80 protein-coding genes are annotated in these 99964 nt (G+C 72.1%); 44 read left to right on the forward strand and 36 right to left on the reverse strand.

Annotated features, from left to right (window positions below):
* Positions 1-472: 472 nt before the first annotated feature.
* The 5 genes from ADL03_RS07465 to ADL03_RS07485 all read right to left on the reverse strand — a co-directional run bounded on the left by ADL03_RS07465 (position 473) and on the right by ADL03_RS07485 (position 4507).
* Complete coding sequence (locus tag ADL03_RS07465; protein WP_053732611.1) at positions 473-1132, reverse strand: lytic polysaccharide monooxygenase; 660 nt, start codon at positions 1130-1132, stop codon at positions 473-475.
* 174 nt (positions 1133-1306) lie between these two features.
* Positions 1307-1966 (reverse strand): response regulator transcription factor, encoded by a 660-nt coding sequence (locus ADL03_RS07470; protein WP_053732612.1) that lies wholly within the window; start codon positions 1964-1966, stop codon positions 1307-1309.
* Positions 1963-3108, reverse strand: coding sequence for a sensor histidine kinase (locus tag ADL03_RS07475; RefSeq protein ID WP_053732613.1), 1146 nt, complete (start codon positions 3106-3108; stop codon positions 1963-1965). The genes ADL03_RS07470 and ADL03_RS07475 overlap by 4 nt, the downstream gene beginning before the upstream one ends.
* Positions 3105-3932 (reverse strand): CPBP family intramembrane glutamic endopeptidase, encoded by an 828-nt coding sequence (locus ADL03_RS07480; RefSeq protein WP_053732614.1) that lies wholly within the window; start codon positions 3930-3932, stop codon positions 3105-3107. Before ADL03_RS07480 ends, ADL03_RS07475 begins: the two co-directional genes overlap by 4 nt.
* 143 nt (positions 3933-4075) lie before the next feature.
* Positions 4076-4507, reverse strand: coding sequence for a YkvA family protein (locus ADL03_RS07485; protein WP_053732615.1), 432 nt, complete (start codon positions 4505-4507; stop codon positions 4076-4078).
* A gap of 181 nt (positions 4508-4688) precedes the next feature.
* On the opposite strand from ADL03_RS07485, the gene ADL03_RS07490 reads away from it, so the two are divergent.
* The 6 genes from ADL03_RS07490 (at position 4689) to ADL03_RS07515 (ending at position 9670) form a co-directional block, all read left to right on the forward strand.
* On the forward strand, positions 4689-5429 hold the full coding sequence (locus ADL03_RS07490) for a D-Ala-D-Ala carboxypeptidase family metallohydrolase (RefSeq protein WP_053732616.1): 741 nt from the start codon (positions 4689-4691) through the stop codon (positions 5427-5429).
* A gap of 143 nt (positions 5430-5572) precedes the next feature.
* Positions 5573-6973: an MFS transporter gene (locus ADL03_RS07495; RefSeq protein WP_197288172.1), complete on the forward strand. Its 1401-nt coding sequence runs from the start codon at positions 5573-5575 to the stop codon at positions 6971-6973.
* Between the two features lie 4 nt (positions 6974-6977).
* Complete coding sequence (locus tag ADL03_RS07500; RefSeq protein WP_053732618.1) at positions 6978-7760, forward strand: isocitrate lyase/phosphoenolpyruvate mutase family protein; 783 nt, start codon at positions 6978-6980, stop codon at positions 7758-7760.
* Positions 7761-7811: 51 nt separating this feature from the next.
* Positions 7812-8789, forward strand: coding sequence for an RNA polymerase subunit sigma-70 (locus tag ADL03_RS07505; protein WP_053732619.1), 978 nt, complete (start codon positions 7812-7814; stop codon positions 8787-8789).
* 90 nt (positions 8790-8879) lie between these two features.
* Entirely contained in the window at positions 8880-9362 is a 483-nt protein-coding gene (locus tag ADL03_RS07510; RefSeq protein ID WP_053732620.1) for a hypothetical protein, read from the forward strand.
* Positions 9359-9670: a transcriptional regulator gene (locus ADL03_RS07515; protein WP_053732621.1), complete on the forward strand. Its 312-nt coding sequence runs from the start codon at positions 9359-9361 to the stop codon at positions 9668-9670. The genes ADL03_RS07510 and ADL03_RS07515 overlap by 4 nt, the downstream gene beginning before the upstream one ends.
* Before the next feature lie 3 nt (positions 9671-9673).
* On the opposite strand, the gene ADL03_RS48240 is transcribed toward ADL03_RS07515, so the two are convergent.
* A complete protein-coding gene (locus ADL03_RS48240; RefSeq protein WP_197288173.1) occupies positions 9674-10555 on the reverse strand; it encodes a helix-turn-helix transcriptional regulator in 882 nt (293 codons plus the stop codon).
* A gap of 102 nt (positions 10556-10657) precedes the next feature.
* Here ADL03_RS48240 and ADL03_RS07525 point away from each other — a divergent pair, with 102 nt between their 5' ends.
* Positions 10658-12097, forward strand: a complete 1440-nt coding sequence (locus ADL03_RS07525) for an MFS transporter (RefSeq protein ID WP_197288174.1) — start codon at positions 10658-10660, stop codon at positions 12095-12097.
* A gap of 78 nt (positions 12098-12175) precedes the next feature.
* On the opposite strand, the gene ADL03_RS07530 is transcribed toward ADL03_RS07525, so the two are convergent.
* Both ADL03_RS07530 and ADL03_RS07535 read right to left on the reverse strand, forming a co-directional pair.
* Positions 12176-12892: an alpha/beta fold hydrolase gene (locus ADL03_RS07530; RefSeq protein WP_053732622.1), complete on the reverse strand. Its 717-nt coding sequence runs from the start codon at positions 12890-12892 to the stop codon at positions 12176-12178.
* Between the two features lie 29 nt (positions 12893-12921).
* Positions 12922-13890 carry an alpha/beta hydrolase gene (locus ADL03_RS07535; RefSeq protein WP_053732693.1) on the reverse strand — a complete coding sequence of 323 codons (969 nt, stop codon included), beginning with the start codon at positions 13888-13890 and terminating at the stop codon, positions 12922-12924.
* 126 nt (positions 13891-14016) lie between these two features.
* Between ADL03_RS07535 and ADL03_RS07540 the strand changes: the two genes are divergently transcribed.
* Complete coding sequence (locus ADL03_RS07540; protein WP_197288175.1) at positions 14017-15627, forward strand: MFS transporter; 1611 nt, start codon at positions 14017-14019, stop codon at positions 15625-15627.
* Positions 15628-15631: 4 nt separating this feature from the next.
* A complete protein-coding gene (locus ADL03_RS07545) occupies positions 15632-17377 on the forward strand; it encodes a thiamine pyrophosphate-dependent enzyme (RefSeq protein WP_053732623.1) in 1746 nt (581 codons plus the stop codon).
* A 46-nt stretch (positions 17378-17423) separates the two neighbouring features.
* On the opposite strand, the gene ADL03_RS07550 is transcribed toward ADL03_RS07545, so the two are convergent.
* Positions 17424-20201 (reverse strand): AAA family ATPase, encoded by a 2778-nt coding sequence (locus ADL03_RS07550; protein ID WP_053732624.1) that lies wholly within the window; start codon positions 20199-20201, stop codon positions 17424-17426.
* Between the two features lie 110 nt (positions 20202-20311).
* Here ADL03_RS07550 and ADL03_RS07555 point away from each other — a divergent pair, with 110 nt between their 5' ends.
* The 4 genes from ADL03_RS07555 (at position 20312) to ADL03_RS07570 (ending at position 25223) form a co-directional block, all read left to right on the forward strand.
* Complete coding sequence (locus tag ADL03_RS07555) at positions 20312-21310, forward strand: alpha/beta hydrolase (RefSeq protein WP_053732625.1); 999 nt, start codon at positions 20312-20314, stop codon at positions 21308-21310.
* 194 nt (positions 21311-21504) lie between these two features.
* Positions 21505-22755, forward strand: a complete 1251-nt coding sequence (locus ADL03_RS07560; RefSeq protein WP_369808947.1) for a hypothetical protein — start codon at positions 21505-21507, stop codon at positions 22753-22755.
* A gap of 51 nt (positions 22756-22806) precedes the next feature.
* On the forward strand, positions 22807-24012 hold the full coding sequence (locus ADL03_RS07565) for a MoxR family ATPase (protein ID WP_053732627.1): 1206 nt from the start codon (positions 22807-22809) through the stop codon (positions 24010-24012).
* 2 nt (positions 24013-24014) lie between these two features.
* Entirely contained in the window at positions 24015-25223 is a 1209-nt protein-coding gene (locus ADL03_RS07570; RefSeq protein WP_082372966.1) for a VWA-like domain-containing protein, read from the forward strand.
* 10 nt (positions 25224-25233) lie between these two features.
* Here the strand turns inward: ADL03_RS07570 and ADL03_RS07575 are convergent, their stop codons facing one another.
* Positions 25234-26964 carry an alpha/beta hydrolase gene (locus ADL03_RS07575; RefSeq protein WP_197288177.1) on the reverse strand — a complete coding sequence of 577 codons (1731 nt, stop codon included), beginning with the start codon at positions 26962-26964 and terminating at the stop codon, positions 25234-25236.
* A gap of 179 nt (positions 26965-27143) precedes the next feature.
* Positions 27144-27857, reverse strand: a complete 714-nt coding sequence (locus tag ADL03_RS07580) for an SDR family oxidoreductase (RefSeq protein WP_053732696.1) — start codon at positions 27855-27857, stop codon at positions 27144-27146.
* Positions 27858-27941: 84 nt separating this feature from the next.
* On the opposite strand from ADL03_RS07580, the gene ADL03_RS07585 reads away from it, so the two are divergent.
* Both ADL03_RS07585 and ADL03_RS07590 read left to right on the forward strand, forming a co-directional pair.
* The gene (locus ADL03_RS07585) at positions 27942-28334 is read left to right on the forward strand and encodes a MerR family transcriptional regulator (protein WP_369808948.1); all 393 of its coding nucleotides are present in this window, start codon (positions 27942-27944) and stop codon (positions 28332-28334) included.
* A 196-nt stretch (positions 28335-28530) separates the two neighbouring features.
* The gene (locus ADL03_RS07590) at positions 28531-29148 is read left to right on the forward strand and encodes a DUF1345 domain-containing protein (protein WP_053732629.1); all 618 of its coding nucleotides are present in this window, start codon (positions 28531-28533) and stop codon (positions 29146-29148) included.
* Here the strand turns inward: ADL03_RS07590 and ADL03_RS07595 are convergent, their stop codons facing one another.
* On the reverse strand, positions 29149-29820 hold the full coding sequence (locus ADL03_RS07595) for a hypothetical protein (protein WP_053732630.1): 672 nt from the start codon (positions 29818-29820) through the stop codon (positions 29149-29151).
* A gap of 272 nt (positions 29821-30092) precedes the next feature.
* Here ADL03_RS07595 and ADL03_RS07600 point away from each other — a divergent pair, with 272 nt between their 5' ends.
* The 6 genes from ADL03_RS07600 to ADL03_RS07620 all read left to right on the forward strand — a co-directional run bounded on the left by ADL03_RS07600 (position 30093) and on the right by ADL03_RS07620 (position 35214).
* Positions 30093-30671, forward strand: a complete 579-nt coding sequence (locus tag ADL03_RS07600; RefSeq protein ID WP_053732631.1) for a hypothetical protein — start codon at positions 30093-30095, stop codon at positions 30669-30671.
* Between the two features lie 125 nt (positions 30672-30796).
* On the forward strand, positions 30797-31255 hold the full coding sequence (locus tag ADL03_RS07605) for a hypothetical protein (RefSeq protein ID WP_197288178.1): 459 nt from the start codon (positions 30797-30799) through the stop codon (positions 31253-31255).
* Entirely contained in the window at positions 31252-32991 is a 1740-nt protein-coding gene (locus ADL03_RS07610) for a hypothetical protein (protein WP_053732633.1), read from the forward strand. The genes ADL03_RS07605 and ADL03_RS07610 overlap by 4 nt, the downstream gene beginning before the upstream one ends.
* A gap of 2 nt (positions 32992-32993) precedes the next feature.
* Positions 32994-33152, forward strand: coding sequence for a hypothetical protein (locus tag ADL03_RS46740; protein WP_157528292.1), 159 nt, complete (start codon positions 32994-32996; stop codon positions 33150-33152).
* Between the two features lie 4 nt (positions 33153-33156).
* Positions 33157-33654: a hypothetical protein gene (locus tag ADL03_RS07615; protein WP_053732634.1), complete on the forward strand. Its 498-nt coding sequence runs from the start codon at positions 33157-33159 to the stop codon at positions 33652-33654.
* Between the two features lie 15 nt (positions 33655-33669).
* Positions 33670-35214, forward strand: a complete 1545-nt coding sequence (locus ADL03_RS07620) for an AAA family ATPase (protein WP_053732635.1) — start codon at positions 33670-33672, stop codon at positions 35212-35214.
* 40 nt (positions 35215-35254) lie between these two features.
* On the opposite strand, the gene ADL03_RS48245 is transcribed toward ADL03_RS07620, so the two are convergent.
* Positions 35255-35419 carry a DegT/DnrJ/EryC1/StrS family aminotransferase gene (locus ADL03_RS48245; RefSeq protein ID WP_197288179.1) on the reverse strand — a complete coding sequence of 55 codons (165 nt, stop codon included), beginning with the start codon at positions 35417-35419 and terminating at the stop codon, positions 35255-35257.
* A gap of 206 nt (positions 35420-35625) precedes the next feature.
* Between ADL03_RS48245 and ADL03_RS07625 the strand changes: the two genes are divergently transcribed.
* Together ADL03_RS07625 and soxR are read left to right on the forward strand one after the other, a co-directional pair.
* Positions 35626-36390: an SDR family NAD(P)-dependent oxidoreductase gene (locus tag ADL03_RS07625; RefSeq protein WP_053732636.1), complete on the forward strand. Its 765-nt coding sequence runs from the start codon at positions 35626-35628 to the stop codon at positions 36388-36390.
* 146 nt (positions 36391-36536) lie between these two features.
* Positions 36537-36977 (forward strand): redox-sensitive transcriptional activator SoxR, encoded by a 441-nt coding sequence (gene soxR, locus ADL03_RS45145; protein ID WP_053732637.1) that lies wholly within the window; start codon positions 36537-36539, stop codon positions 36975-36977.
* Here the strand turns inward: soxR and ADL03_RS07635 are convergent.
* Entirely contained in the window at positions 36871-38361 is a 1491-nt protein-coding gene (locus ADL03_RS07635) for an MFS transporter (protein ID WP_082372957.1), read from the reverse strand. The two genes, soxR and ADL03_RS07635, sit on opposite strands and share 107 nt — an antisense overlap.
* An 82-nt stretch (positions 38362-38443) precedes the next feature.
* The gene (locus tag ADL03_RS07640; RefSeq protein ID WP_231641605.1) at positions 38444-39040 is read right to left on the reverse strand and encodes an NADPH-dependent FMN reductase; all 597 of its coding nucleotides are present in this window, start codon (positions 39038-39040) and stop codon (positions 38444-38446) included.
* 597 nt (positions 39041-39637) lie between these two features.
* Between ADL03_RS07640 and ADL03_RS46750 the strand changes: the two genes are divergently transcribed.
* The 6 genes from ADL03_RS46750 to ADL03_RS07670 all read left to right on the forward strand — a co-directional run bounded on the left by ADL03_RS46750 (position 39638) and on the right by ADL03_RS07670 (position 50263).
* Positions 39638-40030, forward strand: coding sequence for a hypothetical protein (locus ADL03_RS46750; protein ID WP_157528298.1), 393 nt, complete (start codon positions 39638-39640; stop codon positions 40028-40030).
* Between the two features lie 48 nt (positions 40031-40078).
* Positions 40079-42679: an RHS repeat domain-containing protein gene (locus tag ADL03_RS07650; RefSeq protein ID WP_053732639.1), complete on the forward strand. Its 2601-nt coding sequence runs from the start codon at positions 40079-40081 to the stop codon at positions 42677-42679.
* Positions 42676-47820: an RHS repeat-associated core domain-containing protein gene (locus ADL03_RS50455; protein WP_053732640.1), complete on the forward strand. Its 5145-nt coding sequence runs from the start codon at positions 42676-42678 to the stop codon at positions 47818-47820. Before ADL03_RS07650 ends, ADL03_RS50455 begins: the two co-directional genes overlap by 4 nt.
* Before the next feature lie 12 nt (positions 47821-47832).
* A complete protein-coding gene (locus ADL03_RS07660; protein WP_053732641.1) occupies positions 47833-48288 on the forward strand; it encodes a hypothetical protein in 456 nt (151 codons plus the stop codon).
* Positions 48285-49202 (forward strand): Dyp-type peroxidase domain-containing protein, encoded by a 918-nt coding sequence (locus tag ADL03_RS07665; protein ID WP_053732642.1) that lies wholly within the window; start codon positions 48285-48287, stop codon positions 49200-49202. The genes ADL03_RS07660 and ADL03_RS07665 overlap by 4 nt, the downstream gene beginning before the upstream one ends.
* A gap of 218 nt (positions 49203-49420) precedes the next feature.
* The gene (locus ADL03_RS07670; RefSeq protein ID WP_197288180.1) at positions 49421-50263 is read left to right on the forward strand and encodes a peptidoglycan DD-metalloendopeptidase family protein; all 843 of its coding nucleotides are present in this window, start codon (positions 49421-49423) and stop codon (positions 50261-50263) included.
* 298 nt (positions 50264-50561) lie between these two features.
* Here the strand turns inward: ADL03_RS07670 and ADL03_RS07675 are convergent, their stop codons facing one another.
* Complete coding sequence (locus ADL03_RS07675; protein WP_053732644.1) at positions 50562-52361, reverse strand: fibronectin type III domain-containing protein; 1800 nt, start codon at positions 52359-52361, stop codon at positions 50562-50564.
* Positions 52362-52601: 240 nt separating this feature from the next.
* On the opposite strand from ADL03_RS07675, the gene ADL03_RS48250 reads away from it, so the two are divergent.
* A complete protein-coding gene (locus ADL03_RS48250; RefSeq protein ID WP_197288181.1) occupies positions 52602-54116 on the forward strand; it encodes a BTAD domain-containing putative transcriptional regulator in 1515 nt (504 codons plus the stop codon).
* Here ADL03_RS48250 and ADL03_RS07685 read toward each other — a convergent pair.
* From ADL03_RS07685 to ADL03_RS07705, 5 genes are read right to left on the reverse strand one after another with little or no spacing between them, the layout of a single operon-like run.
* A complete protein-coding gene (locus ADL03_RS07685) occupies positions 54037-56202 on the reverse strand; it encodes a transglutaminaseTgpA domain-containing protein (protein WP_053732646.1) in 2166 nt (721 codons plus the stop codon). The two genes, ADL03_RS48250 and ADL03_RS07685, sit on opposite strands and share 80 nt — an antisense overlap.
* Positions 56199-57323 (reverse strand): DUF58 domain-containing protein, encoded by a 1125-nt coding sequence (locus tag ADL03_RS07690; protein WP_053732647.1) that lies wholly within the window; start codon positions 57321-57323, stop codon positions 56199-56201. Before ADL03_RS07690 ends, ADL03_RS07685 begins: the two co-directional genes overlap by 4 nt.
* Before the next feature lie 4 nt (positions 57324-57327).
* Positions 57328-59187, reverse strand: a complete 1860-nt coding sequence (locus tag ADL03_RS07695; RefSeq protein ID WP_157528305.1) for a fibronectin type III domain-containing protein — start codon at positions 59185-59187, stop codon at positions 57328-57330.
* A 40-nt stretch (positions 59188-59227) separates the two neighbouring features.
* A complete protein-coding gene (locus ADL03_RS07700) occupies positions 59228-59797 on the reverse strand; it encodes a hypothetical protein (RefSeq protein ID WP_053732649.1) in 570 nt (189 codons plus the stop codon).
* Positions 59794-60384 (reverse strand): hypothetical protein, encoded by a 591-nt coding sequence (locus ADL03_RS07705; protein WP_053732650.1) that lies wholly within the window; start codon positions 60382-60384, stop codon positions 59794-59796. Before ADL03_RS07705 ends, ADL03_RS07700 begins: the two co-directional genes overlap by 4 nt.
* Before the next feature lie 139 nt (positions 60385-60523).
* Here ADL03_RS07705 and eccD point away from each other — a divergent pair, with 139 nt between their 5' ends.
* Positions 60524-61906: a type VII secretion integral membrane protein EccD gene (eccD, locus tag ADL03_RS07710; protein WP_053732651.1), complete on the forward strand. Its 1383-nt coding sequence runs from the start codon at positions 60524-60526 to the stop codon at positions 61904-61906.
* A gap of 1 nt (position 61907) precedes the next feature.
* The gene (eccB, locus tag ADL03_RS07715; RefSeq protein WP_053732652.1) at positions 61908-63311 is read left to right on the forward strand and encodes a type VII secretion protein EccB; all 1404 of its coding nucleotides are present in this window, start codon (positions 61908-61910) and stop codon (positions 63309-63311) included.
* Between the two features lie 164 nt (positions 63312-63475).
* Here eccB and ADL03_RS07720 read toward each other — a convergent pair whose 3' ends face one another.
* From ADL03_RS07720 to eccCa, 3 genes are read right to left on the reverse strand one after another with little or no spacing between them, the layout of a single operon-like run.
* Positions 63476-64855: a hypothetical protein gene (locus ADL03_RS07720; RefSeq protein WP_053732653.1), complete on the reverse strand. Its 1380-nt coding sequence runs from the start codon at positions 64853-64855 to the stop codon at positions 63476-63478.
* Positions 64856-64869: 14 nt separating this feature from the next.
* Positions 64870-65154: a hypothetical protein gene (locus ADL03_RS07725; protein ID WP_053732654.1), complete on the reverse strand. Its 285-nt coding sequence runs from the start codon at positions 65152-65154 to the stop codon at positions 64870-64872.
* A gap of 38 nt (positions 65155-65192) precedes the next feature.
* Positions 65193-69170 (reverse strand): type VII secretion protein EccCa, encoded by a 3978-nt coding sequence (gene eccCa, locus ADL03_RS07730; protein WP_053732699.1) that lies wholly within the window; start codon positions 69168-69170, stop codon positions 65193-65195.
* 149 nt (positions 69171-69319) lie between these two features.
* On the opposite strand from eccCa, the gene ADL03_RS07735 reads away from it, so the two are divergent.
* Positions 69320-69640, forward strand: a complete 321-nt coding sequence (locus ADL03_RS07735) for a hypothetical protein (RefSeq protein WP_053732655.1) — start codon at positions 69320-69322, stop codon at positions 69638-69640.
* A 15-nt stretch (positions 69641-69655) separates the two neighbouring features.
* Positions 69656-69955: a hypothetical protein gene (locus ADL03_RS07740; protein ID WP_157528308.1), complete on the forward strand. Its 300-nt coding sequence runs from the start codon at positions 69656-69658 to the stop codon at positions 69953-69955.
* 48 nt (positions 69956-70003) lie between these two features.
* Here ADL03_RS07740 and mycP read toward each other — a convergent pair whose 3' ends face one another.
* Positions 70004-71257 carry a type VII secretion-associated serine protease mycosin gene (gene mycP / locus ADL03_RS07745; protein ID WP_053732657.1) on the reverse strand — a complete coding sequence of 418 codons (1254 nt, stop codon included), beginning with the start codon at positions 71255-71257 and terminating at the stop codon, positions 70004-70006.
* A 120-nt stretch (positions 71258-71377) separates the two neighbouring features.
* Between mycP and ADL03_RS07750 the strand changes: the two genes are divergently transcribed.
* From ADL03_RS07750 to ADL03_RS07765, 4 genes are read left to right on the forward strand one after another with little or no spacing between them, the layout of a single operon-like run.
* Positions 71378-71761 (forward strand): YbaB/EbfC family nucleoid-associated protein, encoded by a 384-nt coding sequence (locus ADL03_RS07750; protein WP_063798513.1) that lies wholly within the window; start codon positions 71378-71380, stop codon positions 71759-71761.
* Entirely contained in the window at positions 71758-72096 is a 339-nt protein-coding gene (locus ADL03_RS07755) for a hypothetical protein (protein WP_053732659.1), read from the forward strand. The genes ADL03_RS07750 and ADL03_RS07755 overlap by 4 nt, the downstream gene beginning before the upstream one ends.
* Before the next feature lie 12 nt (positions 72097-72108).
* Complete coding sequence (locus tag ADL03_RS07760; RefSeq protein WP_053732660.1) at positions 72109-79119, forward strand: hypothetical protein; 7011 nt, start codon at positions 72109-72111, stop codon at positions 79117-79119.
* A complete protein-coding gene (locus ADL03_RS07765) occupies positions 79116-79487 on the forward strand; it encodes a hypothetical protein (protein WP_053732661.1) in 372 nt (123 codons plus the stop codon). Before ADL03_RS07760 ends, ADL03_RS07765 begins: the two co-directional genes overlap by 4 nt.
* A 4-nt stretch (positions 79488-79491) precedes the next feature.
* Here ADL03_RS07765 and ADL03_RS07770 read toward each other — a convergent pair whose 3' ends face one another.
* The 4 genes from ADL03_RS07770 to ADL03_RS07785 all read right to left on the reverse strand — a co-directional run bounded on the left by ADL03_RS07770 (position 79492) and on the right by ADL03_RS07785 (position 84273).
* Complete coding sequence (locus tag ADL03_RS07770; RefSeq protein ID WP_082372959.1) at positions 79492-81243, reverse strand: serine/threonine-protein kinase; 1752 nt, start codon at positions 81241-81243, stop codon at positions 79492-79494.
* Between the two features lie 58 nt (positions 81244-81301).
* Positions 81302-82270 (reverse strand): MoxR family ATPase, encoded by a 969-nt coding sequence (locus ADL03_RS07775; protein WP_231641607.1) that lies wholly within the window; start codon positions 82268-82270, stop codon positions 81302-81304.
* Between the two features lie 72 nt (positions 82271-82342).
* Positions 82343-83599: a sensor histidine kinase KdpD gene (locus ADL03_RS07780; RefSeq protein ID WP_197288182.1), complete on the reverse strand. Its 1257-nt coding sequence runs from the start codon at positions 83597-83599 to the stop codon at positions 82343-82345.
* On the reverse strand, positions 83596-84273 hold the full coding sequence (locus ADL03_RS07785; RefSeq protein ID WP_231641614.1) for a response regulator transcription factor: 678 nt from the start codon (positions 84271-84273) through the stop codon (positions 83596-83598). The genes ADL03_RS07780 and ADL03_RS07785 overlap by 4 nt, the downstream gene beginning before the upstream one ends.
* Before the next feature lie 39 nt (positions 84274-84312).
* On the opposite strand from ADL03_RS07785, the gene ADL03_RS07790 reads away from it, so the two are divergent.
* Genes ADL03_RS07790 through ADL03_RS07810 form a run of 5 tightly spaced genes read left to right on the forward strand, consistent with a single transcriptional unit; the run spans position 84313 to position 90321 of the window.
* Positions 84313-86031 carry an AfsR/SARP family transcriptional regulator gene (locus ADL03_RS07790; protein ID WP_053732663.1) on the forward strand — a complete coding sequence of 573 codons (1719 nt, stop codon included), beginning with the start codon at positions 84313-84315 and terminating at the stop codon, positions 86029-86031.
* Positions 86032-86046: 15 nt separating this feature from the next.
* Complete coding sequence (locus ADL03_RS07795) at positions 86047-87330, forward strand: type VII secretion protein EccE (RefSeq protein WP_053732664.1); 1284 nt, start codon at positions 86047-86049, stop codon at positions 87328-87330.
* Positions 87327-88004 carry a LuxR C-terminal-related transcriptional regulator gene (locus tag ADL03_RS07800; RefSeq protein ID WP_082372961.1) on the forward strand — a complete coding sequence of 226 codons (678 nt, stop codon included), beginning with the start codon at positions 87327-87329 and terminating at the stop codon, positions 88002-88004. The genes ADL03_RS07795 and ADL03_RS07800 overlap by 4 nt, the downstream gene beginning before the upstream one ends.
* Positions 88004-89644, forward strand: coding sequence for a right-handed parallel beta-helix repeat-containing protein (locus ADL03_RS07805; protein ID WP_053732666.1), 1641 nt, complete (start codon positions 88004-88006; stop codon positions 89642-89644). Before ADL03_RS07800 ends, ADL03_RS07805 begins: the two co-directional genes overlap by 1 nt.
* A 20-nt stretch (positions 89645-89664) precedes the next feature.
* Positions 89665-90321 (forward strand): response regulator transcription factor, encoded by a 657-nt coding sequence (locus tag ADL03_RS07810; protein WP_053732703.1) that lies wholly within the window; start codon positions 89665-89667, stop codon positions 90319-90321.
* A 91-nt stretch (positions 90322-90412) separates the two neighbouring features.
* On the opposite strand, the gene ADL03_RS07815 is transcribed toward ADL03_RS07810, so the two are convergent.
* The 5 genes from ADL03_RS07815 to ADL03_RS07835 form a co-directional block, all read right to left on the reverse strand.
* A complete protein-coding gene (locus tag ADL03_RS07815; RefSeq protein WP_053732667.1) occupies positions 90413-91252 on the reverse strand; it encodes a hypothetical protein in 840 nt (279 codons plus the stop codon).
* Positions 91249-93747 (reverse strand): Hsp70 family protein, encoded by a 2499-nt coding sequence (locus tag ADL03_RS07820; RefSeq protein WP_053732668.1) that lies wholly within the window; start codon positions 93745-93747, stop codon positions 91249-91251. Before ADL03_RS07820 ends, ADL03_RS07815 begins: the two co-directional genes overlap by 4 nt.
* The gene (locus ADL03_RS07825) at positions 93740-94210 is read right to left on the reverse strand and encodes a hypothetical protein (RefSeq protein ID WP_053732669.1); all 471 of its coding nucleotides are present in this window, start codon (positions 94208-94210) and stop codon (positions 93740-93742) included. The genes ADL03_RS07820 and ADL03_RS07825 overlap by 8 nt, the downstream gene beginning before the upstream one ends.
* Entirely contained in the window at positions 94210-95679 is a 1470-nt protein-coding gene (locus ADL03_RS07830; protein ID WP_053732670.1) for a hypothetical protein, read from the reverse strand. Before ADL03_RS07830 ends, ADL03_RS07825 begins: the two co-directional genes overlap by 1 nt.
* A 112-nt stretch (positions 95680-95791) precedes the next feature.
* Complete coding sequence (locus tag ADL03_RS07835) at positions 95792-97069, reverse strand: hypothetical protein (protein ID WP_157528311.1); 1278 nt, start codon at positions 97067-97069, stop codon at positions 95792-95794.
* Positions 97070-97375: 306 nt separating this feature from the next.
* On the opposite strand from ADL03_RS07835, the gene ADL03_RS07840 reads away from it, so the two are divergent.
* Positions 97376-97936, forward strand: a complete 561-nt coding sequence (locus tag ADL03_RS07840; RefSeq protein ID WP_053732672.1) for an EF-hand domain-containing protein — start codon at positions 97376-97378, stop codon at positions 97934-97936.
* Between the two features lie 206 nt (positions 97937-98142).
* Here the strand turns inward: ADL03_RS07840 and ADL03_RS07845 are convergent, their stop codons facing one another.
* Complete coding sequence (locus ADL03_RS07845) at positions 98143-99480, reverse strand: hypothetical protein (RefSeq protein WP_053732673.1); 1338 nt, start codon at positions 99478-99480, stop codon at positions 98143-98145.
* A gap of 194 nt (positions 99481-99674) precedes the next feature.
* On the reverse strand, positions 99675-99964 hold a 290-nt coding region (locus ADL03_RS49455; protein ID WP_053732674.1), incomplete at its 5' end, for a hypothetical protein.

Raw genomic sequence — 99964 nt, forward strand, 5'->3', positions numbered from 1 at the left:
AACGGGGCGATGAGTCGGCCTTCAAAAGCCGGGCATAAGGAGCCCGGCCGATCCCTACCAGGATATCGCCCCGCCCTCAAAGTCAAGCCCCAATCGCAAAACGAAGGGCGTGATACCGCTACCCGTCAAGGGAAGGTAGAAACGCCTCGCTTCGCTCGACGGGCGTGCAACTGCCTGAAGTCAGGGGAATTTCGTCTCGCTTCGCTCGACAGGATGTGGAAAGCCTGAGGCGGCCGAGTCGCGCCCCGAGCGGGGTGTGCAGGGTCTGCGATGCCTGGCTTCACCCGCCACGGCGACCACCGGCCGGGGCCCTGGCGGGCGCGCGGGGCCACAGGCGCGTGGAGCGGTGCCGCAACGCCGAAGACCTCCGTGTGCGGCGAGGAGAAAACGCCTTCACCGCAACACGGAGGTCTTCCTCGTGATCAAGAAGACGCGCCGGACACGCCGTCCACAGCGTCCGTGATCACTGCGACTAGCCGAAGTTCACGTCACTGCACCACATGTAGGTCTGGTCGAGGTGGGACGCCTGCCAGATCGTGAACACGATGTGGTGACCCCGGTAGCCGGACGTCTGGACGTTGAAGCTGATGTCCCTGGCCGGGGCGTACCGTCCGGTCTGCGTGATGAAGTCGAGGTTGCCCCAGCCGAGTCGCTGCGTGGTCGGGTCGAACCCGTTCTTGCTGACGTAGACGCGGAAGTAGTCGGCACCGTGACTCGCCTGGTCGAGCAGCTTCATCGTGAAGTTGCTGCCCACGCTGGTGGTCCGCCAAGGGCCGGGCGTGTTCAGCGAGTTGTTGCGGGACAAGGCGTTGCTGCAGAGCTGGCCGTCCGGGGTGGAACCCTGGAAGTTGCCGCCGAGTCCGTCCCGCAGCGCGCTCATCCAGTTCCACATGGTGTCGGCGTTGGCCTGGAAGGCCTGCCAGCACATGGGGTCCTGCTGCTGCATCGCGGGGTTCGTGTGCTGGCTGCCCCACGTCTGCCAGCACTGGTAGGCGCGGGTGGCCGGGCTGACGATGGTGCCGTGTGCCGAGGCCGGCGGGGCCCACAGGAACATGCTGACCAGCACGCCGATGAGCACGGTGATGACGCCCCGTCGTCTCGCGACGAACCCGGAGGTGCTGCGCGTACGCATGAATGAGCCTCCATTCTCCGATGATCGACTGACAGCAGCGGCGGAATGGGAGCGCTCCCAGAACATAAACTCTACCGGTAACACAGCGAAATCTCAAGGAAACACTGCGTGATCATCGTGAGGTGCGGCCTTGTCGCAGGTAGTCGCGGTGGGAAAGTCACCACCGCCACGAGGTCACGTCACCAGGCCGTGCCGGAACGCGTAGACGACGGCCTGCACGCGGTCGCGCAGGTCCAGTTTCGTCAGGATGCGTGACACGTACGTCTTGACGGTCTCGTGGCTGATCACCAGCGACGCGGCGATCTCGCTGTTGGACAGGCCCTCCGCGATGAGCCGCAGCACCTCCAGCTCCCGCGCGGTCAGCGGCACGTCGGCCGGTCCCCCGCCGGTGGGGCGGATGCGCTCGGCGTAGCGGCCGACGAGCTGGCGGGTGACCTCCGGTGCGAGCAGTGCGGCGCCGGCCGCGACCGTGCGGATGCCGTGCAGCAGCAACGAGGGTGGCGCGTCCTTGAGCAGGAAGCCGCTGGCGCCGGCCCGCAGCGCCTCGTAGACGTACTCGTCGAGGTTGAACGTCGTCACCACCAGCACCTTGGCCGGGTGGGCCACCCCGGCGCCCGCGAGCAGGCGGGTTGCCTCGATGCCGTCCAGCACCGGCATCCTGACGTCCATCACCACCACGTCCGGGTTCAGCCGTCCGGTCAGCTCGACCGCGGCCCGGCCGTCGCCGCACTCGCCGACCACCTCCAGGTCGGGTTGCGCGTCGATGATCGTCGCGAACCCGGTGCGGATCAGCGCCTGGTCGTCGCAGACCAGCACGCGCACCGGGGCCGTCACGGCCTGATCACCGCCGGAATGCGGGCCCGCACGAGGAAACCGCCGTCGCGCCGGCCCGCGCTGAACTCCCCGCCGAGCACACCGACCCGTTCGCGCAGCCCGGCGAGGCCGCGTCCGCTGCCGCCGGGTGAGGCCGCGGCCGACCCGCCGCCGTCGGTTCCGACCTCCACCACGACCTCGCTCTCGTCGTGCCGCACGCGCACCGTGGTCCTGCTGCCGTGCGCGTACTTCAGGGCGTTCGTCAACGCCTCCTGCACCACCCGGTACGCCACCACCCCGGCGCTTCCGGTCACCGGCGCGCCCTCCTCGACGAACTCCACCGGCTGCCCGGCCTGCCGGGTCCGCTCGACGAGCGAGCCGAGGTCGCCGACGGACGGTGCGCGCGGATCACCGTCGTGGTCCGGGTTCAGCAGGTCCAGCAGCTGGCGAAGGTCCGCGATCGACCGGCGGCCGGTGTCGGTGATCGCGGTGAGCGTCTGGTCCAGCCGGTCGGGCGCCGCGGTCAGGTACCGGGCCGCCTCCGCCTGCACCACCATCGCCGTCACGTGGTGGGTCACGACGTCGTGCAGCTCGCGGGCGATGCGGGTGCGTTCCGCGGCACGGGTTTCCTCGGCCACGTGGCGGCGCCGCTCCTCCTCCGCGTCCCTGGCCAGCCGCAGCCACGCGCCGATCGCCCACGCCGCGGCCAGCGCCAGGTAGAACGTGACGAACCCGGTCACACCCTCCTGCGAGCCGTCCCGGTGGATCCCGATCGCCAGCGGTACGTACGCCGCGGACGCCACGACCGCCGCGGTGCGCCGGAACCGGTCGAGGTGCAGGCCGGTGCTGATCAACGCGATGGGCAGCGCGGTGCCGGAGACGGTGTGGTAGCCGAGCAGCTGGTCGGCCGCGAAACCGAGGCACACCAACGCGAAGCAGACGAGCGGCCACCGCCTGCGCACGACCAGCGGCAGGCACTCCACCGCGACCACGAGGAAGGCCAGCGCGTCCATCGGGCGGGTCGGCAGGTCGCCGAGCTGCGTTCCCCGGTTGTGCAGCGCGGGCACCAGCGAGGACAGCGCCAGCACCAGCGCCAGCGGGACGTCCCGGACCGTGACGTCCCAGCGGCGCCACAGGTCCGAGACCCGGCGGAGGCTGATCACGCGGCGATCGTAGTGGTGACGGCCCTGCGGCGACGACGCGGCACGATGTTCCCCCGCCGGTGGGCGAGCCACAGGAACACGACCGTCACGACCACACCGGCCAGCACCGAGTAAGCGCTTGCCTCCGGCCCGAACTCGCCACCGCTGAGCAGGGACGGCCCCGAGGTGACGCTGTCCAGCAGGCCCTTCGGCGCGTCCGTGCCGGAGACGCTGGTGCTGAAGATGCCGCCCTGGGCGTAGTTCCAGCCGAAGTGGACACCGATCGGCACCCACAGGTTGCGGGTGGCGGCGTAGACGGCGCCGAGCATGAAGCCCGCCTCGATCGCGATGGCGGTGGCGCCCCACAGCGTGGCGTGCGGGTTGAACAGGTGCGAGGCACCGAACACGACACCGGTCAGCAGAAGGGAAAGCCACGTGCCGATGCGTTGTTCGGCAACGCGGAACAGCACACCGCGGAAGAGCAGCTCCTCCGCGACGACGGCCGCCGCCGTGAACCCGAGCAGCGCCACCGCTCCCGGCACCGATCCCCAGCCGCGCACCTCGTACCCGCCGAGGAAGGCGATGTTGAGGATGACGGCGGCGAACATCGCGGTGCCGATCAGCACTCCCCTGCCGAACGCCGGTGCCGCTCCCCCGCGGGCGATCTCGACCGGCTCCCGGTGTTCGGTCCGCCGCACCACCCAGCCGTAGACGAACAGCAGCAGCGCCGCCGACGCGAAGCCGAGCACCAGCGTGAGCGGCACGTTCCACCCCGCCGCGCCGACGATCGCACTCCCGGCGAACGCCGCCAGCGCCACCGCCCCGAGCTGCCACAACAGTCGCATGACCAGTCCTTCGCGAGCCGTTCGCGGCCATCGCGCCGCGGTCACCGGCAACGCTAGGGAAATCGCTGCCGCGAATCGTCACCGCGCAGTGGACATCCGCGGGTAGCTCGCTCGGGGGACAAGGGGCCCCGGCACGGCCGGTGTCAGTCGTGGCCGCCGGACGCGCGGTCCAGTCCGGTGAGCCGCACGACCGCGGCGAAACCGTCGTCGGTACCGGGCCAGTGCGCGCGGACCGCGTCGAGTCCCGCGCGGCGCACGACACCGCGCAGCACGGCCGTGACGATGATCGCGTCGTCGGCGTACCCGAGCACGGGGATGAAGTCGGGGACGAGGTCGATCGGCATGGCGAGGTAGACCATGAGCAGGCCGAGCCGGACCCGCACGCCCCGCGGCAACGTCCGGTCGGCGGCGAGGCGGCGCACCAGCCGCAGCACGTCGGGCAGCAGGCGCAGGGCCTCGCGCAGCAGCCCGCCCCGCGGCCGGACGACGAGCAGCGCGACGATCAACGCCGCCCACGTCAGCACCAGGGCGGCGGCGACGCCGATGAGCAGGTCCCACCAGAACGAGCCGGTCACGCGCTCACGGTACGTCCACAGCGCACGACCGGTCTGTCCGCACCACCCGCGAGACGAACCGCGGCGGCGGCTATCCGGGTGGTTCACCGGCACCGAACTAAGAGTTCAGTTTGTGGGTCATTGACAAGCCCCGAGCGCACTCGACACGCTGCAACTCCCTGTGACCGAAAGGTGCCACCGCATGAAACTCCGCATCCTCTTACCGGTGCTCGCACTGCTCCTCGGCGTCGGTGTCGCGCCCGCCGCCGCGGCGGCGGAACCGGTGACGGCGGCCGACGCCTGCTACACCTGGGGACGCACCCTGTCGGAGGGAGCGTCGGGCGACGACGTCCGCCAGCTGCAGATCCGGGTGGCCGGCTACCCCGGCTACGGCGGCGTGCTCGGCCTCGACGGGCAGTACGGCCCCGCCACCAAGGCCGCCGTGACCCGGTTCCAGCAGGCCTACGGACTCGGTGCCGACGGCATCGCCGGGGCAGCGACGTTCGCGAAGATCTACGCGTTGCAGGACAACGACTGCACGCCGGTCAACTTCACCTACGACGAGCTGAACAACTGCAACTCCGACTGGTCGGGCGGCAACGTCTCCGCAGCGACCGCACGCGCCAACGCCCTGGTGTCCATGTGGAAGCTGCAGGCGATGCGGCACGCCATGGGCGACCGGCCGATCGCCGTCAACGGCGGCTTCCGCAGCGTCTCCTGCAACAACGCCGTCGGCGGCGCCACCAACAGCCGCCACCTCTACGGTGACGCCGTCGACCTGGGCGCCGGCGCGCAGGGCTTCTGCGCGCTCGCGAAGCAGGCCCGCAACCATGGCTTCGCCGAGATCCTCGGCCCCGGCTACACCGGTCACAACGACCACGTGCACGTCGCCCACCGCTCCAGCCGCTTCTGGTCCGCACCGAGCTGCGGCGTCTCCGGCTGAACCTGAGCCGCTGCCCCGGAACGGGCTCGTCTCCGGCACGCGCCGGGGACGGGCCCGTTCCGATTTCCGCCACCGCCGATTCCTCCCGGTCCCGGACGAGGTCTACGTCTTCGCACACGGCGCAAAGCCGGAAGGAGACGCAGGTGTCCACCAGAACATCCCCCGCGGACGTGGGCGGGACAACGGCAGGCGCGCGGCGGACGTGGGTGCTCGTGCTCACCTCGGTCGCCTCGCTGATGGTCGTGCTCGACGCGCTGGCCGTGACGACCGCCCTGACGGCGATCAGGACCGACCTCGGCGCGTCGATCACCGAGCTCGAATGGACCGTCAACGCCTACGGGCTGAGCTTCGCGGTCCTGCTCATGACGGCCGCGGCCGCGGGTGACCGCTGGGGCCGCCGCCGGGTGTTCGTGGCGGGCGTGGCGGTGTTCGCGCTGGCGTCACTGGTGTGCGCGGTGGCGCCGGACGTGCAGACGCTGATCGCCGGACGGGTCGTCCAGGGCGCGGGCGCGGCGTTCGTCATGCCGCTCGCGCTCGCCCTGCTCACCACCGCCTTCCCACCGGAGCTGCGCTCGCGGGCACTGGGGGTGTTCGCGAGCGTCAGCGGTGTGGCCGTGCCGCTCGGACCGCTGTTCGGCGGCGTGGTCGTGGAAGGGCTGTCCTGGCCGTGGATCTTCTGGGTCAACGTGCCGCTCGGCATCGCTCTGGCCGGCTTCGCGCTGACCAGGGTCGACGAGAGCCACGGCCAGGACCGCGCCCTCGACGTGCCGGGCCTGGTGCTGGTCGGCGCGGGCTCGTTCGGGCTGGTGTGGGCGCTCGTGCAGGGCAACACGGCCGGCTGGGCCAGCCTGGAGGTCGTCGCCTCCGCCGGACTCGGGCTGGCGGCGATCGGCGCGTTCATCGCGTGGCAACGGCGTGCCGCCCACCCGATGCTGCCGCTGCACCTGTTCGGCTCCCGCAGGTTCGCGGCGGGCAACGTGGTGATCTTCTTCCACTGGGCGTCCGCGCTCGGGACGATGTTCTTCCTGGCCCAGTACCTGCAGACCGGGCTCGGGTACGGGCCGCTGGCCACCGGTCTCGCGCTGGCGCCGTGGGGACTGACCACCACGGTCATCCCGCGCTGGACGGGACGGCTGGTCGGCCGGTTCGGTGAGCGGCCGTTCATCGTCGCGGGGCTCGGCGCGCACACCGTCGCCATGGTCTGGCTCGTCCTGGTCACCGGCCACGCAGGCGGCTACTGGGCGATCGCCGCACCGCTCGTGCTCTCCGGCTCCGGCATCGCGATGTGCCTGCCCGCCGCCCAGAGCGCGGTGCTCACGTCGGTCGCGCCGCGGTTCATCGGCAAGGCCTCCGGCGTGTTCAGCGCCATGCGGCAGCTCGGCGGCGCGTTCGGCGTCGCGGTTCTGGTCGTCGCGTTCGCCGCGACCGGCAGCTACGCGTCACCGGACGCGTTCGTCAACGGTTTCACGGCCGCACTCGTCGCGGGCGCCTGCCTGGCGGTCGCCGGGGTGCTGGCCGGATGTGTCATCCCGCGGAAGGGGTAGTTCGATGTCCGATCTCAAGGCGCAGGCCGATCTGCTGCGCGAGCTCCACCACGGCACGGTGCTCGTGCTGCCGAACGCGTGGGACGAGGCCAGCGCGGAACTGGTCGCCGAGGCCGGTTTCCCGGTCGTCGCGACGTCCAGCGCCGCCGTCGCCGACGTGCTCGGCCACCCGGACGGCGAACGGGCGCCGTGGCGGGAGATGTTCGCCGCGGCCGCCCGGATCGCGGCCGCGGTGCCGGTCCCGGTGACCGTGGACGCGGAGGCGGGCTACGGCCTGGAGCCGCACCAGTTCGTGGCCGAGCTGCTCGGCGCCGGTGCCGTGGGGTGCAACCTGGAGGACACCGACCACCGGGCCGGCGGTCTCGTGGACACCGCGGCGCAGGCGGACTGGCTCGCGGCCGTGCGCTCGGCCGCGGACGAGGCCGGTGTGCCGGTCGTCGTGAACGCGCGGATCGACGTCTTCCTGCCGTCGAGCGGGGTCGCGGACCCGGTGGCCGAGGCGGTCCGACGGGGCCGCCGCTACCGCACGGCGGGTGCCGACTGCCTCTACCCGATCGGTGCGCCGTCCGGTGAGGCCGTCGGGCGGGTGGTCGCCGAGGTGCCGGGACCGGTCAACGGCAACACCAGGGACTCGCTGGACCTGGCCGCGCTGGCGGCGCTGGGCGTGGCACGGGTGTCGTTCGGCCCGCGCTTCTACCGGCAGGGTCCCGCCGGGTTCCGCGCGACGCTGGAGGAGCTGCTGAGGGAGAGCGATTCCTTTTCGCTCCGGACGGAGTCCAAGCCATAGCCTGGCTCGACGAGGCAGGCTTGCCGACGCCCCCGCGAGCAGGAGTGTGCCGTGTCCGCAGAGACGATCTCACCGGTCAGCGGTGACCGGTGGCAGGACGAGTTCGAACGGCTCCGGGCCGGGCTGATCGCGCACTGCTACCGGATGACCGGCTCGTACCAGGACGCCGAGGACGTCGTCCAGGACACGTACCTGCGCGCGATGCGCGCGGTGGCGGGCTTCGAGGCGCGCTCGTCGCTCAAGACGTGGCTCTACCGGATCGCCACCAACACGTGCATCACCGCGCTGAACCACCGCAGCAGGCGCGTGCTGCCCGCCGGCCTCGGGGGGCCGTCGGACGACCCCGACGCCCACGTCTTCGACGACGAGTCCGTCCCGTGGCTCGAACCCCTCCCGGACGCCCTGCTCGGCGATCCGGGAGAGGTGGTCGTGCGGCGGGAGTCGGTGCGGCTCGCGCTGGTCGCGGCACTGCAGTACCTGCCGGTGCGGCAACGGGCCGCGTTGCTGCTGCGGGAGGTGCTGTCCTGGTCGGCCGCCGAGATCGCGGAGACGCTCGGCGTCAGCGTCCCCGCGGTGAAAAGCCTCCTGCAACGCGCCCGCAAACGCCTCGACGAGCAGCAGGTGCCCGAACCGCGCGCCACGCCGCCGGAGCTCGAACGCGCGTTGCTCGACCGCTACATCACGGCGTTCGAGAGCGCGGACGTCACCGCCATCCGTGCCGTGATCCACGACGACTACCGCCTCGAAGCCATCCCGCACCCCGTGTGGTTCCGCGGCCTCGACGTCTGCCTGCCGTTCCTGGAGCGGCACGCGTTCGCGGCGCCCCGCGGGACCGTCCGGCTGCTGCCGACCCGGTCGAACGGCCAGCCCGCCGCGGCCGGCTACCGCCTCGACCCGGTGTCCGGTCTGCTGCACGCCGACGGCCTGCTGGTGCTGGAGGTGACCGACGGGCGGTTCTCCCACGCGGTCAAGTTCACCGACCCCGCCCTCGTCACGGCCGCGGGCCTGCCCGCGGTGCTGACGGCGTGACCTCTAGGTTGCCCTTCCGGAAACTACTTTCCCGCTAGGAAAGTGCGTGCTACTTTCCTAGCGGGAAAGTACTTGCGGAGGGGGAAGGTCATGTACGAGAACGTCAGCGCGGACGACGCCGCCCGTGCGCTCGACGAGATCAACCGCAGAGCCGACCAGGTGATCGAGAAGACGCTGGTCCCCGACTGGTTCTGGTGGGTCGTCGCGGGCCTGAACGTCGCCCTGACCGCCGCCCTGGAGTCGGAAACCCCGCTCGTGATCGGCATCGGCACCGGCCTGTTCGTGCTGGGCACCGTCGTGGTGTCGGGCACGCTGGTGACCAACGCGCTGCGGCACGCCCAGGTGCGCAACAACCTGGTCGGCGCGAACGGTGTCCTGGCCGTCCTCGCGTTCGTGGCGCTGATCCTCGCCGTCACGTTGCCGGCCGCGTTCCTCCTCGACGCCGCCGACGTGCCCCACGCCGCCGTCATCGTCACCGCCGTCAGCGGGGTGGTCATGATCATCGGTGGCCCGGTGCTGATGCGGTACATCCGGCGCACCATGCGCAGCCACCGGGCAGGCACCGGGGCATGAGCGAGCCACGCTTCGACGACCTCATCCACGCGCCGACCAGGCTCTCGATCGTCGCCCTGCTCGCGGCCTCGGAGTGGGCGACCTTCACGTTCGTCCGCGACAGCGTCGGCCTCTCCGACTCCGCGCTGTCCAAGCAGCTCACCACCCTGGAGGAGGCGGGCTACGTGGCGGTGCACAAGGCCTTCGTCGGCAACCGCCCGCGCACCTCGGTCCAGCTCACGCCCGCGGGGCGGACCGCGTTCGAACAGCACGTCGCTGCCCTGCAGGAGATCGTGACCCGCGCCGGAGTCTCCGTCCTGCCCGAGTAGCGGTCAGGTCGCCGGGCGCAGCCGCCGCACCGTCGCCGGACCGTCGACGGCACCGCGGGCGATCCGGGCCGCCAGCTCCTCCAGCCGTTCCTGGGTCGTGCGATCCTCCGGCTGGTACACGACGACGCGGTTGCGCGGGTTCTCCTGCAACAGCATCGTGAGGGTGCGCACGGACAGGTTGCCGACGTGCAGCGACCGGATGCGCTTCACCCGGCGGGGGTGGGTGGACACGTCGGCCTGGTCCCACAGGCGCACGAACAGCGGCGACTCGGCGCGGAGCCGGCTCAGCAGCGGCTCCCAGCCAGGGTCGGTGACCGTCTCGCCGTAGTACGCGCGCAGCTTGGCCACCACGGCGGCGCACTCCTGCTCGTGGTCGGAATGGCCCGCGATCCAGTCGGGGTGCGTGAAGTGCAGGTAGGCGCAGTTGCGGTCGGCCTCCGGCAGCGCCTCCAGGTCGTCGATCATGAACCGGAACGACGCGTTGTACGCCAGCGGCTCGAACCACGGGTTCATCACCACGGCCGGGTGCGGGGAGAGGCTGTCGAGCAGTGCCCGCACCGCACCGCTGATCCGCTCACAGCTCGTGGGCTCGTCCACGTCCCGGTGGCCGCCGAGCAGGAACAGGTGGCGGCGTTCGTCGTTCGAGAGCCGCAACGCGTCCGCGATCGCCGCCAGCACCTCGACGCTGGGCTGCACGTCACGGCCCTGTTCGAGCCACGTGTACCAGGTCGACCCGACGTTCGCGAGCACCGCGACCTCCTCGCGGCGCAACCCCTTGACCCGCCGCCGGCCGCCACCACCGGGCAGCCCCACGTCCGCCGGGGAGAGCCGGTCACGCCGGGCGCGCAGGTAGGCACCCAGCTCGCGGGAACGCACATCGGCCATGCCACCGATCATCCCACCGCGGGCCGGGCTCAGGGTGGTGGTCCGACCACCACCATCACGGCAGTCTGGGTAGCGCCCCCGCGGACGCGCAGGGTGGGTGCCATGCAACGAACATGGCCGATCTTCGTCGCGGCGTTCGGTGCGACGTACACGTTCAGCATCGGCAACGTGACCGCACCACGCCTCGGACCAGACCTGGGCGCCGACCGGGGTGAGACGGCGCTCGTGCTCGCCGCGTTCGCCGTGTCCTTCGCCGCCGGGCTGATCCTCGCCGGGCGGCTGGGCGACCGGTACGGCCGGCGCCGGCTGCTGACCATCGGGCTCCTCGCCCTCGCACTGGCCTCCGCGCTGGCCGCGGCCGCACCCGGACTGTGGTGGCTGGTCGCCGCACGCGTCCTGCAGGGTGCGACGGCGGCGATCGTGATGCCGCAGACGCTCGCGATCATCCAGACCTCGGGCGACGCCACCGCCCGTGCACGGGGGCTCGCGGTGTTCACCGCGGCCTCCGGCGTCGGCACGGTGGCGGGTCAGGTCGTCGGCGGTTTCGTGATGGGGCTGAGCCTGCCGGTCGCCGGCTGGCGGGGCGCCGTCCTGACCTCGGCGATCCCGAGCGTGGTGGCGTTGCTGGGCGCGCGGCGGCTGCGGGTCCACCCGCCGACGAGCACCGAACGGCCCGACCTCGGCGGCGCGCTGCGGGTGGGTGTCTCGCTGCTGGCGCTGGTCACCGGTGTGTCGCTCGGCCCGGCAACGGGCTGGGTCTGGTGGACACCCGCGCTGATCGTGCTGGGCCTGCTCGGGCTGGGCGCCTTCTGGCTCAACCAGGGACGGCGCGAGCTGGCGGGCCGTCCGGTGCTCGTCGCGCCGTCCGTCCTGCGGCTGTCCGCGCTGCGGCACGGCCTGCTGATGGTCGTGCTGCTCTTCGCCGGCTACGGGGCGTTCAGCTTCGAGTACTCGATGCTCACCCAGGTCGGTCTCGGGCTGACCCCGGTGCAGTCCGGGCTCGCGCTGACCGTGTTCGCGGGCGCGTTCGTGCTCACCGGGCTGCGGATGCCACAGGTCGTGGCGCGGTTCGGCGACCGCACGATGGAACTGGCGTCGGGCGTGCTCGCCGCCGCCCTCGTCGCGCTCGCCCTGGTCTCGTGGTTCGCCCAGGGCCACGGCGCGGCGCTGTGGGTCGGCTGCTTCCAGGTCGTCGGCGTCTTCATCGGCGCGGCGCAGGCGAGCCAGTACGGCCCCCTCGTCGGAACGGTCATGGCGGCGGTGCCCGACCGGGTCGCGGGCCTGGCCGGCGGCCTGTTCACCACCGCCCAGCAGGCCGCCATGGGGTTCGGCACCGCCATCATCGGCGGCGTCTTCGGCGCCCTCACCCCGTCGCTCGGCTGGACGCACGCCTTCGCGGTCGTGCTCGGCGTCCAGGTGGTCACCGCCAGCCTGTTCTGGGTCCTCGCGCGGCGACTCCGCCACCAACGCGCACACGTCCGCACCACCGTCGAAGGCAGAAGTCCCCGTGGTCAAGGCGATCGTCACGCTCAGGCGGCGTGACCCACGACGAGTTCGACCACCGGCTGACCGTGAGACGGGGCCGGCGCGCTGGATCTCCGGCGCGCCGGCCCCCGGACCTCAGGCGGAACCGACCGAGCGCACGGCCTCGCGGATCACGTCGGCCACGGCCCGGGGCTGCGACAGCATCACCAGGTGCGAGGAGTCCAGCTCGACCTGCTTCATCCCGGCGCGCCCGTAGCCGAACCGCTCCACCTCGGGGTTGATCGTGTGGTCCGCGGTGGACACGACGCCCCAGGACGGCTTCGTCTTCCACGCCGCGGCCGAGGCGGGCTCCGCGAACGCCGCCGCGGCCAGTGGCCGCTGGGAGACCGCGAGGACCTTCGCCAGGTCCGGGTCGACGTCGTGGGCGAAGATCGCCGGGAACCTCGCCACGTCGACCGACACGTCGGTGCCGTCCTCGCCGCCCTCGACCGGGAACGAGGTCGTCACCAGCGCGGTGGCGAGGTCGGAGTCGGGGAACCGGCCCTGCAGCTCGCCGAGGCTCTCGCCCTCCTCCAGGGCGTAGCCGGCGAGGTAGACCAGCGCCTTCACGTTGTCCTCCGCACCGGCGACGGTGATCACCGCGCCGCCGTAGGAGTGCCCGACGAGGACGACCGGGCCGTCGATCTGCCGGACGACGGAGGCGATGTAGGCCGCGTCACCGGCCAGCGACCGGTTCGGCACGGCCGGAGCGACGACCGCGAGGCCGTCCGCCAGCAGTTCGGGGACCACCCGCGCGAAGCTGGAGGCGTCGGCGAAGGCGCCGTGGACGAGCACCACCGTGGGTGTGGGCATGGGGGTTCTCCTGGAGGTGGGGTGCGGGGTCACGGGTGCAGCGCGTCGCGCAGGAACTCGCCGGCCTGGCGGGTGGCGGCCTTGGCGGCGTGGGTGTCGCGCAGGGCGTCGAGCATCACGAAGTCGTGGATGATGCCCAGGTAGCGCACGGCCGTGGTCGGGACGCCCGCGGCGCGGAGCTTGGCGGCGTAGGCCTCGCCCTCGTCACGCAGCACGTCCGCCTCGCCGACGATGACCAGCGCCGGCGGCAGGCCGGTCAGCTGCTCGACCGAGGCGCGCAGCGGGGACGCGGTGATCTCGGCGCGCTGGGCCGGGTCGGTCGTGTACTGGTCCCAGAACCAGTGCATGCCCTCGCGCGAGAGGAAGTAGCCCTCGGCGAACCGCTCGTAGGACGGCGTGTCGAACCCGGCGTCGGTGACCGGGTAGAACAGCAGCTGCGCCGCCAGGGCGGGGCCGCCGCGCTCCTTGGCCATGAGGGTGAGGGCGGCGGTCATGTTGCCGCCCACCGAGTCACCGGCCACCGCGATGCGCGCCGGGTCGAGGCCGTGCTCGGCACCGGACTCGGCGACCCACCGCAGCGTGGCGTAGACCTCCTCGATCGCGGTCGGGTACCTGGCCTCGGGCGAGAGGCTGTAGTTCGGGAACACCACGGCCGCGCCGGCGCGGACGGCGAGCTCGCGGACGAGCCGGTCGTGGGTGTGCGCGTTGCCGAAGACCCAGCCGGCGCCGTGGGTGTAGAGCACCACGGGCAGGGTCGCGGCGGCGTCGCGCGGGCGGAAGATCCGCACGGAGACCTGGCCGCTGGGGCCGCCGGGAACGGTGATGTCGGTGATGTCGGCGTCGGGGCGCTCGACACCGTCGCCGGCCTGGACGCCGTCGACGGTCTTGCGGCCCTCGACGGGACCGAGGTCGTAGAGGAACGGGGGCTTGCTCGTCGCGTCGGCGAACTCCCGCGCGGCGGTTTCGAGCACGGGCATGGCTTCGGGGGTGTCCGGCATGGCGCCCACCCTGGTGCACCGGCCCGGTCCGGGGCATCGGTCGGTCGACGCAACCACCGCCGGACCGCCCGGACCAGTCGACCGACCGATGCGTGCGCGCCCGCGGCCGCACGAGGATCGGCTCTCGTGATCGCGAAGGGGAGTGTGACCGCGGAGGCGTCGAGCTGGGCGCCGCTGCGCCGGGGAGCGTTCCGCGCGCTGTGGATCGCGTCCTTCGTGAGCAACGTCGGCTCGTGGATGCAGACCGTCGGCGCGCAGTGGCTGCTGGTGGACCAGCACGCCGGTGCGCTGGTGATCTCGCTGGTGCAGAGCGCCTCGTCGTTGCCGGTGCTGCTGCTGACCCTCCCGGCGGGGGTGGTGGCCGAGTTCGCCGACCGCCGCAAGGTGCTCGTCGGAACGCAGGTGTTCCAGGTCGTCGTCGGTGCCGCGCTCGCCGCGACCACCGTGGCCGGGCGGACGACACCGGAGCTGCTGCTGGTGTTCACGTTCCTGCTCGGCTGCGGTTCGGCCGCCCAGCTGCCCGCCTACCAGGCGTTCGTCCCCGACCTCGTGCCACGCGGGGAGCTGGCCCCGGCCGCCGCGCTCAGCTCGCTCGGCGTCAACCTCGCCCGCGCCGTCGGACCGGCCGTCGCGGGCCTGCTGGTCACCCAGCTCGGCGTCGGCGGCCTGTTCGCGCTCAACGCCGCGACGTTCGTGGTGTTCGCCCTGGTGCTGCTGCGCTCCCCGGCCCCGGCACCGGCGGTCGCCGACCGGCAGTCCTTCCTCGCCGGGATCGAGGCCGGTGGGCGGTACGTCCGGCACGCGCCGGTGGTCCGCCGGATCCTGGCGCGGCTGGTGGTGTTCGCCGTGCCCGCCAACGTGGTGTGGGCGCTGCTGGCCCCGCTCGCGCACGACCGGCTGGGCCTCGGTTCCACCGGGTACGGCCTGCTGCTCGGCGCCGCCGGGATCGGCTCGGTCGGCGGCGCGCTCGTGCTGCCGCGGCTGCGGCGGCGGGTCAGCGCGTCCCGGCTGGTCGCCGGGGCCGGTGTGGTGTTCGGGGCGGCGATGGTCGTGGTCGGCACCGTCCGCTCCCCCGCGCTCGTGCTCGCGGTGCTCGTGCCCACCGGTGCGGCGTGGATCGCGGTGATCGCCGGGATGAACGCCGCCACGCAGGCGTTCCTGCCCGGCTGGGTCCGGGCCAGGGCGCTGTCGGTGTACCAGCTGGTGCTGTTCACCTCGTTCGCCGGGAGCGCGGCCCTGTGGGGTCTCGTGTCGAGCCTGGCCGGGCTGGCCACCACGTTCGTCGTCGCCGGTGTCCTGCTGCTCGCCGGCGCCGCGACCGTGCCCCGCTGGCCGCTGCTCGACGCCGCCACCACCGGCAGGGAGACCGTGGCCTACTGGCCCGATCCGGCCGTCACGCCGGCTGCCGACGTGGCCACCGCGCCGGTGCTGGTGTCGCTGCGCTACCGGGTGCGGGCCGGGGAGAGGGCTGGTTTCCTGAGCGCGATGGCGGACCTGCGCGACACGCGGCTGCGCACCGGCGGCACGAGCTGGGCGCTCTACCGCGACGCCCGTGACGAGGACGTCCACGTCGAGCAGTACACCGTCGCGTCCTGGGACGAGCACCGGCGGCAGCAAGAGCAGCGCCTCACCGGCCTCGACCAGCGCGTTCAGGAGCGCGTCGACCAGCACACCGACGGTGCCGCCGAGGTGGCGCACCTGTTCCGCCTGCACCCCGTGAAGCAAGCCGAGGAGTGAACCCATGACCCGCACCGCGGCCGACGACCTCGTCGACGTCCTGGTCAACGCCGGTGTCCGCCGGATCTACGGACTGGTCGGCGACAGCCTCAACGCCTTCAGCGACGCCGTCCGGCGCCGTGGCGGTGCCGCCGCCGGTGGTATCGATTGGGTACATGTGCACAACGAGGAGGCGGCCGCGTTCGCCGCCTCCGCCGAGGCCCAGCTCACCGGGCGGCTCGCCGTCTGCGCGGGCAGCTGCGGGCCCGGCAACACCCACCTCGTGCAGGGCGTGATGGACGCCCACCGCTCCGGTGCGCCCGTGCTGGTCCTCGCCTCGCACATCGCGTCGCGGCAGATCGGCAGCGGCTACTTCCAGGAGACCGACCCCAAGGCGTTGTTCCGCCAGACCGCGCACTACTGCGAGGAGGTGCAGCGCCCCGACCAGCTCGTCCGAGCGTCCCGGCTGGCGATCCAGAACGCCCTCGGCAAGCGCGGTGCCGCCGTGCTGGTGCTGCCCGGTGACGTCCTCGCCGACGACGGCACGGGCGAGGAGGTCGGCGACCTCGTGCGCGGCCGCCCCGTCCCGGCGCCCGACCCGGAGGAGGTCAGCGAGCTGGCGGGCCACATCGCGGGCGCACACAAGATCGCGATCTTCGCCGGGATCGGCTGCGCCGAGGCGCGTGACGAGGTGCTGGCGCTGGCCGAGCACCTGCGGGCGCCGATCGGGCACACGTTGCGCGGCAAGGACCTCCTGCAGCACGACAACCCGTTCGACGTCGGCATGACCGGCCTGCTCGGCTACGGCGCCTGCTACCGCGCTCTGCACGACGCGGACCTGGTGCTCATGCTCGGCACCGACTTCCCCTACGACGACTTCCTGCCCGGTGCCCGCACCGTCCAGGTCGACGTCGACCCCGCACGCCTGGGCCGCCGCACACCGCTGGTGCAGGGCATCGCCGCCGACGTCGGTGCCACCCTGCGCGCCCTGCTGCCGTTGCTCGACCGGCGCACCGACGACGGCTTCCTGCACGACATGCTGCACCGCCACGAACGCGGCATCGCCCGCTCGATCGAGACCTACACCGGCGACCACGGCCAGCGCAGCCCGATCCACCCCGAGTACCTGGCCCGGATCCTCGACGAGACCGCCGACGAGGACGCGGTCTTCACCGTCGACACCGGCATGTGCTGCACCTGGGCCGCCCGCTACCTCACCCCGAACGGGCGCCGCCGCATCCTGGGCTCGTTCGTGCACGGCTCCATGGCCAACGCCCTGCCGATGGCGATCGGCGCGCAGGTCGCCGCCCCCGGCCGGCAGGTCGTGTCGCTGTCGGGTGACGGCGGCATCGCGATGCTGCTGGGCGAGCTGCTCACCGTGAAGACGCACCGGCTGCCGGTGAAGGTGGTGGTGTTCAACAACTCCAGCCTCGGCATGGTCCGGCTGGAGATGATGGTCGCGGGCGACCCGCCGTTCGAGACCGACCACGACGAGGTCGACTACGCCGCCATCGCCGCCGCGGCCGGGTTCCACACCCGGCGCGTCACCGACCCGGCCGAGCTGCGCGCCGCGGTGGCCGAGCTGCTCGCCCACGACGGCCCGGCGCTGCTGGACGTGGTCACCACGCCCGACGCGCTGGAGGTGCCGTCGCACGTCACGCTCGAAGAGGCCCGCGGTTTCGCCCTGTCGCTGGGCAAGACCGTGCTCAGCGGCGGCATCGGCAAGGTCTACGAGCTCGCGCGGCAGAACCTGCGCAACATCCCGCTCTGACCGGTGGTGTGGCGCGGAAGGCGACCTTCCGCGCCACACCGCCGGGTCAGCCGTCGAGGAGGTCGCGGAGCTGGTGGCGGCCGCTGACACCGAGCTTGGGGTAGGCGTTGTGCAGGTGCGAGCCGACCGTGCGGGGCGAGAGGAACAGCTGTTCGGCGATCTCCCGGTTGCGCAGCCCGCGGGCCGCGAGCCGGACGATCTCCCGTTGCTGCGAGGTCAGCGCCTCCAGCGGGTCGGCCTCCACCGGGCCGGCGATCGCGGCGCCGCTGGCCCGCAGCTCGCCGCGCGCGAGGTCGGCGAGACCGGTGGCGCCGAGCCGGGTGAACGCCTCCAGCGCGGCGGTGAACAGCGGCCGCGCGTCGAGCGGGCGGCGGCTCCTGCGCAGCCAGCGGGCGTAGTTCAGCCTGGCCTGGGCCCGTTCCAGCGGCCACTGCTCGCCGGCCGGGTCGATCACGGCCAGCCGGTAGCCGCGTTCGACGTCGGCGGCCCGCCCGGCCGTGGCCTCCGCCACCAGCGCGTCGGCGTGGTGCAGCAGCAGCCGCATCCGGACGCTCGGGTGCTCGCCGTGGCAGGCGCGCACCGCCGCGACCACCTCGGCGGCGTCCGCGCCCTGACCGGTGAGCCGGGCGGCGAAGGCGAGGTCGGCGACCGAACGGCTGGAGAGGAAGACGTCGTGCGGGGTGCCGTCCGCGGCGAAGAGCTCCCGCAGGTGCCGGTGCGCGGCCTGCGGGTCGCCCGCCGTCAAGGCCGCCAGGCCCGCCGCGCGCCGCAGCCGCGCGTGGGTGAAGAGGTTCTCGGTGAGGTCGATCGACGCCCAGGCCGCGTCCAGCGCCGCGCGGTCCGCCGGGGGCCCGCCCCGCAGCGCCGTCAGCTCGGCGCGCAGGGCCTCCGCGTCGACGGCCAGGTACCGCAGGTGGTGCACGGCCGCAGCCGCCCGCAGCTCCTCGACCAGGTCGGCGGCCTCGCTCCAGCGCCCGGTGGCGATCAGCGCGGAGACGAACGCCGGACCGCACATCACCACCATGCCGTGCGACGTCCGCGAACCGAGCGCGGCGAACACCTGGCGGAACGCCGTCACGCCCGTGTCGGACTCGTCGGCGAACCACGACACGGAACCCAGGCACAGCAGGCGGACCAGCTCGGCGGGACCGGCGAGGGGCCGGTGCACGGCCGCGTCCGCGCGGCGGAACACCGCCACGGCCTGCCCGGCGGGGTCGCTCTGCACGAGGACGTTCTCGCGGATGACCGGCCGTGCGGCGGCGGGCAGCAGCACGTCCTCGCCGCCGCCGTCGTCGTCGCCGCCGTCCCGCTCCGGCCGGGCCAGCAGCTCGGCCACGACGGCGCGGTGCCGTGGCAGACCGGACTGCACGGCCACGGCGGTGAGCACCGAGAGCAGGGCGAGCGCGGTGCCGCCGTCGCCGGGCCGGTGGTCACGCAGGGCGGCGTGCAGCAGGTCGAACGCCTCGCGCTGGTGCGCCGACAGCGACAGCGCGTGCCCGGCACCGGCCGCGACGACGCCGAGCAGGCCGGGGTCGTCGGTCAGCCGCACGATCCGGTTGTGCAGCTCCTTGATCCAGACCGGGTCTCCGAAGTTGTCCGCCTCCTGGATGGCCCGCGCGTAGCGGCGGGCCCGTTCCCGCGGGTCGGGGGTGCACTCGGCGGCCCGTTCCCACGCGCGGGCGGCGGCGTAGACACCGCCGCGCTGCCGTGCCAGCTCCGCTGCCCGTTCCAGCTCGGCCGCGACCTCCTCGTCCGGCAGGACCGCGGCTCCCGCGAGGTGCCACGCACGCCGTTCGGGATCGCCGTGCAGCACGGCGGCCAGGTCGCCGTGGGCACGGGCCCGCACCTCGGCCGGCGCGGACTCGTAGGCCGCGGCACGCACCAGCGGGTGGCGGAACACGACCCCTTCCGCGGTGACCGCGAGCAGCCCGGCGCGTTCCGCGGGCGTCCACGCCGCCAGGTCGCCGGTACCCGCGGCCGCCATCGTCGTGGCCAGGTCGGCGCCGTCGGCCGCCGCCGCGTAGACCACCAGCCGCCGCGTCTCCTCCGGCAGGTCGCCGAGCTGGTCCGCGTACATCGCCGCCAGCCGCCGATCACCCCGCAGCGGCCGGCCGGGCAGCACCGACGTGCCCCCGCGCGCGGCGGCCCGGCCGAGCTCCAGCAACGCCAGCGGGCTGCCCGCGGCCTGTTGCAGCACCTCCAGCCGGGCGCGGCCGGTCGGCGGTGCGGGCAGGCTGTCGACGAGCCGTGCCGCGGCGGCGTCGGACAGCGGTTCGAGCGTGAGCACCGGCACCGTGGAGTCCACCCCGGCCGGCCGGAGCGGCCCGAGCCCCGCCAGCACCACGGCGAGGTGTTCGGTGGTGAGCCTGCGCAGGACGAACGTGAGCACGTCGCGGGAGTCGCCATCGGCCAGGTGCACGTCGTCGACGAGCAGCAGGACCGGCCGGTCCGCGGCCAGCGCGCCGAGCAGCGTCAGCACGGCGATCCGCAGGTCGGCGGGGTCAGGGACGGCGGGGGCGGGGGTGCTGCCCAGCGCGACCTCCACCGCCTCGCGCAGGTGCGCCGCCAGCCCGCCGAGCGCCGGCAGCACCGGTCCGAGCAGCTGGTGCAGGGCGGAGAAGGACTGCTCGGCCTCGGCGACGCATCCCTGCGCGGCCAGGAGCCGGTACCCGGACTCCGCCGCCCGGTGGGCCGCCGCGTCGAGCAACGCCGTCTTGCCCGCGCCGGTGTCGCCGAGCACCAGCAGTGTTCCCGGCCCGGTGCGGGCGTGATCCACTACGTCCAGAACGGTGTCGAGCTCGTGGCCCCGGCCGACCAGATCCACGGGAGTCCTCCGAACTCGAACAGCGCTTGCCGCGCCGACTCTAGTCGAGCCCGCCCGCGGTCCCGGCCGGGCGGACCTGGGCCGTTCCACGACCACCGAGAGGTGAGGCAATGGGAGTCGACCCGCACGGCGACGGTGCTGCCGGGCAGGAGGTGGTGGTGCTCGACCCCGTGGTCGAACGCTACGTCCGCGCCGCGGCCGCGCCACCGCACCTGCAGGAGCTCGGCCCGGACGACGGTCGGCTCGCCCTGCTGGAGGCGCAGGACGACACGACCGGCGACGAGCGGGTGCACGCCGAGTTCGCGGTCGCGCCGATCACGGCGGAGGGCCCGGTCGGCTTCTGGCTCTTCCGGCCCGTCCACCTGACCGGCCCGCTGCCCGTGGTCCTCTACCTGCACGGCGGCCGCTGGATGCTGGGCGAGGCCCGCACCCACGGCCGCCTCGTCCGCGACCTCGCCACCCTCGCCGGCGCGGTGTTCGTCGTGCCCGAGTACACCCGCACGCCCGAGGCGCGCTACCCCGTGGCGCTGGAGGAGTGCTACGCGCTGCTGACCTGGGTCGACCGCAACGCCGCGGACCTGGGCGTCGACCCGTCCCGGCTGGCGCTGGCGGGCGACTGCGCCGGTGCCACCCTGGCCACGGCGCTGACCATGCTCGTCAAACGGCGCGGCGGCCCGCGCGTCCTGGCCCAGCTGCTGTACTACCCGCTGACCGACCCGCTGTGCGCCGGCGCGTCCCACCGCCGGTTCGCCACCGGCTACCTGCTGAGCAGCGGCCAGGCGCGCTGGTACTGGCACCAGTACGCCGACCGGCCCGGCGACCTCGCCGAACCGACCGCCGCACCGTTGCGCGCCACCACCGGCGAGCTCCGCGGCCTGCCCCTGGCGCTGGTGGTCACCGCGGAGGCGGACGTCGTCCGCGACGAGGCCGAGCAGTACGCCCGCCACCTCGCGGAGGCCGGTGTGCCCGTCACCACGACCCGCTATCCGGGCACGGTCCACGACTTCGTGTCGCTGCGGGCCCTCCGCGACATCCCGGCGGCACGGGCGGCCGTGCGGCAGGGCGGCACCTTCCTGCGCGACGCGCTGCGGGATCCACCCCCGCGCTGACGGGCCCCGCTCCCCCTGCCCGTGCCGGCGCCGCACTGGCGCCCGGCCGTGGCCGCTCTCGCGCGAAGTTCCCGCACAACCGGCGAACGGCGGAACTCACTTGCCGATCTTGCTACGCTGGCCGCGATGAACATCCACTCGCACAGATCGGGGGTTCCGTTCACCACAGGTGAGTGCTGATGCACCACCGGACCGTGAATGGACGCTCTCGCCTCGCTTTCTGGTCGCACGTGCGCAGGTTCGCCGTGCCGACGTCGATGATCGAGTCCGCCGCCGCCCGCCGTGCCGCGGGCGACTGGGCGGGTGCCTGTGCCGCGGCGCGGGTCGACGTGGACCTGGATCTCCGCGCCGTGGGACGCCGGTGCGGCTCGCGGTTCGCGGCGCTGGTCCGCACCGACCTGCGTCACCTGGTGCCCGACCTGTTGCGCTGGCACTTCCCGCGGATCAGGCCGGACGGCCTGCTGCGACCCGCCCTCACCGTGTCGCTGGCCCGCTATCCGACCGCGGACGGGACAACGCACCTCGTGGCGCGCACACCGCCTGCGTGGGCGGATGCCGGGCAACGGATCAGCCTCGCGCTGTGGGATCCGGTGCGGCCGCTCGCCGGGGCCGGCGGGCACCCGCACCCCCGCCCGGACCGGCGTTTCCGCCTCGACCTGCACCGCCACCTCTGGGACGCGCGCAGGACCGGTGAACTGCGCGAGCGCTCGGGCGCCGAGCAGTGGCCCGCCGATCCCGGACGCGACGGCCGCGCCGTGCACCGGTGGGCGGCCGAGGCCGCGTTGCTGCTCCGCGCCGACGGGCTCGCGGACGGTCCTGTCACCGTGCGACTCAGTGCGCGGCACCAGGTCGTGCTGGGTGCGGGCCCGCCGGCCGGCCGCGGGTCGCCGGTCCTGCCCGACGCGGCCACGTGGACGTTGCCGGACCTGGAGCTGGTGCACGCGGGGCTGATCGACGCCGACCGGCTGCACCCGCTCGTCGTGGCCGCACTCCTGCCGGGCCACCGGCCCGCCGCGGCGCGAAGTCCGGACAGCGCAACGGGTCCACGGCTGGTCGAGTGTCGTGGCAGCACGCACCGGATCGGCGTGGTGGACGGCGTGCTGGTCGCGCTGGACCACGACGCCGACGAGATCCGCCGTGAAGAGCTGCTGCTCGCGCTGGGCGGTACCGTGCTGCCCTGCCTCGAAGCGATCGACACCGCGCATCGGCACCCGGACGGGCTCGACGACGTCCGCGCGCGGCTGGACCACGGCGACACCGCCGGCGCCCTCGCGACCGTCGAGCACCTGCTCGGGCCGGACGTGGTGCTGCGCGACGGAGCGTTGCGCGACGAGCTGGAGGAAGCCGTCCACCGCAAGGTCCTGCACGGTCTCTACCGCGCCGGGCTCAGCAGGACCGGCCCAGCTCCGTCCAAAGAGGACATGCGGCGCCTCGCTCTCCCCTGACCCCTCACCCGGCCGGTGCACGGCCCCGATCCGACCTCAAGGTGATCACCCATGTCTTCTTCCGCTGCCACGCCACTGGCCACCGCCGACGACCTGCTTGCCCTGCTTGCTCGCACGACCACCGAGCCACGTGCCGACACCCAGCTGGAGGCCCTGACGCTGGCGGTGTCGGCCGACCTGCCGGTGCTGCTGTGGGGTGAGCCGGGGATCGGCAAGACCGCGGCCCTCACCCACCTCGCGCAGAGCCTCGGCCTGCCGCTGACCACGGTGATCGCCAGCGTGCACGAGCCGTCCGACTTCGCCGGTCTGCCGGTGGTCGGCGACGACCCCGCGACGCAGGGCGTGCCGATGGCCCCGCCGGACTGGGCGGTGCGGCTGGTGCGGGCCGGTCGCGGCCTGCTGTTCCTCGACGAGCTGTCCACCGCGCCGCCGGCGGTGCAGGCCGCGTTGCTGCGGGTGGTGCTGGAACGGCGGATCGGCGCTCTGCAGCTGCCTCCCGGCGTCCGGATCGTGGCCGCCGCCAACCCGCGTTCCTCCGCGGCCGACGGCTGGGAGCTCAGCCCGCCGCTGGCGAACCGGTTCGTGCACCTGCAATGGGTGCACGACCACGACGTGGTGGTGCGCGGACTCGGTGGCACGTGGCCGGAAGCGACGCTGCCCCGGCTGGACCCGCACCGGCTGGCCGACGCCGTGACGCTCGCCCGCCGGTCGGTGTGCGGGCTTCTGGCCGTGCGGCCGAACCTCGTGCACCAGCTGCCGAAGACCGAAGCCCGCAGGGGCGGTCCGTGGCCCTCGCCGCGCAGCTGGGACATGGTGCTGCGGCTGGTGGCGTTCGCGACCGCGGCGGGCACCTCGCGGGAGGTGCTGTCCCTGCTCGTGCGCGGCACCGTCGGCGATGGTCCCGGCCTGGAGTTGCTGTCCAGCATGGACCGCATGGACCTGCCCGATCCCGAGGTGCTGCTCGCGGACCCGGCCGCGGCGGTCCTGCCCGAGCGCGGCGACCTGCGGCAGGCGGTGCTCGACGGCGTGGTGGCGGCGGTGCGTGAGCGGCCGGACGAGACGCGGTGGAACGCGGCGTGGTCGGTGCTGGTGCTCGCACTGGAGACCGGGGCGCCCGACCTGGTGGTCGTTCCCGCCGCCACGCTCGCCGCGCTGCGCCAGGACGGCTGGCAGGTGCCCGCCGCGATCGACCGGCTGGCGGGCGCGGTGTCGCTGGCCCGGCGAGCGGACCGGATCCCGGCGGGTGCGGGCCGGTGAGCCTGGACGAGGAGAAGCTGTTCGCCGCCCGGCTGCACGCGGTCCGGTGCCGGCCTTATCTGGCAACGGCGTTGTTCGCCCTGCACGTGGTGGAGTCGCGGCAGGTGCCCACGATGGCCGTGGACCGGTACTGGCGCTGCTACGTGTCACCGGCGTTCGTGGACCGCACTCCGGTGCAGGAGCTGGCCGGGGTGTGGGTGCACGAGGTGTCCCACCTGCTGCGCGACCACCACGGGCGCGGCGACCGGTTCGCGGTGGCGCACGGGTTGACCGGGCCGGGCGAGCGGCTGCGGATGAACATCGCCGCCGACTGCGAGATCAACGACGACGTGTTCGGCGACGACCTGGTGTGCCCGGAAGGCGCCGTTCACCCGGTGTCGCTCAGGCTGTCCCCCGGTGAGCTGATGGAGGACTACCTGCGCCAGTTCCGGCTGGGGCCGCAGACGGCCGGGTGGGCCTGGCTGGACTGCGGCAGCGGCGCCGACGGGCTGGACCGCGACTGGGACCTGGGTCCCGATGGCGCGCACGGGCTCACCGCCCCGGAACGCGACGCGGTCCGGTTCCGGGTGGCACAGGGCATCACCGCGCGCCCCGGCGACGCGCCCCGCGGCTGGCAGCGGTGGGCGGAGGAGGCGTTCCAGCCCCCGCAGCCGTGGCGCGAGCTGCTGGGGGCGGCGGTCCGGTCGGCAGTGTCCGGCCCCGGCGTGGGCGAGGACTACACGTACGGCCGGCCCGCGCGCAGGTCGTCCGCCCTGCCCGGAGTCGTCCTGCCCAGCCTGCGCCGGCGGCCACCGCGGGTCGTCGTCATCGTCGACACGTCCGGGTCCGTGAGCGACTCCGAACTGGGCAGCGCGCTCGTCGAGATCGCGGCGATCGTCCGTGCCGTGGGCGGCCGCCGTGATCTCGTCTCCGTGCTGTCGTGCGACGCCGCGGCCCACCTCACGGAGCAGCTGTGCGGCGCCGAGGGAATCACGCTGATAGGCGGTGGCGGCACCAACCTGCGGGCCGGCTTCGACAAAGCGATGCGCGCCAACCGGAAGCCCGACGTCGTCGTGGCGCTGACCGACGGCCAGACCCCCTGGCCGAAGTCGAAGCCGCCCTGCCGGACGGTGGTGGGTCTGTTCCCCCGGCCGCCCAGGGTCGACGAGCACGACCCCGACTACGTGCCCGCCGCACCACCCGAGTGGGCCCGGGTGGTGCACATCGGCTGAGGCCCCGAGATCAGCGCAACGGCGTGTTCATGTCGCTGATCATCGCTCGCACGGACTCGCGCAGCGCGGGCAACGGCGGCTGGGTGGCCGTCGTCGCGGCGGTGACCGGTGCGGTGCCGACCGGGCCGGGGACCGGGTGGACCTCGGTCTCGTTCGGCAGCGGAACGCCGGGGCAGGTGAGGTTGCCGGGACGGGAGTTCCGCAGCAGGAACACGTTCACCGCGCCGTCGACGCACGGGTTGCCCCCGAAGCCGTACTGGCCGTGGAACGGGCTGTCCGCCACCGACACCAGACTCACGCCCGGTGCCGCTCGCACCGCGGACCTGGCCTGTTCGTAGCCCGTCTGCGGGTCGAGCTCGCCCTGCACGACCAGCACCCGCCCGGCGACCTCGGCCGGGAGCACCGGCAGGTCCTGCCGTGGCGCGTCGGACCAGAAGGCACACGGCTCGCTCAGGCCGTACTGCCAGCCGAAGAGCGGGTACCGCGGGCCCTGCCGGTCGGACAGGTGCCGGTACCAGGCCGCCGAACGGGTCGGCTGGTCACCGCACGCCACGGCGTAGCGGGTCGCCGAGAAGCGGCGGTAGTCCGCCGGGTCGTCGGCAAGTGCGCGTGCCCCGGCCGCCGGGGTCAGCGACGCCAGCGGCGTGCCGAACACCGCGCGGGCCCTGGCGTCCAGCTGTGGCGCGAGAGCGGAGCCGGTCGCCGCCGGTGCCGTCTCGCCGTTCGCGCCGCGCACTCCCAGCATGAACACCACCGCGCCCAGCACCCAGCGCAGCGATGAGCCCATCCCCGTGAAGATCGTGTCGATCTGGTCGGGGCTGACGCCCGCGCCGGCGAAGAACTTGCGGGCCCGCTCCCAGTTCGCGGCGGCTTCTTCGGTCGTCGCGCCGACCTCGTCCGGGAACTGCCGTGTCATCCACGGCAGGAACGAGCTCTCGAACGTCCGCTGGTTGATCTGCGGCCACGCCTCGAACGAGGCCTGCAGCCGTCCCTGGAAGTCCGTGCTGGAGTCGAGCACCACCTTGCCCGCACTGCGCGGGAACAGCGACGCGTACTTCGCTCCCAGCCACGTGCCGTAGGAGTATCCCAGATAGTCCAATGTGGACTCGCCGAGCAGGATCCTGACCAGCTCAATGTCGTGCGCGGTCTGCCAGGTCGTGAGGAACGGCGCGACGGCCTCGCTCTGGCACGCCTCCGCGACCGCGCGCGGCAGCTTGAGGTGCTCGGCGATGCTGCCGGCCGAACGATCACGCGCGTCGAGGTCCGTGCGCTGCGAAAGACGGCCGACGGGCACGTCGCACGTCTCGGGCAGCTGTTCCGGCCCGGTGGCGCCCTCCTGACCGGTGCCGCGCGGGTCCATGCCGATCAGCGCATGGCGTTCGTGCAGCTGCGGTTGCAGGGCGGCCAGCGCACCGGGCAGTGACGTGCCCTGACCACCGGGACCGCCGGGGTTGAGCAGCAGTGCACCGAGGTGCTCCCCGGACGCGGCGACCCGGCTGATCGAGACGACCAGGTCCCGGCCCGCCTCCGGCGCCGCCCAGTCCCTGGGCACGGTCATCAGCGCGCACTCGGCGGGCAACGCGTCCGGCTGCGGGGTGAACGCGCACGACCCCCAGGCCAGTTGCTGTCCGGCATAACGGGAGAACGGGTCGGGGGCGGCGGCGGCGGGCACGGCCGTGACGGCGAGGACGAGCGCTGTGACGACGGCGGGCACCACGGCGGCGGTCGAGCTGCTGCGCACGGCAGTCCTTTCGTGGCAGGGAAAATCCGGGCAACGCCCATCCGACCAGTCCGCTCGGCGCGGTGTCCACGGCGCCTAGTACTTTCGGCCGGTGCCCGTTTTCGCTTGCCTGCCACGGGTGTTCGAGCAGCTCGACCGCATCCGGCCCGGCCTCGTCGGCGAGGTGCCCGGTGGCCGGTTCACAGCTGGTTCGCGGCCACCTTGGCGTAGAACTCGGCCGGGTCCTCGGCGAGGCCGGCCTTGACGATGCGGCTCCAGTCGTCCACGAGGACCTCGGCGGAACCGGCGGCCAGGCCGTCGAGTGCTGCCCGCACGACATCGCTCGTCTTGAGCAGCGGGCCCTCGTAACCGGCCATCATGTCCGTGTCGGCGGCACCGAGGTGCAGCCCCAGCACCTGCGTGCCCTGCCCGGCGAGCTCGACGCGGGTGCCGGCGGTCAGGCTCCACTCCGCCGCCTTCGCGGCCGAGTACGACGTGGCGCCGTTCCAGGAGAACCAGGACAGTGCCGAAAGGACGTTGACGATCGCCCCGCCGCCGTTGTTCCCGAGCACGTCGGCGAACGCGCGGGTGACGCCGAGCGTGCCGAAGAAGTGGGTGTCCATCTCCCGGCGGATCTGGGCCAGGTCACCGCGGACGAGGTTCTGGCCGGTGGAGATCCCGGCGTTGTTGACGAGCAGGGTCACGTCCCCGGCCTGCCGCGCCGCCCGTTCGACACTCGCCTGGTCGAGCAGGTCCAGCGCCAGCGGCACGACGCCCGGCGTGGTGATCGTGCTGACGTCACGCGCGGTCGCGTACACCTTCTTGGCACCGCGTTCGAGCAGCTGGCCGACGAACTCCTTGCCGAGGCCGCGGTTGGCCCCCGTGACGAGCGCGACCGATCCCTGGATGTCCATGATGCCGTCCTTCCGTTGTGGTTCCAACCGAAGGGTAGAATCTGACGTTGATGTCAGGTTCAAGTCGAAGTGGTGGAGGTTACAGTGACCGAAAAGGACGCCCTGATGCGCATCGGGGAGCTGTCCGCCCGCGCGGGGGTGAGCGTCCGGTCCCTGCGCTACTACGAACAGCAGGGCCTGCTGACCTCGACCAGGACGACGGGCGCGCACCGGCTGTACCCCGAGGCCGCGGTGGACCGCGTGTACCTGCTGCGCCGGCTGTACGAGGCCGGTCTGTCGAGCGAGACGATCGCCACGCTCCTGCCGTGCGTCGACGCTCCCGCGGAGGACGTCACGGAGGAGACGCTGACCGTGATGCAGCGTGAACGGGAGCGGATCGACGCGCAGATCTCCGCCATGCTCACGACCCGCAGTCACCTCGACGCGCTGATCGAGGCGGCGTCCGGCCACCTCCGCCGGCAACGCGCCACCGCGTGACCTGGTAGGCGTGGGATGCCACGCCACCTGAGATCCTTTGTAGACGAACGGGATGTCCAGGCCGACCGATTGAGACGCAACCACGGGCTTCTGCCGCGACCGGCCGATAACCTTCGCCCGTCGCTCCCGCGGACTGACCGCCGTCGCCCGGACGAGGTGGGCGACGACCACCCTGCCGTTGCGACGAAGGAAAGTCATGCGCTTCAGCCCGTCAACCGTGCTGTCCCGGATCATCGAGGCCACCCTCGTCCTGCTCGGCGTCCCCATCTTCCTGTCCGAGGACATCAGGTGGATCGCCCTGTGGGACCTCATCGCCGTCGTCTACCTCGCGATCCGCGTCATCCGCCTCAGCCGCGGCAAGCGGGCGGGCGACGACCGGGGCGCGTGGGTCAAGAGCGCGCTGGGCCGCCGCAGCGGCACGTTGTTCACCCTGTTCACCAGCTTCATCGGGATCATGTCCGGCCTGACCATCGTGCTCACCGAGGAAGGCACCCACGCAGAGCTGCTCGGCAAGACGGCCGGCGTCCCCGCCGTGCTGCTGGCGTGGGCGATCCTCCACTTCGGCTACGCCGACCGCTACGCACAGGCCTACTACAGCGCGCTGCCGGAGAAGGTGCTGGTGTTCCCGGGCACCGACCACCCGACGTTCATCGACTTCGCGTACTTCTCGTTCACCGTCGGCACCACGTTCGCCGTCTCCGACGTCGAGTCACGCACCTCCGGCATCCGGCTGCGGATCCTCGCGCACGGCGTGCTCTCGTTCATCTACAACACCGCCATGCTCGGCATCGCCATCGGCGTGATCAGCGGCTGATCAGGCGGCGGGGCCGGCCGTGGACACCATGACGTCGACGACCGGCCGCATCACGCTCCAGTCGGCGGCGTTCGAAGCGCCGTAGACGATGTAGTCCAGGCCCGCCCGCCGCCAGTAGTGCGCGAACGCGTGCCGTTGAACACCCTCCGACGTGTACAGGAACTCCCACTCCACGACCTCCGCGCCGGACGACACGGTGGCCAGCCTGATCCGCTGGTAGCCGGTCTTCACCCCGGACTCGTTGGCGGCGACCGCGTCGTAGAGCGGCCGGGCCTCGGAGGCGCTCGCGCCGTAGCGGACGACAGCGCCGGGCGTGGCCGGATCGTCCGCCTGGTGGTTGGTCGGCTGGCTGCCCGCAGCGACCGACCAGGTCTGCGGGATCGAGACGAAGACGCCGTTCGGACCCGTCACCGTGCGATAGCCCGCCGGAGTGGACACAGAACCGGACACCGAAGTGGACGGTCGAGTGGTCGCCGGCGGGTAGCTCAGCCGCGGCAGCGTCGTGGTCGTGGTGACCGGGACGAAACCATTCGACGTCACCGGGACTGGTGCGCCACGCACGTTCTGACTGAGCGGATATTCCTTGTCGGTGCGCATGAAACTGACGACCACCACGGCGGCAACAGCCACGAACGACACGACCGCGGCCGCGACGATCACCTTGCCTGTCACGGATTTCCGTGCGGGAGCCGCCGCGACAGGCTCGCTCACGATCCGAGCCGGCGGCTCTTCGTAGACCCGCTCCACCGGCGGAGCAGGTGGCGCCGGTGTGCCCCGCACCGGCGCCGGGCCCCACAGCGGACCTCGCGGCGGATCCGCGTTCGCCCTCGTCACATCGATGTTCTCGGCGTCATCCATTCCGGTCCGTCCTTCCCGAGACCACGTCCACCGGAAACAATCGCCACCACGTCGCGCGATGTTTCTCGTATGACGAGGAGAGCACGATGACCGGCGACCGTCCCGCGGCAGAAGACCTGGCGCACCAGCGCGTGCCGGGCCGGGTGGCGGTCGGCACCGTCACCCGGATCGGCACCGTCCGCCAGGAACCGTTCGGGAGCAGAACCGGCCTGACCCTCGCGGCGTGGGGATGCGCCGCGCTGACCGTCGCCGGGGTGGCGCTCAGTCCCGTGGCCGGCGGGATGTCGTTGCTGGCCAAGGCGATTGTGGTCACCGTAGTGGTCACGGCGGCGGCGTTCGCTGTGCGCCGTTGGACGCCGAAGCCGGACGTCGTCGACGTGCATCCCCTCTGGGTCAAGGACGTGACCGGCGTAGAACACCCCTGCCGCATCAGGGGATCGATGACGCAGGGGCTGCCGGTGGAGGGCACCGGCGTCGAGGTGTACGGCCGGGTGGGCAAATCCGGATCAGTGCTGGTCCGGGAGCTGGTCACGGACGGCGGGCAGGCCTGGCGGCCCAGGCTGCCGCTGCCCCAACGGATCTCGCGCGGTGCCGAAGTGCTGAACGTGGTGCTGTGGGCGGCGGCGGCGCTGACGGTCGCCTGGTTGCTGGTCTTCTCGCGGTGAGCGGTTGCTCCGGTCGAGTGACTGTTCGACGGAAGTCCCGTACGGAGTAATGGTTCCCCGGCCGCGTTCGATGAGACCGGCATCGAACGTGTGACGTCCTCGATGGACATGAGGGAGCTGGTGGCGTGCCGAGGCCACTGATGAACAACAGGTCCGACTCCGTGAGCTGGACCGGACGGACGACGGGGCCGGCCGCCCCGGCCCGGACGAAGGTGCTCGCCGAGCGCCGGTCGGCGCGTTACCTGCGAGCGCTGCGGGCGCTCGACGGTTCCGGCAAGGTCAGCACGGCCGACGTGGACGAGCTCGTCGGCGCCGTGCACCGGGAGTTCGCCGAGAAGTTCTGCACGACGCCGCTCGGCATCGTCTCGCGCTGCTACCTCGGCGCACCGTACGAGGTGCACACGCTCGCGCTGGACGGCTCCATCATCTCGCACTACCGCGCCGGAGAACCGTTGCCGCACGGCATGGACCGCGCGCGATCCCTCGCGGAGTCCGAGCGCTACCTCGCCATCGAGGTCTACCCGGACCGCCTGCTGTGCGTCCGCCCCGACGGCTCGACCGTTCTGCTGGAGAGTGACCGGTGAACACGACCAACGTTTCCACGACCGACATCTCCGGCCTGGTCAACGCGGTGCGCCAGGTGACGCGGAACCAGCAGGCGCTCGGCGATCAGCAGGTCGTCCTGCACAACGCCATGTCGGCCGTGCAGCGCAACCAGGACAGCACCCAGCAGGAGCTCCTGGACCTCAAGGCGCAGTTCGTCGAGTACGTCCGGCGCGACGAGCTGCGGCAGAACCTCCAGCTGGCCCAGGTCCAGATCCTGGAGGTGCGCGGCGAGCTGAACGACAGGTTCGGCAAGCTCGCCGAGGTGCGCGAGCTCGCCACCGGCACGTTGCAGGCGCTCGACGCGGGCATCGTCTCGCAGGGCGCCATCCGCGACCTGTCCGAGGAGCTGATGCTGCGCACGCCCGGTTACTGGCTCGCGCCCGCGCTGATCGCGGTGGCCGCCTGGATCAGGGACGAGCCGGAGCTCGCGACCAAGGCGATCGGGGAGGCACTGCGCAGGGACAACGACAAGGCGTCGCTGTTCTTCGCACTCGTGCTGCGCCGCCACCAGCGCGATCGGGCGACCGCGGCGTGGGTGCGGCAGTACGCGGCGCGGCAGGACCCGGCGAAGCTGTCCCGTGAGTTCGTCGTCGTGCTGGACGCGGTGTCGACCGGCACGTTCGGGCGCGAGGCGAAGCCGATGCTGCTGGAGCAGATGTCCGAGTGGTACGGGCGGCTGAGCCAGGACCAGGACACAGTGGACAGACAGGTCGAACGCTGGGCGAAGATGATCGACACGATGCGCCGCCCGGCCGACGCCCGCTACGAGCTGCTGCCCGTGCTCAGCCCGACCTGGCCACAGCTCAAGGACCTGCTCGAAGGCGCGACCGTGCACGGCGCGGCGGAGGAGATGCTGCGCGCCTCGTTCGAGGGTCCCGTTCCACAGAGCCAGGACCTGCACGCGCGGGTGGACGACATCCTCGACGGTCTGGTCCGCGACTTCGACGCCGAGGAAGCCCCGTACCGCAAGAGGGAAGCGTGGCTGCAGGCCGTCGTGGACGCGAAGGGCGACCACGACGTGGCCGACCGGAAGATGGCCGCGGAGGACCCGTTGCACGAGCAGACGGTCGACTTCCTCACGCTGCTCAGCAACGCCGCCCTGCACGGTGACCGCGCCGGCGCTTCGGTCGGCACGCAGCGGTTCACGCTGGCGCTGGCGCGCGACTGGCTGGTGCAGGGCGCGGGAAGACTCGAAGCCGCCAACATCGCCGCGATGCCGGCCCGCGTCGAACTGCGCGCCGAGGGCTGGACCGGCTGGGTCGACGGCACCACCGACGAACAGCAGCTGGTCGGTTCGCTGTCCGAGCACATCGACCGGGAGACGGCGAAGGCCGTCAGCGAGGTGCGGATGAGCGGTGCGACACAGGCCGCCTCGATCTTCGGTGGCCTGGCGCTGCTGGTGGCGCTGCTCTCGGCGGTCGGCGGCGCCAGCGGGTTCGCGGTGTTCCTGCTGCTCGTGGCGGCGGCGCTGGGCGCGTGGGCCGTCTTCGACCTCAGGGCGCTGCCCGCCCGTCGCGCGGAGATCCGCCGCAAGGGTGACCAGCGCCGCGTCGCCGCCGTGGTGCGGCTGCGCGGGGCGATCGCCGAGCTCGTCGACCTGCGCGGCGAGTGGCAGCGGGAGATCGCGAAGGCGGGCACGTTGCGCGCCTTCGCGGAAGGGCTCACCGCCACCGCCTTCGTCGCCACCGCACCCGACCAGCTGCGAGGAGCCTGACCATGCCCGGCCCAGCCCACAGCCAGGAGCAGGACCAGCGCCTGCCACAACCGGCGGCCGCACCACGCCACGGTGCCGCCGAACGGGACATCGCCCTGGAGCTGCCCGCGTGGGACCTCATGCCTCCCGCGGAGTTCCTCGACCGCCGGCGCCGGCGGTAGTCCGGTGCGGCAGGCTCCCGGACCGTACGCGGACTGGCGCGCGTGGCTCGACGCGTTCGCCGAAGGCACCGACCTGCCCGCGGAGCACCTCGCGCCGATCTGCGAGCAGATGGGCCCGCACGTGCAGGAACGCCTGATGCGGCACATCGCCGAGGCGTTCGCGCAACGGCAACGCCGCTGGGCGGACACGTTCCAGCGCGACCTCGGCGCCCTGGCCGGCGATCCGGTGCACGCGCTGGCGGCGACGCTGGCGAGCGCCCGCACCCGGCTCGCGCCGCTGCGCAGGTTCTGCGCGTCCCCCGCCATGCCACCGGCGCTGCGCGACGAGCTCACCTCCGCCCTCGACGAGACCGTGCGGTCCTCGCAGAGCAGCCTCGACGACTCGGTCCGGCACGCGCCGATCGCGTTGCAGGTGGTGGTGCGCGACACCCGGCTGACGACCGCACCGCCCCCTCCCCCGGCGCCGGGCAGGCAGAGCCCTGGCCGGCGCGTGATCATCTGAGCATCGGAGAACCACATGCCCAACGGAACGGAGACCAAGGCCCGCGTCGAGTCGTACCTGCTCGCCCGGATCCCGTTCGTCTCCATCCGCACCGTCGAACGCGCCCGCGTGCTGGACGCCCTGGGTGAACTGGCCCGCGAGAAGCAGCTCGACGTCCTGGTGCACACCCTGAGCCAGGGCCTGCGCGACCTGCGCACCAGGAACGTGATCAGCGACGACAAGTCGTTGCTGGGCGCGCTCGACCTGGCCGGCGAGTGGTTCCAGTCCAGGTCGAACCTGACGGTCGTCTTCACCGACGTGCAGCACCTCACCGACGACAACGACGTCTCCCGCCGGTTCGCCGACCTGGCCGCGCTCGCCGAGGAGCACGGCGGCTGCATCGTGATCATCACGTCCGACCCGGTCTGGAGCACGTTGCAGCGCATGGGCATGTCGGTGCGGCTGGACCTGCCGGACTTCGACGAGATGCACCACGCGATCAGGGAGTTCCTCCGCCCGTACGCCACGGACATCCACATCGAGTGGAGCACGGCCGACTACGAGCAGGCCGCGTCGATCCTCGCGGGCGTCACCAAGACCGAGGCCCTGAACATCCTCGCCACCTTCGTCGTGAAGAAGGAGATCACCAAGGCCGACCTCGTGGAACTGAGCCGCGCCAAGGACTCCATCTTCAGCGAGCTCTCCGGCATCGAACGCGTGGAGCTGCGCCCCGGCGAGTACGAGGTGGGCGGCCTCAGCGGCCTGCGCCAGTGGCTGGACCGCAAACGCGACCTGCTCACCATGGACCTGCGCGACCGCGGCATCCGAGCCCCGCGCGGCGTCCTGCTCGTGGGCGTGCCCGGCTGCGGCAAGTCCCTGTCCGCCAAGACGATCGCCTCGGACTGGCAGCTCCCCCTCTACCGCCTGGACATGGGCTCGGTCCTGGGCGCGTACGTCGGCCAGTCGGAGAAACGCCTGCGCGAAGCCCTCGCCACAGCCGACACGGTCGCCCCGTGCGTCCTGTGGATCGACGAGATCGAGAAGGGCCTGGCCGGTTCCGGCACCGACTCCACCGGCGTCACCACCCGCCTGGTCGGCCAGTTCCTCTACTGGCTGCAGGAGTCCCGCGCCAGGGTCTTCGTGGTCGCCACCGCCAACGACGTCCGTTCTCTGCCCCAGGAGCTGTTGCGCAGCGGCCGCTTCGACGACATGTTCTTCGTGGACCTGCCCGAGCCGGACGAACGGCGCGAGATCATCTCGATCTACCTGCGCAAGTACCTGCGCACCCCGGTCGAGCCCGACCTCGTCGACGAGCTCGTCCGCATCAGCGACGGCTTCGCGGGCTCCGACATCCAGTCGGCCGTGACCGAGATCTGCCACGAGGCCATCCGCGTCGGCGACCAGAACGTCGGCAGGGACTACTACCTGAGCTGCTTCCGCAACGTCATCCCGCTGCTGCGGTCGGCACCGGAGAAGGTCGAGGAGATCAGGCAGCTGCGCGACCGGGCGATACCGGCGTCGGGCCGCACCCGCGCCGCGGTCGTCGAGACGGCCGCGAGCCGCCGGGTCGTGCTCGGCTGAACATCGTTGTGCGTGTCGGCCAGAACCTGAACGCCACCGGTCACGCGCGAGCGGCCAGCGACCTGCGCAGTTCCGCAACCACGCGGTGCAGGTCCTCGTCGGTGAGCGACTGGTGCTGCGGCAGGCAAAGCGTCTCGGCGGAGGCGCGTTCGGCGTTGGGCAGCGCCGGGGCCATCCGCAGCAGAACCCGGACGGCTTGATCCACCGCGTGTAAGAATTCCTGCACCGACCGGGCACACTTACTTTTTTGTTCGTACTTGCCCGGACATTGACCTCGAACTACGGTCGAATCAGCACGAAGATGCCGGTGCCGCCGATGTGACGAGCTCACGCACCGGTCAGCTGAAATATCTTCGAACAATTTTCTGCACGCGAACGAAGCGACCTCGTCCGCATTCATGGGGAGCAATTGTGGAAAGCTACGCCGGCAAGAAGGCCGTGGTCGTCGGCGGTACTCACGGCATGGGCCTCGCGGTGGTCAAGAAGCTGCTCAAGGGCGGCGCCGAGGTGCTGCTGACGGGCAACAACGAGAAGAACGTCGAGGCCGCCAGGCGGGAGCTCGCGTCCGAGGGCGCTCACGTGGTCCGCTCCGACGTGCGCAGCCTCGCGCAGATCGAGCAGCTCGCGGCCACCGTCGCGGATGAGTTCGGCACCATCGACTTCGTGCACTACAACGCGGGTCTCGCCGCCCTCGAACCGTTCGAGTTGGTCACCGAGGAGTCGTACGACCTCGCGTTCGACATCAACACCAAGGGCGCGTTCTTCACCGTGCAGAAGCTCGCGCCGATCATCAACGAGGGCGGCGGTGTCGTGTTCACCTCGTCCGTCGCGGACGTCGGCGGCACGTCGGCACTGGTCACGTACTCGGGTGCCAAGGCGGCGGTGATGGCTCTCGCCCGCGGCATCGCCGGTGCGCTGATCCCGCGCAAGATCCGCGTCAACGTCGTCTGCCCCGGCTTCATCGACACGCCGACCATGGGCATCATCGGCCTGAGCGACGAAGAACGCGCGGCCTTCATGCAGACGGGCGACCAGATCACCCCGATGAAGCGCCACGGCTCGGTCGACGAGGTCGCGGACGCGGTGCTGTTCCTCGGCTTCGACGCCACCTACACAACCGGCGAGCGCCTCACGGTCGACGGCGGCATCAGCCAGAGCATCGAGGTTCCCGCCTGACCCATTCTCCCTCCGGCCCCGGTTCCGCGACCAGTGCTGCCAGGCGGTGTTCGCGAACACCGGGGCCGAGGCGATCGAGGCGGCGGTCAAGCACGCCGAGCAGGCCGCCACGGTCGTGGGCTGCACGGACTTGCGATGATGACCAAATGGATCGTCCCTCGGCGGAGCTCACGGTCGGGCAACTGTCGGCCCGCAGCGGCGTACCCATTTCCGCGTTGCGCTTCTACGAGCGGCAGAACCTGATTTCCAGCCGCCGGACCGCGGGCAACCAGCGCCGCTACTCCCGCGACACGCTCCGCCGGATCGCGCTGATCCGGATCGCGCAACGGGTCGGGATCTCGCTCGCCGAAATCCGGGAGATGCTGTCCTCGCTGCCCGACGACCGGGTGCCGTCCCGTGTGGACTGGCAACGGATGTCGGCCCAGTGGCGCGCGGAGCTGGACGAGCGGATCCGCCGGTTGCAGCAGCTGCGCGACGAGTTCACGGAATGCGTCGGCTGCGGTTGCCTGTCGATCGACCGGTGCCTGCTCGCCAACCCGGACGACGTCCTGGGCCTGCAGGGTCCCGGTCCGCGGCGGCTGGACTGAGCACTGGTGCCTTGAACGGAGACAGCAGCACCCTCACCAGCACCGCGGCCAGCGCCAAGGACAGACCTGCCATCCACCACAGCACGACGTGCAAGCCGCTGGTGTAACCAGGTTCGGCAAGCCGGCCATCGGTCATCGTGGCCAGCACGGCACCCGTGACGGCGATGGCGATGGTCTCGATCGCAAGCCGCACGGTGTTGAACATGCCGGCGCCGGTCCCGGCACGGGCAGGATCCACGCTGCCGATCGCGACCCCGTCGATCAGCCCGGTCGCGATCCCAAACCCGGCGCCGATGGTGAGCAGCGGCCCCGCGATCGACAGCACCGACGCTCCCGGCTCGATCACCGTCAACCAGGCCGCGCCGACGCCCACCAAGGCGACCGCCAGCACCACGACCCCCTGTGGCGGGATGATCCTGGTGACCAGCGGCGCCACCGGCGGCAGCAGCAGCGTCAACCCGGTCAGCAGCACCAGCGTGACGCCCGCCTCGCCGGACGACATGTCCAGCACCTTGGTGAAGTACGCGGGCAGGTACACGATGAGCGGCAGCGGGACCGACACGATCACCGCACCGGCCAACGAGATCCCGATGAACCTGCCGTTGCGCAACAGGCCGAGGTCGAACATCGGCTGGGCCTGGCGCCGTTCCACGACCACGAACGTCACCAGCAGCACCAGCGACCCGGCGAACGCACCGAGCACCGCGGGCGACGACCAGTCCCACGCGGGCCCCTGCACGAAGCCGGCGATCAGCAACAGCAACGCGAGCGTGAACGTCGCCGTCCCGGCCCAGTCGACCTTGCGGGAACCGGGTTCCCGCGACTCCGGCAGGCTCGGGACGAGGCAGAGCACGACGATGCTCACCACGGCCGGTCCGGCGAACACGGCCCGCCACCCGAACCCCTCGATCAGCAACCCGGCAACGGTCGGTCCAAACGCGAGCCCCACGCCCAGCGCCGTGCCGAAGAAGCTGAACGCCCGGATCCGCGCCCGGCCGCTGAAGGCCGACGCGAGGATGGCGGCCGAACTGGCGGCCGCGGCCGCCCCACCGATGCCAGCGAGCACCCGCAGGACGTCGAGCACCACGACGTTCCACGACAGCGCACTCAGCACGCCCGCGGCGGCGAAGACCGAGACCCCGGTGCCGAACACCCGCCGCCGGCCGACCATGTCGGCCAGCGAGCCGGTGGCCAGCATGAAGCTGGCGAAGGCGGCGATGTAGCCGTTCACCACCCACTGCACGGCGGGCAGGTCGGCCTGCAGGTCGGCCGCGATGTCGGGCAACGCCACCGACGCGCCGGTCAGCGTGATCGGTAGTGACAGGCTCGAAAGCAGAACGACCACGAGCACTATTGTCGGATTCTTTCGCACGTTTCTCCTCATGAGCGCACGGTCAGGACCGGAATGGGCACGATTCCGTCCATTCCGGTCACAGCCAGTTCTTGAGCAATCCCCCAAGCAGTGCTCAGGCGTTGTAGACGTGCTTCGCGCGCTTGTCGCGAAGCGCACCGGCCCACCACGTGAGCTGGTCGAGCAGTGATTTCGCGGCCAGGTCGGGTCCGTCGGGATTTCGCAGTCGGCCGTGCTCATCGAACTGCGAGTGCGCCATGGCGAAGCAGACCGTTTCCCGAATGGTGGCCGCGTGCACCTCGGCGAACACCTGTCGAAGCTGCTCGATGGCCCTCGAACCGCCGGACAGTCCGCCGTAGGACACGAACGCGACCGGCTTGGCGTTCCAGTCCACGTAAACCGAGTCGATCGCGAGCTTGAGCGAGGCGGGGTATCCGTGGTTGTACTCCGGCGTCACCACGATGAACCCTTCCGCCTCGCCGATCCGCCGGGCGAACGCCCGCACGTCAGGCGACGGGTACACCCCGGTCACCACCGGCGTGGCCTGCTGGACGGTGGGCAGCGGCACGTCCGCCAGGTCGATGACGTCGACCGAGAGGTCCTCTCGTCGCCGGACGTGGTCGAGGATCCAGTCGGCCACGGTCGTGCCGAACCGGCCCTCTCTCGTGCTGCCGATGATCAAGGCGAGTTTCAGTGGTGGTTCTGCGGTCACAGGTCCCCCTTGGTGGTCACGTCGTAGCCGCTCGGCCACCCGCTGTGATGACGCTAATAGCTGAACAAAGGTTCAGGTCAAGCGCTCGCAGGAACACACCGTCCTCGAAGAAGTCATCCGATGGCTCCGGCCAGTCTGGTTGCCGCGCAACACAACCTCGTGGTGGGCCGAGGCCTCGTTCGTCTTGTGGACGGCCTCGACCACCGCGGTTCGCTCAGACCGGACCGCGTGGTCGTGCGAACGATGTCGCCGCGCCGGCCCAGGCGGTGACGGTCGCTGTCGGCCCGCTGCACCTGGTGATGTTCAACCGCGGGCTCGCATTGTTCCTCTACCGGTTGCCCGCGCGTTCGCGGGCAACTACATCGTGCGCGGACCACAGGAGCCACCCGCACCGCCGGAAGACGAGACGGTGGGGCGCATCGCGACGTTGCTCGACTGGTCGGCCTCTCCTGTGCGAGCTCCGCTCATCGACGACTGGGAGGTGGGAACGCGTGAGGTGCGGACCGCGGACAACTTCGCGTTGACGTCGTGGGGGTGCCCGAGGTCGCCACCCTGCTGTTCAAGGACCGCGACAACATGGCCGCCTACGACACGTAGATGCGCATCGGACTCGGCGCGCTGACCGGCCTGTCGCTGTTGTGCGGCGTCCTCGCATTGCTCCGCTTCCTGAGCGCCGCCCACGGCAAACCCGAGGCGGTGAGCGCCCACTCGGTCATCGACGAGGGCGGTGTGAACGTGCGGGACGTCCGCCTGGCCACAGAAGCGTTGAAAGACTTGGCTGTCGACCGCGCGCTGGCACTCATCAGTGCGGCCCTGCTGGCGCCAGATTGTCAAGACGTAGCCATAGCCGTTGATGAACTCGCCATAGGCGGACACGATGATCCAATCGGCCGCCTCGTTGGTCTTTTTCCTCCCGATCGCTACGACGAACGTGTAATTCTCGCGGATTTCCGGTTTGCGTGGATACACGGGCGGCGGGACCGGCGATAGTGCCGTGGGGAGTCGGCAGACCCCGCGCCGAGCGGTCGAGGAGACGACGTGCACACGAGGCTGCGGCAGTACTCGGTCCTGGTGTCGGTGGTGGCGGTGGTCTCCTCGGTGGTCACGGCCACCGGGGTGCCCGTCGCGGCCGCTCCCCGTGACCTGCCTGCCCGGACGGAGGTGGCGGCGCCCCGCGTGGCGGCACCGCTCGTCGACCCACCGCCCGGTCCCGCGACCTACGCGTACGACGCGCTCGGGCGCGTCGCCGGCATGGTCGGCGCCGACGGTTCGGTCGCGCGGTACACCTACGACCCGGCGGGCAACCCGTTGGCGGTCGAGCGGCTCGGCACCCCGGCCGTCGCTGTCTTGTCCACAGTGCCGGGCATCGTGCGGCCCGGTGACGTAATGGTGGTGTCCGGCAAGGGCTTCGGCACCACCGCGGCGGCCAACACCGTCAAGATCAACGGCGTTGCGGCGACGGTCAAGACGGCCGCCGCCGACCGGCTGACCGTCACCGTGCCGACGTCGGCTACCACCGGCGCGGTCACCGTGACCACGTCGGGCGGCACCGGCACCGGCCCGGTGGTCACCGTCGTCCGCAACGACAAGCCGGCCGTCACCGACGTCACGCCGAAGATCGCCGCCGCCGGGTCGACCGTCACCGTCACCACGACCAACTCCGACCCCGAGTTCGCCAACAACCTGGTGCGGGTCAACGGGATGCTGGCCGCGGTCACCGCACGCTCCGGCGGCTCCCTCACCGTCCGGATCCCGCCGGGTGCCGCGACCGGCACCGTGTCGCTCAGCACCCCGGCCGGCACCGGCACCAGCTCGGCCGTCCTGGTCGTGCCGCCCACCGGCATCGACCCGGCCAGCATCGACACCGCCGCGGCCATCACCGTGGGCACCGCGACCCAGGTGCCGGTGGCGGCGCGCAAGTGGGCGGTGCGGTACTTCTCGGCCGCCGACGGAGATCGCTTCGCGTTCTCGTTGAGCGACGGCACCTTCGGCTCCTGCGGGCTGTACGCCCGCGTCCACGACGAGCGCAACCGGCAGACCGCCACCGGCGACTGCGTCGGCACCGGCGGCTGGATCGACACCGGCCCCACGAGCGGTCCCGGGCTGCGCACGATCTTCCTCCGCAACGACACCGACACCGCCGGCACCACCACCGTGACCGTGCGGAAGGTGCCGGCCGACCTCAACGCCGGCGCGCAGTCCCTGTCCGGCACCGCGAAGACGGTGACGGTCGCCAACCCCGGCCAGAACGCCTACACGACCTTCTCCGGCACGGCGGGCGGCCGCGTCATCGTCCAGACCACCAACGCGTCGTCGCAGTTCGGCTGCTGCGGCCTGTACTGGTGGCTCGTCGCACCGGACGGCACCCGCGTCGGCGACACCAAGTACCCCAACGACACCCTCGACACGATCACGCTGCCGCAGACCGGCACCTACCGCGTCTTCCTCGATCCGGGTGGCGCCAACACCGGGTCGGTCACGATCAGCGCGTGGTCGGTCCCGGCGGACCTCAACGCGGGCGCCCAGCCGCTCGACGGCACCGCGAAGACCGTCACCTTCACCAAGCCCGGCCAGAACGCGTACACGACCTTCGCCGGCACGGCGGGGAACCGGGTCGTCGTCCAGTCCGCGAACGCCTCGTCGCAGTTCGGCTGCTGCGGCCTGTACTGGTGGCTCGTCGCACCGGACGGCACCCGCGTCGGCGACACGAAGTACGCCAATGACACCCTCGACACGATCGCGCTGCCCCAGACCGGCACCTACCGGATCGTGGCCGACCCGTCTTCGGTGCTGATCGGCTCGGTCACGCTCACCGCGTGGTCGGTGCCCGCGGACCTCAACGCGGGCACGCTGGCGCTGGACGGCACGGCCAAGACCGTCACGATCTCCAGCGCCGGCCAGGACGCCTACGTCACGTTCTCGGCCACGACGGGCCAGCGCGTGCTCTTCCAGTCCCTCGACACGTCCGCGAACCTGGGCTGCTGCGGCGCGAGCTGGCAGGTGATCGCACCGGACGGCACGCGCCTGTCCGACGAGTACATGAACTCCACTGTGGACACGCGCACGCTGCCCCAGACCGGCACGTACAAGATCTGGTTCGGCCCGCGCGGCACCAACACCGGCTCCACGACGTTCAAGGCGTGGACCGTGCCCGCCGACGTCAACGCCGGCACCCTGACCCTCGACGGCACCGGCAAGACCGTGTCCATCACCAACCCCGGTCAGGACGGCTACGTCACCTTCTCCGGGACCACGGGCCAGCGGGTGATCTTCCAGTCCCTCGACACGTCGGCCAACCTGGGGTGCTGTGGCGCCGCGTGGCAGGTGTTCGCCCCGGACGGCACGCGGATCTCCGACGAGTACATGAACACCACCGTCGACACCAAGACGTTGACGCAGACCGGCACCTACAAGATCTCGTTCGGCCCCTACGCCGCCAACACCGGCTCGACCACCTTCAAGGCGTGGACCGTCCCGGCGGACGTCAACGCCGGCACCCTCACGCTCGACGGCACCGGCAAGACCGTCTCCATCACCAACCCCGGCCAGGACGGCTACGTCACCTTCTCCGGGACTACCGGCCAGCGCGTCATCTTCCAGTCCACCGACACGTCCGCGAACCTCGGGACGAGTACATGAGCTCCACGGTCGACACGAAGACGCTGCCGCAGACGGGCACCTACAAGATCTCGTTCGGGCCGTACGGCATCAACACCGGCTCGACCACGTTCAAGGCGTGGACCGTGCCCGCCGACGTCAACGCGGGCACGATCACCCTCGACGGCACCGGCAAGACCATCTCCATCACCAACCCCGGCCAGGACGGCTACGTCACCTTCTCCGGGACCACCGGCCAGCGCGTCATCTTCCAGTCCACCGACACGTCCGCGAACCTCGGGTGCTGCGGCGCAGCCTGGCAGGTGTTCGCCCCGGACGGCACGCGGATCTCCGACGAGTACATGAACACCACCGTAGACACCAAGACGTTGACGCAGACCGGAACCTACAAGATCTCCTTCGGGCCCTACGGCACCAACACCGGCTCCACGACCTTCAAGGCGTGGACCGTCCCGGCCGACCTCGACGCGGGCGCACTCGCCCTCGACGGCACCGCGAAGACCGTCACCGTCACCAACCCCGGCCAGGACGCCTTCGCCACCTTCTCCGGCACGGCTGGCCAGGCCGTCACCGTCGGGTCCAGCAACACCTCCGGCTCGCTGGGCTGCTGCGGCGCGGCCTGGCAGATCATCGCGCCGGACGGACAGCGGTTGACAGACCAGTACATGAACACCGAGGTCACCGGGCGCGTATTGCCGCAGACCGGCACGTACAAGGTGTGGTTCGGGCCCTACGGCACGAACACCGGCGCCACGACCTTCACCGCGCGGATCGTCACCGCCGTCGCCGCGGCGGTCGCACCACCGGCCAAGCAGGCCGAGCGGACCGAGCAGACTCCCGCGGCCGTCGCCGAGCCGAAGCACGAGACCAGGACCAAGCCCCAGCTGCTGCCGGCGCGGCTGCGGGACGACTCGCTGCGGGTCGACCCCGACCCGGCCTCCCCGAACGCCGCGACGCTGGTCCGCGACGACCGGCTCGACGCGGCCTGGACGCCGGACGCGGGCAACCTCGACGGCCGTGACTGGCTGACCCGGCGCGGCCCGGCCACACCGGTGACCGACCTGACCGCACCCCGGGGTGTCACCGCGATCAGCGGGCACGTGCTCGGGCTCGACGGCAGGCCGCTGGCCGGCATTCCGGTGCGCGTCGACTCGATCCGCACCACCACCGACGCGAGCGGCCGGTTCCTGCTGTCCGGCGTCCGCGCCAACGCGACCATGATCGTGGTCGACGGGTACGCGGCGGACACCGGCAAGAGCAGGTACGGCACGTTCCGCATCCACGCCAGGGTCGAGCGGGGCACGACGACGCCGCTGGACGCGCCGGTGTGGCTGCCCAAGCTGGACATGGCGCACACGGTGAAGCTCGCCGCACCGACCGCGAAGGACACGGTCCTGACCACGCCGGCCATCCCCGGCCTCGAGGTCCACATCCCGGCCGGCACCGTCGTGCGCGACATGGACGGCAAGGTCGTCACGGAGCTGGGCATCACCGCCATCCCGATCGACCGGCCGCCGTACCCGTTGCCGCGCAACGGCATCGTGCCCACGTTCTTCACCGTCCAGCCGGGCGGGGCGACGATCTTCCCGGACGGCGCGAGCGTGGTGTACCCGAACTACACCAAGCTGCCCGCCGGCACCGTCGTCGACTTCTGGAACTACGACCCGGCCGAGAAGCAGTGGTACGTCTACGGCCACGGCAAGGTCAACGCGGACGCCAGCCGGGTGATCCCGGACGAGAAGACCAAGCTGTGGACCCTCGACGGCGCGATGTTCAACACCGGCGGCAACCCGAAGCCGGACAAGCCGTGGTGGCAGGACCTGCTCGACAAGCTCTCCGGTGACCCGGTCGACCTGTCCACCGGTCTGCTGACCGACACCCACACCGATCTCGGCCTCGACGACACCCTGCCGATCTCGCTGAACCGGCAGTACTGGCAGGGCGACAACCACAGCCGCGACTTCGGGCTGAACTCCGGCGCCGACCACAACATGTACCTGGCCTCCGAACAGCAGTACCAGGAGGTCGACCTCTACACGCCGGGCGGCGGGCGCGCGCACTACGTCCGCACCTCGCCCGGCACCGGCTACGGCGACGCGGTGTTCGCCGCGGTCGGCTCCCCCGGCCGCTACACCGGTTCCACCATCGCGCAGGAGAACGGCGACTGGGTGCTGACCCTGCGGGACGGCACCAAGTGGTTCTTCCCCTGGTACAGCAGGCCGCGTGCCATGCGTGACCGCAACGGCAACCAGGTCACGTTCGTGCGGCCGAGCGGCGCCAACGGCGAGGTCACCCAGATCCTCTCGCCCAACGGCCGCTGGATCGGGCTGGAGTACGACGCCTCGGCCAGGGTCATCAGGGCCAGCGACAACATCGGCCGCCAGGTCGGCTACACCTACGACACGGCGGGCCGGCTCGCGACCGTCACCGACCCGGCGGGCAAGGTCACCACCTACACCTACGACACCGCGAACCGGGTCACCGGCATCACCGACGGGCGCGGCAACACCTACCTGAGCGTCGCCTACGACGCGAACGGCAGGGTGTCGCGGCAGGACATCGCCGACGGCGGTTCCTTCACCTTCGCCTACACCCTCGACGCGCAGAACCAGGTCACCGAGACCAGGGTGACCCAGCCGAACGGGTCGGTGCGTCGGGTGACCTTCACCGCCACCGGGATGGTCGCCACCGACACCACCGCCTTCGGCACGTCGCTGGCGCGGACCACCACCTACGAACGCGGCGCCGGCAACCGGCTCGACGCCGTGGTCGACCCGTACGGCCGGCGCGCCGAGTACACCTACGACGCCGCGGACCGGGTGGTGAAGGCGACCGGCCTCGCGGACACCGCAGGCGAGTACACCTCGGCCGAGGCCACCTGGGGAGCGTTCGACCAGCCGACGACCACCAAGGACGCGGCCGGGCGCACCAGCACCTTCACCTACGACGCGAAGGGCAACCTGCTCACCGCGACCGACCCGCTCGGCCGCACCACGACCACCACCCGCACGTCGGCGGGGCAGGTCGCGACCCTGCGCGACCCCGCGGGCGCGACCACCACGTTCACCTGGGAGTCCGGCACGCTGACCGGCGTGCGCGACGCGCTCGGCCGCACCGCGACGACCTTCCACGACGCGGCCGGCCGGCCGGTGCTGTGGACCGACGCGGCGGGGGCGCGCAAGCTCGTCGCCTACGACGCGCTGAACAACCCGGTGAAGGTCACCGACGCGCTCGGCGGCGTCAGCACGTTCACCTACGACGCCAACGGCAACCGGACCGCCTACACCGATCCCCGCGGCAAGACGACCTCGTGGACCTACGACAAGGCCGACCGGGCGGTCACCCGCGTCGACCCGTTCAACCGCACCGACACCACCACCTACGACGGCACCGGCCGGGTCACCGCGACGGTCAGCCGCGCCGGGCTGCGCACCGAGATGACCTACGACCAGCTCAACCGGCCGGTCAGCATCCGGTACGGGGTGACCGGCTCGGCCACGCAGCAGTCGAAGATCACCTACGGCTACGACGCCCTGGACCGGCTCACCACGCTCACCGACACGGCGGGCGGCACCACCAGCCAGACGTGGGACTCGTTCGACCGGCTCGCCAGCACCACCGGCCCCAACGGCACGGTCGGCTACACCTACGACGTCCTCGGCCGCACGACCGGTGTCACGGTGCCGGGGCTGCCCGCCACCACCTACACCTACGACAACGCCGACCAGCTCACCGGCGCGACCCGTGGCGGCGACACGGTCACCGTGGCGCGGGACGCGGCCGGCCGGGCCAGCGCGGTCGCGTTGCCGGGTGGCTGGCGGCAGACCTTCACCCGGGACGCGATCGGGCAGGTCACCGGCATCGCCTACAGCCACAACGGCACCGCCAAGGGCGACCTCGGCTACACCTACGACGCGGTGAGCAGGCGGACCTCGGTCACCGGCTCGCTCGCGAACGTGGCGCTGCCGGCCGCCAGGTCGAACCTGGCCTACGACAACGGCAACCGGCTGGTCTCCGCGGACGGCACGGCGCTGACCTACGACAACGACGGCAACCTGCTCTCCGACGGCACCACCGCCTACACGTGGAACGCGCGCGGCGAGCTGGCCGGCACCAGCCGGTCCGGGCTGAGCAGCACCAACGTCTACGGCCCCACCGGGATCCGGGACACCCGCACGGTCGGCTCGGCGACCACCCGGTTCGTCTACGACGGCGCCAACGCCGCCGCCGAGCTCGACGGTGCGGGCACGTTGTCGGCCGGGCTGCTCTCCGTGGGCACCGACAGGTGGGCGGGGCGCGCCAAGGCGGGGATCACCGACAGCGTCCTGACCGACGGGCTCGGGTCGCCGCTGGCGCTCGGGCGGGCGGACGGGACACTGGCCGCGACCCAGTCCTACGACCCGTTCGGCGTGCCGGCCACCACCGGTGACGCCCGCGGCTCGGATCTGTCGTTCACCGGGCGGCAGGACGACGGCACCGGCCTGCTCCAGTACCGCGAGCGGTACTACAGCCCCGCGCTGGGCCGGTTCATCTCCGAGGACCCGATCGGCTACCAGGGCGGCGGCAACCTCTACGCCTACGTCGGCAACTCGCCGGCCAACGCCACCGACCCGACCGGCACCAACCCGCTGCTGCTCGGCTGCCTCGGCGGGGCCGCGATGGACGCGGCGATGGACTACGCCGGGCAGCGCCTGTCCGGGCGCAAGGTCGACTGGGGCTGGGGCGGTGTCGGCGGCGCCGCCGCGGCCGGGTGCCTCGGCGGGATGCTCGGCGCCGGGATCGGCAAGTGGCTGTCGAAGGCCGCGGACCTGCGCGACATCCAGAACGGGTGGAAGGCGGCCGGCGGGAAGGGCTGGCAACGCGGTCAGGACATCTACTCCAAGACCGCGGCGGGCAACGACCCGGCCTGGTCGACCGTGCGGTCGCGGTACTGGAAGAACGCCGCGGAGCACCCCAGCGCGAGCCGGCAGTGGTCCGACGCCGACCTCGCCAGGATGCGGTCCGGGCAACCGCCCACTCGCTACAATCCCGACAAGGGCGGCATGGAGTCGATGGAGCTGTCCCACGAGCCGATCCCCATGCGCGACGGCGGCAAGCGGGTCGTGCCGCGCTGGCCGCAGGACCACGCGGCCAGAGACCCCTTCCGGCACCCCGGGTACTGACGAGGGACTGTGATGGCCAAGAAGCTGGGCGAGCTGTTCGCCGAGGGGCGGGGTGCGCCCCTCGACGTGGCCGGGCAGCGCGTGACGATGACCTACGAGCTGCCCGACCCCGCCGACGGCCAGACCCTGCGGATCGCGTTCACCGGCGCACGCCGGGACCGGCGGGAGGGTCTGGTGGTCAAGGCCAGGGGCGGGGTGCTGGAGGTCAACGGCCAGCGGCTCGCCGAGGTGGTGCTGTGGACCGACACCGCGCCACCGCTGGTCGAGCTGACCGTGCGCCGGTCCGGGCGCGGGGGGCTGCTGGTGCGGATGTGGAACACCTGGGTCGACGACGCCGGCGTCGACCAGGCGTGGGTCGGCAACGCGGGGATCGTCGTGGAGGAGACCGGCGACGGGGCGGTGCTGCGGTGCAGCGACGGCTACGACGACCCCTCGTTCGACGACCTCGTGGTCACGGTCGCCCGGTGATCGACCGCCGCGACCTGCTGGTCGGCGCCGGCCTCGGCACGCTGCTGGCGTGCCTGGGCCTGTCCGGCTGCGGCACGCCGACCACCGACCCGCCCGGCACCCACCCGGCGCTGCGCACCCCGCGCCCGGCCGGGGCGCTGGCCCTGCTGCGGGCGCGCGGGACGGACGCCAGGGCGCAGCTGCTGGGCGTGCGCGGCGACGACGTGATGGTCGGCCTCGGCCCGACGCTCGCGGATGTGCCCATGATGCCCGACTTCCCCGGCGAGACCCTGGACCGCGACCGTTCCCGCACCGACGCGTTCGTCCAGGTCGAGGGGGACGACCGGGACGACTGCGCGGCCCGGCTGGCCGAGGTGCTCGCCGAACTGCCCGGTCTCACTCCGGTGTGGACGGTGCCGGTCCACCGCGACGTCGCCGCGCCGCTGGACGGCAAACCCCTGCAGCGCAACCCCTTCGGCTTCGTCGAGGGGCAGACCAACGAGCAGTCGGTGCTGCTGCCCGACGGCGACACCCTCGCCGCGCTGCGCGTCATCCGGCTGGCCCACCCGCTGTGGGACGCCGACAGCGCCGAGGCGCAGGCCAGGATCATCGGCCGCCACCCGGACGGCACCTGGCTCGACGGCACCCCGGCCGGCCGCGTCCCCGACTACGCCGGCGACCCGGACGGCGCGGCGATCCCGCTGAACTCGCACGTGCGCACCATGAACCCGCGCACCGAGGGCACCCCGGCGCCGCGCATGCTGCGCCGTTCGTGGATCTACCAGGAGACCCCTGCCGAGACCGGTGTGGTGTTCATGGCGTTCCAGTCGTCCTTCGAGGACGGCTTCGCCCGCGCGCAGTCCCGCCTGGCCTCGGACGCGCTGCACCCGTACCTGCTGACCACGGCGGGCGGGTACTACCGGGTGCCCGCCTGAAGCCCGTCCTCGCGCCCTCCCCCGCGCGAGCGGTGTGCCACCCTGCGCGAGACAGGCATCGTTCCAGGTGAACGGCCTGCGCGGGCTGGGGGCGATCGGAAATTATATCTGTTTTGTATGTGCCTGGCCGAGAATGTGTGACCTCCGCGCCGCCTGACCGCTCAAGAAACCCCACACCAGTGAGGAAACACATGCCCAGACCACGGACATGGACACGTTTGGCCCTCGCCGCGGCTGCCACGGCGCTCGCCGCCGCGAGCCTCACCGCGTTGACGGCGACCCCGGCGGCCGCGGCGGCCAGGGACGGCGTCTGCGACAGCGGCGAGTTCTGCTACTTCTACAACAGCGACCGCGCGGGCTCGATCTCCGACTTCGCGGGGTCGGTCCCCGACTACGGCTCCACCCAGCCCTCCTGCTACGACTTCAAGAGCGCGGGCGCCGGACAGGGACTGTGCGTCAAGAACAACGCCGCGTCGGTGTGGAACCGCACCGGCGGCACGGTCCGGGTGTACTACAACTCCGGCTACGCCGGCGCCAGCCAGGACTTCGCGGCCGGCGCGAAGACCAACCTGAACTCGACGCTGAAGAACAACAACGCCTCGCACCAGTTCAACCCCGGCACGACCGGCCGCTTCTGGCTGCCGTTCCCCTGCGGGGAGACCTGGGAGGCGAGCACCCGCAGCAACCACAGCCCGGCCAACGCCGTCGACCTCAACCACTACCCCGAGGACAACGGCTACAAGGTCTACTCGTCCGCACCGGGCACGGTGTCGAAGGTCGCGAACCTGGGCAGCACCTCCTACGGGCGCTACATCGTGATCGACCACGCGGGCGGCTGGCAGACCCTGTACGCGCACCTCAGCTCGCAGGACGTGTCCGTCGGCCAGTCGGTGTCCGAGAAGACGATGATCGGCCGGGTCGGCAACACCGGCGGTTCCACCGGCCCGCACCTGCACTACGAGCAGAAGCTCAACGGCTCCGTGCAGCGGGTGACGTTCCGGGACGGCAACCCGACCTACTGGGGCACGCGCAACCTCGCGCGCAGCACGAACTGCCCCTGACGAACGGATGACCGGGTGCCCCGGCCGCTTCGGCCGGGGCACCCGTCGTACCCACCGGTTCGCGCGCCTGGCGTGCCGTCAGCGCAACGAGAGCGCGCGGCTGGTGGTGTGGAACAGGTCGGTCTGGTCGGTCACGCCGACCTGCGTGCGGTCACTATCCGGCCAAGGTTGCACGACCAGGTGATCACCACCTCGAGTTGCCGCACACACATCGGGAACGCTGTGGTGCATACCCCTCATCAATGCACCACAGCGTTCCCGATGCGTGCGCGGTTTTCGCTGCGCCACCGATGTGCGGTCAGGAACTCGACCACACGATCCGGTTGGAGGTGACCACCCCCTCCGGTGTGAAGGCCTCTATCCAGACCGTGTGACCGACCCCGTAGTAGTAGAAGCCGTTGAACTCGGCACGCCCGTTCGCGTTGGTCAGGCGGTTCGGTTCGTGGTCGTTGCTCCAACCGTCCTGGGCGCGGCGGGCGATGACCCTGTAGGAGGTGTTCGGCGCGAAGTCCGTCATCACGACGTGCATCCAGTTGCACGGCATGTCGTCCTCGTTCCGGCACTCGACCGGGGCACCGCGGGTGAGGGTGATCGACGGCGGGGCGTACGGGGTGACCGGGTTCGCCGCCGCGCTGGTGCCCTGGCCCGCGGAGTTGATCGCGCGGACGGTGAACGTGTGCGCGACGCGGTTGACCAGGTTCGGCACGGTGGTGCTGCGTTGAGCCCCGCCTGCCGCGACCGAACCGGTGGCGCCGTCGGCCGCCGTCCACGACACCAGGTAGCCGCTGACCGGGGCGCCGTTGTCCGGAGCGGTACCCCAGGTCACGGTGGCGGCGCGGTTGCCCGCCGTCGCCGACACCCCCGCCGGTGCGCCTGGCGGGGTGGCCGGTGCGGGTGGTGGCGTCTGCCGCGCGGGCGGGGTGGCGGTGGTCCGTTGCGGTACCGGTTGCTGCCGCACGGGCGGGTTCACCACGGGAGCCGGTGGCAACGCCTGGTCCTGCGGCCGCTGGGGTGGTTGCGTGGGCTGCGTCCGGTCGCTCGGCTCGCCTTCCGCGGTCGGGACCTCGGCCACGGCGCCGTCGTGGTCGACGACCAGCACGTGTTTGCCCTGTGCGCCGTCCACGTACAGCCGGGCGTCCTCTCCCCTGGTCAACCTGGGTTCGCCGGTCTCGGCGGGGATCGGCTTGGAGCCGCGCCTGCCCAAGCTGTCGTAGGTGAACAGGGTGTCGGTGGCCCGGTCGATCAGCGCGACGTGCGAACCGGTGGAGGCGGGCTCGTCGTAGTCACCGGGCGGCAGCGACACCTCGACCGCGTCCTGCGCGGGCTTCACCGCGTCCACGAGGTGCATCTTGTGCGCCGCGGAGTCGAGCACGGCGATGCGCCCGGACACGTCGTGCGCGGCCAGCCGGACCGAGTCGGGGGCGTCGAACCCGAGCGGCGCGCCGGCCTCCAGCGCCTCCGGGCCGACCGCGTGGACGGTGTCGCTGGAGGTGTCGACGAACATCGGCCGGTCCGCGACGACGGTGAGCGCGCCCCGGTGACCCGGCGGCACGGTCACCGGGCAGGACAACGCGTCGGACTCCCGCCGGACCTGGCACACCGCGCCGGATCGCGGCCGGTGCAGGTACACCGTGCCGTCGCCGGTGGCGACCGCGGCTCCGAGCGGTTCGCCCGCCTGCACCACGGCCTTGGGCAGGCCCAGCCGGATCACGGTGCCCAGCTGCCGGAACACCAGGTACGGGCCGCCCGCGACCTCGATCGCGGACGGCGACTCGCCCTCGGGCAACGCTGTCGTGGCAACGACTTCAAGGGTGGACTTGTCGAACTCCGTCATGTCTCCGCCACCGACGACGTACCCGGCCGTGTCCCCCTGCACGACCTGGCTGCCCGGATCCGCCTCGACCCGAACCCGTTCGCCGACCTCGCCCGACGCCCCGTCGACGTGCACGGCCTGGCGCAGCGCGGCGTTGAACACCCAGTGGCCGGAGAGGACGAAACCGGGCCCCGCCGATGAGCTCATCGCGCCCGTGGCCGCCGCGACCGCGCCTGCCGCGCAGGTGGCCACGACGGCGAGCACCAGTTTCGGCTTCAAGTTCACGGCTCGGACGGTAGGAGCAGGTCGTACAGCGATCGATCAGGGGAAGTACAACGCGAGGTCGGCGGCTCTATGCTCGTTCGGCGGGGTGCGCACAAAAGGGGAATTCCGCTGCATCCAGCATTTTTCGGTGAAGCGATGACAGGGGCGAGAATGCTGTTTCGGGTCTTCGGCTCGCTGGAGGTCACCAGATCCGGTGAACCTCTCAGGATGTCCGCGGACAAACCACGTCGAATGCTCTCCATGCTGCTGCTGAAGGCCAACCACTGGGTGAGCGACAGCGAGCTCGTCGACGCGATGTGGTCGTCCGGACCGCCCGCCTCCGCCTCGGTGAACCTCAAGACCTACGTGAGCCAGTTGCGCCAGCAGCTCGGTTCGGCGGAGCGCGTCGAACGCAGGCAGGGCGCGTACCGGCTGACCGTCGCCCGCGACGAGCTGGACACCACGATCTTCGAGGACCTGGTCGAGCGGGGCAGGACCGCCTTCAAGGGCGGCGATGCCGAGGCGGCTGCCGGGCACCTGGGCGAGGCGCTGGAGCTGTGGCGCGGTGAGCCGTTCGAGTCGCTGGACGCCGATGCCGCGGGGTTCGAACGCGCGCGCCTGACCGAGCTGCGGTGGTCGGCCCGTGCCGCACTCGCCGACGCGCTGGTCGCCGCCGGTCGCGACGACGAGGCGATCGCGCTGCTGCGTGCGATGACCGCCGACGACCCGTTGCGCGAACGGACCTGGCTCCGCCTGATCGCGACGCTGCACGAGGGCGGCCGCCGGGCGGAGGCGCTCGCCACCTACCAGCAGGCGCGGGCCGCGATCGTGACCGACCTCGGCATCGACCCCGGACCCGACCTGCGCGACCTGCACGCGCGGATCCTGCGGGCCGACGCCGACGCCTCAGACACCGCCGACACCGACACCACCGCTGCCGACACCACCGCTGCCGACACCGCCGACACCGACGCCGCTGGGCCGGCCGAGCCGGCGCCATCACCCGTTCCCGTGGCCCGAGCGAGCGCGCCACGAAGGTCTCCGGTGCTGCTCATCGCGCTCGCGGCACTGGTCGTCATCGTCCTCGTCGTTGGCTTCGTGGTCGCCCAACGGCCGGAGAGCCCGCGGGAGAACACCGCCGCCACCACCGCGGCGGCCCGGTTCGGCTGGGGCGAGCCGGTGCACGCGGGAGAGTTCACCAGCGGTCTCGACGGCGGGTGGACGGCGGTCGGACCGCGCAGCGGACGTGACGGCAAGGGCCGCCAGCTGCCGGAGCAGGTGAGCGTGCACGACGGCGTCGCGGTCATCACCGGCCTGCCCAACGGCGACACGGGGTTCCTGGCCCGGTCACCGGGCAGGAAGCACGGGCGCTGGGAGGCGCGCGTCAAGGTCCCCGCCGGGTGCGCGTGCTACCGGCCGGTGCTCACGCTCTGGCCGGACGCCAACAACCCCCCGGCCGGCGGCGAGATCGTCTACCTGGAGGCGTTCGACGCCCTGCGGCAGGAAGCCAGGTTCTTCCTCTACAGCGCGGCCAGCCCCACCCCGTTGTCGGGCGTGCGGGAGGTCGACCTGACGACGTGGAACCACTTCGCGGTCGAGTGGACCGAGGACCGGCTCACCGCCTACGTCAACGGCGAGGTCTGGTACAGCACCACCGAGAAGAGCCTGCTGCCGCCGGGCGCCATGAGCCCCACCGTCAAGCTCGACCTCGTCTCGGGCGGGACCGTGACCACCTCGACCCTGGAGATCGACTGGATTCGCGAGTACGCGGCCTGATCAGGGTGCCGGGGTCGACGGCGGCCCGGATCCTGGCGCGCAGGCCCCGTTCCGCGAGCCGCCGGCGCACCAGGCCGACCGCCTGCCACGCGCGGAGCCGCACCTCGTCGGACGGTTCGGCGCCGGACCACATCGCCTGGTCGACCGCGAACCCCAGCTGCCGCAGTCCCTCCACTGTGGACTGGAGACCGACGCCGGCCGCGACGGCGGCCAGGTCGCGCGGGGTCATGCCCTCGGTGAGCGGCACCTGGTGCTCGCGCAACCGGTCGCGCGCCTCGTGCCACGCACCGACCACCGCGCCGTTGCCCGGCCGTCGTCGCCTGCGCCAGGCGCGGACCCGCTTCGCCAGCGGAATCCCGGTGAGCCACAGGACAACCGCGACGGCGAGGCCGGCGAGCAGGAGCTCCCACGGGAACCGGAGGTCGAGGCCGGTGCCCGGCCCGTCGCCGTTGCCCGATGGGGCGACCGGCGGGTCCTGCAGCTGCTCGACGGGCGGCAGCTGGTCCCGGGCTCGCGCCACCGCCGCGGCGAGGCCCTCGCCGTTGCCCTCGCTCTTGCCCGCGGACCCGTTCGGATCCATCGGCACCCAGCCGACTCCGGTCACCGCGACCTCCGGCCACGCCAGCACGTCCCTGTTGCGCACCACGTACTCGCCGCCCGCACCGGCCGGTGTGCGGAAACCGACGACCAGCCGGGCCGGGATCCCCGCCATCCGCGCCATCGCGACGTACGCCGCGGCGAACTGCTCGCTCGTGCCCTGCTTCGTGTCGAGCAGGAACCGCCGCAGCTGAGGCCAGCCGTGCCCGCTCGGTACGTCGGTGCCCACCGCGAGCCTGTAGTTCTCCTTGAAGTGGCGCTCCAGCTGCAACGCCGACTGGAAGCTCGGGCGCATGCCGCGCACGGCCTCCGCGACCAGCTCCTGCACGCCCGGCGGCGGGGTGCCCACGCCTCCGGTGCCGCCTTCCGCGTACGGGTTCACCGCCGCGCCGTCGAGGTTCGCGACCCCGACCTCGGGCTCCCACCAGCCGAGCCCGTACTCCGTCACCGCGCCCATCGGCCGTTGCGCCAGCAGGGTTCCCTGTGACTCCTCGACCAGCGGATCCACCCCGGTCACCGCCGCCGGCCAGGCCTGGCTGGGCAGCCAGCGCCCGCCGAGCCCCCGCACGACGACCTTCGCGTCACGCCGGTGAACGGGCACGCGCACGACGGGGCCGGGCGACAGCTCGACACCGAGTCGGCGATAACGCCCGCCGGGCGTCCAGTTCACGCCGTCGAACGCGGGCAGCACGACGACCGGCCAGCGCTCGGCCCGGTGTCCCGTCACGGTGAACACCGGCTCGTCGGGGTGCCCGAGCCGGTAGGCGATGTCGTCGAGCGGGCTGGTGACCCGTGCGTTCACCTGTGCCGCCTGGTCCTGCTTGAGCGAGTACCCCGGCTGCGGCGGCGGCACGAGCAGCCCGACCGCGAGCGCGGCGACCACGCCGAACAGCAACGCGGGCACCACCAGCCCGCCCTGGCCCTGGGCGCGATCGGACCGGCTGACCGCGACCAGCGTCCCGGCGACGGCCGCGTAGCCGAGCGCGCCGCCCACAGCGGCGAGGCCGGACACCGGGAGGTAGAGCTGGCTGACCACCACCACGGCGAAGCTCGGCACCAGCGCGGGCAACGGCTTGCGCGACAGCAGAACCAGTTCGACCCCGAGCACGGTCGCCAGCAGCACGAGCAGCGGCACGAAGAGCATCAGCGCGGCGTCCGGACGCGCGGGCCAGGTCGACTGCAGGGTCTGCTGCCACGACTCGGTGATCCCGGTCCGCAGCGCCGCGACCGTCTCGCCGGTGGGCAGTCCGGACGACGTGGTCGGGAACAACAGGGTTTCGGTGATGCCGAGGAGCCCCGCCAGCGTCACGAGCAGCGGTCGCCAAGCGCTCAGCGCCCGATAGCGGGCGCAGAGCTCCACCACGCCGCACGCCACCACCGCCACGGCGGCGATCGGCGGCAGCAGCGGCAGGATCCCGAACACGGGGGCGAAGAACAGACCGGCCACCGCGGCAGCGAGCACCACGCAGACGACGGGAACCCGGCTCACCGCGACACCTCGTTCCACCTGCGCACACCATCCCGCGCATCCACGGCCGTGATCACCAGCGCGGACGGAACCGGCGCGCTGCGCGAGCCCAGCGCCAGGACGTACCGCGACGAGTAGCGCGACCGCAGCCCCGCGAGCGCCCGGAGGTCCGCGGCACCGGACGACACCACCGTCAGACACCCACCCCGTTGTCCCGCGGCGGAAAGCACGGGCGGCACGAGCTCACGGACGTCGCTCTGCCCCAGCAGGCACAACCGGTCGAGCAACTGCCGTGCCGCCACCGCGCCGCCCGCCGTCGGCAGGTCGGCCCCGCACGACGTGACGAGCCTGCTGTGGTGCCCTGCCAGCGCGGACGCGCTGAGCAGCGAGGCCGCGAGGTCGACCGCCTCCTCGAACACCTCCGGTGGCATGACGGCACGGGTGTCGAGCAGCAGCGTGAACCTCGGCTGCACCGGATCGGCGGAGTCGCGCACCATCAACCGCCCGGTGCGCGCGGTCGCCTTCCAGTGCAGGCTGCGCACCTCGTCGCCGGGCTGGTACTCGCGCACCTCCCTGAGGTCGAGCGACCCGCGCAACGCGTCGTCGGTCGCCGACCCCTCGTGGTGGTGGCGCGGATATCCGCTGATCCGCGCGGATGCGGGATGAACCCTCGGGTGCACCCACAGCGTCGCGCTCTCCCCGGCCGCGATCCTGTTGCGCGCCAGGCCGAACGGGTCTTCGCGGTGCAGTGCGAGCGGCCCGACCGGCATGCGTCCGCGTGTCGTCGTCGGCAGCTCGTAGTGGTAGGTGGCCTCGGCGCCGGGCTCCTGCGCGTGCACCGCCACCGGCCGGACGTTCTGCCCGGCCCGGTCCACCGCGGTGAACCCGCGCATCCGCCACGAGGCCGCGTTGCGCACCCGCAGCCTGGCCAGCGCCGGACTTCCGCGGTTGACCCGGCCGGGGTAGACGTCGCGGGTCACCTCCACGCGTGGGCCACGCGCGGTGACCAGGACCGCGCCCAGCACCGCGCCGACACCGACCGCGCCGAGCACGCGCAGCAGTTCGTAGCCCGCCCAGTGGCCGCCGGCCGCGAGCAGGAGGGAGCCGATCAGCACGGCGACACCGCGCCGGGTCAACCGCACGACCTCACCCCGCCGTCCACTTCAGCCGGTTCGAGGTCACGCCCTGCGCCGTGACCCACACCGTGTGCCCGACCCCGTGGTAGTAGAACGCCTCGAGCTCGGCATTCCCCTCGCTGTCGAGCTGCGCTCCATGCCCAGGGTTGGAATACCCCGGATCCGTGGAGTGCGGCATCACGTCGATGTACGTGTTCGGCTCGAACCCGCGCATCACCACCCGCATCCAGGCGCAGTTCGGCTCCTTGCATTCCGGCGCGGGCCCACCACGGGAGATCGTGATCGTGGGCTGGGTGTTCGGCACGGTGCGTTGCGAGGCGGGCGGCCCCTGGCCCGCGCTGTTGACCGCGACCACCGTGACGGTGAACGGAAGGTCCTTTCCGGACCAGATGCCGGGGATGACGTGGGTGAACACCGACCCGGACACGGTGGCCGAACCGGCACGGGACCCGTCGTCCCGCGCCCAGCTCAGGCGGTACGAGGTGACCGGGGCGCCGTTGGCGGGCGCGGCGGTCCAGGTGACCGTCGCGGCGGTCTCGTTGCTCGTGATGTTCACGGCCAGGTTGCCCGACAGACCCGGCGGGGTCGCCGGAATGGCGGGCGGCGGGGCCTGCGTGGCCGGTGGCGGGTTCTGCCGCACCGGTGGCTGGGTCCGCCCGGCCGGCGGCTGCTGAACGATCGGCGGCTGCGGATCGGGCAACGCGAGCGGCGGCTGGGCAGTCGGCGGCTGCGCGGTCGGTGGCTGGGGCTTCTCGTTCTTCCCCTTGCCCTCGACCTCGACCGGGGTGATCGACCCGTCGCCGTCGACGACCACGACGTGCTTGCCCTCGGCGCCGTCGACGTAGACCCGCGCGTCCTCACCGCGGCTGAGCCGCGGCTCACCCTTCTCGGCGGGGATCGGTGTCTCCTTGCGCGGACGACCGTCACCGCCGTAGGTGCGCAGCACGTTCTTGCCGCGGTCCAGCAGCACCACCGACGTGCCGGTGACGCTCGGGCTCGCGTAGTCACCGGCCGGCAGGTCGACGGTCACCGGCGTGCCGCCCGGCTCGACCAGGTGCAGGCGGTCTCTGTCCGGGTCCAGGATGGCGATCTTCCCCGCCACGTCGGCCGGCGCGACCCGCACGCCGGGCGGCAGGCTGAGGCCGAGGGGGGTCTGCTCGCCCAGACCGGACGCCTCCACCGTGCTCATCGAGCCGGCCGTGGCGTCGACGAACACCGGCTTGCCACCGCTCACGGTGAGTCCACCGGTGTGCCCGGCGGGTGCGCTGGCCGGGCAGGACAACTGGTCCGCACCACGTGCCCACGCGCAGATCGCACCGGTCTCGGCACGATGCACCCACAGCGTGGCGTCCTCGGTCGTCACCGGAGCCCCGAGCCCCCGACCGGCGGAAAGCACCTTCGGCTCACCACCGCCCATGCGCACGACCTGTCCGGACTCCGCGTAGACCAGGTACGGCCCGCCCGCGACCTCGACCGCCGTCGGGCGTTCGCCGTTCGACGGCAGCGGAACGGTCCGCTCGACCTCCAGCGTCGACCTGTCGAACTCGGTGACGTCGTTCGACCCGACCACGTAACCGCTGGTCGGGCTCTGCACCACCTGGCTGCCCCGGTCGACCTTCGGCAGCGCGACCTGGCCGTCCGGCTTCTTGTTCGCACCGTCGACGTGCACCGCCTGGCCGAGCGCCACGTTCACGACCCAGTGCCCGCTCTGCAGGAACTCGAGACCCGACACCGGCCTGACCGCTCCGGTCAGCGCGGTCGTCACCGCGCCGAGGCAGACCACCACCAGCGCGACGACCGGCCACCGGGAAGCCCGGCCGGGCTGCCCGGAAATCCTGCGACGCGCACGTCCCCAGATGCCGCTTTTCACGCACGCAGGGTAGCCAGGCGCGTACAGAGGTGGTCCAGAATCAGTACAGTCGCTGATCAGCGGGGTGGAGCACGTCGAGGTAACCGCACCCGCCGACCAGCAACGGCCGCAGGTCGCGCAGCACGCCGTCGAGCTCCTCCCGCGCGCTCGCCGACCCCGCGACCTCCGCCCGCACCTCGCACGTGTGCCACAGGCTCGGGGCGAGGTGCCCCCACTGCCACAGCTCGAAGCTGCTCTCGTCGAGCACCGCCACCGGCTGACCCGGCAGGCCGACGGCGCACCGGTCCGGGTGCGGCTCCGTGTTCCCCAGTCCGACCAGCAACGGCACGAACCGGTGGGTTCGCGCGAGAGCGACCTCGTTCCCGATCACCAGGACACCGGTCCCGGCCAGCCTGTCGGCGGCCGCACGGGCACCGGGCAGCCCGGCCTTCTCCGCCAGGGCGAGCAGGTTCTCCAGCGTCCACGCGGGGCTCTCGGCCACGCCGTGCGCCAGCACCCACACGCCGAACTCCGCCTCGCTCAACGTCCGGTGCGCCAGTCCCACCCGCACGAGGTGCACCGCTTCGGGGTGGCGTTCGCCGACGTAGTGGCCGACCGGGAACACGTTCATCGGACACCCTCGATCCGCACGTCGAAGCACATGGTCCTGGCGGCGAGCAGCGGTGCCACCGAACCGAGCGCACCGGCGAGCACCCGCTCCGGCTCCGTCTCCTCGGCCTCGGTGACGCCCGCTGCCGCGGCGACCCGCGCGGTCTCCTGACACGCCGTCCACAGGTCCGGCGACAGGTGCGCCCACTGCCACAGGTCGTACAGCGCTCCGGTCATCGTCACCACCGGCTGGTCGAGCAGCCCCACCGAGAACAGCCACGGCTCCCGCGCCGTGCTGCCGAGGCCGAGCACCAGCGGGAGCAGCCGGTGGCGGGAGGCGAACTCCTCAGCCGGGTGCGGCACCGCGAGCAGCCTCCTGGCCAGCAGGTCCGCCACGACCTCCGCGCCGTGGTCCTGCCGCAGCGACTCGGCCGTCGCGGGTCGCACCACGCCGTCGTCACCGGAGACACCGTGCGCCGCGCTCCACGCCGCGAACCGGGCCTCGTCGAGATCGGCCACCTCCGCCCCGATCCGCACCTGCCAGGTCTGCCGGCCGGCGCCGTCGTGCCGCGCGCCGAGTTCGTGGCCTATCGGGAGAACCTCGTGCACCGCCGCCTCCTTGGCATGTCCGCTAGCTGCCGAGCCCGTTCCCCGAGCGTCGCGCTTCGGCGAGCGTAGGCGCGTCCATCGCACTGGTAGCTCTGTCGGCAGCAAGCTGCCGACAGAGGACGAACCCCGGGAAGACCACATGAACACCATCGGCCTCGTGCGGCTGACGGTCGCCGCGCCCGACCGTCGCATCGACCTCGCGCTACCGGAACGGGTCCCGCTCGCCGAGCTGCTGCCGGGACTGCTGGCCCATGCCGGTGACGCGCTCGCCGACGCCGGCGCGAGCGTCGGCGGCTGGGTGCTGCGGCGCGCGGACGGCGCCCCGCTCGACCCCGCCAGGACGCTTGCCGCGCAACGAATCCGCGATGGCGAGGTCCTGCACCTCACACCGGCGCAGACCGACTGGCCCGAGCTCGAGTACGACGACGTCGTCGACGCGATCGCCGGTGGCTCCGCGCGCACCGGCGGGGCGTGGGCGCCTCGGCACACCCGGCTGGGCGGGCTCGCCGCGGGTGCGCTCGGCGCCGGGCTCGGCCTCGTCGCCGTGCTGCGGTCGGGGCCGCCGTGGCCGGCGGCCGCGTGGTGGTCGATCGTCGCCGCTGTCGTGCTGCTGTGCGCGGCGGTGCTGCTCGCCAGGGCCGCGGGCGATGCCGGGCTCGGTGCGGCGGTCGCGGCCGCCGCGCTGCCGTTCGCGTTCGTGGGCGGCGGGCTGGTGTTCGCCGGCCACCGCGCGTTGCCGGAACTCGGTGCGGCGCACCTGGTCGCCGCGAGCGCCGGGCTGCTGCTCGCCGCGATGATCGCGTTGCTCGGCGTGGTCGACAGGGCCGCGTTCTTCGTGGGCGCGGCCACGGCCGGGACGCTCGGGCTGCTCGGTGGCTGGCTCGCGACGTCCGACTCGTACGCGGGGCACGAGGCGGCCGGGCTCGTCGCCGGGTGCGGTCTGGCGCTCTCGCCGCTGCTCGCACCGCTGTCGATCCGGCTGGCGCGCGTGCCGTTGCCGGTGCTGCCGCGCGACGCCGCCGATCTGCTGCGCGAAAGCCCGCGGCCGCCGCGTGCCGCGGTGTACGCGGCGGTGGTGCGGGCGGACGCGTTGCTCACCGGCATGGTCGGCGGGCTCGCGCTCGCGGTCGTCGTCTGCTTCGTGCTGCTGATCCGCAGCGACAGCACGGCCGCGCTGATCCTGGTGCTCGTGCTGACACCCGGGTTCCTGCTCAGGGCGAGGCTCTACCCGATCGTGCGACAACGGGCGGCGCTGCTGACCGTCGGCCTCGCGGGCACGGCGTGCCTCGCGCTGTGGCCGCTGATGTCCGACCGCGCTCTCCTGCTGGAGATGGCGGCTCCGGTCCTGCTGGTGGCCGGTGCGTTCGCCGTTGGCCTGGGGATCGTGCACAGCAGGAAGGAGGCGAATCCCCACCTGGGCCGGTACGCCGAGGTGCTGGAGGTCGTCGTGGTGCTGGCGATCGTCCCGGTGCTGTGTTCCGTGCTCGGTCTTTACGGTCACCTGCGCGGGTTGGGTGGCTGACATGGCGTCGAAGCACGATCAGCTGCAGGCGTACCAGTTCTCGGCCCAGCGGGTCACCTCCGCGCTGGTGACCAGGGAGACCGACCCCGAGCAGCCACCGTTCCGCCGCCCGGGCAACGCCGTGTTCGGCAGCATCGCCATCGCGGTGATCGCGCTCGCCGGAGCCGGCATCTACGGGATCATCAACCCCGGTGGCAACAAGGGCTGGCAGGACGGCAAGTCCGTGATCGTCGAGAAGGAGACCGGCACCAGGTACGTGTACCTGGACCAACGGCTCCACCCGGTCATGAACTACGCCTCGGCCCTGCTCGCGATGGACGAGCACGCACCGACGCTCAGCGTGTCCCGCGACTCGCTGACCGGCGTGCCGCGTGGCCCTCGCATCGGCATCCCGGACGCACCGGATGCGTTGCCGGACAAAGACGGCCTGCTCACCGGCGGCTGGACGCTGTGCTCGCAGCCGACCGCCGACGAAGCGGGCGCGGTGAAACCGACGTCCGCGCTCATGGTGGGACAGCAGGCACCTGGCGGCGCCGAGCTCGGAGACCGCGCGGTGCTCGCCGACGTGCCGGAGACCGGCGCGCGTTACCTGGTGCACAGGGGATATCGGCACCTCGTCGACAAGGCCGACGTGCCCGCCGTCGGGGTGGCGCTCGGTGCCACGCCCGCGATCCAGGTGGCTCCCGCCGTGGTCGAGGCGATCCCGCAGGGCGCACCCGTCGCACCGATTCCGGTGGCGGACATCGGGAAGCCGGCGGGCATCGGGTCCTTCCTCGCCGGTCAGCTCCTCGCGGTGCGGACCTCCGGCGGCGTGCAGCACTACCTGGCCGAGAAGGGCAGGCTGCGGCCGATCACCGAGCTCCAGTACGACATCCAGCGCGCACACCAGGCCACCGCCGCCGCATATCCGGGCGCAGAGCCGAAAGCGTTGCCGATAGGGCTGATCGAAGCGGGCAACGCCCCGCAAACCCCCGTCGTCCCACCGAAAGCGGGCGACCCGCCGACGGTGCGACCGGAGTTCGCCCCCGGTGGTGACGCCGCGACGCTGTGCCTGACCTTCGGCGCGGGCACGGGTGTGCCGACGGTGACGCTCGACCCACCGATGCCGAAGGCCGACCCGCTGACGTCGACGCCCAAGCGGACCGACCGCGGTGCCGTGCTGGCCGACCGGGTGCTGGTGCCCGCGGGACAGGCCGCGCTCGTCGAGGCCGTGGCCACCCCGGACGCGCCTCGGGGAACGGTCATCGTGGTGACCGACCAGGGCATCGCCTACCCGCTGGCCGACCCGAAGGTGGTGGAGGTGCTGGGCTTCGCGGGCGTGCAACCCGTCCGCATGCCCGCCGGGCTGGTCGCGAGGATCCCCTCCGGCTCCGGCCTCGGCCATGATGCCGCGCTCCGCCGCTGACCACCGCGGACCGGGGCCCTGGAAACGTCGTGTCCCCAGGGGCCCCGGTCCGCATCGCGTCAGCGGCTCCTGGAGCCTTGCGTGCGCAGGCATCCCGCGCGAACACCTCGCAGCGGAAAGGTCCCGGAGACGTCGTCCCCGGGACCTTTCCGCGCCGTACCTGATCAGTGCAGCCGGCGCGGCTTGATCGCACCGTCCTGCGAGGACGCCCACTGGTCGACCCGCCAGAGGTCCTCGTCCACGACGTGGGCCGTGGCCGGCACAACCGGCTCGGCAGACCTGTGGCCCCGCACCGCGAACGAGTTCGCGTCCGCCCTGCCCGCCTTGCCGCTGAGCATCGACGGCAGACCGGGCGTGGCGCCGTCCCTGCGCCTGGTCCGGCTGTTGCCACGCCGTTGCGCCGCACCGGAACCGGGCCCGTTGCCCGCGCCACCGGCACCCATGCCCGCACCACCCATCGGCGGCATCATCGGCGGGACACCACCCGCACCCGCGGGTCCGCCCGCCGGGCCACCGAGCGGCGCCGAGGTCGGCGCCACCCCGCCGGGAGCGGCGCTGGCGGGCGCACCGAACGACGCGGCGGGCAACGACGACTTCGCACTCATGCCGCCGATACCGCCGCCGGGGTGCACCCCCGGCACCCGCCCACCACCGGTACCGCCGATGCCGCCGGGCCGCAACGCCGAGCCGGCGTGGCCACCGGGCACCATCGGCGGGATGAACGGCGAGGAGACCGGCGGCAGGGTCGGCGTCGGGATGGCAGGCAGCTTCGGCGTCGGGATCGGTGGCGCACTCACGCCTCCGCTGAGCGACGGACCTCCACCCGCCGCACCACCGCCGGCCCCGCCTTCGGGACCTCCGGCCGCCCCGCCCTCGGGACCGCCCGCCGCGCCGCCCTCGGAACCACCGGCCGCACCACCCTCGGGCCCTCCCTCCTGACCACCCGCGGGAGACTGCTGGGCTCCCGCGTCAGGTCCGCCGGTCGGGCCGCCCGCCCTGGGGCCTCCCGGGTTCCGTCCGGTCTTCTTGTCCTGGAAGCTCGGTGCACCCTTGATCTTGGCCAGCGTCCGTTCCGCGTCGCGGTAGTACCCCGCCAGCAGGTTCATCGCCTCGCCCGCCTTGATCCGGAACGGAATCTCGAGCGCCTCCAGGGACTCCTCCGTCTGCGGGGAGCTCATCGCCAGCAACAACGCCTTGTTGTACTCCTCGACCTGGATGCGAACGGCGTCGAAGGTGGGCATGAGCGCGCTGGCGACGACCCTGAGGTAGGCCGACGGCTGCGCGCCGGTGACCCGCTCGCTCCAGTCGTCGAGAATCTTCTGGCCCCGCTCGGACGTGGCGACGAACTGCTTGCCGGCCGCGTCCTGGTCCCACTTGGCTTCGCGGGCCTTGTTGGTCTCCTTCTTGAACGCGTCCCGCACGGAAGGCAGCTCTCGTTCCGCCGCCGCCCACATGTCCCCCTTCTTGGTGAGGGGTGCCTCGTTGCGCATCTCTTCGCCGATGACGCGGGCCTGCTCCCGCAACGGCATGCTCCGGTAGTCCACGCGATCGACTCCCCCTACTGGCTGAGCACGCCGTCGATGACGGTCGCGCTGTCGTTGTCGGCGACGTAGTAGTCGGCCGTGGACTCTTGCGCCGTGAGCTCACACGACCGCATGAACTCGTTGCCGTCCCTCACCATGTCCTGGAGCATCTTGCTGATGACACCGTCGACGGTGGCGCAGCTGATGCTCTCCTCCATCACGCCCTGCATCCGTTCGCCGGGCTCGACGGCGCTGAGGTTCGCGGCCTTGTAGCTCGCCATCATCCACGGGTTCATGGAGATCTCTTCGATTTCCGCCATGTCTCTCTCCTTCCTGATTTAGCTGACGTGCCGGGAGGTCACTCCGCGGGCGGCACCCACGCGAGCTGCACGAGCTGCGTCCCACCCCGCCTGGTGACCAACTTGCCGCGGCCGGGCGGCAGCGGTTCCGCTTTCACCCCGCCGAGAAGCGCACCCTCGGCCTTGTCGCCGGACAGCAGCAGCCCGATCGAGCCGACGTCGCGCATCCGCGAGAGGAACGACTCGTAGAGTGCCCGGCCGGAGCCGCCGCTGCGACGGGTGACCACCACGTGCAGGCCGATGTCCCTGCCCTGCGCCAGGAACTCCACGAGCGGGTGCAGCGGGTTGTTCATCGGCGTGGCCACCAGGTCGAAGTCGTCGACGAGGACGAACAGTTCCGGGCCGGTCCACCAGTTGCGCTTGCGCAGCTGTTCCGCGGTCACGTCCGGACCGGGAAGTCGTTGGCGCATCGCGTGAGCGACCGTCTCGACCAGCTTCCCCGTGGTCGCGCCGTCGGTGCCGTAGGCCGCGAGGTGGCTTCGCGGCACCTCGCCGAGCAGGCCGCGCCGGTGGTCGACCAGCACCACGCGCGCCTGGTCGGGCGTGTAGGTGTCGACGATGCGGCGGGCGAGTGTGCGCAGGAACGTCGTCTTGCCGGAGTCGGCGTCGCCGAGCAGCACCAGGTGGGCGTCGGTGGCGAAGTCGAGCGGCACCGGTTCGAGGTCCTTCTCCGCGATCGCCACGGACAACCGGTGCCCCTGCGGGTCGTCGCCGGCCGGCAACGCGAAGTAGGGCAGGCGTTCCGGCAGCATCCGGACGGCGGGCGCCGGGTCGGCCGTCCACGCCGTCCGCACCGCCTCGACCAACCCGGCCACGCCGCCCGCGAGGTCCTCCGCGGTGTCCACGCCGTCCAGGCGCGGCAACGCCGTGAGGACCTGGTGCTTGCTCTGCCCCAGCCCGCGGCCGGGCGAGTTGTCCGGCACGCGAGCCGCGCCCATGCGGTCGATCGCGGTGTCGATCGGGTCGCCGAGCCGCAGTTCGAGCTTGCTGCCGAACAGGTCCCGCACCGCCATCTTCAGGTCGAACCAGCGCGCGGTGGTCGCGATCAGGTGCACGCCGTAGGCGAGGCCGCGTGCGGCGATGCTCGCGACGATCTCCTCCTGGTCCTCGAAGTCCTTGCGCAGCGTGGCCCAGCCGTCGATGACCAGGAACACGTCGCCGTGCGGGTCGTCGGTGATCGTGCCGTTCGCGCGCAGTGCGCGGTAGGCCTGCATGCCGTCGATGTCCATTGCGGCGAACCGGCGTTCGCGCTCGGTCAGCACCGAGGCCACCTCGGCGATGGTGCGGCGGACGGCGGGAACGTTCTGCCGGTTCGCCACCCCGCCGACGTGCGGGAGGTCGCGCAACGACGCGAGTGAGCCGCCGCCGAAGTCCAGGCAGTAGAACTGGACCTCGCGCGGGGTGTGGGTGAGCGCGAGGCCCGCGATCAGCGACCGGGCCGCGGTGCTCTTGCCGGACTGCGGCCCGCCGGTGATCACCGCGTGGCCCGCGCCACCGGACAGGTCGAACACGAGCGGGTCGCGCCGCTGGTCGAGCGGCCGGTCGACCACGCCGAACACCGCGCGCAGACCGCCGACGAACTCGGGGTCGACCGGTCGCAGACCGCGGCCGGGGTCGGCGGTCAGCGCACCGAACAGCTGGTCCATCGTCGGCGCACGGTCGAGCGGGGGCAGCCACACCTGGTGCGCGGGCGTGCCGCGACCGGCGAAGCGGTCCACCAGGATGTCCATCAGGCTTTCGCCGACCGCGTCGTCGTGCACGTCGTCCACCACGTCGGCAGGCCGCTCCTCCTCGACCGCGGGCGCGTGGTAGGTCGTCGTGTACTCGTTGAGCCCCAACGGTTGTGGCGCTCCTGCGGGAGTGGTTTCCGCCTGGTCGGCGCGGTGCACGCCGGAGACGTAGGCGGCGCGGAACCTGCTCATCGGCTCGTCGCCGTAGCGCAGGAAACCGTGTCCGGGCGCGCGTGGCAGGGAGAACGCGTCGGACACACCGAGCACGGTCCGGCTGTCCATGTCGGAGAACGTGCGCAGGCCGATCCGGTAGGACAGGTGCGCGTCGAGCCCGCGCAGCCGGCCCTCCTCCAACCGCTGGCTCGCGAGCAGCAGGTGCACGCCGAGCGAGCGGCCGACCCGGCCGATCTGCACGAAGTTGTCGATGAAGTCCGGCCGAGCGGACAGCAGTTCGGAGAACTCGTCGCACACCACGAACAGGGTCGGCACCTCCGGCAGCGGCGCACCGGCGGCGCGGGCCTTCTCGTAGTCGCGCAGCGAGGCGAAGTTGCCCGCCGCGCGCAGCAGTTCCTGACGGCGCAACAGCTCGCCGTTGATCGCGTCGGACATCCGGTCGACCAGCGGCAGCTCGTCGGCCAGGTTGGTGATCACGGCGCTGGTGTGCGGCAACCGGTCGAGGCGCGCGAACGTGGCACCGCCCTTGAAGTCGATCAGCGCGAAGTTCAGCGCGCTCGGCGGGTGGGTCACCGCGAGCGCCAGCACCAACGTGCGCAGCAGCTCGCTCTTGCCGGAGCCGGTCGCGCCGATCAGCAGGCCGTGCGGGCCCATGCCGTCCTGCGCGGACTCCTTGAGGTCCAGCTCGATCGGGGTGCCGTCGGGCCGGATGCCGAACCGCACGCGCAGCCGGTCACGACTCGGCCGGGGCACCCAGGTGTCCTCCGGGTCGAACGCGTACGGGTCGCCGAGGTCGAGCAGCTCCTCCAGGCCCAGCTCCGAGCTCAGCGGCTGCTCACCGTGGCCGCCCTCGGTGAGCCGCAACGGCGCGAGCTGCCGCGCGAGCGCCTCCACGCTCTCGACGGAGAGGCTGTCCGCGCGCCCCAGGTCGGCGTCACCGTCGGCGTTGCTGATGCTCAACGCGCCGTCATCGGCGACGTCGAGCACCACCGCCGAGAGGTCGGGCATCCTCGGCGCCGGCGAGGTCAGGTCGATCACCGTGGCGCCCTCGACGCCCGCGCCCGCCAGCAGGTGGTCCGACCCCGCGGTCACGCCGCCGTCGACGACCACGACGAGGTGCGGCCCCGCCACCCTGGTGCTCCCGTCCTCCGGGTCGAACCGCGGCCGGTCGGCCAGCAGGTCGTCGAGCACCGCCTCCAGCATCGTGATGGTCGGGGCGACCAGCCGGAGTGGGCCGAGTGCGTCGCTCCGCTCCGGGTGCAGCGCGTGGGGCAGCCACTTCAGCCATTCCCACTCCGCGCGCCGTTCCGGGCTCACGCACACGGCGATCCGCAGGTCGTCGGGCGACTGCAGCACGGCGAGCTGGGCGATCATGGCGCGCACCAGGCCGTGCGCACCGGTTCCGAGCACGTGCACGCGGCTGAAACCGTTGACCGCCATGGCCAGCGGCAGGTCGGGCACCTCGGTGTAGGTGGTGATGAACTGGCGCAACGCCAAGGCGGACAACGGTTCCAGCTGCTCCAGCGGCTTGGTGTCCGGCGTGATCAGCGTGGTGGCCAGGCTCTGCGGTCCGAGCCCCACCCGCACCACGCCGAAGTCGTCGTCGCCGCGACGGCGTTCCCAGAGGCGGAAGCTGTCCGCAACGGACCACAGCGTGGCCGGGTCGGGGTGCAGGTACCACAGCGCGGTGCGCTGCCGCCTGGCCGCGCGGCCGACCCGCACCCGGTGCTGGGCGAGGCCGCGCAGGTAGAGCCTGCGGGCGTGGCCCATCTCGCGCTTGCTCGGCCCGCCGCCGTTGAGGAACGCGACGCCGACCATGGCCAGCATGGCGACGCCGAACAGCCCCATGGTGACGTACCGCAGCGCGCCGCTCGTGCCGAGCTGACCGCCACTGCCGCTGAACATCAGCACCATCGCGGCCATCATCAGCACCATCGGCAACGCCATCAGCGCCTGCGTCCACTGCCGGCCCGCCGGCGCCGGGATCTCCGGCGGTGCGTCGAGCACGAGCTCGCCCTCCGGCATCTCCGGCGACGGCCGCCGCACCGGCCTCTGCACCAACACCGTCGCCACGACGACCTCCTCCACGAGCTGCTGTCCGGCTCGATGGTGGCCGCTGCCGTGGAGCACGTGCGGGCGTTGGCATGAAGGTGCCAGCGCGACCCCGGCGCCGGCTCCGGCCCCTAGCGTCGAAACCCAGGCACTCACAGGAGGAGGACCCGATGGTCGACGGGATCAAGGGCCATGCGACCTACATGGGCGCGGCGGCCGATCACCAGGACGGCACCAACGCCGACATGGCCGCGGTCAGGAGCAGCATCGAGGAGGTTTCCCTGGCGGCGCAGGCCGTCTGGGGCGGTCAGGCCAAGCTGGCGTTCGCCCGCCTGACCGAGTTCACCGACGCCCAGCAGGCGACCAACCACGCCGACGGCCAGGACATCGCCGACCAGACGCGCAACGCCCAGACCAACTACATCACGGGCGACGCCGACAGCGCCGACCTGCTCAAGATCTTGCTGCACAACACCCCGCAGTCTGTCTGAGGAACGGAGAGCACCATGTCCATGGACCCTGACGAGATCTCGGTCAAGTTCGCCGACCTGGAGAACCTCGGTGCGGCGATCGCCAAGGCGCGAGGTCAGCTGAACACCGCTCGCACGAACCAGGCCACCTACACCCTGAACACGGAGAACCAGAACTGGGACGACGAGAGCTTCCGCGCGAAGTTCGCCCGCCACCAGCAGAACCAGCAGCTCGGAGAGGAGATCGAGGAGATCCTCAACGCGACGGAGCGAGCACTCGAGGCCACCAAGCACAACCTGATGGGCGCGGTCCAGCGGTCCATGTCGGGCTTCTGACCCGACCGGCCACGGCCCCGAGTCCCGCCTGGGACTCGGGGCCGAACGCTATTCCCCAACGGGGAACAGGAAGATCTCGTCAGGTGGCTCGCCCCGGCCTGACCTCCGCGCCACCGGCTCGGCCCTGCCCGGCAGCCAACGACGGCGACGACCGCGCGGCAGTGCCCAGAACACCACCGCGGCGACCGCGATCCCCAGCAGCACCAGACCGGCAACGGCCTTGGCCGCCCAACCTGTTCGGCTCCACCACGCGGCCTCGCGCAGCGCGACCGGGTCCGGCGGCACGGGGACGACCGCGGGCACCACGGCGGGCTTGCTGTCGGTGAGCCGTTCGGTCACCGCGCGGTACGGGTCCACGACACCGGCGCCGTACTCGGCGCTGCCCCGGCCTCCCCTGGCCGGATCGGCGGTCGCGACGATCCGGGCGGCCACCTGCGGTGCGGGGAGATCAGGCCACCTCGACCGCACCAGCGCCGCGGTGCCCGCCACCACCGGAGCCGCGAAACTCGTGCCCTGCCAGTAGTTGTGACCGGCCCTGCCAGCCGCCGCGAGCACGTCTTCGCCCGGTGCCACCAGGTCCACGTACGCACCGGTCTGGGAGCTGCGCGAGCGGGCCCCCTCGATGTCGATCGAGCCGACGCCGAGCACACCGTCGTACGACGCGGGATAGGACGCCACGAGGCCGAGCTCCGCGCGGTTGCCCACCGCCGCGACCACGAGCACGTCCTTCGACTGCGCGTAGGCGACCGCGTCGCGGATCGCGGTGTAGTCGCCGTAGCCCGACAGCGACAGGTTGATCACCTTGACGCCCTGGTCGGCGGCGAACCGGATGCCGTTCGCGACGGCATCGGGGTTGAGCGGGATGGGATCACCGCTGTCGGAGAACTCGCGTTCGGTGACCCGCACCGGGAGCACGCGCGCATCCGGTGCGATTCCGCGAAAACCGACACCCGGCGCGGCGGACGCGGCGATGATCGAAGCGACCGCGGTGCCGTGCGACGCGCAGTCGAAGTCGCCCCGCCCGGCACCGGGCAGTACGAAGTCCCTGCCGGACAGCACTTTTCCGCGCAGCTGCGGGTGGTCCGCGTCGACACCGGAGTCGACGACGGCGACGGTGACGCCCGCCCCGGTGCTGTGCGTCCAGGCGTTCTTGAGGTCGAGCAGCTGCTGGGTCCACGGCACCGGGGCGACGACCTCCCTGGTGGGGCCCGGACTGCGGCAGGCACCGTCGGGAGGCGCGGCCAGGGCAGGCGCCGGTCCGGCCATCGCGGCCGCGACCAGCATGACGGCAACAGGTCTCATGCCACCACATCCTGCGACCGCGCGCCGCACCGCCGCACGACGTGGCCGGAACAGGTCAGCGTGCTGATCTCCCCTGCGCTGGTGGTCATCCTGGATCGACCGGGAGACAAGGGGAGCACCATGAACCGTTCGGACACGGACCTGACCGGCAGGCTCGCCGAGTACGCGCGGCTCGCGAGCAGTCTGCGCTCGATGCAGGACGGCATAACGGAGATCCGCGCGACCGCGTGCTCGGACGACGGTCTGGTCTGCGCCGTCGTGGGTGGTCGTGGCGAACTGCTGGAACTGGACCTCGACCAGCGGATCTTCCGCGACCAGGACGCGGCCACGCTGGCGGAGAAGATCGTCGCCGCCGTCCGCGACGCGGCCGCCGCGGCCGAGCAGGACGCGGTCGAGATCGCCAAGAAGCTGATGCCGCAACGCAGGACCGGCGACGTGGACCCGATGTTCGGCCCCGTGCTGAGCTTGCTCGACAACGGCCCCGAGTCCGGTGTGCGGCGATGAGCGGGACGGGCGGCGTTGACGCCGACGGCGGCGGCATCGACATGTACCCCGGTCGTGCCGCACCGATCATGGCCGATCTGACCAAGGCCGCCAGCGACGTGAAGACGAGCTGGGACCGCGCCATCGGCAAGATCGCGGGCCTCGACAGCCAGCTCGGCAACGGCCCGCTCGGCCGGCCGATGGTCCACCAGTACAACGAGGGCGTGAAACAGGTCCGGGAGGGCGGCGTCGACCTGGTGCAACCACAGGCGGAGCAGCTCGCGGCGCACGGCACCAAGACCGTTCCCGAGTACGTCGCCGCAGACCAGGGGTCCGCGAAGAACTTCAGCGGCTGAGAGCGGTCTGCCATGGCGATGCCGGAACCCCACGACGACTTCGGCTTCTGGGAGTCCGTCAAGGACAAGTCGATCGACACGTTGTGGCCGCCGGACAACGAGTACGTCGCGTGGGCACTGGCCGAGGCGTGGAACGAGGCGGCCGCGGTGATGGAGACCGCCGCGAAGGCCTGGGAGACAGCGGGCACGCGACTGCCGAGCGCCTGGTTCGACATCGCGGGCGTCCAGTTCACCAGCGCGGTCAACTCGATGCCCCCGAACTACACCAACCTCGCCGCGAACATGAAGCTCCTCGCGGACGGCGTGAAGTCGTACGGCGACCAGCTCCACGAGGCGCGGATCTCCATCCTGTGGGAGCTCGCCGTCAACATCGGGCTCTTCGTGGCGTTGAGCTGGATTCCCGGCGGCGGGTTCCTCGCCGCCGCGCTGTCGCGCGCGGTCGCGGGCCGGCTCACCGCGATGATCACCGGGATGGCCGGCCGCATCGCCGCGGGTTTCGCCAAGCTCGGGGTCGAGATCGTCAAGGAGTCGTTCGACGAGGCGTTCAACAACACGGCCACCCAGCTGACGAGCATCCTGGTCGGCAGCCGCAAGGAGTTCAAGCTCGGCGAGCTCGGCCAGGCGACGTTCACCGGTGGCATCGGCGGCGTGCTCGGCGAGGGACTGGGCAAGGCGATGAAGCTCGGCAACACCGCTGTGCGCAAGGCCCTGCCGTCACTGCCGACTGCTCCGACCAGCGGGCTGGCGCGCACCCTCAACGTGGGCCTCAGTTCGGGGCTGAACAACGCCGTCACGTCTCCCAGCGCCGGGTACATCGCCGAGCACTGGGGCAACTACGGGGCGCTCGCCGATTTGAGCGGCTACGGCAAGGCCATCTCCGACGGCGGCATCGCCGCCGGTCTGGCCGGAGCACCTCGCTCGATGGCGATCGACCTCGTGCAGCAGCGCAACCCCGGACACGCGGCCCAGGCCGACGCCTGGGCGGACCGGCTCGTCGGCACACCGGCCCCACCGGACGGCGGCCCTCCAGGGGACGGCGGCGGCCCTCCGGGCGACGGCGAGCTCTCTGGCGGACCGGGCACAGCGCCTTCGGCGCAGACGGATCCGGCCACCGCCCCGCAGCAGCGGTACTCCCCCGACGGCGCACCGGTGGCGGACGGGACGACGACCGACAACAGGTCCGTCTCGGAGCACCCGTCCGAAACGGAACGCTCCACGACCCCACCGGGTGGACGCGGAATCGACGTGGACACGGGCGGCCGCACGACGCACCAGGGCCCGCTGCGGAGCGAGTCGCCGATCGCCGACCAGCACCCCGGCGAGCAGGACCGCCGCGCGGCTCCCGCCGAGCAGCAGAAGACCTCGGCGCCGGAGCACGGTCCGGTCGAACAGACGCCGGCTACCGCGTCTCCCGCCGAGGCGGTCGACGCCACCGGTACCGCGGACGCAGCCGCTCCGGCGGACACCACGGAAACCGCCGGCACCACCCAGGATCTGAACGCGCCCGCCCCGGCGGAGCCGGGACCGGCCGACCCGGCCCAGGACGCGCCGACGCAGGAAGCTCCGGTGCAGGGAACACCGGTGCAGGGAACACCGGTGCAGGGAACGCCGGTGCGAGGAGGGCCAGCACAGGGCACTCCGGCGCCGACCCGTGCGGCGCCGGTGCATTCGTCGTCCGGACCGGAGACCACCACCAAGGCGCCCCCGAAGTCCGAACCGCCGAAGTCCGAACCGCCGAAGCGGGCCGAGGAAACCGAGACCGCCGAACCAGCCCAAGACGAGTCGTCGCCGATTCAGGCGCAGGAGACCACCGCCGCGTCGCCGCAGGTCAACGCCACCCCGGCAGGCGCGGTGCTGGCCGCGACCGCCGCCACACCGCCCCCGGCCGCCCCGCGGCAGGAGAACAAGCCCAGGGCGGCCCCCACCCACACGAAGGTCACCACCGCTCCCTCGGCGACCGCGAACCCCGCGCCCGTCGGCGACACCGGCGAGACGACGGGCATCGAGTCCGGCCGGTTGCCCGCTCCCCAGGCGGGACCGCAGAGCCTCGGCGCGTTCACGAAGGGCCTGAGCCGCGACAGCTCCGGCCGCATCACCCACATCGGCGGTGTGCCGGTGCGGCAGAAGCTGCGCGAGCTCGCACACGAGCGCGCCAAGCTCTACGACGACCTGCGCAGACAGCCCGGCACCGCACTGGGCAGGGACAGGACCGGCGGCGTCGTCGCGCTGGTCGTGGACCTGACGACCGGCGAGGTCTTCGAGTCGACCAACGGCACCAACCCGTCGGTGGTCCTCAAGAAGTTCGTGCCGTCGATCCGTGCCCGGATCATGGCGATGTTCCACCACCCCGACGGGTTCGGCGGCAACACCGTCAACGGGCTGTCCACCGGGAAGCGGCGGTTCAAGGGCTTGGACTCGCCGTTCCGGCACGCCGAGGTGCGTGCCGCCGACGCCGCGCTCACCAAGAACCCGCACGCGGAGCTCGCCGACCTGGCCGCCGATGTCGTGTGGACCGGCGCCAAGGGGAAGAAGCCGCTGGCCCCGGCGGCGTTCTGCCCCAACTGCTCGGAGATCCTGCACGACGTCCGCAGCAACGGCGGCAAGAGGGTCTACCACCCGGTCGAGGGCACGGTCGACGGCCCGACCGGGTGGGAGGCCGGCGGTCAGCGGGACGACCCTCCTCCGGCGCCGCCGCACACCGCCGACGAAGGACGCGGTCCCAGCGACAACAGCCCGGAGGTCTCCCCTCCCACGCCCAGGCTGCGCGCTGCCGATGACACGGCCCCGGCACGGTCGCCGCGGACCTATCCCGTCGGCCCGGTGCCACACTCCCGGTTCCACGCGGACCCCACCGCGCTGCCCAACCGGCCCGACGCGCTCGTGCGGGCGTTGCAGGCCATGGGACAGGTCCAGGAAGACGCGGGCGTGGCCGGTGTCCGGCGGCTGCGCGGCCACCGGTTCCTGGTCACCAGGACCGACGGCTCCACGTTCGTCGTCAAGGTCGTCGCGGGCGAGACCAACGGCACGAACCCCGCGGAGGCGGTCGTCCCCGTGCACGGGACACCGACGATCCGGGTGTCACAGCAGGCCGGGGCACCCATCATCGCCAGGGCGGTGGCCAACGCGCTCGCGCAGGTGTCCGAGCGCCTGGCCGGCAACGAGGTGGCCGCGGACCGGCTGGGCGCCGACCGGCATCCGGGCAGCCACACCGACCTCTCCGCCGCCGACCACGGCAGGCAGGCAGAGCTCCGCGCCCTCGCACGGGAGCACGAGGAGGTCGCGCGCGTGCGGTTCCTCCGGCGGCGACGGATCGCGGCCGAGGTGCTGGCGCTGGTCGAGCACCTCGGTCTGCACGCGGACGATCCCGCTGGACCGCAGCGCCAGGCGCTGCTCGACCCCGCCGTCCGCGCGATCCTGGCGAAGCACGCCGGTCCCGGTGCGCGCAGGCCGAGCTGGGCCGGTGAACCGACCGGCACCCCGCGGGGGAAGGCGTTCCTCGCACACCTCGTCACGGAGGCGATGCCCGGCGTCGGTGGTGCGGCCGCGTTGCTCGGGGCGGGCCACCCGACGCTCGCACTGGGGGTCGGCGCCATCACGGTCAGCACGAGCGTCACGAGCACGCTGGCCAAACGCTGGTACGACAGCAGGGAACGGGCGCTGGTCGACGAAGGCCACGAGAAACTCGCCGCCCAACGCGCCCACGACGCGGCGCAGCGGCGCAAGAGGTTGCTCGACCCGCTGTGGGCGAGGGCCAGGTCCACCGGGATCGACGTCAGCGACACCGGCCCGGCCGAGCCCGCCCCGACGGGCGAGCGGCCTGCCGACCACCAGTCGCTGGGCGCACGTGTGGTCGGCAAGAGCCTGTCGTCGGCGGCGGGTGGCGTTGCGGCCGGTGTCTCGATGCTGGGTGGGCTCGGGTTCACGTACGCGGCGGCCTACCTGGCGGTGGCCGGTGCGGCCGCCCTGGCCGGGCCGCACCTGGAGAAGGTGCTGAGGTCGAGGACGACGCGCCGGGAGTGGGCGAAGTTCGACGAGGTCGCGAAGGAGCTCGCAGCCGAGGCTGCGGACTACGACAATGCCTTCGCCGCGAAGCTGAGCGCGTTGCTGGACCGCGTCGACCGGCTGGCGGGCTCCGCACCGACCGGTACCGCGCCGACGACGCAGTCCTCCTCCACGACCGAGAGCCACGACGCCGGGCTGCACCACTTCGCCGCGAACGCCGTGCCGAACGCGGTCGGTGACCTCGCCAGAGGTGGTGCCGCCGCGCTGGACGCCCTCCGCTTCGGCGAGAGCGCGGCCAACGCGTTGCTCAACGGTGGTGTCCGTGCCGTACTCGGCATGGCCATCGCGGCGTTCCTCGACCGGAAATCGCTGCGCAGCGAGCAACAGGAGCTGATCGACCAGTTCGAGTTCGACCAGGCCGCCGAGCTCGACGAGCACGTCGCACTGGAGCGGGCCGTGCTCGACGCGCTGCTCGCCGAAGCCGACGGCCGGCTCACCGCGGCCGAAGCCGCGCAACAGGTGCGCGATCGGCTGCCGAGCAGGCGGCAGGACCGGAGCGGCCGCCCGACCGGATATGGGAGCCGGCAGGGGACCGGCAAGGCGAACATCAAGAGGGCCGGTGCGACCACGGCCGCGATCGCGGGCAGCGCGTGGGTGTTCGACCAGGGCTTGCTCCCGGTCGTCGTCGGCGCCACGGCGTCCGCCATGCTGGTGGCGAGCGTCCCCTTCAAGTACCTGTTCCGCCGCGCCGAGGTGCTGGCGGCGGACGAGCGGACGAACGCGGAACGCGCGCGGGAGCAGACCGCTGAGGCCGCCGAAACCGTGGCACTGCACGAGTTCCTGCAGCGGTTCATGGCCAGGGAGGTGCAGGCAGCGGTCACCGGTCAGGTGGATCCGCTGCCCGCCGCTCCTCGGGTGCCGAGGACCCTGGACCGCAGTGATCCGAGGTACCCCGGCCACATCGAGGCGTTGACCGCGCACGAACGGGAGAAGATGCTGCGCGAGCCGAGGCCGTGGTCGCTGCTCGGCGCCCGGTTGGCCGCGTTGCAGCGCATCGACCGGATGGCCGTGCGGGTGCGTGAGTTCGCAGCGCACGACCATCGCACCGGCCGCAGCGCGCCGGTGGTGCGAGCTCGCAACGACCTCGCCGCTCTGTGGAGCGCCTACCACGAGCTCGTGCAGGACGGAACGCCCATGCCCACAGACCACGAGCTGCACGTCGCCACCCGCCTGCGCGCCGGTTCCGACGCGGCGGAGAACGTTTTGCCGCAACGACTTCAGCAGATCCTGGACGAGAGCACGGTGACCCCCGCGGGTCGTGCCTTCTACCAGGCGGGCGACGAGATGCTGGCCGACGCGGACCAGGTGCCGCCGAAGCCCGGTTCCTACACGGTCGACGTGCACGGCAACGCGACCTCCGTGCGGATCGGCACGGAGCGCCTGACCGCCGATGACCTGGCCGCGATCATCGAGGCCGACCCGAACTGGCAGGGTCAGCCGATCAGGCTGCTGTCGTGCAACACCGGACACGACGACAACGGCTTCGCGCAACAGCTCGCCGACCGGCTCGGGGTCCCCGTCACCGCACCATCGGACTACGCGGGAACCTTCGCCGACGGCCGGCCGTTCGTGGCGACCGCGCGCGCCGACGAGAGCGGCAGGCTGGTGCCGAAGATCCCACCGGACGGCAACTGGCGGACCTTCACCCCCACCCCGGTCACCCTCGACAAGCCCGTGACCGAGCTGCCTGCCCGGATCGAGAACACCTACACACCCGGACCGGTCGCCCACCCGTCGGCCGAGCCTCCTGTCATCGGGGTCTCCGAACTGCCCCCGCCGCAGGTCGGCGCGCACCGCATCGGCATTTTCGCCACGGGGTTGACCCGCAACGAGGCCGGCCTGATCACGCACGTCCTCGGTGTGCCCGTCCGGGAGGTGCTGCGCGAACTCACCGTCGAACGAGCGAAGCTGTACTGGTCGCCGGACAACGCCCAGCTCCGCAAGGACCTCAAGGACAGGTACCGGGATCTGGTCAGGGAGCTGCAGACCCCGGCCGGCAGGGGGCTGGAGCGGGAGGAGATCCGGCACGAGATGAAGATCCTGCTCAAGAAGATCGACGAGCTGGACCAGCTGGAGAAGGCCCTCCCGAAGAAGGCCACCGGTGCCTGCCTCGCCCTCCAGCTGGACCTCGTCACCGGCGAGGTCTTCGAGGCCACCAACGGCAGGGAGGGTGCCAAGATCATCTGGCACAAGTTCCAAGCCGAGATCAAGCTGCGCATCGAGTCCATCCGCCGTCGACCGCACGGGTACCCGGGACCGGAGTACCGCGGTCACCCGCCAACGGAACGGCGCCAGTTCCCCGGCTACGACTCACCGTTCCGGCACGCCGAGGTGCGCGCGGCAGACGCCGCACTGGCGGCGCGACCCGACGCGCTGCTGTCCGATCTCGCCGCCGATGTCGTCTTCCTGAAGGCCGGCTATCCCCAGGCCCCGTTCTGCCCGAACTGCTCGGCGATCCTGCACGACGTGCGCAGCAACGTGCCCAAGTTCCACTACAACCCGGAAACAGACCGGTCCGCACAGGGACACACAGACGGATGGGAAGGGCACACCGACCACTCACCTCGGTTGCGCGACGCTCCTGACGGCCCGCCCGCGAAGCCCGACCTGCGGCCGAACCTGCACCTCCCCGATCACGAGGAGATCCGGTTCGGGGAAATGCGGCCGCTGTACACCGGCGCCGAGCGGCTGTGGCCGGACGAGCTGGCCGACACCGTGACGTCCAGTCCGGAGTGGACGGAGGACCCGATCAGGTTGACCGTGCACGACGGCTCGCTGGACACCGAGTTCCTCCAGCGGTTCACCGATCTGGTGGGCGTTCCGGTGTGGGTGCCCGACCGTGCGGTGGTCGAGGCGTTCCTGACGTGCTCTTCCGGCACGCTTGAGATCGCGCACGGGCACGCGCCACCACCGGACGGCCGTTGGCGGACAATCCACCCGAGGAACAAGGAGACCAGATGAGGATCGCCCGGCTCTTCGACGGCAGGGACGCCACCGGCGACCTGGTGTTCACCCCCGACCACCCCCGCGTCGAAGACCCGGTGCAACGCGCGCTGATCGCGGGTTTCCTGCGGTCCGGCAAGGTGGTCGTGCGCGTCCCCGGCCTGGACGTCGACCGCCTCGACCCGGCCCGCCCCGAGGTCGTACCGCTGTCGACGCTGACCGACGGCATCTGGATCTGGGGCGCCGCACTGCGCTACTACGTCGAGGTCCACGGCATCGCACCGGAACCCGACTTCATCGCACACATGGCGGCCTGCGGCTACCAGGCCGACACGCCGGCGGAAAGCGCGTGGCGGGAGGCTCTCGCCGTGCTGCGGGACTCGTGACGCCTCACTTGCGGCAGGTCGCGCCGCGAATGGCCTTCGGTTCGCTCTCGTAGAGCTGGTTGCCATCCGTGGCGCGGATGAGGAAGCAGTACTTGCGCCCCGGCTCCACCGGCACCGTGAACGTGAGGTTGCGGTGCGCCACCAGCGTCCTGGTCTGCTGCCCCTCGCCCGCGACCACGACACCGAACTCCAGCGTCGCGCTGCTGCGCCACGAGAGCTCGACCCTGTCGTCCTGGTCGACGGGTTCGGAGAGCTCCAGCTCGACCACCGCCGCGGTGGGAATGTCCTGCGCTGACGACGGCCGCTCCGGCACGGGCCCCGCCCCGGAGTCGACGCTGGGCGGCGTCAGGTAGACCGCCAACAACGCCACCAGGCCGACGAGCAACGCCCCGCCGGCCACGAGCTCGTACCGCACGCCGCGCCGCCGGGAGCGGGTGCCCTCGGTGTCGAAGACCACGGCCGCCCCGGACGGAGCCGGCGGCGGTGGTGTGAAGGGCGCGGGTGCCTGGTGCGGTGACACGGAGGACGAGCCGGGGTCGAACTCGCCCGCACCGTCCGGCCACGGCGCGGCCGACGGGGTCGGCGGTGCGTAGGGGGAGGCGGCGGCAGCCGACGGTTCCGGGGTGAGGGCTTGCGGCGCCTCGCCGGGTGCGGGCGGCCGGTCGAGGTCGAGCTCCCCTGCTCGCTGCGCCCAGTGCGCCGGCGCCGCACCGAAGTCGTCGAACTCCTCGCGCCCGACCGGTGCGGCGGTCACGGCGGGCAGGTCGAAGTCGTCGAACTCGCCCTGGTCCGCCGTTGACGGCTGCCGGGCACCCGATGGGTCGTTCCCGCCGCCCACCGGCGGCTGCGGAGCCGCGACCGGCAGCGGCGGCATCACAATCGGCTCCGGCGCCACCGGGACGGGTGGCAGCGGTGGCATCGCGATCGGTTCGGCCACCGGGGCCGGAGGAGGTGGAGTTCCCGGCCCCCAAGCCGCCAGCTGTCGCGCGACCGTCCCCGCATCCGCCGGTCGATGAGCCGGATCGATCGCCAGCAACCGCCCGACCAGCGTGGACAACGCCACCGGCACGTCCGGCCGCGCGATAGCGGGCACCGGTGTCCGCAACACCCGCAGCACCCGCTCGTTCTCCGGCTCCCCGAGCCGGCCGGGGTGTGGTGACCGCCCGGTCAACGCGAAGTGCAGCACCGCACCAAGGCCGTAGAGATCCGTGCGCTCGTCCAGCACGCTGGTGCGCAAAGCCTCAGGTGGCATGAACTCGATGACGTGCAACGGATCGCGCGGGAAAGCGTGCCGCAGCGTCACACCGAAGTCCGCGATCACGGGCTCACCGGACGCGCGGAACAACACGTTGTGCGGCGAGACCCCGCCGTGCACGACGCCGGCGGAGTGCGCCGCGGCAAGACCGGCAGCGATCGCCTGTCCCAGCAGGGCGACGTCGCCGGCCGAAAGCGGGCCGACGCGGGAGACCAGAGCCGCCAGGGACTGCGCGCACAGCTCCATCCGCAGCGCGTGCCTGCCGCCGGACAACGTCTCGACGCCGTCCACGCGCAGGACGGAAGGTGCGGACAGGCGCGACAGAGCGGTCCGCTCCCGCTCGAAGGCCGCCAGGGTGCGCTTGCCGAACCCCTTGGGAAACACCTTCAGGGCAACGGGAACGCCATCGGAGAATCCGGAGTAGACGGTCGCGACCGGCCCGTCACCGATCACGTCACCGGAGATCGTCGCCATTGCCATCCTCGCCACAACCGCAGTCATGCCTCCATGGTCCGCCAGTCCGCCGCCGCACAGGACCGTGCGACCGGAACCGGCCAGGCTAGGACACCAGGGGCACCGGGGTGGCCGCCAGCACCTCGTTCACCACGTCCGCGGCGCTGCGCTGGTTCAGCTCCGCCTCGGAGGTGAGGATCAACCGGTGTGCCAGCACGGGCTGGGCGACCTGCTTGATGTCGTCCGGCGTCACGAAACCGCGCCCGTAGGTGGCCGCCAGCGCCTGACCTGCCCGCACCAGCGCGATGCTGCCGCGAGGACTGGCACCGCAGCGCAACGCCACGTGCTGACGGGTCGCCGCGGTCAGCCGCGCGGCGTACTCGACGACCGCCGGGTCGAGGTGCGCCGAACGCACCTCCCGCACCGCCGCCCGGAGCGTGGCCGTGTCGACGACCGGCGACAGCTCGTCCGGGCTGACGCCGGCGCAGTCGCTCATGATCACCAACACCTCGGTGCCGAGGTCGGGGTAGCCGACGGACAGCCGCATCAGGAAGCGGTCGAGCTGGGCCTCGGGCAGGCGGTAGGTGCCCTCCATCTCGATCGGGTTCTGCGTCGCCACGACCAGGAACGGACGCGGCACCTCGTGGCGGACCGAGTCGACGGTGACCGTCCGCTCGGACATCACCTCGAGCAGCGCCGACTGGGTCTTCGGCGTGCCCCGGTTGATCTCGTCGGCGAGCACCACGTTGGCGAAGACCGCGCCGGGGTGGAACTCGAACTCCTCGGCTTTCTGGTGGTAGACCTGCACGCCGGTGATGTCGCCGGGCAGCAGGTCCGGGGTGAACTGGATGCGGTTCCAGCTCCCCCCGATGCTCCGCGCGAGACACCGGGCCAGCGTCGTCTTGCCGAGCCCCGGAACGTCCTCGATCAGCAGGTGCCCCTCCGCGAGCATCGCCGCGATCGCCAGCCGCACCAGCTCGGGCTTACCGCGCAACACGGTCTGCACGTTGTTCGAGATGAGCCGGTAGACCTCGCCTGCGGTCGACACGCGCACCCCTTCGTCAACTGCGGTCACCAACAACCCCCTCCTCGGCGACCGAGCGTAATGCATTGGGTACAAAAAAGATCCAGCCCGCGTACACCCAGGTCACGCGCCCGCCACGACCGGCAGGGCGAGCTCGAAGATCGCTCCGCCCTCCTCCGCGTTGTAGGCGCTCAACGTGCCGCCGTGCGCCTGCGCGACCCACCGCACGATCGACAGGCCCAGCCCCGACGAACCGCCGCCGGTGCCGAACCGGTCGAACGCGGCGTCGGCGAGCGAGCTGTCGACACCGGGGCCGTGGTCGGCGACCGTCACCCGGCCGTTCGCGACGATGACCTGGACGACCGCCTGCTCGTCCGGCTGGCGGCCGTAACGCAGGGCGTTGTCGAGCAGGTTGCCGATCGCCCGCTGGATCAGCGCCGGGTCGGCCAGCACCTTGCAGGGCGCGGTCGTCACCGTCACGCTCGCGCCACCGGCCGGGGTGTCCTCGACGAGGCCGGCCACCAGCTGGTCCAGCCAGACGGGTTGCACCGCGAGCTGGTCGACCCCTGCCGCGAGGCGTGCCCTGACCAGCAGGCCGTCGATGATGCTGCCCATCCGAGCGGCCAGCGTGACGGTGCGCGGCAACAGGTCCGCGCGCTCCGACGGGTTGCGCAGCGCCGTCTCGGCCAGCGCCCGCAGTGCCGCCACCGGGGTGCGCAGGTCGTGCGCGGTCTCGGCGAGCAGCACCTCCTGCTGCTCCAACGCGGCGGCAGCCGGCCGGATCGCGCGACCGGACAGCACGTGGCCCGCCAGCCCCAGCGCACCGATGAGCAGCACGCAGCCGCCGACCACGAGCAACGTCAGCCGATCGTGTGATGCCTCGGCGAGGGAAACGTCCGCGACCGCGATCACGCCACCCGCGTACCGACCACCGTGCCGGAACGGCTCGACCCGGAACCGCATCGACCGGCCATCGGCCGCGGTGGTGTACCCGAGCAGCAGGTTGCCGGACTTCACCGCGGCCTGGACCTGCACCTCCAGGTTCGCCGCGCTGACCGGGGGGCAGCCGCCGGCGCTGAAGAACCCCTTGAACTGGCCGGGACCGCCGGGCAGCACCGCGAACCCCGGGCACCCGTCGTTCAGCTCGTCCGCGGCGACGGCGGCGGTCGAGATCTCGCCGCGGCCGTCGTCCTTGACCAACCGCAGCACCGACGACGTCACCACCTCCAGGTCGGCGTCGACGCCCTGCTCGCGCTGCTCGGTGTCGTTGCCGATCACCAGTACCGCCAGCACGATCAGCACGACGGCGTTGACGACCGTCACGAGCAACGTCATCAGCAGCCGGAGCCTGCGCAGCCGATCGGCCGACGAGCCCTTCACGCCTCGGTCGCCAACCGGTAGCCGCGGCCGCGGACCGTGTGGATCAGCTCCGGCTGGCGGAGCTTGGCGCGCAGGCGTTTCACGACCGCCTCGACCACGTTCGCCATCGGGTCGTTCTCGGCGTCCCAGCAGTGCTCGATCAGCTCGGCCCGGCCGACGACCTGCTCGGCGCGCGTCATCAGGAACTCCAGCACGGCGAACTCCTTGCCGGACAGCGTGAGCAGCACCCCGGCCCGCCGCACCTCCCGGCGCGCGCAGTCGATCTCCAGGTCGGCCAGGCGCAGCACGGACGGACGGCCGTACCCCGCGCGGCGGCACAGGATGCGCACCCGCGCGGCCAGTTCGGCGACCGAGAACGGCTTCACCAGGTAGTCGTCGCCGCCGTGGGCGAAACCGGCGACCCGGTCGTCCACGCTGTCGCGCGCGGTGAGGAACAGCACCGGCACGCTCCAGCCCTCCTGGCGGCGCCGGTGCACGTAGGCGATCGAGTCACCATCGGGCAACATGCGGTCGAACACGACGCAGCTGTGACCACCTCTGCCCAGTGCGGCGTCGGCGGTGGCGAGGTCCGCCGCGGCGTCGACCTCGAACCCCGCGGCACCCAGCTCGACGGACACCGCGACGCGCAGGTCCTCGTTGTCCTCGACCACCATCACCCGCACCGCACGCCCCATGTCATCAAATCCTCATGTGCCCCGGCAGATCGTAGGGCCATGCGCTCCAGCACACTGTTCTCCGTACTCGGCCCGGTCACCCTCGGACCGGCCGAAGCGCCCGGCCCGCGTGCCCGCAAACCGCTCACCGTTCTGGCCGTCCTGTTGGTGAACGCTAACGCCTGGGTGCGCGCCGGGACGCTGATCGAGGCGACGTGGCCGGAACAGGACGTGCCCGCCTCGGCGAACGCCAACCTCAAGACCTACGTGTCGCAGCTGCGCAAAGCGCTGCCCGCGGACCGGATCGAGCACGCGGCCGGGTGCTACCGGCTGCGGGTCGAGCCGGGCGAGCTGGACGTCCACCACGTCGAGCGGCTCGCGACGACCGCGCGGCACGCCCTGCGGAACGGCGACCCGCGCACGGCCGTGGCGGCGGTGACCGACGCGCTCGGCCGGTGGCGGGGCCAGCCGTTCGGCGGGGTGGACGTCGAGGCACTGCGCGGGGCCTCCGCCCGGCTCGGCGAGCTGCGCACGGACCTGCGGGCGGTGCTGGCGGAGAGCTACGCCGCGCTGGGTGAGCTCACCGGGGCGATCGCGGTGTGGCGGACGCTGGTCGACGACGACCCGTTCACCGAGACGCACTGGGCGCGCTGGATGACGGCGTTGAACAGCGCGGGACGGCACACCGAGGCGTTGGCCGTGCACGACCGGGTCCGCGCGTTCCTGCGCCGCGAGCTCGGCGTGGAACCCGGCCGGGAACTCACCGCCGCACGTGACGTCGCCACCGCGGGCCTCACCGCGGCCGTGCGGCCCGCTCGCCGGGACCTGCCCCGCGACCTGCCCGACTTCACCGGCAGGGCCGCCGAGATCCACCGGCTGGAGTCCCTCGCCCAGCCCGGCGGAACCCGCGGCGGTGGCGTGGTGGTGGTCGACGGCGTGGCAGGGGCCGGCAAGTCCGCGCTGGCCGTGCACGTGGCGCACCGGCTCGCACCGCGCTATCCGGACGCCGCGCTGTACCTGGACCTGCGTGAGCTCCCGGCCGCGGCAGCGCTGGAGCACCTCCTCCGTGCTGTCGGCGCGGTGGTGCCCGCTGACCCGGCCGTTCGCGCCGCGCAGTGGCGGGCCGAGCTCGCCGGTCGGCGGGTGCTCCTGGTGCTCGACAACGCCGTCGACGCCCGCCAGGTGCGGCCGCTGCTGCCGGGCGGAGGAGACAGCCTCGTGCTGGTCACCACCCGCGTGCGGACACCGCTGGTCGACGGAGCCCACCGGCTCACCCTCGGCCCGATGCCCGCCCGTGAGGCCGCGCACCTGTTCGCGACGCTCCGCGGGGAACCGCACGGCACCGACGACCTCGCCACAGCGCGCCGGGGCCGGCGCGCCGCCGACCTCACCGCGGTCACCGAGGTCCTCCGGCTGTGCGGCAACCTGCCCGCCGCACTCCGCGCTGCGGCCGACCGGCTCCACAGCCGTCCGATGTGGACGGTGGCGGGGCTGGCCGCCCGTCTCGCCGACGGCAGCGCCCGGATCTGCGACCTGAGCCCGGCGGCCGACCAGCTCGCCGCCGCCTACCGCGACCTCTCCCCTGCCGCGCAACGGGTGCTGTCCGCGCTCGCCGCCGACACCGCCGTCCACCTGGACAGCCACGAGCAGCTGCTGCTGGAGGACCTGCTCGACCTCGGCCTGGTGACCCAGCCGGCAGCGGACCGCTTCGCCCCGCACCCGCTGGTCCGCGACCTCGTCCACGCCGCGCCGCCCGCGCGCCCGGCCAGGATCGCCTGATCCAAGGAGCACCTCGTGCACAACCACCAGGCGTTGAACGCACCCGGCACCGCTGTGGCGGCCCAGCAGCACGCCCACCAGGCCGCCGCACCGAAGCTGGTCGTGTCCGCCGCCGCGACGGCCGGCCCGGTCGTGCCACGGCCGGCGCCCGCACCGGTCGTCGTCGCTGCCCCGCCACCACCTCGCCCACCCACCGCTCCGACTCCCGTTCAGCAGCACGCCGTCCGGCCGCCCGCACCCGCGCGGCGACCCGAGCGGCGCGGCAACCCGGTCGTCCGCCGGATCACCGCGCTCCAGGTCGTCTGCTGGCAGATCGCGGTGACCGCCGTCGCGTTGTCGATCGGGCGGCCGTGGCCGGTCACCGCCGGCGCCGGCGTCGGCGCGGCCGCGCTGCTGGCCGTCACCGCGCTCCGGATCCGCGGCCGGTGGCTCTACCAGGTGCTGGCGCCGAGCGCCGGGTTCCTGCTGCGCACCCGGCGGCACAACCTGCCGGAGGACGGCAAAGCCCTCGCGCTGCTCGGCCTGCTCCTGCCGGGGTCCACCACGGTGACCGTCCACACCGGACAGGGCACGGCGCTGGTGATCAGCCACGCCGGCGGGCTGACCGCACTGGTCCGGCCGCGCTCCACCGGCCGCACCCAGGCACCGCCGCCGTTGCCCACGTCGCTGCTCCCGGCCGCGGACGGCACACCGCACCACCTCGGCATCCAGCTGGTGTTCCACTCGGGCGCCCGGTCCGACCAGCCCGCGAGGTTCTGGCTCACCGTGCACGCGTCGCGCACGGTCGATGCGCCCACCGACACCGAGCTGGAACCCGTGCTGCGCAACGCGGTGCGGCGTGTGGTCCGGTCGCTGAACCGGGCGGGTGTGCCTGCCGAGCCGATGCCCGCCGAAGCCGCGCTCGCCACCGTCGCCGCGCTCGGCCACGTGACCGGTGGACGCACCGAGGTCCGCGAGGACTGGGGTTTCTGGCGCACCGGCGTGGTCACGCACACGTGCTTCCGGCTCGCGGGCTGGGAGCGGCTCGCCGAGCACGAGGTGAACAACCTGCTCACCGGGCTGGCCGCACGAACGGCGGGGATCGCGGTCACCCTGACCATCGCGGCGCAGTCCGCTCCCGGCGTGCCACCGCTGACCGCCGTGCTCCGGCTCGCGGCACCGACGGAGTCCGCCGTCGAGGCCGCCACCTCCTACCTCACACGGCCGCTCGCCTCCTACGGCGTCCGGCTGGTCCGGCTCGACGGCTCACAGGTGGCCGCGGTGGCCGCTTCTCTTCCGATCGGAGGCTTTCCGCAATGACCACTTCCAGGACCGCACTCGCCCCGGTGCTGCCCATCGGCCGCGTGCCCGCCGAAACCAGGATCACCGCGCTGCTCGCCGCCGCCCAGCACGAGGTGCTGGTGATGAGCAGCCTCACCACCGCGGTCAACCACCCCCTCGGCGTGGTCCGCAGACACGACCACGACAACCTCCGCCGCGGGGTGCGCTACCGGCTCGTGGTGCCGGACGACGCACGCACGGCGCCGGTGCTCGGCCCTCAGCTGGGGATGCTCTCGCTGGCGGGCGCCGACGTCCGCACGGTCACCGAGGTGCCCACCGACGCCATGGTGATCGACGGCACGGTGGTCGTGCTGCCCGCCGAGCAGCAGTCGGCGGGGCGCGTCGCGATGTTCCGGCTGCCCAGTCTGGTCACCACGACCGTCGAGCTGTTCGAGCGGGTGTGGACGAGCGGTGTGCCGCTGGCCGCCTACGACCTGCCGGTGAGCGCGGAGCTCGGGATGAGGGAACGGGAGCTGCTCTCGCTGCTGTCCTCGGGCAGCACCGACGAGAAGGCGGCCGCACGCCTCGGCGTCTCGGTGCGGACCGTGCGCCGGATGGTCTCCGACATCATGAACCGGCTCGGCGCGCGCAGCCGCTTCCAGGCAGGCGTCAAGGCCGCTGACCGCGGCTGGCTGATGGAACGGACGGGCTGATGACCGTGACGACCTCCCGTGTCCTGCAGGTGGTACCGGACCGCCACGGCGCGTACCCGACGATCGGCGACGCGATCCGTGACGCGCCCGATGGCGGCGTGATCTCGGTGGCCGGCGGCACCTACGCGGAGACGTTCGAACTGGTGGACCGCAGGCTGACACTGCGGGCGCACGACGGCGCCGACGTCACCATCGACGGCACCGGTGCGGACTGGCCGGCACTGCGGGTGCGCGGCGGATCGCTGACGCTGCAGGGAATCCGGATCCAGGCCGACGCCGAGGGCATCGTCGCCGCGGGTGTGGCGCTGACCGTGGAGCTCTGCACGGTCACGACCCGGCGCGGCCCGGCCATCAGCGTGCGCGACAGCCAGGGGTTCGCCATCAGCCGGTGCAAGGTCTCGGGCGCGGCGCAGGGCATCACGGTGGACGGCTCGTCCGGCCGGATCGACGGCACGCGGATCGAGAACGTGGCGGGCGACGGCCTCGTGATCGGCCTCGGCGCGGACCCCGAAATCGCCAACTGCACGATTCTCGGCTGCGGCCAGCGGGGCGTGTACGTCTACCAGTACGCCCACCCCACGATCGAGGCCTGCGACATCTCCGGCACAGCGCACGACGGCATCGCCGTCGCGAACCACAGCCGCCCGGTCATCCGGCGCACGACGATCCACGACGTGCAGGGCGCGGGCATCTCCTTCGGCGCGGACTGCGCCGGTTCCGTGCTGGAGTGCAGGCTGACCAACACCGCCGAACCCGCGATCGCACTCGCCGACGGCGCCGCCCCCACGATCACCGAGGCCGTCCGCGCGGTGCGCTCCGGCGGCGACGACCTCGACGACCTGTTGAGCGACCTCGACAACATGGTCGGGCTGGCCGCGGTGAAGGCGGAGGTCCGCGCGGTCGTCGACGAGATCCAGGTCGACAAGTGGCGGCTCGGCGCGGGCCTCACCGTCGGCACGGTGAGCCAGCACCTGGTCTTCACCGGCGCACCGGGCACCGGCAAGACGACGGTCGCGCGCATCTACGGCAAGCTGCTCAAGGCACTCGGCGTGCTGCCGAGGGGCCAGTTCCGCGAGGTGTCGCGCCGCGACCTGGTCGGCCAGTACATCGGTCACACCGCGGAGAAGACGGCGACGGTGTTCGAGGAGTGCCTCGGCGGCGTGCTGTTCATCGACGAGGCCTACACGCTGTCCCGTTCGTCGGGCAACGGCGGCGACTTCGGCCAGGAAGCGATCGACACCCTGGTCAAGCTGATGGAGGACCACCGCGACGGGGTGGCCGTGATCGTCGCCGGCTACACCGAGGACATGGACGGCTTCATGGCCGCCAACCAGGGTCTCGCGTCCAGGTTCGCGAAGACCATCGAGTTCGAGAACTACGAGGCCGACGAGTTGTTGCTGATCATCGACCGGATGGCGACCGACGGCGACTACCGCCTGCACCCCGACACGCACCCGGTGCTGCTCGACCACTTCGCCCGCATCCGCGGCGGTTCGTCGTTCGGCAACGCCCGCGAGGCCCGCAAGCTCTTCGAGGGCATGCGCAAGGCCCAGTCACGACGCCTGCGCGCCCTCGGCCGGATGCCCGACACCGACGAACTGCGCGGCCTGCTCGTCGAAGACGTCACGTCCTGCTTGTAGGCACGCTACTGTGCGTGTTCGTGCGTGTTTTGGTGGTCGAGGACGACGAGAACCTCCGGTTGGCGCTCAGCGGTTCGTTGCGCGGCGCGGGCTTCGCCGTGGACGCGGTGGGCGACCTGCCCGCCGCCGACCAGGCGCTGTGGGTCAACTCCTACGACTGCGCCGTCTTCGACCGCATGCTCCCGGCCGGTGACTCGCTGGCCTACGTGCGCGCACAGCGGGCGGCCGGCTCGACCGTGCCGGTCCTGTTCCTCACCGCGCGTGACGGCGTGGCCGACCGCGTCGCCGGGCTCGAACACGGCGACGACTACCTCGTGAAGCCCTTCGCCATGGCCGAGCTGGTGGCGAGGGTCGGCAGCCTGTGCAGGCGGGTGAGCTCCGGACGTCCGGCGGTGCTGCGGTGCGGTGACCTGGAGATCGACCTCGGACGGCACCAGGTGCGGCGGGCCGGCGTGCTGCTCACGCTCACCGCCAAGGAGTTCGCCGTGCTCGAACTGCTGGTGACACAGCAGGGAAAGCCCGTGACGCACGACGAGCTGATCGCTCACGCGTGGGACGAGGTGGTCACGCCCAGGTCGAACGTGCTGCCGGTGCTGATCGGCCAGCTCCGGCGCAAGCTGCACCAGCCGCCGATGATCCACACGGTGCCCGAGGTGGGGTACCGGATCGATCCGTAGCTGCACTGCCCAGCGAGGTCGCGCACGGTGCGGCGCCTCGTAGCGGCGGACCGGCCGGCTTCTGGCGTGAACTGTCGTGCGCCGGCACGGGTCAGCCCGGCGTCACCACGAGGGTGACGGTGCGGTTCAGCGACGGGTCGGCGCCCACGTGCGGAGCCTCCGCCTGATCGGCCGAGCGCACGACGAACGCGGTCGCCGGCAGGTCACCCGCGCTCGTGAGCACCTCGACCGCGGCCGCCGCCCGTTCGACGGCGGTCGCCGAACCACCCGTGGCGGGGCTACCGGGCACGACGACCCCGTGGCCGTAGACGGTCACGCGCACGTTCCTGCCGCGCAACAACCGGCCCCACTGCTCCAGCTGCCGCCGTCCTTCGCGGCCGAGCTCGGTGCTGTCAGGCGGGAACATCCCGTGCCGGAACACGACGCGGACTCCGTCGGCGTGCGGTTGCAGGACGACGTCGGGGTTGGTCAGCTCGGCCACCAGGGCAGGGCGGGGATCCGGGGCGGTGGGGGTCTGCGCCACCGGCTGCGTGGTCACCCGCGCCGGTAGGGCGGCGACCGGCGGTTCTTCGTGTCGCGGCAAGGAGATCAGCGCGGCCAGTGCCGCGGCGGTCACGACTGCCGCGGCACCGGCGACAACCGCCACCGGCAGTGGACGGGCGCGTCGGCTGCCCTCGGTGATCTCGGTGATCAGCCTGGTTCCGGCCAGCGCGGACGGGTGCGCGGGATCGTCCGCCAGCACCCGGCTCCACGTCGCGTGGGCAGCGGCCAGGTCACCGCGTTGCGCGTGCACCCTGGCCAGCAGGTCCAGGGTGTCGTGCTCCTGACCCAGTTCTTCCAGGAGCCGGACGGCTCCGGCGTGGTTCCCGGACCGTGCCAGCTCTGCGGCGCGGGCGCGGTCGAATGCGCGCACGCGGGTGTCGATGGTCATCGGCGCCGTCCGTTGAGGCTGCGGACGCCACCCGGCATGCGCTCCGATGAGCCGGTGGGCCAGAGCGTGGCCAGTTCCTGGTTGACCGCGGAGAGCGCGCGCCAGTTCTGCTCGGCGATCGCGACGTTGCCCTCCGCGATCAGGGCACGGCCGCGCACCGGCTGGGAGAGCCCGGACAGGTTCTCGCGGAAGTGCTGGAAGAGGCTGATGTCGAATGTCTCGTCGCGCTTCATCACGCTGGTCGAGAGGTGGGCGGCGCGGCCGATCAGCTCCTCGGCGGCGTCGCGCTGAGGGTTGCGGCGCAGGTCGGTGGCCCGGCGTTCGATGTCGGCCAGCTCCAGGAGGTCGTCGGCCGCGCCCTTGCGGTCGAGCAGCTCCTTGCAGTGCTCGATCGAGTCGTCGAGCTCGTCGAGGAGGACGTGGAGCTCCTGCTCGTCCTCCACCTCGTCGAGGACGGCCTGGACGTCGCGCAGGCGTTGGTCTGCGGCGGCGGCGCTGCCGGGATCGGTGGCGGCGGCACGCACCTCGTCACGGGCGAGGCTGAGGAGCTGCTCGTTCTCGAGCCGGTCGAGCTTGCGCCGTGCCAGGGCGGACGCTCCGGAACTCTCCCCCAGCCGGGCGAGCCGGCCGTTCACCTCACGCAGTTCCCGTTCCAGGTCGGCCACGTCGGGCGGCTGCACGTGAGACAGGTCGATCTCGGCCTCGAACTGCTCGTCGACCAGCGGCACGTCGGCGACGACGGTGACCCGGCGCGAGTCGTCGACCTCGATGGTGATCTCGACCTCGCTGCCGCTGGGCAGGTCGACGCGGACGTCCTTCGGCCTGATCTCGATCAGGCCGACGCGCAGGTTGCGACCGGCTCGCGCGCGCTCGCCCTCCACGATCGGGATGCGGATGACCGCGTCGGAGTCGGTGCGGTGCAGGGCGATCGTCGTGTAGAAGGTGCTGCCCGCGACGGCCGGGAGCCGGGCGCCCTTGTGCAGGACCGGCGCGAACGTGCCGTCCGCTTCGGACAGTCCGATCGAGTTGGTGAGCACCTGGCCGCCGAGCTCGTTCGTCACGTGGGTGATCGACGCCGTGGCCGGGGTGACCTTGCGCGGGACGCCGTCACCGTCGACGAGCAGCACCTTGAAGGCGGACGTCGCCCGTTCGTCGATCTGCACCTCGGTGACGAACGTGCCCTGCCCGTCCAGGCTGACCTGCGGAGTGCGGAACGGCGGCGTACCGCCCCCGTTGTCGAGCACGACGTGGAAACGGCTCCAGTCCTGCCGGCAGGTGCTCTCGAACCGGCCCTGCACGGGCACCGTGCGCAGGCTGGTGGTGCGCGGGTACCGGAGGTCGGCGGTGAACTCGCCGGCGGCAGGACGTGCCCTCGGACGGTCCAGCGGCACGGTGCTCGCGAACACCGCCGCACCTCGCGCGACCACCGTGGACGGGTCCTGGCTGTGGTCGAGCTCGATCCCCAGGCCCACACCGGGATCCGCGAGTCGTTCACGCAACCCTGGTGCCAGCGTGGGACCGCCGACGAGCAGCAGCCGGTCGACGTCGGCACTGCCCAGTCCCGCCTTGGCCAGCGCCTCCCGGCAGAGGTTGATCGCCCGCAGGTAGTACGGTTCGGCGACGCGGTCGGCGTCGTCGCGCCGCAGGGTGCACTCGAAGGTCTCCACGTGGCCGCCCCCGGTGTCGAGGTCGACGAGCACCTGGGCGGTCTCCGAGTGCGACAGCTCGATCTTGGCCTCTTCGGCGGCGGCCTTGAGCATGATGAAGTTCCGCTGCCACAACGGGTTGTCCCGGCGCAGGTCACGCAGGCCCAGCGAGGACTCGGCAGCGGGAACGAGCAGGCGTTCCACGATCGCCCAGTCGATCAGCTTGCCTCCCAGGTGCGGATCGCCGGCGTGGTCGAGCACCCGCAGCTCGCCGTCGTGCGTGCTGACCACAGCCGAGTCGAACGTGCCGCCCCCGAAGTCGAACACCATCCAGCACGCGTCGGTGCTCTCGTTCTGGAACCCGAACCCGAACGCGAACGCGGCCGCGGTCGGTTCCTGCACCAGGGGGCAGTTGCCGAACCCGGCGAGCTCGGCGGCCTCGCTCGTCGCGTTGTTCTGGTGCAACCGGAACGCGGCGGGCACGGTGATCACCGCGGCCTGCGGTGCCTCGCCGAACCTCCTGGCCGCGTCCGCGCGCAACGACTTCAGGACCTCGGCGGAGAGCTGCTGGGGCGTCAGCGCGACGCCGGCTTTCCGGAACATCCGGATCGCGCCGTCGAGGCCCATCTCCTGCTTGAACTCGCCGTGCGCGTTGCCGACATCGTCGCCGATCTTGCCGCGGGCGCGGTGGCCGACCTGGAGCACGCCCGCCTTGGGAATCCACACGGCGGACGGGGTGTAGTCCCAGCCCTCGTTGTTCTTGACCACGGACACCGCTCCGTCGCGCACGACGGCCATCGCGCTGTTCGTGGTGCCCAGGTCGATGCCGAAGTCGATGGTGTCACGCATCTGGTTCCCCCTTGGTGTCGCCGGGACAGCCGACGATGACCTGCCCCATCTGAATGCGCTTGCCCGCCAGGTAGACGGTCGGGCGCACGGTTTCCCGCACGACCTCCCGGCTCAGTTCCGGGTCCGGCTGCGTCAGCAGCACCTCCAGCGACAGGCCGGGGTGGAAGTCGGTGCCGTCGTGGTCCTGGATCGTCAACCCGGCCTCGTCGAGCGCCCGCTGCGTCGCCTGCAGGTAGCGCCCCACGCGTTTGGCCTCCCGCCCGTCCTCCTCGGCCAGGCGGCCCAGCCGGCGCCGGGCACGCCAGAGGTTCGTCGCCGCCTCCGCGAGGTCCTTGTCGTCCAGCGGCGGTCCGGTGTCCGTTGTGGACTGCTCGACCAACGCGCTGAGCGAGAACGGATCCGGCCACCGCGGAGCGGCGATCCGGAACTGCCGGTGGTACCTGCGCTGTCCCCGCCCGATCATCACAACTCCTTCCCGGCCACCGCCACCGCGTGGGCGAACGGCGACGCCAGCACGAAGACCCCGCCACTCCACAGGAACGGCTCCAGGGCCTCCGGCGGCAGGTTCTCGACCACGTTCCAGCCGAGGGCGAACCCGGCGAAGCCGATCACGGCCGACGCGGTTCCTCCGATCAGCGACCGGTACCAGCCCGCGCCGATGACGGTGAACGGCATCCAGGAGAGCGCCGCCGTCGCGATCGCTGCCACCCACGTCGGCCAGCCCAACAACCCGCTGACGCAGACCACCACCGCCGCGACGAACAGAGCGCACAACATCAGGTTCGACGGCCACAGGGCAGGGCGAAGCGCGGAAGTCGTCAGCTGGTGCAGCATCGCCTCGACCTCGGCCAGCTCCAAGGGGCTCAGCTGTTTCTGCCGCAGGAGCCGCAGCCTGCGCAGCGCCTCGGCCCTGTTGCCCGCGCGCAGCTGCTCGACCACGTCCGCTTCCCAGCTGGAGGCCGACCGGCTCGCCATGTTGCGCTCGATCGTGTCCCGGTCGCGGTCCTCGACCGCGAACCCGAGCGCCTGTCGCAGCAACGCACGTGACCGGCGCTGGTCGATCTTGCCCAGCGCGAGCGCGCAGTTGTTCAGCACCACGGCGGTCCGGTTGCGCTGCCGGGCCGACCACCGGTGCTGCGCGTGCGGTGCCAGCGACTCGAGCAGGTTCGCCAGCGCCGGCAGCCCCTCCGCCTTCGTGGCCGCGGCGGGCCCGGAACCGCTGTCCAGCAACGCGACCACCTCGTTGATCAGTGCGTCGATGCGGCCGGAGGTCGGCTCGGCGGCCATCCGGTGCCCGTCATCGATGAGCGACCGGGGCACGTCCCAGCTGCTGAGCAGGCGCGCCAGCTCCGGCCGGGCCGGCGCGAGTGCGACCTGCGGCGCGAGCAACGCCCTGGGCAACGCCTCACGCAGGCTCCCGACGGTGGACTCGTCCATCCTGCGATCGGCCAGTGCCCCGATCCGATGCCGCACGTGGTCCCAGAACCGCGGATGGTCCAAGGCGTCCATCCACCCGTCCGCCGCGTCGACCCACAGATCGTCGTCCGTCACCGTGTCGAGTGCTTTCGCGTGCGCCTCCACCGCGCTGTCGTGCAGCTCGTGCACCTCTCGCGGACATCCGCACCCGTCAGGATCGCCCCACCACCAGAACAACTCGTCCACCAGCCGTTGCTCGGGCCGCTCCACCGCGTCGAACGCCTGCCGGACGTCCTGTGTGGACGGTGGTTGCGGCAGCGGAAGCCTGCGATCGCCGGGAACCGCGCCGAGGTCGAACGCACCGAGCAGGAGGTGTCGTTGCGCACGCACCCTGGCGGGCTTGGCATCGGTCGCCAGTCCGATGACGCGGAACGGGTTGCGTCGGTAGAGGTCCGGCCCTGCGATCTCACGCAGCCTCGCCTCGGCTGCGCGGCCCCTGTCCTGGCTGATCGGCATGCTCTGAAGTTAGGGCCGCGTCTCCCGGGTTTCCGCGCTCTGGCCGGTTGCTGCCAGCGCACCATCGCGCGGTTCGCCTGCACGATCCCGGCCAGGCGCAGCGGAGAGGTTCCTACTCGGTGCTGATGTCGAGCACTCCCGTCGTGCCCTCCACGTCGGACAGCACGAACACGGTGCCGCGCCCGTCCGCGGTACCGATCTTCCCCGTACCGCCCTGGCTGATCGACATCCGGCTGAAGGAGGTGGCGAGCATCAGTCTGCCGCCGCGGATCGATGTCGTGACCGTCAGGTCGCCCACGGTGATGTCGGTCCTGCCGGTGATCAGCACCTGGCAGGCTCCGGCTTTGCAGGCGGCGAGATCAGTACCGTTGCGCGCGGCCAGGGGCTGCTTCGGTTCCGCCGCTCCGTCGCGCGGGGAGCACGACGGCGCGAGCTCGTGGGACGCGGCGAGCGCGGGGCCGTGCCCCACGGCGGCGGCCAGCCCCTCGGCCTTCGGCTTGACCGCGGCGGCAGCGGCCTTGGCCAGCGCGACCTGGTCCGGCAAGCCGGCGAGCTGCTCGGGGTCGGCAAGGCCGCGGTGGTCCTTCGGCAGCTTCCCCGCCTCTTCCCGCAGCGCGGTCAGCAGCGTGTCGCGGAAGGTGTCCGCCTCCTTGACACCGGTCGACGTCAGCTCGGCGATCTTCGCGGCACCACCGCTGATCGCCGAGCTCGTCGTCCTGAGGTAGTCCTCCAGTTCGTACGAGGCGAACCGGGGATCGTCGTCCACGATGTCGGCGGTGTCGGTGCTCAGCCCGGTGATCGAGGTGACGGTGGCGCACATCCGGTCCGCCCACGTCACGAGTTCCCGCGTCGGCGCGGGGTCCGGCAACTTCACGGTGCGAACGGGTTCGCAGGCGGGCGTCAGGTTGTACGAGGTGAGCAGCTCGGGCGTGTTCTCGGCGACACCGGTGAGCTGCCGCCGCACCGGACCGAGGCCGGAGACCAGCTCCGCGACCTGCTTCTTCTTCGCCTGTGCGTCGGCTTCCGGCAAGGTCATCAGTGAGTTGTCATCCGCGGCCGGCAGCTGTGGCCGGACACCTTCAAGCGCCTTGACCAGCCCGGCGACGTGCTCGTCCGCCGCAGCGATCTTCGACGGCTTCACCCTCTTGAGCGCCTTCGTCGCGTCGTCGACGCTGCTGACCACCGACCGCACGTACGAGGAGGGACTGGAGTCCGCCGGTTTCACGACGTCTTCCAGCGCCTTCTCGTGCGAGCACACCACGGTCGCCCACTCGACCAGCTGCCGGGTGGGCGGAGGCGGCGGTGGTGCGGCCGGGGCCGAGTCCGGTCCGGCCGCCGAACACCCGGCCGCCACGAGAGCAACGGTCACTGCCGAGATGAGTTCACGCATGCGGGCCAGTTTCGGCGCCGACCACCGGAACCGGACGCCACTGGCAGCTTCCGGCCTTCTCCAGCCGTGGAAAGGAAGTCGGCCGGTGCAGCGGGGCAGCAACAGGGCGGCCAGTGCAGCGGCGTGAACGGCGGCACTTCGCCCAGGTCGGATCGGTGGGTCTGGCCACCGATCCCTTCGGTTCGCTCACCCTCCGCTTCCACCCGGCGGTGTGGTGACCCAACCCGATCGGAGCTACGCAACCGCGCCCGGCCCTCCGATGTTGTGAGCAGGCCCAGGTACCCACCACACCGTCCGGAGGAAGCAGTGCCTCTCACCGACCTGCTCAAAGCCAAGATCAACCACGGCTTCGCCCAGCTGGACGTGGACGGCGACGGCCTGTTGACCGAGCAGGACCACGTCCTGATGGGCCGCCGCACCGCCAAAGCCCTGGGCCACGCCTCCGGCTCGGCAGAGGAGCAGCGCATCATCGACGCCTACGTGGACATCTGGCGCGACCTGCACGCACCCCACCTCCCCGACGGCAGCCAGGCCATCAGCCGCGAGCAGTTCCTCACCTCCACCGGCAGCCTCGCCGACGACCCGCAGGCCGCCTCCGCCACCGTGGGAGCGCTCGCCAAGGCCTTCCTGGCGATCGCCGACACCGACGCGGACGGCAACGTCAGCCCGGCCGAGTTCCGGACCTTCCAGCAAGGGCACTTCCCGGACCTGACCGAGGAGGAGTCAGCGGAGGCGTTCGACCACCTCGACCTCGACAGCGACGGGTTGCTGACGGCGGAGGAGTTCGTCCGGGCGTGCGTGGACTACTGGACGAGCACGGACCCCGACTCGCCCGGGAACTGGTGGGCAGGCCGGGCCCTGGCCTGAGGACCCACCCCGGTCCAGCGCGTGCGGTCGACGCCCGCACGACTTCGCCGAGCGCACGAACGACACGATCGAGAACGCGCACCGCTGGTGGCCCCAGGGTGCGATGTCTCGAATGCATCCCTGCAGTACCGATCCCCTGCCGTGCAGGTAGGGGGCGCCGACAAGGCGATCCGCCAGACGCGCCGACCATCGTGTTGAACCTGCCCTCACCCGGCCTCGACTGACCGCTCACCGAGCGCGTCGGCGGTCTCCTCCAGAACGGCGATGATCTCGTCAAGGTCCAGCCGCACCACGCCTTCGCGGTCGCCGACGCCGTCGATCCGCGAGTGCAGCCGGTACCGGAGCGTGCCGTCGGGCTGCAGGTCCGCGCTGAGGTCGTCGGTGGTGGGACCCCAGTCCGCGAAGTCCGGCGACCTCCCCCTTCGGTAGCGGGCGGCGTCCGTGCGCAGCGAGTGCGCGAACTGCGGCACATACGCCGTGTTGTCGAACGGCGTGGCGATTCTGCCGTCCAGCCACAACGTGCAGGTGCGCAGCCGGGGCGAGTCCGGGTCGGCCGATCCGACCTCGAACGCGATGCGCGTGCGGTCACCGATCAGCAGATCCGTTGCGCACCAACGAGAAACGTCAATGTCGAAGTCGAGCGCCGCAGCCACGGCAGCCAATGTGGCCGCGGTCGCGTCCTCGTCGAGCGCGACCGACTCGGGCAGATCGGCGAAGCCCAGCTGTTCGAGCGCAGGGCGCAGGTTCTGGTAACTGGCCGGGCGGTCGGGATGGGTGGTGTGCACGCCGATGTTGCGCAGCGCGTGCACGTGTGACCGGTCCGGGCCGGGCAGCCGGGTGCCGTCCAGGTACGCCCGCGCGACTCGGTGGTGCGGCACGAGGTAGTCGGCGGCACCCAGTTCGATGGCGAAGCTCGCCTTGTCCCCGTGGACCCTGGCGGCCCGCTTGGCGAACGCGCCCAGCAGGCCGTCGGCCACGGCACGCCACCCGGCCGGATCCTCGCCGGTGACCTGGGCGAACCTCTTATGCTGGGCGATGTCCGCCTTCCACCCGGCCAGCCCGAGCAGGCCGTTCGCACTGTGCTGGCGCACCAACGACTCCTCGTCGAGCACTCCGCGGTGCAACGCCGCCAGCGACCGCGGGGTCATCGGCAGCCGGGGCAGCGCCAGGGCCGCGTCGATCCGGTCTCCCCAATGCCCGACCCCTTCGAGCACCGCGGCCACCTCGGACGTGTACTCGTCGTCGCCGGTCAACTCGCACAGCACCTGCGCGGTCCGCACGCGGAACACGCCGTCCGCGGACGGAAGAGCGGACCGCAGCAACGCGGCCGCGTCCGACGGCGCACGGCCGGAGCGTGCCAGAGCACCCAGCGACTCAACCGCGACGTGGTCGTGTTCGCCGACACCGGCACGCAGCATCCGTTCCGCCCGCTCCGGTCCACGCTCGTGCTCGGCGACCAGCACGCCGACGTCGGCACCGTCGTGCCACACCAGGTACGGATCTCCGAACACCTCACGGCGGAACTCCTGCCACGCATCGCTCACCCGCGTGAGGTTAGGTCAGCACCACAGGAGACGCTTCTACTACTGCAACGGCACGTGCCCCGTGGTAGATCATGTTGTGCGTGGTGGTCGATGTTCCAGCCGGCCAGCGCAGCGATTCCGGTTCGCCGTCGAGGATCCGAAGTCCCCGACTCCGCTCCCCCGGCTTCTTGCGCGCTCCGGCCTGAGGTGGGGTTTCAAGGGTTCCCGCAAGGTTGCCGCAGGGTCTGCCGGGCACCGTCGTCGGCACAACATTCGCTCGCAGAGGACAAGAGGGGGTAACCATGATCCGTTGGCTTCGCCAGGTGGTCCACGTGCAGGTCGTAGTAGCCCTGCGTGGTCAGGAACTGCACCGGGAAGGAGCCCCGCACCGCGGTCCCCTGGGTGGTCGTCAGCCACGTGGGCGCGACGGTGAACGAGGCCTGGGTGGTCCGCGTCCCGTCCGGGCCGGTGATGTGCGCGTCGAGTGTCGCTGTGCTGTCGGCGT

The sequence above is a fragment of the Nocardia sp. NRRL S-836 genome (genome assembly GCF_001279525.1).
In the GTDB taxonomy this organism is placed as follows: Bacteria; Actinomycetota; Actinomycetes; order Mycobacteriales; family Pseudonocardiaceae; genus Lentzea.

What these genes read in the sequence shown, in the direction of transcription:
- ADL03_RS07465 (WP_053732611.1), bottom strand. Translation starts at nt 1,132, where the DNA reads ATGCGTACGCGCAGCACCTCCGGGTTCGTCGCGAGACGACGGGGCGTC.
- ADL03_RS07480 (WP_053732614.1), bottom strand. Translation starts at nt 3,932, where the DNA reads ATGCGACTGTTGTGGCAGCTCGGGGCGGTGGCGCTGGCGGCGTTCGCC.
- ADL03_RS07490 (WP_053732616.1), top strand. Translation starts at nt 4,689, where the DNA reads ATGAAACTCCGCATCCTCTTACCGGTGCTCGCACTGCTCCTCGGCGTC.
- ADL03_RS07500 (WP_053732618.1), top strand. Translation starts at nt 6,978, where the DNA reads ATGTCCGATCTCAAGGCGCAGGCCGATCTGCTGCGCGAGCTCCACCAC.
- ADL03_RS07510 (WP_053732620.1), top strand. Translation starts at nt 8,880, where the DNA reads ATGTACGAGAACGTCAGCGCGGACGACGCCGCCCGTGCGCTCGACGAG.
- ADL03_RS07515 (WP_053732621.1), top strand. Translation starts at nt 9,359, where the DNA reads ATGAGCGAGCCACGCTTCGACGACCTCATCCACGCGCCGACCAGGCTC.
- ADL03_RS48240 (WP_197288173.1), bottom strand. Translation starts at nt 10,555, where the DNA reads ATGGCCGATGTGCGTTCCCGCGAGCTGGGTGCCTACCTGCGCGCCCGG.
- ADL03_RS07525 (WP_197288174.1), top strand. Translation starts at nt 10,658, where the DNA reads ATGCAACGAACATGGCCGATCTTCGTCGCGGCGTTCGGTGCGACGTAC.
- ADL03_RS07530 (WP_053732622.1), bottom strand. Translation starts at nt 12,892, where the DNA reads ATGCCCACACCCACGGTGGTGCTCGTCCACGGCGCCTTCGCCGACGCC.
- ADL03_RS07535 (WP_053732693.1), bottom strand. Translation starts at nt 13,890, where the DNA reads ATGCCGGACACCCCCGAAGCCATGCCCGTGCTCGAAACCGCCGCGCGG.
- ADL03_RS07545 (WP_053732623.1), top strand. Translation starts at nt 15,632, where the DNA reads ATGACCCGCACCGCGGCCGACGACCTCGTCGACGTCCTGGTCAACGCC.
- ADL03_RS07555 (WP_053732625.1), top strand. Translation starts at nt 20,312, where the DNA reads ATGGGAGTCGACCCGCACGGCGACGGTGCTGCCGGGCAGGAGGTGGTG.
- ADL03_RS07565 (WP_053732627.1), top strand. Translation starts at nt 22,807, where the DNA reads ATGTCTTCTTCCGCTGCCACGCCACTGGCCACCGCCGACGACCTGCTT.
- ADL03_RS07580 (WP_053732696.1), bottom strand. Translation starts at nt 27,857, where the DNA reads ATGGACATCCAGGGATCGGTCGCGCTCGTCACGGGGGCCAACCGCGGC.
- ADL03_RS07590 (WP_053732629.1), top strand. Translation starts at nt 28,531, where the DNA reads ATGCGCTTCAGCCCGTCAACCGTGCTGTCCCGGATCATCGAGGCCACC.
- ADL03_RS07600 (WP_053732631.1), top strand. Translation starts at nt 30,093, where the DNA reads ATGACCGGCGACCGTCCCGCGGCAGAAGACCTGGCGCACCAGCGCGTG.
- ADL03_RS46740 (WP_157528292.1), top strand. Translation starts at nt 32,994, where the DNA reads ATGCCCGGCCCAGCCCACAGCCAGGAGCAGGACCAGCGCCTGCCACAA.
- ADL03_RS07620 (WP_053732635.1), top strand. Translation starts at nt 33,670, where the DNA reads ATGCCCAACGGAACGGAGACCAAGGCCCGCGTCGAGTCGTACCTGCTC.
- soxR (WP_053732637.1), top strand. Translation starts at nt 36,537, where the DNA reads ATGGATCGTCCCTCGGCGGAGCTCACGGTCGGGCAACTGTCGGCCCGC.
- ADL03_RS07635 (WP_082372957.1), bottom strand. Translation starts at nt 38,361, where the DNA reads ATGAGGAGAAACGTGCGAAAGAATCCGACAATAGTGCTCGTGGTCGTT.
- ADL03_RS46750 (WP_157528298.1), top strand. Translation starts at nt 39,638, where the DNA reads ATGCGCATCGGACTCGGCGCGCTGACCGGCCTGTCGCTGTTGTGCGGC.
- ADL03_RS50455 (WP_053732640.1), top strand. Translation starts at nt 42,676, where the DNA reads ATGAGCTCCACGGTCGACACGAAGACGCTGCCGCAGACGGGCACCTAC.
- ADL03_RS07660 (WP_053732641.1), top strand. Translation starts at nt 47,833, where the DNA reads ATGGCCAAGAAGCTGGGCGAGCTGTTCGCCGAGGGGCGGGGTGCGCCC.
- ADL03_RS48250 (WP_197288181.1), top strand. Translation starts at nt 52,602, where the DNA reads ATGCTGCTGCTGAAGGCCAACCACTGGGTGAGCGACAGCGAGCTCGTC.
- ADL03_RS07700 (WP_053732649.1), bottom strand. Translation starts at nt 59,797, where the DNA reads ATGAACGTGTTCCCGGTCGGCCACTACGTCGGCGAACGCCACCCCGAA.
- eccD (WP_053732651.1), top strand. Translation starts at nt 60,524, where the DNA reads ATGAACACCATCGGCCTCGTGCGGCTGACGGTCGCCGCGCCCGACCGT.
- eccB (WP_053732652.1), top strand. Translation starts at nt 61,908, where the DNA reads ATGGCGTCGAAGCACGATCAGCTGCAGGCGTACCAGTTCTCGGCCCAG.
- ADL03_RS07725 (WP_053732654.1), bottom strand. Translation starts at nt 65,154, where the DNA reads ATGGCGGAAATCGAAGAGATCTCCATGAACCCGTGGATGATGGCGAGC.
- ADL03_RS07735 (WP_053732655.1), top strand. Translation starts at nt 69,320, where the DNA reads ATGGTCGACGGGATCAAGGGCCATGCGACCTACATGGGCGCGGCGGCC.
- ADL03_RS07740 (WP_157528308.1), top strand. Translation starts at nt 69,656, where the DNA reads ATGTCCATGGACCCTGACGAGATCTCGGTCAAGTTCGCCGACCTGGAG.
- mycP (WP_053732657.1), bottom strand. Translation starts at nt 71,257, where the DNA reads ATGAGACCTGTTGCCGTCATGCTGGTCGCGGCCGCGATGGCCGGACCG.
- ADL03_RS07750 (WP_063798513.1), top strand. Translation starts at nt 71,378, where the DNA reads ATGAACCGTTCGGACACGGACCTGACCGGCAGGCTCGCCGAGTACGCG.
- ADL03_RS07755 (WP_053732659.1), top strand. Translation starts at nt 71,758, where the DNA reads ATGAGCGGGACGGGCGGCGTTGACGCCGACGGCGGCGGCATCGACATG.
- ADL03_RS07760 (WP_053732660.1), top strand. Translation starts at nt 72,109, where the DNA reads ATGGCGATGCCGGAACCCCACGACGACTTCGGCTTCTGGGAGTCCGTC.
- ADL03_RS07765 (WP_053732661.1), top strand. Translation starts at nt 79,116, where the DNA reads ATGAGGATCGCCCGGCTCTTCGACGGCAGGGACGCCACCGGCGACCTG.
- ADL03_RS07770 (WP_082372959.1), bottom strand. Translation starts at nt 81,243, where the DNA reads ATGACTGCGGTTGTGGCGAGGATGGCAATGGCGACGATCTCCGGTGAC.
- ADL03_RS07785 (WP_231641614.1), bottom strand. Translation starts at nt 84,273, where the DNA reads ATGGGGCGTGCGGTGCGGGTGATGGTGGTCGAGGACAACGAGGACCTG.
- ADL03_RS07790 (WP_053732663.1), top strand. Translation starts at nt 84,313, where the DNA reads ATGCGCTCCAGCACACTGTTCTCCGTACTCGGCCCGGTCACCCTCGGA.
- ADL03_RS07800 (WP_082372961.1), top strand. Translation starts at nt 87,327, where the DNA reads ATGACCACTTCCAGGACCGCACTCGCCCCGGTGCTGCCCATCGGCCGC.
- ADL03_RS07805 (WP_053732666.1), top strand. Translation starts at nt 88,004, where the DNA reads ATGACCGTGACGACCTCCCGTGTCCTGCAGGTGGTACCGGACCGCCAC.
- ADL03_RS07815 (WP_053732667.1), bottom strand. Translation starts at nt 91,252, where the DNA reads ATGACCATCGACACCCGCGTGCGCGCATTCGACCGCGCCCGCGCCGCA.
- ADL03_RS07820 (WP_053732668.1), bottom strand. Translation starts at nt 93,747, where the DNA reads ATGCGTGACACCATCGACTTCGGCATCGACCTGGGCACCACGAACAGC.
- ADL03_RS07825 (WP_053732669.1), bottom strand. Translation starts at nt 94,210, where the DNA reads ATGATCGGGCGGGGACAGCGCAGGTACCACCGGCAGTTCCGGATCGCC.
- ADL03_RS07830 (WP_053732670.1), bottom strand. Translation starts at nt 95,679, where the DNA reads ATGCCGATCAGCCAGGACAGGGGCCGCGCAGCCGAGGCGAGGCTGCGT.
- ADL03_RS07835 (WP_157528311.1), bottom strand. Translation starts at nt 97,069, where the DNA reads ATGCGTGAACTCATCTCGGCAGTGACCGTTGCTCTCGTGGCGGCCGGG.